This window comes from Mycobacterium vicinigordonae (genome assembly GCF_013466425.1).
Taxonomy (GTDB): Bacteria; Actinomycetota; Actinomycetes; order Mycobacteriales; family Mycobacteriaceae; genus Mycobacterium; species Mycobacterium vicinigordonae.
The window spans coordinates 631672-747014 of sequence record NZ_CP059165.1; the positions used below are offsets into that span (position 1 = coordinate 631672).

Here is a 115343-nt window from a genome sequence, read left to right on the forward strand (position 1 = left end):
TGCCCGGTTCCTGGCGCGCCGTCGGTGCCGTTGCCAATCAACGGCCGCTGTAGCAGCAGTTGGGTGGGGGCGTTGATGACGTTGAGGATCTGTTGCTGTATGACCTGCCACGGGTTGGCCGTGGCTGCGGCGTTGACTGCCTCGGCGCCGGCATAGGCTGCCCCGCTGGCGTTCAGGGCCTGCACGAATTGCTGATGAAACGCCGCCGCCCGGGCGCTAAGGGCTTGATAGTCCAGGGCATGCGACCCGAACAGTGCCGCCGCGGCTGTTGACACCTCGTCTTCGGCGGCGGCCAGGACTTGTGTCGTGGCTAGTTTCGCAGCCGAGTTGGCTTGGCCGATCGCCGACCCGATATCGGTCAGATCCCTTGCCGCCGTTGACAATACTTCCGGAAACACGAACAAATCAGAAATTGGAAACCTCCGGCTTGCGTGCGATTCTTGGGCGGTCACTCGACGCATCGCCGAGCCGTGCGCTAGGACCCAGCGTACGTCCGTTAACGCAGCCATTTGTCAGAATCAAACAAAATGCCGATGTGCTCACCAGCGCGTCGCTTACCGTCAGCGGGGCGCGTTACCCTCGCGCGACGCTCGGCTGCTCCACACCCATGCCGCCGTCGCCCAAACAGAGGAGGGTTGGCGGTCACCCATTTGGGTAATAAATCCATTTTGCCGTGCGGCCCCGCGACCTCGTTTTACGCTCAGTGGCAGGGCGCAATCTCTGGGTGGCTCGCAACGAAGCGAGGGAGGCGGACATGTCCTACGTTGTCGCGGCAACGGATCTGCTGGAAGTGGCAGCATCGGATTTAGCCGGCATCAACACTGTCTTGGCAGAAGCGGCATCGGCGGCAGCGGTGCCCACGACGGGTGTGATACCAGCTGCTGCCGACGAAGTTTCGCAGGCGTTGGCCGCCCTGTTCGGAAATTTCGGCCGGCAATACCAGCTGATGAGTGCGCAGGCGCAGACGTTCCACGCGCAGTTTGTGGCGATGATGAACTCCGGCGCGGGCGCGTATGTCTCCGCCGAGCTAGCCAATGCCGGGCAGGCGATCGCCAATGCGGTCGTTGCCCCGGTGCAGTCGCTGCTCGCCGGCGGCCTCTCGGGAGGCGGCTCCGCGGGGTCGGCCGCAGGCGGCGGCAGCGGCTTGCTGGGCGGGTTACTCGGCGGCACGACCGGTGTCAGCGCGATGGACGGCGTTCTCGGCGGGTTGACCGGGGGCAGCGGAGGTTTGACGGGGATCAGCGCCGGACTCGGCGGTATCGGCACTTCGGTCGGAGGCCTGTTGGGCGGCGTGACCCCGAGCACTGGCGGGCTGACCGGCATCACCGCCGGCCTCGGCGCCACCATCGGCAACGCCGTCAGCGGGTTGACCGGCGCCGGCACGAGTCTGGGTGGTCTACTCGGCGGCGGCACTGGCCTGGGTGGTCTACTCGGCGGCAGCACTGGCCTGGGTGGGCTGCTCGGCGGGTTGACCGGCGGCACCGGCAACATCGGCTCGTTGCTCGGCAACCTAAGTGGCGGCTTGAACGGCGTCGTCACCTCGATCGGCGGTGCGCTGAGCTCGCTGGGCAACATCGGATCGGTGACCGGGTTTTTGAACTCAGTCCCTGGCCTGCTGGGCACGATCAACAACCTGGGTGCGCTGGGGGCGAACCTGCAGAACACACTGGCCAGCCTGCTGCCCGGATTGCCGACTTCCCTTGCGGGCTTGGAGAATTCGCTGTCGGGCCTGGTGAATTCGCTGTTCCCGAACCTGGTCAACGTCAATTTTGGCAACATGGGCCCGGTGTTCACCGGCCTTTTCGGCCCGTACGAGCAACTGTTCTACAACACCGTCACCAACCTGCAAGCTCTGGGCGCCGACTGGCTGGCCAACCCTTTCCCATTCCTGCGTCAGTTCGTGGCCAACCAGATTGGCTACGGGCAGACCATCCTGACCGCTCTGCAGACCGGGAACTACGCGCCGGTGTCGGCGATACCGGGCAAGATCGCGACGAACTTCGGCAACGTGGTGCACACTGTGACCGACATTTCCGTCAAGTCGACCGTGGATGTGCTGACCAGTGGTGGCGCGCCGCTGGCCATCAACAACATGATCGGATTGCCGTTGGTGGCGGGCGCAGCAGTGATCGGGCCGCCGGCCGCCGCGTTCCAGGCGGCCCAGGGCGCGGCCACAGCCTTCATGAGTGCGGTGCAGGCCGGCGACGGTGCGGGCGCCTTCGCCGCTGCCTTCGGTTTCCCTGCCACCGTCCTGGACGGCTTCCTCAACGGTCACGCGGTGTTCCCGTACTCGCTGAATTTGGGGCAGATCACCTGGCCGGTATCAAACCTGCTCGGGATACCTCTCAATGCGCTGGTGAACGTCACCGCCGTCGCAAATCTCCCGCTGGACGGGTTGCTCGTCCAACCTGGCTACTACCCGTTGTCGGTGACGCTGACCACCCTGGCGAATCCACTCGTTCCGCCGATTGGCCTAAACGTCGGTGCCGGCGGCACGCCCTTCAGCGGGCTGCTTCAGTTGCTGATCAACTACACGCCGCAGCAATTGGCCGTGGCGGTCGGCGCGCCCACCTCGCCACCGCCGTTCATTTCGATCCCGCTGCCATTCTGAGTCGCTCAGTCCGCTTTGCGGGCCACGAATTCCCGTGCCTTAACCAGGAATTCGAGCTGGTCGCCGACGTCTCGCAACGGGGCTGTGCTGCGTGTGGAGCGGCACAGCATGATGGCGCCCTCCAGCGCGGCGATCGACGTCACCGCCAGTGACGTCGCGTCGCGCTCCTCGAAGCCGTCGGCGACGAACGCGCGGGCCATCGCCGCGCACCACCGGCCCAGGATGTCGCCTGCCGCGGTCTTGAGTTCGAGTTCGTCGTCCGCCGAGCCCAGTGCGGCCGCCGCGACTGGGCAACCGGCGGTGAAGTCGCCTTCGGTCAGTTGGTGTTCCCAATGTCTGACGAACTCGCGCAGCAACACTCGCGCGCCGCGGTCGGCGGCCCGGTCGATGACCGCGGTGATCGAGTCGCCGGAGTAGCGCAGCGCCTCGGCGAGGATCTGGTTGCGGCCGTCGGGGAAGTGGTAGTAGACCGATCCGCGCGGGGCACCGCTGCGGGCGAGCACCGAGTCGATGGTGACCCCGGCGGCGCCACGTTCGCGCATCACCTGGGCGGCGCTGACCAACATTTTGTCCCTGGTGCCACCGCGTTTGGTGGGGACGGGCGTCATGCCGCGTGCGAGGGCTCGGGGGCGGGGCCGGCGACCGGCCAGTGCTGGTGGCGCGGACGGAGTCGACGACGTCGCAGGTCGGGCATCTCACGCGTGAATCGGAGGCCGGCGATGTTGAACTCGATGACCCACATTGGTCTCTCCTGGCGCTTTTTACAGGCCCGTGGCATGCCTGTGAATATGTTAAGAAGCATATTCGACGGCTGATTAGTAAGCAAACACTCGCTGCTCACGTGTGATCTAGCCCACCTACATAATTATGTAGTATTGCATAACACATACAGCTGCGGTTCACTCGTATGCATGACCACCGTGACCCTGGAGCGGGACGGCCACGTCCTGCTGATCGGCCTGAACCGGCCGGACAAGCGCAATTCCTTCAACCGCGAGATGCTGGCTGAGCTGTCCCGCGCCTACGCTTTGCTGGAGTCCGACGACGAACTGCGCGTCGGGGTGCTCTTTGCCCACGGCGACCACTTCACCGCCGGTCTTGACTTGCTCGACGTGGCACCTGCCATCGCCGCGGGCGGATCCGTGCAGCCCGACGACGGTCGCGACCCCTTCCGGTTGGACGGCCCCTGGCAGACACCGCTGATCGCCGTCGCGCACGGCTGGTGCATGACGCTGGGTATCGAGCTGCTGCTGGCCGCCGACATCCGCATCGCCGCCCTTGGCACCCGGTTCACCCAGCTTGAGGTGCAGCGCGGGATCTACCCGTTCGGCGGTGCGACCATCCGGTTGCCCCGCGAGGCGGGGTGGGGCAATGCCATGCGCTGGCTGCTGACCGGCGACGAGTTCGACGCCACCGAGGCGTATCGCCTCGGGCTGGTTCAAGAGATTGCCGACGATGCTGCGACCGCGCTGGTGCGGGCCCGGGAGATCGCCCAGACCATCGCCGAACGCGCTGCTCCGCTGGGTGTGCGGGCCACTCTCGCGTCGGCGCAGCTGGCCCGCACGCAGGGTGAAGCCGCGGCGATCGAGCGGCTACGGCCTGCCGCTGCCGAACTTTTTGCCAGCGCCGACGCCGCCGAGGGCGTGCAGTCGTTCGTCGAGCGCCGCCGAGCCCGCTTCTCCGGCCGCTAGCTCTCCGTCATCTCGCCCGCTAGCTCTCCACCTCGCCCGTCCACCTCGCCGAGTGTGAACCGTGCGCCGCTCAATCGGCGTGTTGTGCAGCGTAATTCACGCTCGGCGCGGCAACGCGCTTACTACTCGACCGTGTAACCCATCGGCATCAGCACGCTCTTCTGCTGGGTGAAGTGCTCGACGCCCTCGGGTCCGTTCTCGCGGCCGATGCCGGAGTTCTTGTACCCGCCGAACGGGCAGCACGGGTCGAAGGCATACCAGTTGATGGCGTAGGTCCCAGTGCGGATCTGCTCGGAGATCTTGATGCCGCGCGGCACGTCGGAGGTCCACACGCTGCCGGCCAGCCCGTACACCGAGTCGTTGGCGATCTTGATCGCGTCCTCTTCGGTGTCGTAGGCGATGATGCTCAAAACCGGCCCGAAGATCTCCTCCTGGGCGATCGTCATCTTGTTGTCGACATCGGCGAAAACCGTTGGCTGCACGAAGAATCCGTTGTCCAGGCCCTCGGGACGGCCGCCGCCGCAGACCAGCCGCGCCCCCTCCTCGATACCCTTGGCGATGTAACCCTCGACTCGTTCGCGTTGCTTCTCCGAGATCAGCGACCCGATCTGGGCGGCCGGGTCCGACGGCGGCCCCACCGGGAGCGCCTGTACGAAAGCGCTTACCGCGTCCACGATTTCGTCGTAGCGCGATCGCGGCGCCAGGATGCGGGTCTGCCCGACGCAGGCTTGTCCGGTGTTCATGATTCCGGAGAACACCATCATCGGGACGGCAGAGGCCAGGTCGACGTCCTCGAGCACGATGGCCGCCGACTTTCCGCCGAGCTCCAGCGTGCACGGCTTGAGCATGTCGGCGGCACGCTTGCCGATTTCCTTGCCGACCGACGAGCTGCCGGTGAAGGTGAATAGGTCGACATCGGGATTAGAGGTAAGCGCCTGTCCGGTCTCGACGCCGCCGGGAACCACCGAAAGCACCCCTTCTGGCAGGCCGGCGTCGGCGAATACCTGCGCTAATGCGTTGGTGGTCAAAGGTGTTTCGGCGGCAGGCTTGAGTACCACAGTGCAGCCGGCCAGCAGCGCCGGTCCCAGCTTGTTGACTGCCAGGAACAGCGGCACATTCCAGGCCACGATCGCGCCCACCACGCCGATCGGTTCGCGGTGCACGATGGTCTGCCCGTAGGAGCCGTTGCGGATCTCGCGCCACTTGACCTGCTCGACGGCGGGGCCGGAGAAGAAGCTCATCGCCCCCATCGAACCCATCCAGTGCATCGTCTCGATGGTCATCGGCGGCTGTCCGGTCTCGTCGGAGAGCAGCTTGGCGAACAGTTCTTTGCGTTCCTCGAGGAGCTGCTGCGCCTTGGCGAGGACGGCCGCGCGTTCCTGCGGCGGCATGGTAGGCCACGGGCCGTTGTCGAAGGCGGCGCGCGCCGCGGCGACGGCCGCGTCCACGTCGGCGGGCGCGGCCAGCGGGACCTTGCCGACGTACTCACCGGTCGCCGGACAGTGCACCTCGATGACCTGGTCGGTCGACGGTTCGACCCACTTGCCGCCGATGAAGAGTTTGTCGTACTCCGTTGTATCGCTCTTCGTCATGTTCCGCGGATCCTCCTCATTGCTCGCTCAGCATCGTCGCCAGCGGACTCATGCGGGCCACCCTACCCAAGCCGCCGTGAAATTAGAACACGTTGCATTATCGCGGCGACAGGACCAGCACCAGATTGCTCACCAGGAATTCGCGCAGCAGCGGTACCGATGTCACCGGCCACGCCCATCGCGGGTGGTACCGAGGGAAAGTCGCGATCAACGCACCGGTGCTGGCGGCCCAGTCCAAGCCGTCCGCGACGGACACCGCGAACAACGACGACCCGTAGTCGTTTTTCGCTGGATGGCCGTGTTTGCGGGCATACCTGGCGGCCGCCCGGGCGCCTCCGAGGTAGTGCGTCAGGCCCATTTCGTGCCCGCCGAACGGACCCAGCCACACGGTGTAGGACAACACCACCAGTCCGCCCGGCCTGGTCACCCGCAGCATCTCGTTACCCAGCTGCCAGGGCCGCGGCACATGTTCGGCCACATTGGACGACAGGCAGATGTCGACGGCGTCGTCGGCGAACGGCAGCGCCATCCCCGACGCGCGGACAAACGTGCCGGCCCCGCCAACGAAAGTGTGCTCGGCGGCGTGCATTTCGCCGGGGTCGGGCTCCACGCCGAGGTAGCGGACGCCGGCGTCGTTGAACGCGGAAGCGAAGTAGCCGGGTCCGCCGCCGACGTCGAGCAGGCTGGTCCCGGCCAGGTCTCGCCCGGTGACGGCTAGCCACAGGTCCCCGATCAGGGCGACGGTGTCGGCGGCCAGCGCACCGTAGAACCGCGCTGGGTCGGGCTGTTCGTAGCGGAATTTCCAGAGCAACCGCACCGACCGGCGCAGCGTCGCCCGCCGCGCGAAGACGTCGGTGACCGGCATGCGCAAACCCTACGGCCCGGGCGTGCCACTACGCTGGTGACCAATGTCTGACCTGCGCTCCGTCCTGTTGCTGTGCTGGCGCGATACCGGCCACCCGCAGGGCGGCGGCAGTGAGACCTACCTGCAGCGCATCGGCGCGCAGCTGGCGGCCCAAGGCGTCGCCGTCACGCTGCGCACCGCCCGCTACCCGGGCGCATCCCGTACCGAGGTGGTCGACGGCGTGCAGATCAGCCGCGCCGGCGGTCGCTACTCGGTCTACATCTGGGCGTTGCTGGCCATGGGGCTGGCACGCATAGGCCTGGGATCGCTGCGGCACACAAGGCCCGACGTCGTGGTCGACACCCAGAACGGCCTGCCGTTCCTGGCCCGGCTGGCGTACGGACGCCGGTCGGTGGTCCTGGTGCATCACTGTCACCGCGAGCAGTGGCCGGTGGCCGGCCCGGTGCTGTCCCGGGTGGGCTGGTTCGTCGAGTCCTTCCTGTCGCCGCGGCTGCACCGGCACAACCAGTACGTGACGGTGTCGCTGCCGTCAGCGCGGGACCTGGTGGCGCTCGGCGTGGACAGCGAGCGGATCGCGGTGGTGCGCAACGGGCTCGACGAGGCGCCCGCCCAGACGTTGTCGGCGCCCCCGACGACCCAGCCGCGGGTGGTGGTGCTGTCGCGGCTGGTGCCGCACAAGCAAATCGAGGACGCGCTGGAGACGGTCGCCGAACTACGGGCCCGGATCCCGGGTCTGCACCTCGACGTCGTCGGCGACGGCTGGTGGCGGCAGCGGCTGGTCGACTACGTGCACAAGCTCGGTATCTCCGACGCCGTCACTTTCCACGGTCACGTCGACGACGTGACCAAACACCATGTGCTGCAAAGCGCCTGGGTGCAGCTGCTTCCGTCCCGTAAGGAGGGCTGGGGGCTGGCGGTGGTCGAGGCCGGCCAGCACGGCGTGCCGACCGTCGGATACCGGTCCTCGGGTGGACTGTCCGACTCGATCATTGATGCGGTGACCGGCATCCTCGTCGATAATCGCGCCGAACTGGTGGACCGGCTCGAAGAGCTGCTAAGCGACCAGGTGCTGCGCGATCAGCTCGGTGCCAAGGCCCAGGCGCGCAGCGGAGAGTTTTCCTGGGGCCAGAGCGCCGACGCGATGCGCGCAGTGCTGGAAAAGGTGCAGGCCGGCGAGCGCGTCAGCGGCCTGGTCTAGCGTGCCTGTGTGAGTTCGGTGATTTCAGCGTGGCCGTTTTTTGAGTGCACGCTCGGCGAGCACGCCGATTGCGCCACCGACAAGCATCAACAGCCATACCCAGTGGGCAGCCAGCACGGCCAGACGATGCCCTGCAGACGCACCCGGCGACACACCGCCGATTCGGTAGAGCGTCATCTCAGCGTCCCGGTAGACCGGCGTCAGTCCCGATACGGTCCGCCCAGCGGCGCCCATGTCACCGGGCGTGCCCGATTCGACCACTAGCCACCGCACCCCCTCCGACGCCAACACAGACGGCTCGGGTCCAGCCAGTAGCGACTGCTGAACCGCTCGGGCGTGAGCGCCTTCGCCGGGCACGGTGATCCCGGAGATCACTAGATCGCCGGTGCTCAAGACGTCGGCGCGCACCCAGCGGGGCAGTGGGTCGAGCACCGGGGCCGCACCCGACCAGGAGAAGCGCCGCATGGTGCCGGTGGGCAGTACCGCCACCGGGCCGGGGTCGCTGTTGATCCGGTCGGCCACCGCCGCCCACCCTGGCGGGTAGTGCACCGGCGCGACCTTGCCCCATACCCCGAACGCTAGGTCGGGCAGGGCCAGTACCAGCGCCACACAGCACAACGACGATGCGACCGCGGGCCGCAACCACCGGCGCAAAGTGACCACCGCGGCCGCGCCGGTCAGTGCGTACCCCGGCATCGCCAGCGCCACCCACTTCTGCCCGTCGCGCAGCATCCCGAAAGCCGGTATCGCTTCGACCGATGACCGCAACAGGTGCAGCCCGGGGCCGGTGGCCAATAGCGTCGGAACCAGCACCGACACCGCGGCGAGCGCCACCAGCGCCACCGCGGCAGGCCGGCGCAGCGCGACGGGTAGCCCGGCCGCCACCACGCTCAGCAGCACCGCCGCCGAGACCACCGCGAACAGTGTCGAGCGCGACGGTGGTACGGCCGCGCCGTTCCATATTCCGCCGAGGCTGGCCAGGCTGACCAGGGTGCCCAGACCGGGCTCGGCGCGCGCGGCGAACACGTCGACCCCAACGGCGTTGCCCGCGCTCAGCGACGAACCCAGCACCGATGCTGTTAGCCACGGCAACGCACCCACCACCGCGCATACCGCCGCCACCGCCGCACACAGCCACCTCGGCCGGCCTGGCCCGGGGACGGCCACACATGCCAGCGCCACCGCCGCGGCCAGCAGCAGACCGGTTGGTGTCAGCCCGGCCAGCGCGATCCAGAACGCCAGCCCGAGAAACCCCTGCCACCGGCCGTCCGACCGCAAGTCAATTACGGCCGCCGCCACCCACGGCAGGCACCCGTAACCGACCAGCAGACTCCAATGACCCTGCAACAAACGCTCGGCGACATACGGATTCCATACCGCCAGCGTTCCGGCGACGAATTCGCCGGCCACACCCGCGTCGGGCAGCACCGAGCCAGCCAACCGCGCCGCCCCCCAGCCGGCCAGCCAGAGGCCGAGCACCAACAGTGCTTTTACCAGCACACCACCGTCGATCAACCCAGACGACAACGCCAACGCGAAATCCTGGGGGGTGGCGCGCGGCGCGGCCGTCAGTCCTAGCGCGGTGTCGGACAGGTACGACCGTGGCGTGGAGACCGCGTCACGCAATAGCAGATAGCCGGGACTCAGCAGTGGCCCGGCCACCAGCAGCGCCAGCGTCAAGGAATAGGCCGGCCGGGCCAGCTTGGCCCGCACGGCGGTCAGGTTCGTTCGGGTGGACCCGCAGGCGGCGGATCGGGAGGCGACTCGGTGGGCCCCGGGTTGCCCGACTCCACCGTCGGTGAATCCGCCGGCGGCGGCTCGCCGGGCGGTTCGGGTCGTTGCGCCGGTATCTTCTCGGTCTCCGCTTCGGCGCCCGGTACCGGCGGCTCGAGGCCCGCGCGGCGCAGGAAGTCGGTGTCGTCGCGATCCAGTCCGGGATCGGTCAGCGCGCTTTCGGTGCGCAGGCTGAACGACGCCAGTACGCCGCCGCCGATCAGCGCGATCAATCCGGTTGCGGTGAGTGTGATCGGCAGTACCCGCGACCACAGCGCCATCCGGTCGCGCTCATCGCGGGCCGCGTTGACCTGCGATTCCACCGTGTCCGGAGTGGAGGTCACCTTGTAATCGGCCAGCGTCACCTCGGGTTTGAGCGCGTTGCGGGCGTAGTAGTGGTGGGCTTGGTCGGTTTGCTTGACGATGGTCCCGGACACCGGGTCCACCCAGAAGGTCCGCTTTGCCGTGTAGTAGCGGGTCATCTCGATCTGCTCGCCGGGTTCCCCGGGCACGCCCCACATTTGGGCGCTGGTGGTGATCCGACGGTCTTCTTCGCCGGAGTACAGCGACGGGTACGGGATGGGGGCTACCGGGTTGCCCTCGGAGTTAACGCCGACGCTCTGGGTGAACCGGTACGCGGTCAGCCCGTTGACGTCCTCTTCGCCCTCGTACTCGGCGTCGAACGCCTTCTGCGCGATCGGGTCGAAATAGGGGTAGGTCTTGCGCTCGGTGTGGATGGGGAAGCGGTAGGACAATCCGTGGTGGGTCAGCGGGATCGATGTGGGCGGGCTCTCGTCGCCGATGCCGCGCGGCTTCTGCACCGAGCCACCCGGGTGCGAGTCGTCGGAGACCGCCATGGCCGTCTTGCGGTTGAGGGTGACGGTGTCGACGATGGCCAGCAGCAGGCCGCTGTCTTTCTGCCTGTCGCTGCGGCGCACCGACGAGCCGACCTGCAGAGTGACCACCTGGGCGTTGGACGGCAACTCCACGCTGATCTGCTGCTGGGATACCAGCGGCACATTCTGGTTGATCACCACGTGGTCCCCGGACAGGGACGCCGCGTCCAACGCGGTCCCGTTGCCTTCACTGATCAGCGTCGCGTCGATATTGAGCGGGATCTTTTCGATCCTGCTGCTGGTGTAAGCCGACAGCAGCAGCGCGGCGGTCAGCAGCGCTGCCCCGAGTCCGATGGCGCCGCATGCGGCGAAGCGCAACATGACTGCTCGGTTCACGTTGCTGTGACCTCCTTCTGGTCCCTGAACACATCGGTAACTCGTCGGTGCTGACCGCTTATCGGGCAGCGAGGCAAACCCGTTCGACCCTAACAGCAGAAACTAAGGCGGCGGTGTGCGAACCGGCACGCCCGCCGGGTAGTTGCGGTGTACCCCCTGGGCGGCCGGACACGCCCAGGCAAACTGGGACCGTGGCTGACGGCGCGCAGGTGGGTGGCACCCGTAGTTTTCTGCCTGCCGTCGAGGGTCTGCGCGCATGTGCGGCCATGGGCGTGGTGGTCACCCACGTGGCATTTCAGACCGGCCATTCCAGCGGCGTCGACGGCCGGTTGTTCGGCCGTTTCGACCTGGCTGTGGCGGTGTTCTTCGCGTTGTCGGGTTTCTTGTTGTGGCGCGGGCATGCCGCGGCCGCGCGTGAGCTGAAGCCGCGGCCGCGCACCGGCCACTATCTGCGGTCGCGGGTGGTGCGCATTATGCCGGCGTATCTGGTGGCCGTGGTGGTGATCCTGACGTTGCTGCCGGAGTCCGACCACGCCAGCCTGACTGTGTGGTTGGCGAACCTGACGCTCACCCAGATCTATGTGCCGCTGACCCTGACCGGCGGGTTGACGCAGATGTGGAGCTTGTCGGTCGAGGTGAGCTTCTATCTGGCGCTGCCGATTCTCGCGTTCGGTGCAAGACGGCTGCCGGTCGCCGCACGGGTACCGGTGATCGCGTTCCTGGGCGCGCTGAGCTGGGTCTGGGGCTGGTTACCGTTGGCGGTGCTAGGCGGCGGCCCCGAGGCCAACCCGCTGAACTGGCCGCCGGCCTACTTCTCCTGGTTCGCCGCGGGCATGCTGCTTGCCGAGTTGGTGCACAGCCCGCTCGGCTGGGTACATCGACTGTCGCGGAGACGGGTGCTGACGGCAGCGATTGCGCTGGCCGCCTACCTGGTGGCGGCGTCGCCGCTGGCTGGTCCGGCGGGTCTGGTGCCCAGCAGTGCCGCGCAGTTTTCGGTGAAGACGGCGATGGGTGCGCTGGTGGCGTTCGCGTTGGTGGCACCGCTGGTGCTGGATCGCCCGAACACGCGTCACCGGCTGCTGGGCAGCGCGCTGATGGTGACGTTGGGGCGCTGGTCCTACGGTCTGTTCATCTGGCATCTGGCCGCGTTGGAGATGGCGTTCCCGGTGCTCGGTGTGTTTGCGTTCAACGGGCACATGCCGGCGGTGTTGGTATCGACGCTGGTCTTCGGGTTCGCGCTGGCCGCGGTGAGTTACGCACTGGTCGAGTCGCCGTGCCGGGAAGCGTTGCGGCGCTGGGAGAAACGTGAGCACAAAGCTGAACCGGCAGACCAGGAAGCGGACGCCATCGCACCTTGAAACCGGCGCGGCGAAGCTGTCAGGTCGTGACGACGCCGCGGGTGTCGACGTCGCGCCAGATCGCGATCTCACCGACCCGCTCGGCCGGCCGGCCGAACAGGTCGCCGAAGAATGCGAGCATGGCTTGCCATTCCTGCATCGGCCCGACGATGACGTGCCGCACCCCGGCGTCACGCAGGTCTGCGGCTACCTGGTCACGTTCGTCGCCGCGGGCCAGCATCGGGGTGCCTCTCTGGATTGCCAGCATGATCGCGTACAGCTCCGTCGGTGGCGGCCCGGCCCTGGTCCCGCCGTCGGGCTGGGGCAGGTATGCGTAGGCCTCGGGCATCCGCAGCCCGTAGTCGGTCTCGGCTGCCCACAGCATCGGCGCGGCCCGGCCGTCGTAGTCGATGAAATACGGTGCTATGAGGACGGTTTCGTCACGACCGATGTGGTGGTTGGCCCAGGTCCGGAAGTAGACGGGGGTATAGAACGGCGTTCGCTGCAGCGGAGCGGGCAGGATCAGCACCAGCGCCGCGCCTACGGCGATCAACCACCGCGCGGCCCGTCGCCGGTCCAGGCGTGCGGCCCGCGCGATGGCACACGCAATGATCACGGCGACAGCCAGCCAGACGAAGAGGGTGAATCGGCCTGGTAGCACATGCTTGAGCAGCGGGAGCTTCCCGAGGGGCCACCACGGCAGGGGTATCGGTAGCGCGTCCTTGCCGAGGTGTAGCCACGGCCCGAGCGAGAACACCAGCAGCAGCGTGGCGGTGACGCTGGCGACGCGGATGCGTAGGTCGCCCCACTGGCGAACCGCCACGACCACGAGCAGGACCAGCAACGGCACGGAAAGGTAGCCGGTGGCCTCGTGATACATCCCGCTGAAGTGCTGCGATACCCCGGTGGCTGCACGCGGGGCGATCAGTTGGTAGGGCGTCGGGAGGACGAGGTTCAGTAGGTCGGTCGAGAAGGTCTTGGGATCCTGCACCGAATCGTTGATCCGCTGCTTGCCGAAGAACTGAGTGGCCAGCGGCCAGGCCGCCAGCAGCAGGAACGTCGCTGTGGCGACTGTGAGCGCGGGAGCCAGTCTGGCCAATGCCCGACGGCAGCGGTCAATGACCTGCCGGTCACGACGCGCGAAAGCCAGCACGCATACCAGGACTGCCGCCGCGACCACGCTGGTGGCGAGGATCTCCGCAGCGATCAGCAGCTGCGTGGCGGCGAGCAGTCCGAGCGCGAGGCCCGCCTGCCAGGCTGGGCGGCGGCGGGTGAGCAGAAGTTCGTCGATGACGATCAGGAACAGCGGCGGCACCCACGCCGTGGCGAGGTCGAGGTGTAGGGCCGCGTGGGAGGCAACGTAGGGCGAGAACGCATAGATCCCGCCGCCGACAACAGGGCCGAGGCCGCCGCCGGTCCAGCGCCGGATCGCCAGCCATGCGGTGAATCCGCTGAGGGCGATGCCGAGCACCATGAGCACGTTGAATCCAAAGATGGGGCCGCCGAGCTTGGCGGGCAGCCAGCCGAGTAGCCCGAGCAGCGTCATCGGGGTATTCCACATCAGGTTCACCCCGGCGGGGGCCCCGATCTGCGTGGTGAAGAACGGGTTGAGGCCGTGGGTGAGTGCGTGCGGGGCCCAGCCCAGGTACCAGATGGTCTGTTCCTGGTCGCAGCAGCCGCCGGCCCAGCCGGATGTCGGATCGTGCCAGGCACCGATGGTCAGTGCGATGGCGCCCAGCAGGTAGCCGAGGAACACCCCGGGCCCACGGGTCCACCGGCGCAGGCGAGCCAACGCCGGGTGGTGCTCCGGGTGCGTGATCTCAGCCGTCGGTGTTGGCACTCGTCCCTCTTGATCGGTGTGATGAGAAGCCTCTCACCCGCCCAGTGAAAAGAGTTTGAGAAGACGAGCATTGTTCGAGCACAAGGGTTTTAGGAACTCGTGGAAGGTACGCACGCCTCGCCGAAGCTGCGGCCGTCCTGCTAGACGTCGGAAACGTTGATCACCAGCGCGGTGATGTTGTCCGGACCCCCGCCTTCGCGAGCGGCGGCGATCAGCGCAGCGCAGGCATAACCGGGAGCCGGGTTGTCCTCGAGGATCTGCGACAGCTCCGGTTCCCTGACGACGCCGTGCAACCCGTCGCTGCACAGCAGGATCCTGTCCCCGGCGCTCAGTTCCACGGCGCTGGCGTCGGCACGCGCGGGTGGCTTCATCCCCATGTACTTGGTCACCACGTTGCGGGCCTTGTGCCGGCCGGTGTCTGCGGCGTCCACCTGATTGGCGTCGACCAGCGCCTGGACTAGTGTGTGGTCGCGGGTCAGCCGGGTCAATTGACCCGCGCGCCGCAGATAGGCGCGGCTGTCGCCCAGGTGGGCCACCAGTGCGCGGGTGCCCGCGATCACCACCGATACCAGGGTGCTGTTCGCCCCCGCGTAACGGCTGTCGGTTTGCGCTATGCCGTGCAGGTCGTCGGACAGTTCGGAGACCGCGCGCCCCAGTCGTTCGGCCGCATCCGGCTCGTCGCGGTGGTCAAGGGGCAGGTGGTGGGCGACGTAGCCGGGCAGTTTGTCGACCATCGTCTGCGCGGCGAGGGCGCCGTCGCGGCTGCCGCCCACGCCGTCGGCCACCATGAACAGGAACTGGTCGGCGTCGGCGCCCCAGCGGTCCTGGTTGTCGGATCTTTCGCAACCGACGTCGCTGAGTGCCGAGTATTCGAGGGCGTACATGCGTCTAAGTTTGCAGCCGCGAGAGCAACTCGTCACGCACCAACGTGCGACGCGCCTTACCCGCGTCGTCGCGCAGCGGTGTGTCGACGAACTCGACGGTGCGCGGAACCTTGTAGGCGGCCAGTCGTGCGGCCACGAAGTCCCGCACTGCCGCGGCGTCCAGCGCGGACCCGGCCGCGGTGTGCACTAACGCATACGGCACCTGTCCCAGGTCGTCGTCGGGAACACCGACGACCAAGCAGGACAACACTTCTGGATGTTCGGACAGCGCGTTTTCGACTTCGGCCGGGTACACGTTGCGGCCCCCGACGGTGAACATATCGACGCGGCGGTCCGATAGGTACAGAAACCCGTCGGCGTCGAAACAGCCCAGATCGCCCAGCGAATCCCAGCCGTCGCGGGATTTCGCCGACGTGCCGATGTAACGGTATGTGGGCGCGCTGCCGGGGCTGGGCCGCATGTAGATCTCGCCGACCACACCGGGCGGGCATTGCTGGCCGTCGTCATCGAGCACCCTCATCTGCCCGCTGACCACCTGGCCGACGGACCCCCGGTGGGTCAGCCACTGCTCCCCGGAGATGAAGGTCAGCGCCTGCAGTTCGGTGCCGCCATAGAGTTCCCAAACCTTCTCGGGCCCCAACAGGTCGATCCAGGCCTGTTTGACGGCGGGCGGGCAGGGCGCGCCCAGGTGCCAGAACCGCCGGATTGACGATAGGTCGTAGGCGTCCGGGGCGGCGCGGTACACGGGCAGTACGCGCTGCATGATGGTGGGCACGGTGGTTAGCAGGGTAACCCGGTAATCGGTGATGGCCCGCAGGAATTGGTGGGGGTCGAAGCGCGGCAGCAGCACCAGGTGCTGGCGCATCAGCAGGGCGATCGTCGCGGTGGTGAAGCCGGTGTTGTGACTCAGCGGCACCGGCACCAGCGTCGTGTCACCTTCTTGAGCGCCCAGCGGATGCCCGATTGCCGGCGGGACTCGGCTATCGCCGCCGGCTTCGATGAGCTTGGGGCGGCCGGTGCTGCCGCCGGAGGCCAGCGACTTCCATACCGGCGACACCACTTCGGGCAACCCAGCATCTGATAGGCTCAGATCCGGCGTGAAACCCGTTGGTACGCTGTGTATTTGACCGGAGGGATCCTCCCGGCCGACGAGCAGCGCGCGCGGTTTGAGCGCGAGCAGCCCGGTCAATTCCGCGTCCGGCAGCCGCGGCGAGAGCGGCTGCGGCACAGCGCCCAGCTTCCAGCACGCCAACGTGGCCTGCACCCACTCGATGGAGTTGGGCAACACAATGCTCACGTAGTCGCCCAGACCGACGCCGAATTCGGCGTATGCGCGGGCCAGCCGGTTGGTCGAGGAGTCGAGTTCGCCGCGGGTGATGGTGGTCCCGTCGCAACTGACGGCCGGTTCGTCGGGAGCCTGCGCGGCCAGCTGCGAGATCTGGGTGCCGATCGGGGCGGTCACTGATAGGCACCCTGCCGGTCGAAGATCCGGCGGGGATTCTCTACGAGCATGGTGTGGATCTGCTCGTCGGTGACGCCGCGTTGCTTGAGCGCGGGCAGCACGTCGTTATGGATGTGCAGGTAATGCCAGTTGGGCGCCATCTGCGGCACCAGTGCTTCGGGCAGTGCATCGAAGTAGCAGTTGGCGTCATGGCTGAGCACCATCTTGTCGGCGTGACCGCGTTCGCACATCTTCGCGACAATGTCGACTCGTTCCTCGAACGGCAGGATCACGTCGATGCCGAACCGGTCCATGCCCAGGTAGGAGCCGGCGGAAACGAGTTCCTCCAGGTAGCCGACGTCGGTGCTGTCGCCGGAGTGCCCGATGATCACCCGGGTCAGGTCCACGCCCTCCTCTTCGAAGATGCGTTGCTGTTCGAGTCCGCGGCGCAGTCCGGCGTGGGTGTGGGTTGAGATGGGCACGCCGGTGCGCTTGTGCGCCTGGGCGACTGCGCGCAGCACCCGCTCGACGCCGGGGGTGATGCCGGGTTCGTCGGTGGCGCACTTGAGGATTCCGGCTTTGATACCGGTGTCGGCGATGCCTTGCTCGATGTCGCGGACGAACATGTCGGTCATGATCTCCGGGCCGTCCAGCATGCCCCCGGGACCCTCGTAGTGGAAGCGGAACGGCACGTCGTTGTAGGTGTACAAACCCGTCGCCACAACGATATTCAGCTCGGTTTCGGCGGCCACCCGGGCGATGCGGGGGATGTAGCGGCCCAGCCCGATCACGGTCAGGTCGACGATGGTGTCCACGCCGCGGGATTTGAGTTCGTTGAGGCGGGTGACGGCATCGGCCACCCGTTGGTCCTCGTCGCCCCAGGCTTCGGGGTAGTTCAGCGCGATCTCGGTGGTCATGATGAACACGTGCTCGTGCATGAGCGTTACGCCGAGGTCAGCGGTATCGATGGGGCCGCGGGCGGTGTTGAGTTCTGACACGCAACTGATGCTAGGTCGATCCGGCAGCAACCAACAGGGCCGGTTCTGGCCGGGTTCCGGGCGCGTTTCGGGGCCGGTTTTAGAGGCCGGTTCTGTTCGCCCGGACCCCAACCGGCACGAGCTTCCTGCATCGGGCGCCGGTGGCGTACCGTCAACGCTCGTCCTCTCGTCAAGTCGCCCCTTAGGAGCCACCGAGATGCTGCTCAACCCAAACAAGCTGCAACGCAAGTACCCCGATGCTCGTTCGGCGGAGATCATGCAGGCCACGGTGGACTTTTTCGAGGGCCGCGGTAAAGCCAAGCTCAAGCACGACGATCACAACCGCGTCTGGTATTCGGAGTTCCTCGACCACATCGCGCAGCACCGCATCTTCGCCTCGCTGCTCACTCCTGCCGAATACGGTGCGGCCGACGCGCGCTGGGACACCTACCGGATCAGCGAGTTCGCCGAGATTATCGGCTTCTACGGGTTGAGCTACTGGTACCCCTTCCAGGTGACGGCCCTTGGCCTGGGTCCGATCTGGATGAGCGACAACGAGGACGCCAAGCGCAAGGCCGCCGCCCAGCTAGAGCAAGGTGAGGTGTTCGCTTTCGGCCTGTCCGAGCAGGCCCACGGCGCCGACGTCTACCAGACTGACATGGTTCTGACGCCGTCCGAGCATGGCTGGACCGCGTCTGGCGAGAAGTACTACATCGGCAACGCCAACGTCGCCCGCATGGTCTCGACGTTCGGCCGTATCGAGGACGGCTCCAAGGATCCCGAATACGTCTTCTTCGCCGCCGACTCGCAGCACGATCGCTACGAGTGCAAGAAGAATGTGGTGAATTCGCAGAACTACGTGGCGAATTACGCGCTGCACGAATACCCGGTCACCGAAGCGGACCTGCTACACCGCGGCATGGGCGCCTTCTACGCCGCTTTGAACACGGTCAACGTGTGCAAGTACAACCTGGGCTGGGGCGCGGTCGGCATGTGCACGCACGCTTTCTACGAGGCCATCACGCATGCCGCCAACCGTCACCTGTATGGCACTGTCGTCACGGACTTTAGCCACGTGCGCCGGCTGCTCGTCGATGCCTATGCGCGGTTGGTCGCGATGCGTCTGGTATGCACCCGGGCCTGCGACTACATGCGCAGCGCCTCGGCCGACGATCGTCGGTACCTGCTGTACAGCCCGCTGACCAAGGCCAAGGTCACCAGCGAGGGCGAGCGGGTGATGACCGCGCTATGGGATGTCATCGCGGCCAAGGGCGTGGAGAAGGACACCTTCTTCGAGACGGTTACCCGCGAGATCGGCCTGCTGCCCCGGTTGGAGGGCACCGTGCACATCAACATCGGGTTGCTGGCCAAATTCATGCCGAACTTCCTGTTCGCCCCGGACGCCGCGCTGCCGGTGATTGGCCGCCGCGACGAAGCCGCCGACGACACGTTCCTGTTCAACCAGGGGCCCACCGGAGGCCTGGGCAAGGTGCGGTTCCACGACTGGCGCGCGTCGTTCGACGCTTACGCTCACTTGCCGAATGTGGCGTTGTTGCGCCAGCAGGTTGACGTGCTGACCGAGATGCTGGCGTCGGCGACTCCGGATGCGCGACAGCAGAAGGACATTGACTTCGCATTCGGTGTCGGTCAGCTCTTCGCGTTGGTGCCGTATGCGCAACTCATTCTCGAAGAGGCGCCGCTGTCCGGAGTCGATGAGGCCCTGCTCGACGAGATCTTCGGCCTGCTGGTGCGCGACTTCAACAGTTACGCAGTCGAACTCAACGACAAGGCGGCCACTACCGCGGAGCAGGCCGCTTTCGCGCTGCGGATGATTCGCCGCCCGGCTCATGACCCGGCCCGCTACGACAAGGTGTGGCAGGAGCAGGTCCTGCCCCTCAACGGCGCCTATGAGATGCGGCCCTGACGCGCTCACGCGCCTACTTCATATGCTGCCGCCGAGTGTCCTCCTAGGTACGGTCAAGAGCCACATTTACCGGCATTTAGGGGACTCTCGTGAGGTGGCCGTCGGGGAGGCCCGACCGTCACGGCCCTAGTCTTGACTGTGAACCACGTCACAGTAGAATGACCACTGGTCATACGAAACGGGAGGCCATATGCCGACGGTCACTTGGGCCCGCGTCGACCCGGCTCGGCGCGCCGCCGTAATCGACGCCGCTGAGGCCGAGTTCGGTGCCCACGGCTTCTCCAACGGCAGCCTCAACGTCATCGCTCGCAAGGCCGGCGTCGCCAAGGGCAGCTTGTTCCAGTACTTCGCGGACAAACGCGACCTCTATGCCTTCATCGCCGACGTCGCCAGCCAACGGGTGCGTGCCTTCGTGGAAGACGTCATCCGTGAAATCGACCCGAGCCGAACGTTTTTCGAGTTCCTCACCGAGCTGCTCGACGCCTGGGTCGCCTATTACGCCGAGCATCCAAGGGAACGCGCGTTGCACGCCGCGGCCACCTTGGAGGTCGACACCGATGCCCGGATCAGCGTGCGCAACGTCATCCACCGCCACTATCTAGAAGTGCTGCGTCCACTGGTGACTGAGGCACACAGGCGTGGCGACCTGCGCCCCGATTCCGACACCGACGCGTTGCTGTCGCTGCTGCTGATGATTTTCCCGCACCTGGCGCTGGCCCCGTACATGCGTGGCCTGGACCCTATCCTCGGCCTCGACGAGCCCACCCCCGAACAACCTGCGCTAGCCGTGCGCCGCCTGGTCGCCGTGCTGTCGGCCGCCTTCGCCGCACAGACGCCTGCACCGGTCCGAACGAAGGAGATCCGATGATACGCACCCACACCGGCTCGATGGTAGCGGGCGGTCTCAACTGGGAAAGCTTGCCTCTCAAGCTATTTGCTGGTGGTAACGCCAAATTCTGGAATCCCGCCGACATCGATTTCTCACGCGACCGGCAGGACTGGGAGAACCTGACCGACGACGAGCGCGACTACGCGACGCGGCTGTGCGCGCAGTTCATCGCCGGCGAGGAAGCGGTGACCCAGGACATCCAGCCGTTTATGGCCGCGATGCGGGCCGAGGGCCGGCTGGGCGACGAGATGTATTTGACTCAGTTCGCGTTCGAGGAGGCCAAACACGTCCAGGTGTTCCGCATGTGGCTGGACGCGGTCGGCATGACAAGCGACCTGAACAGCTACCTCGACCCGCTGCCCACCTACCGGGAAATCTTCTACGACGAACTGCCGGATTGTCTCAACTCGTTGACCGACGACCCGTCGCCGGCCGCCCAGGTGCGCGCGTCGGTCACCTACAACCACATCGTCGAGGGCATGCTGGCGCTCACCGGGTACTACGCGTGGAACAAGATCTGCGTGGAGCGCGGCGTCTTGCCCGGGATGCAGGAGCTGATCCGGCGGATCGGAGACGACGAGCGGCGCCACATGGCGTGGGGTACCTTCACCTGTCGTCGCCATGTCGCCGCCGACGACGCCAACTGGGACGTCTTCGAAGCGCGGATGAACGAGCTGATACCGATGGCGCTGCGCCTCACCCAAGAAGGCTTCGCCCTGTACGGGGACGAGCCTCCGTTCGGCCTGTCGCCCGACGAGATCCTGCAGTACTCCACCGATAAAGGGCTGCGACGGTTCGGCACCATCAGCAGTGCCCGCGGGCGCCCGGTCGGTGAGATCGACCTGGATTACTCGCCGGTGCAGCTCGAGGACGACTTCGCCGACGAGGACGCCCGGGCGTTGGCCGGCGTTTAACTCGGTCAGCCTGGGCCGCGGGTCTCAATCGTAGAGGGACTTGTTACTGGCGGTTCCCCATGACTCCGTGTGGCCGGGTGGAGCATCGGAGGTCGTGATCGGATAGCGATAGGTCGGTGGCGGCCGTTCGGAGCGGGGCCTGTAACAGATGGAGGAGCCCGAGTCGCTGCAGCCACGGCACAACGATCAACCTGATGTTGCGGCGTAGCAACTGTCCTTGGGTGCGCGCTATCACGGTGGAGTCGGTGCGCAACGCCAAGTTCTGATTTTTTGTCACGTAGTCGCGGAGTCTCTGTTCGTAGGCGGCGAAGGCCGACTCAGGTCGGTCATTGCGGACGAGTTCACTGGCCAGCACGTAGCTGCCGGCGATCGCGATGCTGGTGCCCTGTCCAGATAGGAACGCTGGCGCGTAGGCGGCATCGCCGACTAGTGCGACCCGGCCACTGCTCCAGCGGTCCATGCGCACCTGGCTGACGGTGTCGAAGTAAAGGTCGTCTGCGCGTGGCAAGGTGTCAATGATTTCCGCTGTGCGCCAATGGTCCTCATGAAAGGCGCGGCGGATGGTGCCGAGGATCTCGTCAGTGTCGTACCGGTTAACGGTGCCCGGGTGCGGGTGCACGAAGGCCAGGAATGCTCGGGTGGCGCCCCCATTTGCGGGACGCTCGACCATGGCGGTGCGTCCGGCGTGCGAGTACATGAAACCAGTTCCCGGAGCGAACATGTCAACGGGTAAATCCCAGATCGCCGCATAGGGTCCGAGGTAGTGGATGAATTGCGATTCATCGCCAAAGGCAAGACCGCGGACATTGGAGTGGATGCCATCGGCACCGATCACCACGTCGAATGTGGCGGGCGGATGGTGGTTGAAGGTGACGTCGACGCCGCTGTTGGTCTGGTTAAGGCTCGTGATCGAGTCGCCGAAGACATAGGTGGCCCGCTCGCGGCTCGCGCGGTACAGAATTTCGCTGAGCACGCCCCGGGTAATTTCCACGTCACCGCTTCCGGGGTCGTTGGCGACCCGACCAATATCCACCGTGCTCAGCCGGTGTCCACCGGGGGATAACACGGCAACCGGAACATGTCGGTAGTGCTCGGCCAGTATCTGGTCGTGCAGTCCCATCCGGCGCACGACATCGATTGCGGTGCCCCGAATGTCGACCGGGTAACCGCTGGTACGTAAGCGTTCGGCGCGCTCGATGACCGTGACCTGCCAGCCGGCCTCGGCTAGCCAGAAAGCCAAGACAGGTCCGCCGATGCTCGCTCCGGAGATCAAGGCACTGCGTGGGGTCATAACGTCGGCTCCTTAAGGTCGGTCACCTGACCAGGATCCGGAGGCTGCGGACCGCCCTATAGCGCTTTAGCAACAGAGTTGTTGCTTATCGTCTCGACGGTAGCAGTGGGCAGTAGACTACACAAGTGTCCTCTAAACAACCCGCAGGACTTCGACGCCGCGGCGCCGCGCTGGAGTCTGCGATCTTGGACGCGGGTTGGGAACAACTGCTTGAGTCCGGCTACGAACGCTTCACCATCGAAGCCGTCGCTGAAAGGTCGTCGTCGGCCCGGTCGGTGTTGTACCGGCGCTGGGCGTCACGGTTGGAACTGCTCGAGGCGGTGGTGCGCCGCCGCGGCGAAATCGACAGAATCCCGATCCCGGACACCGGAACCCTGCGCGATGACCTCCTGGCAGTCCTCACCGAGTTCAACGACCGGCGCTCCCGCATCATCGGCTTGATCACCGTGCGCATCGGCGCATACTACGACGAGTCGGGCGGATCACCGGAGGAGCTGCGGAAGTGGTTTCTGCCCGACGGCCCAACCGGCATGGAGACACTTGTCAGGCGGGCGGTTGCCCGCGGCGAGCTCACCGCGATGCCGCCACCACGCATCGTGGCGCTGCCAGTCGACCTGCTCCGCCATGAAATGTTTATGACAATGACGGCTGCCTCGGCGCAAACCATAGTCGAGATCGTCGACGACATATTCCTGCCGCTGGCAACGAATTTCGGAAAGAATAAGCCACCAGGCCGATCCGCATGACTGCGCTGAGCATGCTTTCGCGCGAGCGTGTGGGCGCCACTCCTAAAACGCCTCGTGGCGGCCGTAGCCCCGGGTCCGAAAGATGGTCGACCTATACGAAGCGGCTTTCGGGCGCGACTTGGTGACTGTGTCCGACTCGTTCCTGCTAGCCCACCCACACCGTCTTGGCGTTGCAGAACTCCCGGATTCCCAGGCCGGCCAACTCGCGGCCGTAGCCAGACCGCTTAATCCCGCCGAACCCTAGCTCGGGGTAGGACACCGTCATACCGTTGATGAACACCTGGCCGGCCTCGATGTCGTCGATGAAGCGTTGCTGCTCGGCCGGGTCCTGCGTCCACGCGTTGGAGCCGAGCCCGAAGGTCGTGGCGTTGGCGATCTCGATGGCTTCGTCGATGTCGGCCGCGCGGTACATCGAGGCGACCGGCCCGAATACCTCTTCGGTGTAAAGCGCCATGCCCTTGGTGATGTCGGTGATCACCGTCGGTGGGTAGAACCACCCCGGCCGGTCGGGCCGTTCGCCACCGAGGCGAACCTTCGCGCCGGCGGCGACTGCGTCGTCGACCTGCTTGGCGATCTCGTCGCGGCCGGACTCGGTGGCCAGCGGACCAACATCGGTGTCCGGGTCGGTCGGATCCCCGACCTTGAGGGCCTGCATCTGTTCGACGAACTTGTCCACGAATGCGTCGTAGATGTCGGTGTGCACGATGAATCTCTTTGCCGCGATGCAGGATTGGCCGTTGTTCTGCACCCGCGCTTTGACCGCGGTCTTGACCGCGTCGTCCAGCGGCGCCGACGGCATCACGATGAACGGGTCGCTGCCGCCGAGTTCGAGCACCGTGGGCTTGATCTCGTCGCCGCAGATTGCGGCGACGGCCTGGCCGGCCGGCTCGCTGCCGGTCAGGGTGGCGGCCGCGACGCGCGGGTCACGCAGGATGCGCTCGACAGCGCTCGACGAGACGAGCAGCGTTTGGAAACACCCGTCCGGGAACCCGCCGCGGGCGATCACATCGGACAGATACAGCGCGGACTTCGGCACGTTGGAGGCGTGCTTGAGGATGCCGACGTTGCCCGCCATTAGGGCGGGAGCGGCGAATCGGACCGCCTGCCACAGCGGAAAGTTCCACGGCATCACGGCCAGCACCACCCCGAGTGGCTGGTAGCGCACGTAGGCCTTCTTCGCGCCCACAGCGGCGGCATCGGCCGGTTCGTCGGCCAGCAACTTCTCGGCGTTTTCAGCGTAGTAGCGAAATCCCTTGGCGCACTTGAGTGTCTCCGCTTTAGCCGACCCGAGTGTCTTGCCCATCTCCAGGGTCATCATGGCTGCGACGTCGTCGGCTTCTTTCTCCAGCAGGTCGGCGGTCGCGTTTGCCCACTCGGCTCGCTGGGCATAAGTGGTCGAATGGCGGTAGTCGAGAAAGCGCTCGTGTGCGCGGGCGATCGCCGCGTCCACTTCGTCGTCGGTGGCCGCGGTGAAGGTTTCGACGGTCTCGCCGGTAGCCGGGTTGATGGTGGCGATGGGCACGCGGGCCCTCCTTCGTTCAGTGGGTTCTCGGAACGTCCACCATCTAGCCTGCCACTATTCTCAGCACCGGGAGGTGGCGGATGAGCACAGCGGCCCAACTGATGGTCAAGTGCCTGGAAAACGAGGGGGTGGAGGTCGTCTTCGGGATTCCCGGGGAAGAGAACATCCGCTTTATCCAGGCGTTGGCGCGCTCGCAGATCCGCTACGTGCTCACCCGTCACGAGCAGGCCGCGGCGTTCATGGCCGAGATGTATGGCCGGGTCACTGGTCGCGCCGGTGTAGTTTCGGCAACCCTGGGGCCGGGGGCGATCAATATGCAACTCGGCGTGGCCGACGCCACCACCAACAGCACACCGGTCGTCGCCATCTCGGCGCAGGTCGGTCAGGACCGCGAGTACAAGGAATCCCACCAGTACGTGGATCTGGTGTCGATGTTCGCTCCGATCACCCGCTGGTCGGCCCCGATTCCCACGCCGCATGCGATACCCGAGATGGTCCGCAAGGCGTTCAAGGTCGCCGAGACCGAGCGCCCGGCCGCGGTGTACCTGGCGGTGCCGGAACATATCGACGAGGACGACTCCGATTACGAGTTGAAACCCTTGCCCCGCAATGTTGTTCGTGCCGACGCGCCGGCCGCCCGGCAGGTGGCCCGCGCGGTCGACATCCTGCGCGAGGCGCAGCGTCCGGTGGTGCTGGCCGGCCACGGCGCCGCCCGCAGCGACGCCACTGCGGCGTTGGTTCGGTTCGCCGAGAAGCTTGGCGTCAAGGTGGCTAACAGCTTTCACGGCAAGGGCGTGATGCCCGACGATCACCCGAACAGCATCGGCACGCTGGGCTTCATGCGACACGACTACGTCAACTTCGGGTTCGACAACGCCGACGTGGTGATCGCGGTTGGCTACGAGCTGCAAGAGTTCGACCCGGTCCGGATCAACCCGGAGGCCGACAAGAAGATCATCCACATTCATCGCTTCCCAGCCGAGGTTGACGTGCACTACTCGGTCGAGGTGGGCATCATCGGCGACATCAGCGAGTCGCTCGACGCGGTTGCCGACGCGCTCGATGGGCACAGCTTCCCCGACGCCGACGTACCTGGGTCTGGCTTACTGGCTGAGGAATTCGCGCGGGGACAACAAGATTCACGTTTCCCGCTGGCACCGCAGCGGGTGGTCGCGGACACGCGCGCGGCGTTGGGGCGATCCGACGTGGTGCTAGTCGACACCGGGGCGACCAAAATGTGGATGGCACGGCTGTACCCGACGTTCGAGCGCAACACCTGCCTGATCTCAAACGGTTTGTCCACCATGGGTTTTGCTCTTCCTGGTGCCTTAGGTGTCAAGCTGGCCCGGCCGCGGGCCAAGGTGCTGGCCGTGGTCGGCGACGGCGCATTCCTGATGAACTCCCAGGAGATCGAGACCGCGGTGCGCGAGAAGATCCCGCTTGTGGTGCTGATCTGGGAAGACGGCGGATACGGGCTGATCGAGTGGAAGATGGACCTCGAACTCGGCGACCACTATTACGTGAAGTTCGGCAACCCCGACATCGTGAGTTACGCGGAAAGCTTCGGCGCCAAGGGATATCGGATCAGCAGCGCTGACGAGTTGTTGCCGACGCTGCGGGCCGCGCTGAACGACGACGGGGTGTCGCTGATTGCTTGTCCGGTCGACTATTCGGAGAACCTGCGGTTGACCGACCGACTCGGGGAGTTGGACGAGACGCTGTAGTGGCCCGATCCGGCGCCGCCCCGCCTGCGTTGGTCAGTGCTGTTTGACGACCGCACGCGCAGCCGCCCGCCATACCCTGCCGTCGCGGGATTCGCGGGGCGGTTCGAGCAGCAGCACGCTGCGACCGCCGAGGAGTACCGGATGGACCCAGTCGCCTAACTCGACCAGCTCGTCACGTGCGGGGCGACGATTATCGCCGTCGCGCGCGTCGTCGAGCGGTATGCGGTCATAGATTTCCCCGACGGTGGCGACGTGCGGCAGTTCGTACAACCCCGGCAGGGTGATGAAGAGCCCGTCGTTGCCGGATAGGTGCAACCCGACGGCAGCCAACGCCCCCAGCACTCCGTCCTGTGTGCCGCCGTGTCCGCTGAGATGCAACCCGAGTGCGGTGGCCAGGGCACGAGCATCGTGGGCGCACAGCACTTCTCGCTTGGCGCGGTAGCCGAAATCGATCAGCGCCATGGGGTCGCAGAGGTGGTCCGGGGCAACGACGGCCAATCCTGGGTCGGCGTCCGGCGGGCAGACACGTTCGAGGAAGCGCCCGGCCACCTGCGCCACTTCGGCAAGTACCTCTTGCGGCTGGCCGCCGGTGCTGCGCCAAGCCAGGCAGGCGCTGGAGTTGTGGGAGGTGTAGGGGATCCGGTCGTCCACCAGCAACTGGTGGCGTGTCGCGCCCGCCGAACTGCCCAGTCCCGCGTCGGCGAGTTCCCGCAGCAGCGATCTCGCGCGCCGGCCGGTTCCCGGACTCGATAGATCGTCGGTGTCGTCGATGCCGATCAGCAGGTCCACGCCCGCCAGCGCGCGGTTCACGGGTCGATCACCAGCGCCGTGACGTCGCGCACCCAGCGGTTGCGGGGAAGCTGAGTTCCGGTGAGCTTCACGGTGTTTCGCTTGGTGATGTCGAGGATAAGCTCGGTGGTGATTTCCGAGGCGGTGAGCGTCTGGGCGGGGTCACGCCCTTGGACCCGCAGCCGCGTGACGCTGGTGGCGCCCGCGGCGTCCAGGACCGACCGCACTGTAGGCCCTTGCTGAACTTGGGCACCGCGAGATTGGGGTGTGCCTACCTGAACTTGTGGAAGTCCGCGCAGCTGCTCGATGCTGAACTCGCGCAGCACCCGGCCCTGCTCCTGGACCCTCACCAGGTTCGCACTGTCATTTGTCGCCGCACATGCGTCGACACCACCGCACACCATCAGGCAGGCCGAGACGACGGGGAGCAGCCCGTTTGGCGCAAGTCGCATATGCACAACCTATTCGGTAAAAACTCCGCGAAGGCGGAGATACTCAGAGTATTCTTCCGCAGGTGATGACTCCGGATCTGGCTCAGCCGGTCTATCGCAGGCAGTCGAGCGCGGCGTCGAAGCTCGTCCGCGAGCTTGTCTTCCCGATACTCGGGGTCGCTGCGATCGTTGGGTACGCCGATGTCCGCATCCCGATGGGGCTGCCCGGCCACCGCGGATTGATCTGGCTGACACTGCTGGTCGCGGTTGCCCTGGCGACCCAGCGGCGAGCCACGGTCATCGCAGTCGGCGCCGCCGCCACAGTCGCGACTTTGGCGATGCCGGGCAGCACGCGCTACCTGGCCGCCGCGGTCTTGCTGTACGCGGTCGCCACCACGGTGTGGAGGTCGCGGCACCGGGGGTGCTGGGTTGCGTTGGCCGCGGCTCCCATTCACTTGGTGGCACTTGCGGGTGGTGCATGGCCAACGGAGAAGGTGTGGTTGCACCTTGGGTTCGGCCTGATAGCAGGATTGCTGGGCTGGGCGATCGCGTCGGTGATCGTCTCGGCGGTGCCGCGGCCATGACCCTGCGAGCCGTACCGGAAGGTCTGGCGGCCACCAGTGCGGCGGTCGAGGCTATCGCCGCCCGGCTCGCGGCCATGCATGCGTCAGCGGCCCCGGTGATATCGATGGTGCTCCCGCCCGCAGTGGACCCGGTCTCGTTACAGGCCGCGCTGGACTTCAGCGAGCAGGGCAGCCAGCATCAGGCCGCACTGGCCGACGGCGTCGAGGTGCTCGGCCGCGCCGGAATGGGCGTCGCTGCGGCGGGCGAAAGCTACGCGGTCGGCGACGCGGCGGCGGCATCGGCATATTTGGGTGAGTAGACGATGTTCGCGCCGGTCTGGATGGCATCGCCGCCGGAGGTGCACTCGGCCTTGTTGAGTACCGGGCCGGGGCCCGGACCATTGCTGGCCGCCGCGCAGACGTGGACCGGGTTGAGTATCGAATACAACTCTGCGGCAATCGAACTCACCGCGGTACTGGTCGACTCGCAGCAACTCTGGGAGGGACCCGCCGCGGCGGCGTACGCGGCTGCTCATGTGCCCTATCTGGAGTGGCTGGCACTGGCAAGCGCGCTGAGCGCCGAGGCGGCGGCGCGTCAGGAAACGGTGGCAGCGGCGTATGTCACCGCACTGACGGCGATGCCAACGCTGGCCGAATTGGCGGCCAACCACACGGTTCACGGTGCGTTGGTGGCGACGAATTTCTTTGGCATCAATACGGTTCCGATCGCCCTGAACGAAGCCGACTACGTCCGGATGTGGGTTCAGGCCGCCACCACCATGAGCACCTATCAGGCGACGGTCAGCGCCGCCGCCGGTGGTGGGGGTGGTGGAGGTGGGGGTGGAGGCAGAGGGGGAGGCGGCAACGGCTTTCAGTTGCCGACACCGGCCGAGATCTGGGCGATGATCTTCGGCGCCGACGGTGCGCCGATCACCGGTCAGGGACAACCGAACTGGAGTCCGCTGCAGTACCTGCAGAACCTTCCCAACCTTTTCAACGGCAATCAGCAGGCTCTTGTCTATCTGCAAACCAACCTGCCGCAGATCCTGACAAATCCGTCCAATCTCCCGGCCCTCATCTCGTATTTCGTTGCCTGGCAGACGTATCGGATCGTCAATTGGACGCTTCGGACGCTGCGCTTTCTGGTGCAGATGGCGCCGCTGCTGGTACCGGCATTTCTGAACCTTGCCACGGTTAATCTCGGTGGTCTGGCCGGACTCGCTGGGTGGGCCCAACCGACCGTGACGCCCGGACCCGACGTACCCGCCGTGCCGATCCCGACATCCGAGTTGCCGCCGCCAGCAATGGTTTTAGCTGCGCCGGCAATGGCGCCGACACCCGCACCCACTTCGGTGCCGGCGCCCGTGCCGACGCCGTCGGCTCCGGTCGCACCGGCGGTCCCACCGGCTTCGGCGACGGGCGTCGAGGGTTTCAATTACCTTGTCGGAGGGCCGGGCCCGGAAGTCGGCTGGGGGATGGGCGCCCGCATCGCCACCCCGCAAACGGCGTCGGACTCTGTGGCGGCAGCACAGGTGGCTGCCGCAGATCGAGACCAGGCGCGGGCCGCTCGGCGACTACGAAGCACTATCAGCCGCGGTCATCGCTACGAGTTCCTCGACACCCCGGCAGAAGGCGGGCTAGCACCGGAAATTTCGACGACGGGGCCTGCCTCCCGGGGAGCGGGATCAGTGGGCCTGAGCGGGACCGTAGGCCGTGGCGAACTGCGGGCAGCGGGGTTGGCCACCTTGGCCGCAGACGACTTCGGAACGGGGCCGACCGTGCCCATGCTGCCGGAAACCTGGACCAATAGCTAAGAGAAGGATCTGAAAGGAATTGCGGTAGTGAATTTCTCGGTATTGTCGCCGGAGCTCAATTCAGCCTTGATGTACACGGGCGCCGGCTCAGGGCCCATGACCGCCGCCGCGTCCGCCTGGCAAAGTCTTGCCGCGGAATTAGATTTAGCGGCAAACTCTTTCGGGTCAGTGACCACGGCACTGACCAGTCAGGCATGGCAGGGACCGGCGGCGGCGGCCATGGCCCAGGCGGCAGCCCCGCACGCGGCGTGGCTGGGCGCGGCGGCGGTGCGCGCCCAAGGGGCGGCCACGCAGGCACGCGCCGTCGTGTCGTCGTTCGAGGCGGCCCGGGCGGCGATGATCCATCCGCTGGAGATTGCGGCAAATCGAAATGCGTTCCTGCAGTTGGTCCGCACCAACATCTTCGGTTTCAACGCCCCGTTCATCGCCGCGGTCGAGGGCATTTACGAACAGATGTGGGCCGCGGACGTGGACGCGATGGTCGGCTACCACAGTGGAGTGTCCGAGGCGGCCGCGCAATTGGCGTCCTGGCAGCAGCTGCCGGCGAGAGCGGCCCAGGCGTTAGCGGCCGACGCGGGCCTGGTGTTCAACGTCGGAGTCGGTAACCGGGGCAACCTGAACCTGGGCTCGGGAAATCGCGGCGACGGCAACCTCGGCGTCGGAAACACCGGCAACACCAACCTCGGCTCGGGCAACCGCGGCGACACAAACCTGGGTAGCGGTAACACCGGCAGCCAGAATGCCGGCTCGGGCAACGCCGGCGGCGCCAATGTCGGTTCCGGTAACACCGGCAACCAGAACCTCGGCTCGGGCAACACCGGCAACCAGAACCTGGGCTCAGGCAACACCGGCAACACCAACATCGGCAGCGGTAACCGGGGTGATTCGAATGTCGGATCCGGTAACACCGGTAGCGGGAACTTCGGCAGCGGAAACAACGGCAACAACAACGTCGGCAGCGGCAACTCGGGTCTGGCGGGGACCGCCGGCAACGGCAACATCGGCTTCGGCAACACTGGCAGCTTCAACGTCGGTTTCGGCAACACCGGCAACCACAACTTCGGCATCGGTCTGACCGGTGACAACCAGATCGGTATCGGCGCACTGAATTCGGGCAGCGGCAACATCGGTCTGTTCAACTCCGGCACCAACAACATCGGCTTCTTCAACTCGGGCAGCGGCAACGTCGGCTTCGCCAACTCCGGAATCGGAAACTTCGGCTTCGGCAACTCCGGCGACGTCAACACCGGCTTCTTCAATGCTGGCGACACCAACACCGGCATCGCGAATTCCAGCCCGTTGAACTTCGGTCTGTTCAACTCCGGCGCCGGCAGCAACGCCGGCAGCTTCAACTCGGGGTTGGGGCGCAACGCGGGCGACTTCAATTCGGGTGGTGGGCAGAACATGGGTCAGTTCAACTCCGGCACTGGCCTCAACTTCGGCAGCTTCAACTCCGGCGCCGGGTTCGGCGGCAACTCCGGCTTTTTCAACTCGGGCAATGTGAACACCGGATTCGGCAACGCCGGTGACACCAACACTGGTGTTTTCAATTCCGGCAACGTCAACACCGGATTCGGCGGCGCAACCGATGTCAACGCGGCGAACTCTGGCTACGGCAACACCGGCACCGGTGCCTCGGGCTTCTTCAACGTGAGCAATGGCGGTCACACCTCCGGCGCATACAACAACGTGAGCGGCGGCGGCGGCGGGGGAGGCGGCGGAGGCGGCGGCGGAGGAGGAGGCGGCAATGGCACCACCGCAGGCATCTACAACACCAGCGGCAAAGCCGGCAATGTGGGCATCGCCAACACCGGCATGCAGAACGTCGGCGCCCTCAATTACGGCTTCCAGAACACCGGCTTCGGAAACTCGGGTGGCAACGCTACCGGCGACGGCAGCAGCGTAGGAATCAACAACACCGGCCTGAAGAGTTCCGGCATCTCCACCCAGGGCGACTTCAGCTCGGGAGGTTTCAAGACCAGCAGCGGACGCGCCGGCTTCTTCTTCTAGCCGCGGGATCCGGTCCGGCAGGCGTGCTGCGCGTCCTGACGTGACGAGCGTGATCGAATAAGCCAATGCTGTTGCGTCAGCTCGAGTACTTCGTCGCGCTCGCTCAGGAGCGGCACTTCGCGCGGGCGGCGGCCGCCTGTTACGTGTCGCAGCCGGCGCTGTCAGAATCGATCCGCAAACTCGAACAGGAGCTGAAGGTTCCGCTGGTTCGCCGTGGGCAGAAGTTCGAGGGTCTCACCCCCGAAGGTGAGCGGCTGGTCCCCTGGGCCAGGCGCATCCTGGCTGATCGCGACGCGCTCAAGCAGGAGGTCGTAGCGTTACAGACCGGTCTCACCGGCGAGCTGCGAATCGGGGTAGTCCCGGCGGCGTCGACCACGGTCACGCTGCTCACCGATCCATTCTGCAGCGCACATCCGTTGGTGCGTGTCCAGCTCGAGATGAATCTGCGGTCCGCCCAAATCGTCGAACGAATCCGTCGGTTCGAACTCGACGCCGGCGTCCTCTATCCCGATCAGCAGGATATGACCGACCTGGTGGTTACCCCGCTCTACGAGGAGAAGCCGGTGGTGATCGCCAGCACCGAGTTGCTCCCCGGCAAGTCCGACACCATCACCTGGTCGGACGCAGCGGCATTGCCGCTGTGCCTACTTACGCAGGGCATGCGCGGCCGTCGACTCATCGATGACGCGCTGGCCAGTCAAAACTTGGTGGTGACACCGCAATTAGAGACGGACTCGCTGGCGGCTCTGCTCGCGCACGTGGGCACCGGGCGGTGGGCCAGTATCGTCCCGCAGCCCTGGCTGCGCAGTCTGCGTCCGGCCGCCGAAATCAGCGTGCTGCTGTTGTCGGAACCCGCCGTCACCGCCTCGATCGCACTGGTCACCAGCAAGGCTGAGCCGGGCTCGGTGCTCGGTCGCGCGCTGGTGCAGATTGCCGGTGATGCGCGATAGGCAGCACCTATCAACTGTTCGGAACTGCGTCTTGGACGCCTTCGGTGCGTTGTGGAGAGACTGAACCTGTTCAGGTACAGCAGGTTAGGAGATCTTCCGTGGCTAAGTGTGTGATGGTGTTGTATCCCGATCCCGTCGACGGGTACCCACCGCAATATGCCCGTGACGGTATCCAGGTCATTCACAGCTACCCCGGCGGGAGCACCGTACCGACCCCGTCGCAGATCGACTTCACCCCTGGTGACCTACTTGGCTGCGTCTCGGGTGCGCTGGGACTTCGCAAGTTCTTCGAGGATGCCGGTCACGAGTTGGTGGTCACTTCAGACAAAGACGGGCCGGACTCGGAGTTCGAACGTGAGCTGCCCGACGCCGATATCGTCATCTCTCAGCCCTTCTGGCCGGCTTACCTAACTGCGGAGCGAATTGCCAAGGCCCCCAATCTGAAACTGGCACTCACTGCCGGCATTGGCTCGGACCATGTCGATCTCGACGTAGCCAAAGAACGCGGGATCACCGTTGCCGAGGTGACCTACAGCAACAGCATCAGTGTGGCCGAGCATGCGGTCATGCAGATCCTGGCCTTGGTGCGCAACTTCGTCCCGTCGCACCGCTGGGCCACCGACGGCGGCTGGAACATCGCCGACTGCGCGCAACGCGCCTACGACTTGGAGGGCATGGATGTCGGCGTCATCGCCGCCGGCCGAATCGGACGGGCCGTGCTGCGCAGGCTGGCCCCGTTCGACGTCAACCTGCACTACACCGACTCCCGTCGGCTGCCGCCGGAGGTCGAGGCCGAGCTGAACGTGACCTTCCATCCCGATGTGCAGTCCCTGGTGCAGGCGGTCGATGTGGTCTCGGTGCACTCGCCGCTGTACGCGGACACCCGCGCGATGTTCGACGAGAAGCTTTTGGCCTCTATGCGCCGCGGTTCCTACATCGTTAACACCGCGCGCGCCGAGGAGACTGTTCCGGAAGCGATCGCGGCCGCGCTCCGCAGTGGCCGGCTCGCCGGCTATGCCGGCGATGTGTGGTTTCCGCAGCCACCGCCCGCCGACCATCCGTGGCGGACCATGCCGAACAACGCGATGACCCCGCACGTGTCGGGCACAACTTTGTCGGCTCAGGCGCGCTACGCCGCGGGCACCCGCGAGATTTTGGAGTGCTGGTTCGCCGGGAAAGCCATCCGCCCGGAGTACTTGATTGTGGACGCCGGGCAGTTAGCCGGTACAGGGGCGTTGTCCTACCAGAAGTGAAGTCGCGCTATCTCAGCAGTTCCGTGGCAGCGACCGCGGCGGTACGTAGCTCCCGATCAGCGTACGGTGCCACCATGCGTGATCGCGCCGCAACTCGGCTGCAGTGGTGAACCGGTACTTGTAGAGCTGAGCCCGCACGAAGCGGGGCGGCGCCGTCGGAAAAGGATTGTGCCGCAATAGCGTAAGCGTGGTGGCATCGTTGCGCAGCAGCCGGTTGAGTAGTGGTGTCATCCAGGCCAGGGCGTAGCCGGGCGAGATGGCAGCGAACCACATCAGCCAGTCCAGCCGCAGGTGATAGGGCGCGAACTGCCGCGGCAGCCGCCGCACCGAGCCCGGCTTGCCCTTGAATTCGTATTCCCGCCAGACTGTTTGGTCGTTGATCGAGGTGTCCAAGGTGCCTTCTAGCACCACCTCGTAGCGGGTGCGGCTGATGCTACCAAACGCACCATAGGTATTGCACAGGTGAAATGCGTTGAACGAGGCGTTCATTCGCTGCCGCGATGACAGCATGTTACGCGCCGGCCAGTAGCTCAGCATGAGCATCGCGGCGGCAAACGCGATGACTACAACCGCGAACCACGGTGGTGTCACTGGAAAGACCCGTTCAGCGGGCGTCAGGCCCAACCTGGCGAATGTCGACTGGTCGATCGCACTGAACGCCAGCAGAATCGTCAACCAGTTCAGCCACGCAAAGTTTCCCGACAGCACCAGCCACAGTTGCGTGACGACGATGATCGCCGCGGCGAATCCCGCCACCGGCTGCGGCGCGAACAACCCGAACGGCACCACCAGCTGGGCGAAATGGTTGCCCGCCACCTCGATCCGGTGCAGCGGCTTAGGCAGGTGATGGAAAAACCAGCTCAGCGGCCCCGGCATCGGTTGGGTCTCGTGGTGGTAGTACAGGCAGGTCAGGTCGCGCCAGCACCGGTCGCCGCGCATCTTGATCAGTCCGGCACCGAACTCGACGCGAAACAGCAGCCAGCGCGCCAGCCACAACGTCAGCACCGGCGGCGCCAACTGCTCGCCGCCCAGGAAGACCATCAGGAATCCGGTCTCCAAGAGCAGCGACTCCCAGCCGAACCCATACCAGGTCTGACCGACGTTGACGATCGACAGGTACAGCAGCCACAGCGTCAGCCAGATCAGCATCCCGGCCCAAACCGGGACCAACCCCGCCAGCCCGCCCGCGAGCGCGGCCGCCAAGCCCGCCCCGAGCCAGCAGGTCGCGGCGAAAAGCCGGTCGGAATAGCGGAGGTGGAACATAGTGGGCGCCTGCCAGAAAGACCGGTCGGCCAGATGAGCAGGCACCGGCAGCATGCCGCTGGCACCGATGAGCGGTCGGAACTGGCGTGCGGCCGCCACGAACGCGATCGCGTAAATCACCGCTACCCCGCGCTGCAGGACCAGGCTGCCCAACCAATATTCGGATGCAGAAAACCATCCCATGGCATAACTATTCCTCGTTGCGCGCCCGATCGGCGAACACCGCCACTGACGCGGCTACCGCTGCGAGCGAAATCAGCGCCAGCAGTTGGACATTCGCCCAGTGCCCGCCGTATCCGTTCACTGAGCGCCATGGGTGCCGCGACAGCACCGCCCCGGCCGCAACCAGCCCGCCCGCGCCGAGCGCCACCCTCAGCCGCTCCGGTAACCCGAATCGATACCGCAACCCCAGCGCAGCTGCGAATACCGCGACACCCACAGCGCCGGAGATCAGCGCGCCGGCCCCCAACAGAGGTACGGTCGCCCACGGGCCAGGTGTCCACGGAACCGCGGCGGGGTCGTCGTCCGGACTGCCCCGCCGGCGCCAGAATGCCAGCAACACCAGCAGCGGAAGCAATGCCAGCCCGAATACCAGGCCGGCCCGGTACACCGCGTTGGAGGCGAAGGTCAGCGTGATGGTGCCGGGATCGCCGGCGGGCACCAACCAGCCCTGCTGCCACCCGTTCACCGCGACCGGCGTCAACCGTGCCCCACTGCTGGTCCGCGCAATCCAGCCCGGGTTGATGCTCTCCGGGATCACCAGGACCCGGGAGGCTCCCGACGCCGCGGCGCGGACCTCGCGCCGGGCCGGCCCCCAAGCCCCGATAGTGGCCGGAGTTGTTGCAGCACTGGGTAGTTCAGGAGAACTGGTCAACTGTGCGCCGTCCACCACGAACGCGGCCCCCGGGCTGATCAACAACTCCTGCTGTCCCGGCGGCAGCGCGATGGGGTCGGTTTCGCACGGCTGGGCCGCCACCGGCAGTCCGTCCAGCAGAGCGCCGACGGTGGCGTGGATCGAGGTGTGCACGAACCGGCCCGCCACCGCGATCACCGGGCCGTGTTCACAGTCGACGACGACCCCACGGGCACGGTTGCGCGGTGCATCCGCGGCGGCGATCGGGTTGCCATCGGCGCCGAGCGCTGTGACCTCAGCCAGCCCGGGCGGTTTGAGCTGGTCAAAACCCAGCGCGTTGCGGTCGATGACGTCCTCCCAATCCAGCAGACTGACCGTCACCGTGTCGGTCACCCGTGGCTGCAGGGTAAGGGTCTGTGCGCCGCCATCGGTCTTCATCGGCCGCACCTGCGGCCCGTCACCCAGGTCGACGGCCACCAGTTTCGGATGGGCCGGCAATGTGGAACGACTGGGAGCCAACCGCAGCCCGGCCACCTCGGTGGCTCTCGGCAGCGTCAGCGTCAGGGTGGGCGGGGTCTTGTGTTGCACCACCCGCTGTGGCGCGATCCACGACGTGGCCGGATCGCCATCGGCCGCCGCGAACGCCGAGCCCAGGATCTCGACCAGATCGGAATCACCGCGCGCCCGGGCGGTGTCCGGTTCGGCGATGAGGTCGGCCAGCTTGGGACCCTGCCGCGGGCGCACCCATACCGTCGGGGCCACCGACATCGCAGCGGGCACGGTCAGGGTGCGGCTCAGGTTCACCGGTTCTTCGGGGGCCAGCGCCATCGATGCCGCGCAGCGCAGGTCGTCGGGGCCAGACGCGCAGCCCGGTCTGCCGAGCAATTCTGCCCCCAGATCCCAGCCCGCAACCGTTGCTCCCGGTGGCGGCTCGGGCACCAACACGGTGTGCCGCAACGCAACCGGGTGGGCGAAGCCGGAGGCGTCGTACTGGGTGATGCTCAGATCGGTGATGCCGAACTGCACGCCGGGTGAACCGTCGTCGGTGGCAGCCGCAGTGATCCGCACCCAGGACGTCTCGCCGAACGGTAACGCGGCGCTCAACGGTTTGCCGGCCTCGTCGAACCGCAAAGTGGTGCTGCCATTGGCGGTTTCGATCATGATGCGGCGGACTTGAGCGCCGACGGCCGTTGCGCTGGGTGTCAGCGTGAGCACGGCATTGGTCACCGGGTGGTCGAAATCCACCCGCAGCCATTGCCCGACCGCGGCCTGCAGCGAATTGGACACCCACGCGGTGGCCGGATCGCCGTCGATCGCGGCCGCCGGTGAGGTTGCCGGCGCGACATCGGGGAGCGCCGTGGCATCCGACGACGAACTGGAAGCCGTAACCCGGCCGCCGGTCCAGCCGCCGTAGACCGTCTCCGCTCCCGGCACCGGGTAGTCGGGGACCCGGTTGTAAGTGTGCCGAGCGTCGCCAGGCGCCCGAATTGCCGACGAGTGCAAATCGACCCGGCCGTAGTCGGTTTCCCGCGCTAGTGGCGTGTCGGTGACCGTCACCACGGCATTAGGGGGCAACCCGGCGGCGTGGGCGTCGGCGCTCATCAACACCGGCCCCAGCGGCGGCCGGCCCAGCAGCCGTCGTCGTTCGTCAAGACGCAACAGCGCCTCGGGACCGCCGGCCACCCGCGTCATGCGGTTAGTCTCGGCGAAATAGGGGCTACCGGCGGCGTCTCCGGCATCGACCCGATAGATCTGCACCGCGGGATACCGCGGCCGCAGCCCGCTGTCGCTGACGAATCCGGGCAGTGCGCCGGGTCCGACCGGCTGACCAAACTCGGCCACCTTGTCCAGCCCCGGCGAGCCCTCGACAGCGCGGTGCACCAGGATGGGCCGCGCCGACCGCGACGACTCCGGATCCAGGTCGTTGCGTACCACCACGTACGAGATGCCCTGCCGGACAAGGGTATCTGCCAGACCAGCCGACGGCCGGCCGGCCGCAAACAGGCGCTGCACCGAATCCAACGCCCTAATGGCTTGCGGCGGGTTCAGCGGGATCGAGTCGCGCACGCCCCACGGCGCGGCCCCCAGCACTTGCAGCGGCTCGTCGTGGGTGGTCCCCCACACCTGGGTGGCGAACGGGGCGCCCGGCGCCACCAGTACCCGTCCGCTCGGATGCTCGGTGAGCCAGTCGGCCGCCTGCCGCCAGTAGCCGGGTATCGCGCTGAACGTGCCGGGCGGGGTCAACCGTCCCGACCACGCCAGTGATGTGCTGACCAGCAGCGCGGTCAGCGCCACCACGCCGACCGCCATCCGCCGGTCGCGCTCGGGGTGAGCGAACGCGGCGAGCCAAACCCGCCGCGGGGCGGTGCCCGGCAGCGGGATGCCGCCGAGCAACTGTGCAAGGCCTAGCACCAGCGGGATGCGGACCACCGGATCCAGCTTGTGTACGTTGCGCAGCGGCGTGCCACGCGCGTCCAGGAACGCCTGCACCTGGTGGGCGATCGGCGAACCCAACCCGCCGCTGTAACCGACGGCCAGCAGCACCACCCCGACCAGCAACATGCTCACCAACCGGCCCCGGGCCGGCATCGCCGCGCCGGCAAGCCCGGCCAGCCCGGCAGCCGCGACCAGGCAGGTACCCAGGATCGCGACTGACCCGGTGACCAGCGGTGCTCCCGCCGTCGCGGTGGGTGCCACGAACGGCGTCCAGCTATCGGTGCCGCGCAGCACCTCCACCAGCGAGGACCACTGCGTGGTCACGCCGGACGACTCGATGAAGTCCAAGAACGGCGGACTGACCCCGCGCAGCTGGCTCAGCGCCACCGCCCACCACAGCACCGCCAAGGCCACGGCCAGCAGCAACCACCCGGTGTACCGCCACCACCGGTGGTTCGGCCGGTGGCAGGCCAGCCAGATCAGCGCGGGCAGACACCCGGCGGCCGTCGCGATCGCGTTCACCGCACCCATCAGCGCCACCGCCAGTCCGGCCTGGCCGGCCAGCACCCGCACCGACCGCTCCGAGCTGCTCCGGAGCGCCAGGATCGTCGGCAACAGCACCCACGGCGCCAACATCATCGGCAGGGTTTCCGACGAAATCGACCCCAGCGTCGTCAGCACCCGCGGCGACAATGCGAAGGCGGCCGCGCCCAGCACCCGCGACGCTGAGCTGCCGATGCCCAGCGCCTCGGCGACCCGCAACAGCCCCCAGAAGCCCGCGGTCAGCAGCAGCGCCCACCACAGCCGCTGGGTGATCCACCCGGGCACCCCGAGCAGGTGGCCGACCAGGAAAAAGCTGCCGTGCGGAAACAGGTAGCCGTAGGCCTGGTTCTGCGATTGTCCGAACGGCAGCTCGCTGTTCCACAGGTTGGCAGCGCGAGCCAGGAACCGTAGCGGGTTGATGGTGAGGTCAAGTTTGGTGTCGGGGGAGATCTGCCCGGGCGACTGGGCGAACGTCAGGACGAGCGCGGTCGCCCCGACGACCATCAGCCAGCGACGCGAAAGGGCCTCGTTCGAAACAGAGGCGCCAACCGCCGACCGGCTAGCTGCGGTTGCCGTACTCGACCCGGTTGAGCACCGACGACCCCGGATCGCCCCCGGGCAGTGGCGGCTTCGTGTCTTGCTGGATCATCAGGGTCACCCCGAAGACGGCGGCCATGCCCAGCAATACGCCGACCACCGCGTATGCCCCGACAGGCGCCAGAATCCGCAGGGCAGACGTGCTCCTGGCCCCGACTATCGTGGCAGCGCCCAGCAACACACCCACGCAGACCAAGATGATCCAGATGGTCGGGGACATATCGACTTGCTCCTTGGGGTCGCAGAACTACTCGGCGCAGATCGGGGATCTAGAGCAACCTAGCCGCAAACCTAGCAGAACGGCCGCGGGCCCTCGGGAGCCGTGATTCCTCGCTCAACGGCCGCCGCCCCCGAACCGGGCGCCGCGGCGCACCGTGACAGCATGTCCGGATGGCTATTTCTCGCACCCCGGCCCCGGGCCTGGTCCTCCTGGCCGCCGCAACGGTGCTGGTCGCGGCATGTGGCCACGGTGGCAATCAAACGGGGGCCTCGTCGAAGGCGACCACACCCGCCTCGTCCGCCGCGGCGTCGACCGCGGGGCCGGCCGCCGCGCCAGGCCAGCGCGTGTGCGCGGATCCCAAGGACGTGCCGGCCAAGATCCCAAAACTGCGTGACAAGCTAGCCCAGTTGCTGATGGTCGGAGTGCGCGACGCCGCCGACGCCCGGGCAGTGGTCACCGAATCCCATGTGGGCGGCATCCTCATCGGCAGTGACACCGACCTGTCCATGCTGCCGGATGGGCTGCGCGACATCGCCAACGCGGCCACCCCGCTGCCGCTGGCGGTCGGGGTCGACGAAGAGGGTGGCCGGGTGTCGCGGTTGCGGACGCTGCTCGGCGGCCGGGGACCGACCGCCCGGGAGATGGGCAACACGATGACCGCGCAGCAGGTGCACGACCTGGCGCTGGACCGTGGCCGCAAGATGAAAGACCTCGGCATCACCGTCGATTTCGCCCCGGTCGTCGACGTCACCGACGCTCCCGACGAAACCGTGATCGGCGACCGCTCGTTCGGCGCGGATCCGGCCAAGGTCACCGAGCTGGCCGGGGCCTACGCGCAGGGATTGCGCGACGCGGGTCTGCTACCGGTGCTCAAGCACTTCCCCGGTCACGGACACGGTTCCGGTGACTCACACAAAGGTGGTGTGACCACACCCCCGCTAAGCGACCTGATCGCTACCGATCTGGTGCCCTACCAGACACTTCTGACCAAAAGCCCGGTCGCGGTGATGATCGGCCACATGCAGGTGCCCGGACTCACCGCCGGCGAGCCGGCCAGTCTGAGCGCGCCGGCGGTGACCCTGCTGCGTACCGGGACCGGCTACGGCGGACCCGCCTACGACGGCGCGATCTTCAGCGACGACCTGTCCAGCATGGCCGCCATCTCGGACCGGTTCGGCGTCACCGAGGCGGTGTTGAAGACGCTGCAGGCCGGTCTCGACATCGCGTTGTGGGTCACCACAAAGGAGGTGCCCGCCGTGCTGGACCGGCTGGAGCAGGCGGTCAACGCCAACGAGCTGCCGGCCGCGACGGTCGACGCGGCACTTGTCCGGGTGGCTGCAATGAAGCGCATCACCCCGACCTGCGGCGGATGACTGGCCTAAAGTCGGGTGGGCAAGGGCTAGCTGAGTAGGGGCTAGCGAGGGCAGGAGAGGCGTAACCAATGGCGGGTGGTACCAAGCGATTACCGCGTGCTGTCCGCGAGCAGCAAATGCTTGACGCCGCCGTGCAGATGTTCTCCGTGAACGGCTACCACGAGACCTCGATGGACACCATCGCCGCCGAGGCGCAGATCTCCAAGCCCATGCTCTACCTGTACTACGGCTCCAAGGAGGATCTGTTCGGCGCATGCCTGAACCGGGAGATGGGCCGCTTCATCGACGGGCTGCGCGCCGACATCGACTTCACTCAGCCCCCAAAGGACCTGCTGCGCAACACCATCAGCGCGTTCTTGCGTTACATCGACGAGAACCGGGCGTCGTGGATCGTGATGTACACCCAGGCCACCAGCTCGCAGGCATTCGCCCACACGGTGCGGGAGGGCCGCGAGCAGATCATCGACCTGGTGGCTGGTCTGGTGCGGGCCGGTACCCGCAGTCCACTTTCGGACACCGAAATCGAGATCATGGCAGTGGCTTTGGTGGGTGCCGGTGAGGCGATCGCCAACCGACTGTCCACCGGCGATGTCGACGTCGACGCCGCCGCGCAGATGATGATCGATCTGTTCTGGGCGGGCCTGCGTGGGGCGCCGACAGATCGGGACACCGGCTCCACCGCCGCGAAAGGCTAACGGCTGAGTGAGTGCGCCTGGCCCCAATGGCGGGTAACGCCCCCCGGTCGGTAGCTGAACTGCCAAACCTACTCGGCGCAACGGATTCCGGTACGGATGATCATTTCAACCTCGGCAACGCGATGCGTAACCGCGCCGAGGTCCGTAGTGTCGGCAGACGTGCCCCGACCGCCGAGCCGCAACGTCGACTTTTTCTGTGCGGTCGTCATCGTCGGGCTGTTGTCCGGCGTTGCGGGTCTGGCGACGACGATCGTGCTGCAGCACGTCGAACACCTCACTTATCACTACACATTCGGCTCGCTGCTGGACGGAATCACCGGTAGCAGTCCGGTGCGGCAGGCACTGGGCCCGATGGCGGGAGGCACTGTGGTCGGCGCGGGGTGGTGGCTGTTGCGACGCCGCACCGAGGTCCCGCCACTGGCCGGCACCATCACCCGTCACGAACGGGTTCCGCGGCTGACCTGGAGCATCGACGCCCTGTTGCAGGTTGTCTTGGTCGGCGCGGGAGCTTCCCTGGGGCGGGAAGGAGCACCGCGTCAATTCGCCGCAGTATTAAGCGATTTAGGCACCGGGTGGCTGCGGCGTCTGTCGCCCGGTGATCGGGAGATCCTGCTGGCGTGCGCGGCTGGGGCGGGCCTGGGAGCGGTGTACGCCGTGCCGTTGGCCGGAACGCTGTTCACCTTGCGGATTCTGCTGAATACCTGGCGGTTACGGCCGGTGGGCGCGTCGTTGATCAGCTCCGGCCTAGCCGTCGCGATCGGTTCGGTGATGACCCACAACGAACCCGAATTAGATTGGCCCAGAGCGGAATCAGCGTATCTGCTCAGTGTGCATGGGCTCGCATTGGCGCCGGTAGCCTTCGTGGTCGGGTGGGTTTTCAACAAGGTCATCGCTGCGGCACGCCCCGCGGTAGCCATTCGATCGTGGGTGCTGATTCCCGGTCTCGCCGCCGCCGGTCTGCTGACCGGCGTCTGCTCGCATTGGTGGCCCGAGCTGCCCGGCAACGGCAAGAGCGTGCTGACCGTGAGTCTGGCCGCCGGGATGACGCTGACCTCGGCGGCGGTGATCCTGGTGCTCAAGCCGCTGCTCACGGCGATGTTCCTGCGCGCCGGGGGTGCCGGTGGTCTGCTCACTCCGTCGCTAGCCACCGGGGCCGCGGCCGGGACTGTGCTGGTGATGCTGCTCAATCAGGCTGCGGGGGCGCATCTGCATGGGCCGGCCATGTCGCTAGGGGCGGCCGCCGGAGTGCTCGCGGTCACCCAGGGCTCGCCGATCTGGGCCGCGATCTTCGTCTGGGAACTGGCCCGACCGCCGATCAGGATGTTGCTGGCGTTCGCGGTGACAGCGGTCGGGGCCCACACGCTCAACAAGATCCTGTCCCGGCGTCGTCGTCCGAATCCAGACCAGCGGGTCGGTTGACCCGACTAGAGCGGCTTGACGCTCCCCGTGAGGTACGGGTAGCCCTTCGCGATGTTTCGCAGCGACAACTCCCAGCCGCGCGAGCCGTCAGCGTCCACCTCGTCGATGTAGAGGCCGGCCGTCGCCGGCAGCAATACCGGCTTGCCGAACCGCACCGAGTACTGGACTGCATCCGGGAGCCGTGCCTCGATGTTCGCCAATACCGCCGCGGCACTGAACATTCCGTGCGCGATCACGGTCGGGAAACCGAACAGTTTGGCGGCCACCGAGTTGACGTGGATCGGGTTGTGGTCCCCACCCACCGAGGCGTAGCGACGTATCTGCGCGGCGGAGATCTTCAACACGGTCGGCGGCGGCGGTAGCTTGGGCTGCTTCTGCGGAGGTGGCTTGGGTTCGTCGGACAGGCTGGTGCGCTGCTGATGCAAGAACGTTGTTACCTGGTGCCAGGCCACTTCGTTGCCGACGCTGACCTCGCTCACCAAGTCCACCAGCAGGCCCTTGCGATGCTCGCGCAGGTTCTGGGCGTGTACCTGCACGCCGACGGTATCGGTCACCGCGATTGGTCGGTACTGCTGGATCTGGTTCTCGGTGTGCACCGAACCCATTGCCGAGAAAGGAAAGTCGAATCCGGTCACCAGCGACATCACCAACGGAAAGGTCAGCACGAACGGGTACGTCAGCGGCACGTCGTTGCCGTAGCGCAGCCCGGTGACCGCGGCGTATGCGGCGACATGGGTGTGGTCGATAGGAAGTTCTTCGACACTGACGGTGCGGTTGGACAACTGGTCCGGCCGCGGAACCACGGGCAGCGCCCCGGTCACCGCACGCAGCATGTTGCGCAACCCGCTGGGTTGATTCATCGCAGTCTCCTCAAACCGTCAGGCGCCGATCATGCCCTGGCCGCAAACCCGAACCACGTTGCTGGTCACCGCATTTGACGCCGGACTGGCGAAGTAGGCGATGGTCTCGGCAACGTCTACGGGCTGGCCGCCCTGCAATAGCGAGTTCAGTCGGCGGCCCACTTCCCGGGTGGCCAGCGGAATCGCGGCGGTCATTTTGGTTTCGATAAACCCCGGTGCCACGGCGTTGATGGTGATGCCTTTGCCGGCCAGGCTCGGGGCCAGCGCCTGGGTGATGCCGATCATGCCGGCCTTCGTGGTGCCGTAGTTGGTTTGGCCGCGGTTGCCCGCGATGCCGGCGATCGACGACAGCCCGATCACCCGGCCGCCCTCGCCGATAGTGCCGTTGCCCACCAGGCCCTCGGTAAGGCGAAGCGGTGCAAGCAGATTCACGGCGATGACGGCGTCCCAGCGGGCGTCGTCCATGTTGGCCAGCAGCTTATCCCGGGTGATGCCGGCGTTGTTCACCAGGATGTCGGCCTTGCCGCCGTGGTGGTCGCGCAGATGCTCGGTGATCTTGTCCACCGCGTCGTCGGCGGTGACGTCCAGCCACAACGGGGTGCCGCCCACCCGGCTGGCGGTCTCGGCCAGCGCGTCGGCGGCGGACTCGACGTCGATCGCGACCACACGGGCGCCGTCGCGGGCGAACACCTCGGCAATGGTCGCGCCGATGCCGCGGGCGGCGCCGGTCACGATCGCAACTTTGCCGTCCAGCGGCTTGTCCCAGTCCGCGGGCGGGGTGGAGTCCTCGGACCCGACGTAGAACACCTGGCCGTCCACATAGGCGGACTTGGCCGACAGTACGAACCGCATGGTCGACTCCAACCCGGTTGCTGCCGGTTTCGCGTCGGGGGCCAGGTAGACCAGGTTCACCGTCGTGCCGTTGCGGACTTCCTTGCCCAGCGAGCGGGTGAATCCCTCGAGGGCGCGTTGTGCGATCCGTTCCTCGGTGCTGGCCGCCGCTTCCGGCGTGGTACCGACCACTACCACCCGCGCGCTGTGCTTGAGGTTGCGCAGCAGGGGAGTGAAGAACTCGTGCAGACCCTTCAGTCCGATCGGCGAGGTGATACCCGTGGCGTCGAACACCAGCCCGCCGAAGGAGTCGGCCCACCGTCCGCCCAGGTTGTTGCCCAGCAGGTCGTAGTCACCATCCAGCGCCGCCCGCAGCGGTTCGACGACGCGGCCCTCCCCGCCGATCAGCAACGGTCCGGGCAACGGGGGATCGCCGACGCGGTAGCGGCGAAGCGGTTCGGGCTGCGGAACGCCGAGTTGCTTGGCCAGGAATGAGCCGGGTCCGGAGTTCACCACCTGCGAGAACAAATCGGAGGAGACCTTGGTTGCCACTGAGCACTGCCTTCCGTGTCTGGGACGAACTTACTTGAGAGTAAGAGACGAACTTACTTGAGAGTAAGAACAGTGGGTAGTATTGCCTGCCGAGGCGGGTACCCCAAAATTAACCCCCGACAAGCGCCGACACACGGAGAGAAAATTGAGCCCTGCAAGTTCTGAGCCGAGACGGCGGGTCGCAGTACTCGGCGGCAACCGCATCCCGTTCGCACGGTCCGACGGCGCCTACGCCGAGGCGTCCAACCAGGACATGTTCACCGCCGCGCTCGGCGGCCTGGTGGACCGCTATAACCTGCGCGGCGAACGCCTGGGCATGGTGGTCGGTGGCGCCGTGCTCAAGCACAGTCGTGATTTCAATCTCATGCGCGAATGCGTGCTGGGCTCGGAGCTGTCGCCCTACACGCCCGCATTCGACATTCAGCAGGCCTGCGGTACGGGCCTGCAGGCCGCCATCGTGGCCGCCGACGGCATCGCCGCCGGTCGCTACGACGCGGCCGCCGCCGGCGGAGTGGACACCACCTCCGACCCGCCGATCGGCTTCGGCGACGACCTGCGCCGCACTCTGCTACGGCTGCGCCGAGCGAAGTCCAACGTGCAGCGACTCAAGCTGGCCGGCACGCTGCCGGCCAATCTGGGTGTGGAGATCCCGGCCAATAGCGAGCCGCGCACCGGCCTGTCGATGGGCGAGCACGCGGCCGTCACCGCCAAGCAACTGGGTATCAAACGCGTCGAGCAGGACGAGCTGGCTGCGGCCAGCCACCGCAACATGGCCGCCGCGTACGACCGCGGCTTCTACGACGACTTGGTGTCGCCTTTTTTGGGCCTCTACCGCGACGACAACCTGCGACCCGACTCCAGCGCGGAGAAGCTGGCCAAGCTGCGCCCGGTGTTCGGCGTCAAGGCCGGTGACGCGACGATGACGGCGGGAAACTCGACCCCGCTCACCGACGGTGCTTCGGTCGCGCTGCTGGCCAGCGACGAGTGGGCGGCGGAGCACTCGCTGGCGCCGCTGGCCTACCTGGTGGATGCCGAGACCGCCGCGGTCGACTACGTCAACGGGTTTGACGGTCTGCTGATGGCGCCCACCTACGCGGTGCCGCGGCTGCTCGCGCGCAACGGGCTGACCCTGCAGGACTTCGACTTCTACGAAGTCCACGAGGCGTTTGCATCGGTGGTGTTGGCGCACCTACAGGCCTGGGAGTCCGAGGAGTACTGCAAGGAACGGCTGGGCCTTGATGCAGCCCTGGGCTCGATCGACCGGTCCAAGCTGAACGTCAACGGGTCCTCCCTGGCCGCTGGACACCCGTTCGCGGCCACTGGCGGGCGGATTTTGGCTCAGACCGCTAAGCAGCTCGCAGAGCGGAAGAAGGAGCAAAAGGGGTCTGCTACGGTGCGAGCGCTGATCTCGATCTGCGCCGCGGGCGGCCAGGGCGTCGCGGCAATCCTAGAGGCCTGACCTCGCCGGGCCTTGGCCGAGGAAAATCATTCCGCAATATTTTCTCCGATGGTTTGGTAAGCGGCCATCTGGGTATTCGTTGCCGCGGATAGCCCCGTGTTGTGGTCTGACCCCCCGACCCCGACGGCAACGCGGGGCAATCCCTGGATCGACCGCCGGTCAGCGGAGACGGGCGAACGAGAAGGGCCGCCGCTGGAGTGAGGGGATCCAGCGGCGGTCTTTTTGATGTTTCCCCGGCTCCTGATCCCTCTGGCCGCGTGGCCCTCTCTGGGGCCCTGCGAGACGCCATTCTGGTCCTCTCGGGTTCCCCCGCTGGGCCCAAGACTTCCCCTCTGGTTGCCGAGCGTGAACCGTACGACGCGACACGCCGGTACGGCGTCGCAGGAGTCACGTTCGGCGACGAGGCAAAAGGCGACGAGGCAAAAGAGGAATCCCCCGCCCGAAGGCGGGGGATTCCACTTGTCGAAGGCTTAGAAAGCCGCTTCGTCGAGCTCCATGATGTCGTTGTCCAGCGTCTCGATCACCTCGCGAGTGCTGGTCAACAGCGGCAGGAAGTTTCTGGCGAAGAACGCCGCCACCGCGATTTTGCCCTCGTAGAAGGACCGCTCCGAGCCGGTGGCGCCGGCGTCGAGCGCCTCAATGGCTACCGCGGCATGACGCTGCAGCAACCAGCCGATGATCAGGTCGCCGACGCTCATCAGGAAGCGCACCGAGCCTAGACCCACCTTGTACAGGCTGGTGACGTCCTCCTGCGCGGCCATCAGGTAGCCGGTCAACGAGGCGGCCATCGCCTGGACGTCGGTGAGCGCCTTGGCTAGCAGCGCACGCTCGCTCTTCAGCCGCCCGTTGCCGGACTCGCTGTCGATGAACTTCTGAATCTCGCCGGCGACATAGCCCAGCGCCACACCCTTGTCGCGGATGATCTTGCGGAAGAAGAAGTCCTGCGCCTGGATGGCCGTCGTACCTTCGTACAGCGAGTCGATTTTGGCGTCGCGGATGTACTGCTCGATCGGGTAGTCCTGCAGGAAGCCGGAACCGCCGAAGGTCTGCAGGCTCTCGGTGAGCTTGGCGTACGCCTGCTCGGAACCCACACCCTTGACCACGGGCAGCATCAGGTCGTTGACCTTGACAGCCAGCGCGGCGTCCACGCCGTGCACCGCCTCGGCGACCGCCGCGTCCTGGAACGTCGCGGTGTAGAGGTACAACGCCCGCAACCCCTCGGCGTAGGCCTTCTGCGTCATCAGCGAGCGACGCACGTCGGGGTGGTGGGTGATGGTGACCCGCGGCGCGGTCTTGTCAGTCATCTGGGTCAGGTCGGCACCCTGCACGCGCGACTTGGCGTACTCGAGCGCGTTCAGGTAGCCGGTGGACAGCGTGGCGATCGCCTTGGTGCCCACCATCATCCGGGCTTGCTCGATGACCTCGAACATTTGCGCAATACCGTCGTGCACCTCGCCGACGAGCCAGCCCTTAGCGGGCACACCGTGCTGGCCCAGGGACAGCTCACAGGTCGCCGATACCTTCAGGCCCATCTTGTGCTCAACGTTGGTGACGAAAACTCCGTTACGTTCGCCCGGCTCGCCGGTTTCGAAGTCGACCAAGAATTTCGGCACGAAGAACAGTGACAGACCCTTAGTGCCGGGGCCGGCGCCCTCGGGGCGTGCCAGCACCAGGTGGAAGATGTTCTCGAACAAGTCGTCGGAGTCGGCCGAGGTGATGAACCGCTTCACGCCGTCGATGTGCCAGGAGCCATCCTCCTGCTGGACGGCCTTGGTCCGGCCGGCGCCGACGTCCGACCCTGCGTCCGGCTCGGTGAGCACCATGGTCGAGCCCCAGCCGCGCTCGGCGGCCAGCACTGCCCACTTCTTCTGCTCGTCGGTACCGAGGTGGTAAAGGATCTGGGCGAACCCCGCGCCACCGGCGTACATCCACACCGCTGGGTTGGCTCCGAGGACGTGCTCGTTGAGCGCCCACATCAAGGCCTTGGGCATCGGCATGCCGCCGAGTTCCTCGTCCAGACCGGCTTTGTCCCAACCGGCGTCGATGACGGCTTTCACGGACTTCTTGAACGACTCCGGCAAGGTGACGGAGTGCGTCTTCGGGTCGAAGACCGGCGGGTTGCGGTCGCCTTCGGTGAACGAGTCGGCTACCGGTCCCTCGGCGAGACGGGCCATCTCGGCCAGCATCTCGCGGGCGGTGTCGCCGTCCAGTTCGCTGTAGTCGCCTTGGCCCAACGCCTTGTCGACGCCGAGTACCTCGAACAGGTTGAATTCCTGGTCGCGGACATTGCTCTTGTAGTGGCTCACTAAGGTCCTCCTCGTTGAGAATGCCACTTGTGGTTGGGTACTAGGGCTAAGTTACCCACCAGTAACTCCTTAAAAATATACCCGCTGGTAACTCCGTGCAAGTCGATGTGACGCAGATTTCAACCAACCGGTTGGCCTCTGGTTGATTATGTCGCTGGCACCTGCGACTACCTGCGACGATGATAGTGGTCATGACAAATGTGGGGAGCGTCACGGCGCTGCCGGTAGTGGATCTAGGCGCCGAACCGGAAGTGTTGCGCGACGCGCTCCGGGCGGCCGCGCACGACGTCGGGTTCTTCTACTTGACCGGTCACGGTGTGCCCCAGGCGCTGATCGGCGCAGTGCTCGACGCGGCACGGCGGCTGTTTGCGCTGCCGCAGGCCGACAAGGACGCCATCGCGATGGTGCGCAGCCCGCACTTCCGCGGTTATACGCGCCTCGGTGGCGAGCTGACCGGCGGCGAGGTCGACTGGCGCGAGCAGATCGACATCGGTCCCGAACGGCCGCCGATCGGAAGCCCGGACCGGCCCGACTATCTATGGCTGCAAGGGCCCAACCAGTGGCCGTCCGCTATGCCGGAGCTGCCCGGGATCGTCGCAAAGTGGGACGAGGTGCTGTCGGAGGTGTCGCGTACCCTGCTGCGGCACTGGGCGGCGTCGCTGGGCGGCCCGGCCGAAATCTTCGACGCGGCCTTCGCGGACGCACCCGCGACGCTGATCAAAATCATCCGGTACCCGCCGCACGCGGCCTCCCCGCAGGGCGTTGGCCCGCACAAGGACTCGGGCGTCCTCACGCTGCTGCTGGCCGAGCCGGACAGTCGCGGTCTGCAGGTGCGGCCACCCGGATCCCAGCGCTGGGTGGACGTACCCCCGCTGGCGGGTGCGTTCGTCGTCAATAGCGGGGAATTGCTCGAATTCGCAACGGGTGGCTACCTGCGCGCGACCGAGCATCGGGTGGACCTCGGGCGCGCGAGCGCCGAGCGCATCTCGGTGGCGTACTTCTTTAATCCTCGACTGGATGCCCGGGTCCCGGTGTTGGATTCGGTCGCCGAGCTAGCCGCCGAACCGGCCGCCGTACCGCGGTCAGCACTGTCGGACCCGTCGAATCCCATCTACTCCGACTACGGCCGCAACGCCTGGAAAAGCCGGCTGCGTGCCCACCCGGATGTGGCTGCCGCACACGGATACACGCCCGGTAGGCTCGAAACAGAGAATCCCGTTCTCGGCTCGAGGAGCGAATGAGGAGCAAACAAGGTCCGGTGAACTCGAACAACAAGCTGACTCCGACGTCGCTGCGTGAGGCCTTCGGCCACTTTCCGTCCGGTGTGATCGCCATTGCCGCAATAGTCGACGGTGTGCGGGAAGGGCTTGCGGCCAGCACCTTTGTGCCGGTCTCGCTGGAGCCACCACTGGTGTCCTTCTGCGTGCAGAACACTTCCACCACCTGGCCCAAACTGAAGAACGCGGCCAGCCTCGGTATCAGCGTGCTGGGGGAGGCGCACGATGCCGCCGCCCGCGCGCTGGCGGCCAAGACCGGCGACCGCTTCGCCGGGTTGGAGACGCACTCGAGTGGTTCCGGTGCCGTCTTCGTCAAGGGCACCGCGCTGTGGTTGGAGAGCGCGATCGAGCAGTTGATCCCCGCCGGCGACCACACCATCGTGGTGCTACGGGTCAGCGAGGTCAACGTCGATGCCGAGGTAGCGCCGATTGTGTTCCACCGCAGCGTCTTCCGCCGGCTCGGCGTGTAGATCGCCAATAGCTGCGGACGCGAATGCCGATTTCCGGAAACTCCGGAGAATCCCCTGGGCGGCACGTAACCTGATGTCCTGGTCCGTCGCCTCCGAGGCGTGATTCCGGGGAATGTGTCGACAGGGGTGGGACTGAACTATCCGCTCAACTTCTAGTTGGTGGGAGGCGTCTCATGCCCTTGACCGTGGTACCCCAATTGTTGCAGTCGGCCGCTGGCCAGCTCGCCGATATCGGATCCACGCTCACCGACGCCAGCGCCGCCGCATCGGTACCCACCACAGGCTTGTTGGCCGCGGCGCAGGACGAGGTGTCGACCGCGATCGCGGCGGTGTTCGGGTCCTACGGCGCGAGCTATCAGGCGTTCAGCGCCCAGGCTGCTTCGTTCCACGACGAATTTGTGCGCTTGCTGACCTCGGGGGCGAGTTCCTACGCGGCCGCGGAGGCTGCCGCTGCCGACCCGTTGCAGTCGGTGCTCGCCTTGATCAACGCGCCCACCCAGTCGTTGCTGGGTCGACCGCTGATTGGCAATGGCGCCGACGGTGCGCCGGGACAGGCCGGGCAGGACGGCGGCCTGCTGTTCGGCAACGGCGGCAACGGTGGCGCCGGCAATAACGTCGGGATGGCCGGCGGTAACGGTGGGGCCGCAGGTTTGATCGGCAACGGTGGTATCGGAGGCCGGGGCGGCTTCGGCGCGGCCGGCGGTAACGGCGGTAGTGGCGGCTGGCTGTACGGCAACGGTGGTTCCGGTGGTCAGGGGGGCGTTGCCTGGTCCTCCGGAACGAATGGTGGCAACGGTGGCGCGGGTGGCGCGGCCGGGTTGTTCGGCACCGGTGGGGCCGGCGGCGCCGGCGGTGCCGGCGGCCCCGGCGGACCCACCTTTAATCCACCGGCGAACTGGAACAACACCTCGGCCACCCCGGGCGACTCCGGTAGCACTACCGCCAACGGCAATGGCACCGACGGCGGGACCGGCCACACCGGTGTCGCCAACCAGGCCGGTGGTACCGGCGGCACTGGTGGCAGCACGGCGACATCAGACCCGCTGGGTAATGCCTTGACCGGTGGCAAAGGTGGAGACGGCGGGGTGGGCGGCACGGGCGCACCTGGAGGGACCGGCGGCGCCGGGGGTGCCGGCAGCACCACCGGTGGCTACGTGAACGGTGGCGTCGGCGGCATGGGCGGGCAGGGCGGCCCCGGCGGCGCAGGTGGTGACGGTGGCGCAGGTGGCTCGATTTCGGGCTCAGGGCCTGGCACCGGTGGCAACGGCGGCATGGGCGGTACCGGTGGCACCGGCGCGACCGGCGGAGCTGGCGGTGCTGGCGGAGCTGGCAGTATTGGCGCCTCGATTGGCGGGAACGGCGGCACCGGCGGGACCGGCGGTGTCGGTGCGGCCGGCCAGGCGGGCGGCTCGGGCGGCGCCGGAGGTGTTGGTGGCCGTGGTGGCCTCATCTATGGGGATGGTGGCATGGGCGGCTTCGGCGGTGGGGGCGCCATCGGGGGTGCCGGAGCTTCCGGCGGCCAGGGCGGTATTGGTGGCGGCGGTGGCGGGGGCACGGCCACTGGAGGTTCCGGCGGGACCGGCGGGACCGGCGGCGACGGCGGTGGCGGGGGAGCTGGCGGCAACGGCGGCAGTGGTGGCGCCGGAGGCGCAAGTGGCCTATTCGGACACGACGGGGTCGCCGGTTCAGGCGGTGTTGGTGGCATGGGCGGTGCCGGAGGCAGCGGCGGATTACCAGGGATCGGTGGCGGAGGAGGAAGCGGCGTTTTCCACAACGGCACTCCTGGGGGCCTCGGTTCCTTCGGTCACAACGGCACGAATGGAACCAACGGCACTAACGGGGCGTCAGGCTGAGTTTCCCGACGGCGGGTTACGGCCGCTCGCTCAGTTTCGCCCGGTAGGTGGCGACCCGCTGCTCGATCTCGGCGGCGTCGTCTGGACGCCCTTCCTTGCGCGCCACCTCGGCGCGGACCGAGAGTTCGCGGATCGCGGTGCGAATGTCGTTGATGCTGGTGATTTCTGGCATTCCAACCTGCCCTTCCTATCGCTGGCAGACTTCGATACTCCAGGTGTACCCGAAGCCACCGAGCGATAACAGGTCAGCGGCGGAACAGCTTGTTGCCCAGCCAGACCACGGGGTCGTACTTGCGGTCGGCGACCCGTTCTTTCATCGGGATCAACGCGTTGTCGGTGATCTTGATGTGTTCCGGACACACCTCGGTGCAGCACTTGGTGATGTTGCAGTAGCCCAGGCCGAACTCCTCCTGGGCCTGCTTCTGCCGATCCACCGTGTCCAGCGGGTGCATGTCCAGCTCGGCGACGCGCATCAGGAAACGCGGGCCGGAGAAGGCCTGCTTGTTCTCGTCGTGGTCACGGATCACGTGGCAGACGTTCTGGCACAGGAAGCATTCGATGCACTTGCGGAACTCCTGCGAGCGTTGTACGTCGATCTGGGCCATCCGGTATTCACCGGGCTGCAGGTCCTTGGGAGGCGTAAACGACGGGATCTCGCGCGCCTTCTCGTAATTGAACGACACATCGGTCACCAGGTCGCGGATCACCGGGAAGGTCCGGATCGGGGTGACGGTGACGACCTCGTTCTCTTCGAACGTCGACATCCGGGTCATGCACATCAAACGGGGCTTGCCGTTGATCTCCGCCGAACAGGATCCGCACTTGCCGGCTTTGCAGTTCCACCGCACTGCCAGGTCGGGCGTCTGCGTCTGCTGCAGCCGGTGGATAACGTCGAGGACCACTTCGCCCTCGTTGACCTCGACGGTGAAATCCGCGAGGCCGCCGCCGTTCTCGTCGCCGCGCCACACCCGCATGCTCGCGTTGTAGGCCATTACGCTCTCCGTTCCGGGTGCTCGGCCAGCTCTTCGTCGGTGTAGTACTTCTCCAGTTCAGAGATCTTGAAGAGTTCTAGCAAGTCTGACCGCATCGGGATCTGCGGCTCGCGGCTGACGGTGATGTGGTTTCCGTCGGTGGCGACGGCTTCGGCCGAGGCCTCCCGGCACACCAGCAGCGTCTTGCGCCAGCCCGAGTCCATGCCCGGATGGTCGTCGCGGGTGTGGCCGCCGCGACTCTCGGTTCGTTCCAACGCTGCCCTGGCCACACACTCACTGACCATCAGCATGTTGCGCAGATCGATCGCCAGGTTCCAGCCGGGGTTGTACTGCCGGCCCCCTTCGACCTGCACGTTGCGGTAGCGCGCCCAGAGCTCCTTGAGATGCGTCAGGGCCTTGGTGATCTCGTCCTCTTTGCGGATGATGCCGACCAGGTCGTTCATCACGTGCTGCAGGTCGCTCTGCAATGCGTACGGATTCTCCGGTGCCGAACCGTCCGTGGGGCCGGAGAAGGGCTTGAGAGCGAACTCTGCGGCATCTTCGATGGCCTGGTCGGAAACCGACGGGCGGCTGCTCAGCGCGCGCACGTAGTCGGCGGCGCCCAGGCCGGCGCGGCGGCCGAACACCAGCAGGTCGGACAACGAGTTGCCGCCCAACCGGTTGGAACCGTGCATGCCGCCGGAGCACTCACCGGCGGCGAACAGCCCGGGGACCTTCGCCGCGCCGGTGTCGGCGTCCACCTCGACGCCACCCATCACGTAGTGACAGGTGGGGCCGACCTCCATTGGCTCCTTGGTGATGTCGACCTCGGCCAGCTCCATGAACTGGTGGTACATCGACGGCAGCCGGCGCTTGATCTCCGCCGGCGTCAGGCGGGACGCGATGTCGAGGTAGACACCGCCGTGCGGGGTGCCGCGTCCGGCCTTGACCTCGGAGTTGATGGCACGGGCCACCTCGTCACGGGGCAGCAAGTCCGGGGTGCGACGAGCCGAGTCGTTGTCCTTGAGCCACTGGTCGGCTTCTTCCTCGGTCTCGGCGTACTGGCCTTTGAAGACCGGCGGGATGTAGCCGAACATGAACCGGGTTCCCTCGGAGTTCTTCAGCACCCCGCCGTCGCCGCGGACGCCTTCGGTGACCAGGATTCCCTTGACGCTCAGCGGCCACACCATGCCCGTCGGGTGGAACTGGACGAACTCCATGTTGATCAGCGTCGCGCCGGCCCGCAGCGCCAGGGCATGCCCGTCGCCGGTGTACTCCCAGGAGTTCGAGGTGACCTTGAACGACTTGCCGATGCCGCCGGTCGCCAGCACCACCGCGGGCGCTTCGAAGAGCACAAAGTTGCCGCTCTCGCGCCAGTAGCCGAACGCCCCGGCGATCCGCCCCTCGTCTCCGGAGCCGTCCTTGAGTAACTCGGTGACGGTGCATTCGGCGAACACCCGGATGCGGGCTTCGTAGTCGCCGAACTCCGCATAGTCCTCCTGCTGCAGCGAGACGATCTTCTGCTGCATGGTGCGGATCAGCTCCAAGCCGGTGCGGTCGCCGACGTGCGCGAGCCGGGGATAGGTGTGACCACCGAAGTTGCGCTGGCTGATCCGGCCGTCCTTGGTGCGGTCGAACAGCGCACCGTAGGTCTCCAGCTCCCACACCCGGTCGGGTGCCTCCTTGGCGTGCAGCTCGGCCATCCGCCAGTTGTTCAGGAACTTACCGCCGCGCATGGTGTCGCCAAAGTGGGTCTGCCAGTTGTCTTTCGGGTTGGCGTTGCCCATCGAGGCGGCGCAGCCGCCCTCGGCCATGACGGTGTGGGCCTTGCCGAACAGCGACTTGGTCACCACCGCGACCTTCAAGCCGCGTTCCCGCGCCTCGATGACCGCGCGTAACCCGGCACCGCCGGCGCCGATTACGACGACGTCGTAGGCATGCCGTTCGACCTCAACCATGGAACCTCACTCAGCTTTTGAATATTCGTTCTCGATACGGCTGAAAGGCTGTTCAGCCAATGAATCTGAAGTCGGAGATGGTGCCGCTGGACACCAACGCGACATAAAAATCGGTGACCATCAATGTTCCGAGCGTGATCCACGCGTACATCTTGTGTCGCTCGTTGATCTTGCTCACCTGGGTCCAGATCCAGTACCGCACAGGGTGTTTGGAGAAGTGCTTGAGCCGGCCTCCGGTCACGTGCCGGCAGGAGTGGCAGGACAGGGTGTACACCCACAACATGATCACGTTGCCGAGCAGTATCAGGTTGCCCAGGCCGAAACCGAATCCGCCAGTCTCGTCCGAATGGAATGCGACGATCGCGTCGTAGGTGTTGATCACCGAGATGATGCCGGCGATGTAGAAGAAGTACCGGTGGGTGTTCTGGATGATCAGCGGAAGCCGGGTCTCCCCGGTGTAGTGCACGCGGGGCTCGGCCACCGCGCATGCGGTGGGCGACTGCCACACCGTGCGGTAGTAGGCGCCGCGGTAGTAGTAGCAGGTCAGCCGGAACAGCAGCAGGAACGGCAGTGTCATCGCCGCATAGGGCAGCCACCACACGTCCGGCAGGATCTGCGGCCAGAACTCGCTGGCCTCCTTCGTGCAGCCCGTGCTGACGCACGGCGAGTAGAACGGCGTCAGGTAGTGGTATTTGGCGACGAAGTAGTTGTCTTGCGCAAACGCACGGGCGGTCGCGTAGATCACAAATGCGGCGAAGCCCAGGTTTATCCGCAGCGGCTGCAGCCACCATCGGTCGGTGCGAAGCGTCTTTTGCCCAATCCGGGCGCGGGTTGGTGAAAAGACGCCGGAGTCAGAACGGCTCGCCGTTGGTGCGCTCATCTATTTGTGTTCCTCTTCGAACGGGCTGTAGGTCGAAGGGTACACAGAACGGGCGCCCGCTACTTAGTCGGGCGTCCGGCCGGAAGCTCTGTCAAGAACGGTGATGACCTCCGACACCCTCGTCGTCGACATCGCGCCAGAATTCACTGTCGTACTGAGTGTCAGGGATGGCGATCTTCTCACCGGATTGCTGCACGGTGGCACGCGCGAAGTCCAATTCGGCAACGTCGTTGTCGAGTAATTGAATATCGCTGAGGATGCGGTCGGCGTCGATCACGATGCGGCGCGTGGCCGGGTTGTCCCCGTACCGCGCCTTCAAAGAACTCACACACCGCCGCAGGCCGCCCATGAGGTCATGCAGTTCGCTGAGTTCGGTGGTGGCGGACAATCGGTGCTCCCGGGGCTGAAGGTGTTACGGATCACAGTACGGTTTCTCGATACTATCCACAGTCGCGGCGCTATGCCGGGCAAGCCTCGTCGCAGCTGCCGAAAAGCCGCTGGGGCCCCGGCGCGCCGTGGGCGTGCCGGGGCCGGTGCGGCGGTGATTACTTGGTGATCGCGATGCGTTGCGGCGTAGAACCGGCGTACGCGCCGGCTACTCGGACGGTGAGTATGCCCGCGTCATACGACGCCGAGATCGCCTCGCCGGTGACGTGCGCCGGCAGCTGGAACGACCGTCGGAACGATCCGTAGCGGATCTCGCGCAGGGTGCGTCCGTCCTTGTCCTGCGAGTGCTCGTCGCGGTGTTCGCCGTGGATGACCAGACGGCCTTTTTCCAATTCGACGTTGACATCCTTCTCGACGTCGACACCGGGCAGTTCGACGCGCACGACGGCGTCGTCACCGTCTTTGGCGATCTCAGCCGCTGGATTGAATCCGCTGTTCACGGGCCTGGAAGCGGCCCCGGCCCAGTCTGCGGAGGCCGGGCCGAAAAAGTCCCGTAACCACCGGTCGGTGTCCCACGCCGGACGCGACCACAAGGCAACATTGCTCATGGATGACTCCTTGATCTTCGTTGTGAGTTAGCTGTGCCCGACGCTGCATTGGTCGGCTACTCGGTAGAACATGAGTCGACCACGCTAAAGTTCCACCTGGGCGTTCGCCGTGAGCGAACACAATCACACAGGCAACTTTCAGCGGTGAGGTCGGCGTGACCGGGGCGTCACATTTCGCGTGGCTTTCCGCAACATCGCTCTCCTACCCTCGACCGCATGCCAGCCAACACCCGTCATGTCGTCGTGGTCGGCCACGGCATGGTGGGCCACCGATTCGTTGAGGCGCTGCGCGCCCGTGACACCAACGGATGCTGGCAAATCACGGTGCTGGCAGAAGAAGCCGATGCCGCCTACGACCGCGTCGGCCTGACGTCCTACACCGAAAGCTGGGACCGGAGCCTGCTGGCGCTCCCCGGCAACGACTACACCGGCGACGAACTGGTGCAGCTGCAGCTCAATACCAAAGTCACCGAAATCGACTGTGCCGCAAGAACTATCGTCACCGCCCAGGGGCAGCGGCACGACTATGATGCACTGGTGTTGGCCACCGGTTCGTACGCGTTCGTGCCGCCGGTGAGCGGGCACGATCTGCCGTGCTGTCACGTTTACCGCACACTCGATGACCTGGACGCCATCCGTGCTGCCGCACAGCTTGCGGCGCAGTCCGGCCGGGCCGGCGTCGTGATCGGTGGCGGCCTGCTCGGGCTGGAAGCCGCTAACGCATTGCGCCAGTTCGGCTTATCCACCCACGTCGTCGAAATGATGCCGCGACTGATGGCCCAACAGATCGACGAGGCCGGCGGTGCCCTGCTGGCGCGAATGATCGGCGAACTCGGCATCCAGGTCCACGTCGGAACTGGCACCGAATCGATTGACCGCGTTGATGATTCGTCGGCGCAGGTGCGCCTGTCCGACGGCCAGGTCATCGATGCCGGAGTGGTGATCTTCGCCGCCGGCATCCGGCCCCGCGACGAGTTGGCTCGTGTCGCGGGGTTGGCGGTGGCTGAGCGGGGCGGCATCCTCACCGACTCGTCTTGTCGCGCCAGCGATCCCGCCGTCTTCGCGATCGGCGAGGTGGCCGCGATCGAGGGTAGGTGCTACGGGCTGGTCGGTCCCGGCTACACCAGCGCCGAGGTGGTGGCCGATCGGTTGCTCGACGGGGCCGCCGAATTCCCCGAAGCCGATTTGTCCACCAAACTCAAGCTGCTCGGCGTCGACGTCGCCAGCTTTGGTGACGCCATGGGCGCGACGGCGAACTGCCTCGAGGTCGCGGTCAACGACGCGGTAAACCGCACCTACGCCAAGCTGGTGCTCTCCGACGACGCCAAGACATTGCTGGGCGGGGTGCTGGTCGGCGACGCATCGAACTATGGCGTGCTGCGACCGATGGTGGGCAGCGAACTACCTGGGGACCCGCTGACGCTCATCGCACCCGCGGCGGAGGGGACCGCGGCGCTCGGCATTGGCGCCTTGCCCGATTCCGCGCAGATCTGCTCGTGCAACAACGTCAGCAAGGGTGAGCTGAAGTGCGCAATCGCCGAGGGCTGCACCGACGTTCCCGCGTTGAAGGCGTGCACCACGGCTGGCACCTCGTGCGGGTCGTGCGTACCGCTGCTCAAGCAGCTGCTCGAGGCCGAGGGCGTCGAGCAGTCCAAAGCGCTCTGTGAGCACTTCAGCCAGTCCCGCGCCGAACTGTTCCAGATCATCTCTGCGACCGAGATCCGCACCTTCTCCGGGCTGGTGGACCGTTTCGGCAGCGGAAAGGGTTGCGACATCTGCAAACCCGTCGTTGCCTCGATCCTGGCGTCCACCGGGTCGGACCACATCCTGACTGGCGAGCAGGCCTCGCTGCAGGACTCCAACGACCACTTCCTGGCCAACATCCAGCGAAACGGCAGCTACTCGGTGGTCCCGCGGGTGCCCGGCGGCGACATCAAGCCCGAGCACCTGATCCTGATCGGCCAGATTGCCCAGGACTTCGGGCTCTACACCAAGATCACCGGCGGCCAGCGCATCGACATGTTCGGCGCCCGGGTGGACCAGCTGCCAGCGATTTGGAAGCGGCTGGTCGATGCTGGTATGGAATCGGGCCACGCCTACGGCAAGGCGCTGCGGACCGTGAAGAGCTGTGTCGGCAGCGACTGGTGCCGCTACGGCCAACAGGATTCGGTGCAGCTGGCCATCGACCTGGAGCTGCGCTACCGGGGCCTGCGGGCACCACACAAGATCAAGCTGGGTGTGTCGGGTTGCGCGCGGGAGTGCGCTGAGGCGCGCGGCAAGGACGTCGGTGTCATCGCCACCGAGAAGGGCTGGAACCTCTACGTAGGCGGCAACGGTGGCATGACCCCCAAGCACGCCCAGCTGTTGGCGAGCGACCTGAACACCGAAACGCTGGTGCGCTACGTCGACCGGTTCCTGATGTACTACATTCGCACCGCGGACCGGCTGCAACGTACTGCGCCGTGGGTGGAATCGCTTGGCCTGGAACATATTCGCGAAGTCGTCTGCGACGACAAACTGGGCCTGGCCGATGAATTCGAGGCGGCGGTGCGGCGCCACGTCGAGAACTACCGCTGCGAGTGGAAGGGTGTGCTGGAGGACCCCGAGAAGCTGTCGCGGTTCGTCTCTTTCGTCAACGCCCCCGATGCCGTCGACGAGACGGTGACCTTTACCGAACGTGCCGGGCGCAAAGTACCTGTGCCCCTTGGCCTACCGCAGATCCGTTGATCAGGAGGAGACATGAAGACCAATAATCGGGTGTGGACGACCGCCTGCGACTACGACCGCCTGATCCCGGGCCGCGGCGTGGGCGTGCTGCTCGACGACGGCAGCCAGGCCGCGCTGTTCCGCCTTGATGACGGTTCGGTGTACGCGATCGGCAATATCGACCCGTTCTCCGGTGCGGCGGTACTGTCCCGTGGCCTGGTGGGTGATCGCGGTGGGAGAGTCGTGGTCCAGTCGCCAATCTTGAAGCAGGCGTTCGCACTCGACGACGGCGGCTGCCTGGACGACACCAGCGTGTCGGTCCCGGTGTACCCGGTGCGCGTGACGGCCGATTGTCGCATCGAGATCGGCCGGGTCGCCGCGCGGATGGCCGCCTGATCCGGGGCGGGCTAGTCGATCTTGCCGACGAGGTAGCGCTGCATCGTCGGGCCGATGGCGTCGACCAGTTGTTCCACCGGCATCGAGTGCATCGGTTCGGAGCGAACGCCATAGCGCATGATGCCGAGTCCGACCAACTGTGAAGCGCACAACGACGCGCGTACCGCCACTTTGTCCGCACCCAGCATCTTGAGCAGCGGGTTGAACACCGGACCAATGAACATCGACTGCACGATCTCTGCGGTTTTCGCCAGCCCGGTCGAGGCGACGGCGCTGGCGGCAAATGGTCCGCCTCCCGCCGCGTCCCAGGTGGTAATCAGCACGTAGAGGGTTCGGCGACCCACCTGGTTGACGCTTCCGGTGACGATTCGATCGATGAACTCCGGTGTGCCGAATGGTAAACGCAGCATCTTCGCCACCGGGTCGAGGAGCCCGCGCGAGGGCTCTTCGTTTCGGGCCATGCTGCCAGGATTACCCGGATATCAGCAAAGATCAAGCGTCGCAGGTCCGGGCGTGGCCAGTGGGCAAAGGTCCGCGACCGTCATCGCCTCGCGGAACCGCCGCGCGATCAGGTGTGCCAGTCCGGCATGGGTGCCTAGCGGCGGTGTCACCAGATCGGCGCCGCACCCGCGGAGTCGTTGTTGGAAAAGGCCGTCGGCCAGCAGGTAAGAGGCGATCACGACGCGAACCGCGCCCCTGCGGCGCGCGGTGGCTACAGCGTCGCCGATGTGCGGTGCGCCCAGCGCAGCGAAGCCTATATCAACCCGCGACCCGGTGAACGCCGACAGCGCCGCCGCGGCGTTGTGCAGGTCGGCTCGGGCAAGGTGGTCCGAGGTGCCCGCTGCACCCAATATCACCGAATCGCCAGGGCGCCAACCTGATTCCAGCAGCAGCTGGCCCAGGACAGTGGTGATCTGACGACCCTGCCCTAATGCGGGGGTGACGGTGACGTTGGGATGTCCGCTGGCCGCGACGTGTGCGGGGAGGTCGGCGCGCACGTGGTAACCGCGGGACAGAAACGCCGGCACCACGAATGCTGGTCGACCATCAGGCAGATTCGAAAGCACTTCGCTGGGGGTGGGTCCGAGCACGTCGACGAATGCAACATGCACGGTGCGGTCCAGGAGGTTACTCACCCGTGCTGCGAGGTCGCCGACCATTGCCACGCCCGACGGCCGGCGGGTACCGTGCGCCGTCAATATCAGGTTCATGCGGCGTCGTGTTCGGAGTCGAGGGCCAGCCGGTAACCGCGCTTAACAACAGTCGCGACGATGTTCTTGTCGCCCAGCGCGGTTCGCAGTCGAAGCACCGCGGTGTCCACCGCATGCGTGTCCGCGCTGTTGCCCGGCAACACCCGCAGCAGTTCGGAGCGTCCGACGACGTCGCCCGGGCGATGTGCCAGCGCGCGCAGTATCGCCATGCCCGAGGCCGATACGGTGCGCACCGAACCATCGACCAGGACGCAGGTTCCTCGAATGTCGACCAGATGTCCGGCGGCTTTCACGCTGCACGAACCCAGCGCCGGCAATTCTTCGGCTATGTGGCGGGCCAAGGCGCCCAGTCGCATTCGTGCCGGCGAGGAGGTGGGTATCCCCCGTCTGATCAGCGGTCGCGATGTCACCGGTCCGACGCACATCGCGTGCACCCCGCCGCGCAGGGCGTCCAGCAGCTGTTCCTCCAGGTCCAACTGGCGTGCCCGCTCCAATACCGCCGCCGCCGCCGGAGCCGAGGTGAAGCTGACGGCATCGAACTGGCGCCGGGCGATGCCGGTTACCAAGCAGTCAAAGTCGCCGCCTAAAGGGGTTGGCTTCCAACGGTATACCCGGATCGGTACCACTTCGGCTCCCGCTGATCGCAATCCGGAGATGAATTCCGGGAAGGGATCCCAGCCGTCGGCAGCCCCGTGCAGTTGAATGGCGATGCGCTTGCCGGACACCCCGGTGTCGAGCAGGTACTCGAAGACCTCCTGCGAGGACTCCGAGTCCGGCGACCACTCCTCGCGCAGCCCTGCCGCCCGCAACGCCCCGGTTGCTTTCGGCCCGCGCGAAATGACCCGGCCACGCGACAGCGAATCGACGAGTTCGTTGGCCAGTCCCCAGCCTTCGGCCGCGGCGACCCAACCTCGAAAGCCGATGCCCGTGTGGGCGATCAGGATGTCGGGTGGATCGGTGATCAAAGCCTGGGTGTTGGCGTGCAGCTCGTTGTCGTCGGGCAGTGCGATCATGCTGATCGCCGGTGCGGCGAATATCTCGGCCCCGTGCCGGTGCAGCAGTGCACACAGCTCCTCGGCACGACGGGCTGATGTGACTGCGATTCGATAGCCGGCCAGTGGCGCAGACCTGGGCTGGGCCATGTGTCCTTTATATGCCGCAGCGGTTTCCGCGACGTTACCTGGCAATTGCTGCGACATTGCCCCCGCCTGCGTTCCTCGTCACAAGTCTGCGGGCTAGCAGACATTCGCGGCCCACCCGGTTCACCGAGGTTCGCACCGCGTGCCCCGATTTGAGCCGTCCCGCAATGGGTTCGGCGTCCGACATGATTCGGCAGGCGGACACGGCGTTGTCGCAATCCATGTGGCGTAGCTCACTTCCCGGCCGAGGGTAGGGGCGCCGCAATATCTAATATTGCTGCGCCACTGTTGGTTTCGATGCTCACACCGTGACTAACGGCAGTCAAATCGGGAGAGCCGATATCGCCTGATAGTTGTGTCCTAGTTCTCTGCCAGGTCACTGACAAAGCGACGTGGATCACACGAGGGGGTTTGTCGGTCGCCGGGAACTGGCCCAGGTCGTCGATGCCGGGCTATTGGCCGCGACCAGTCCGCGCCGTGCGCCGCTGGCCACAACTTGAGCGGCTGCACGCCCGCCGGGTAGGTGGAATCATCTCGTGCGCAGCGCCATTGTCGATCTCTGGCCAGACGCTCCCCTGATTGGGGGAGAAAAATTCATCTGCGAAATCCTCCAGTTGCCCGAGCGACGTGCCTCGTGCGCCGGGGTCACAGTGAGCTCTGCAACGTCATCCGCCCAACGGAGGGATCGGACACGATGTCATATCTAAATGTTGCCCCTGACGTGCTTTCGTCAGCGGCAGCAGACGTGTCTGGTATCGGTTCCGCTCTGCGCTGGGCCAATGCGGAGGCGGCGACTCGGACGACGGCACTGCTCGCTGCGGGCGCCGACGAGGTGTCGATGGCCGTTGCGTCGCTGTTCTCCGGGCATGGTCAGGCCTACCAGAGCGTGTCGACTCAGCTGACCGCGTTTCACGAGCAGTTTGTGCAGGCCCTCGAGTCGAACGCGAATACTTACGCCGCCGCGGAGTCGGCCGCCGCGTCGCCCCTGCAGTTAATCCTCGATGTGGTCAACGCGCCCACCCAGGCACTGCTGGGCCGTCCGTTAATCGGCAACGGCGCTGATGCTGCCCCGGGTTCCGGCGCCAACGGCGCAGCGGGTGGACTTTTGTTGGGCAACGGAGGCAGGGGCGGGTCGGGCGCCGGCGGCCAGGCCGGAGGTGCGGGCGGCGCGGCCGGGCTGATCGGCAACGGGGGCAGCGGCGGGACTGGCGGCGCCGGCGCAACCGGCGGGGCGGGTGGCAGTGGCGGGTGGCTGTACGGCAACGGCGGCACAGGTGGCGACGGCGGGGCTGCGATGTCGGTCGGTATGGCTGGCGGTCACGGTGGCGTCGGCGGCAGCGCCGGGCTGTGGGGTGCGGGCGGTAACGGCGGGCACGGTGGGGCCGGCATGGCCGGCGCGAACGCCGTCAACCCGGCATCGATCACCGACCCGAGCCTGAACGGCGCTCCTGGTTACGGCGGTCAAACCGACAAGGCCGGAAACATCAGCGCCGGCGACGGCGGACCCGGCCAGGCGGGTGGGATGGGTGTCAACGGGGGTAGCGGCGGTAGCGGCGGTGACGCCGACGCCACGCAAGGGAAGGGGTCGCCGGCGTCCAGGGGGGTCGCCGGCAGTGGCGGCGAGGGCGGAGCGGGAGGCGCTGGCGGGGCCAGCGGCGGCGACGGAGGTCAGGCCGGGTACTCCCGAACCCTCGGCGGTACGGCTATCGCGGGTGCGGGTGGTGGCGGCGGTGCCGGCGGCGCGGGTTTGAACGGGCTGAGCGGTAGCGCGGGGGGTGCCGGCGGCGACGGGGGCCGGGGCGGATTGCTGGTTGGCAACGGTGGTGACGGTGGTTTCGGCGGCACCGGCGGCCTCGGCGGAAGCGGTTCCGCCGGCGGTACCGGCGGCGCCGGCGGCGGGCACACTCCCGTCGATGCGACCTCCACGAACGCCGCCTACAGCTCCAGCGGCAACGCCTACGGCGGCAACGGCGGATCGGGCGGTGCGGGCGGCGATGGCGGGCAAGGTGGCCGCGGCGCCGCCGGGGGAGCGGGCGGAAATGGCGGCGCCGCGGGGTGGTTGGTCGGCAACGGTGGTGCCGGTGGACACGGTGGTGGCGGCGGCGCCGGCGGTGCAGGTGCGCTGGGCGGCAACGGTGGGGCCGGCGCCGCGGGCGGCAACGCCGGTGCCCCCGCGGGCGCCACGTTCGGCGGCTCTGGGGGCGATGGTGGCAACGCCGGTCATGGCGGCAATGGTGGCGACGGGGGCGACGGCGGTCAGGGTGGCGCCGGTGCCCGCGGCGGGTTGTTCGGCAAGGGCGGCGCGGCGGGCGGCCTCGGTGACGGCGGCGTGGGCGGGGTCGGCGGCTCGCGGGGCAGCGCTGGTAGCGGCGGTGCGGCCGGGTTGGGACTGGGTGCTAACCCGCACAACGGCTCCGCCGGATCAGACGGCGTCAGCACTGGGGACTTCGACGGGTCCAACGGGGCCGACGGCAACGCCGGGATCAAGCGTGCGTGAGCTACACGTACGCCAGACCCGTACGGGTGGTAGTGCCCGCGGTAAGGGGCCGGCGCACGTAGATCAGCCACGTCAGTACCGCGGCGGCGACGTAAAAACACGCGAACACCCAGAACGCCGATGTGGCGGTCCCGCTGCTCGAATACGATTGGCGCAGAGCGAGATTGACGCCCACACCACCGAGCGCGCCGATCGCCCCGGCTAGTCCGATCAGTGCGCCGGACATGGACCGAGACCATTGTCGGCGCTGCGCCTCGGTGACCGCAAGGGCATGGCTGCGCGATTCGAAGATGGACGGAATCATCTTGTACACAGAGCCGTTGCCGATTCCGGACAAGATGAACAGCGCGATGAAACCGGTTACGTAACCGGCCATTTCGGCCGCAGGCGCAGGTCCAACGCGGTGCTGGCTGAAAGTGCTTACACTGACCAGGATTCCGGCGGCTAAGAGCATGCCGCAGAACGCACCGAGCGTGACTCGCCCACCGCCTGCGCGATCGGCCAACCGGCCGCCGTACACCCGCGACAGCGACCCCAGCATCGGCCCCAGGAAGGCGATCTGTGCCGCATGCAGCGCGGCCTGGGCGTTGCTCTGGCCGCTGGCGACGAAGTTGATCTGCAGCACCTGCCCGAAGGCGAAGGAGAATCCGATGAACGAACCGAAGGTGCCGATGTAAAGCAGTGCGACCACCCAGGTGTGTGGCTCGGCTAGCACCGCGCGCATGGTGCCCAGCTCGATGCGGTAGTGCTCAAGGTTGTCCATGAACAGGGCGGCGCCGATTCCGGCGACGGCCAGGAGTACCAGATATACCGCGCCCACCCAGTACGGCTGGCGGTCACCGGCGGTCGCGATCACCAGCAAGCCGACCAGCTGGATCCCCGGGACGCCGAGATTGCCACCGCCCGCGTTCAGCGCTAGCGCCGCGCCCTTGAGCCGCTGGGGGTAAAACGCGTTGATGTTGGTCATCGACGAGGCGAAGTTTCCGCCGCCCAGCCCGGCCAGCGCGGCGCAGATCAGGTATGGCCACAGCGGCAAACCCGGGTTGGCCAGCAAAAAGATGCTACCGACAGTGGGAATGAGCAGCACCAGCGCAGAGAAGACGGTCCAGTTGCGGCCGCCGAACTTCGCGGTGGCGAACGTATAGGGAAAGCGCAGGCCGCCGCCGACCAGCGTCGCGATGGCGCCCAGCAGGAACTTGTCGGCCGTCGAAAATCCGTATACCGGGGTGGGCATGAACAGCACCATGACCGACCATATTGACCAGATCGAAAAGCCGACGTGCTCGGCGGCCACCGACCAGATGAGATTGCGTCGTGCGATGTTCTTGTTGCCGGCCTCCCACGCCTCCACATCCTCGGGATCCCAGTCGGAAATGGTGTGCGAACGGCGCGCGAGCATGGCGGACAAGGGAGACTCCTAACGTCTCGGGCTTGTGGAGACCTTGTCGGTAACGCTAGAAATCTTTTGTTGCCCGGGCGCTTCTGAGAATGGCTCGGGCTGTGAAATTCCGCTCACCGCAACGTCCGAGGGTTGTGAGGCCCTACCAGACGTCGCCGTCACGCCAGTCGCACATCAGCCCCGCGGAGGTGTCCAGGTTCACACTCACCGGCAGCACGAACACGGTCCCGTCGTCGTCGGGGCTGCGGGTCGGGCCCGAGGGGGTAAGCACCGAGGTCGGGCCGAGCCAGGGCAGCCAGCCGCGGGCCGAGTAGAGTCCGCGGGCCGCCCGTGTCGAGCTGAGCGCGCCGAGCTGGTAGGCGCCACGCATCACCTGTTCGACGCCGTCCAGCAGCGCCGTCACCAGCCCCTTGCCGCGCCAATCTTCGCGCACCGCAACACCTTCGACGTAGCCGCAGCGCAACGCAGAGTTCTGATAGATCAGCCGGCGCTGCACCACCGCGGCGTGCGCGATGATGGCCCCGTGGTGCCAAATCAATGCGTGCATACCGCCGAGCGCATGATCCCAATCGCTGTCGGTGAACTCGCCGGCGAATGCCTCGGTCAGCATCCGGTGGGTGCGGTGACGGGTGTCGTTGTCGAGATCGGCGGTGTGTACCAGGCGTGCGGTGTGCACCGTCCTTGTCTACCACCGCTGGAGTCGGAGCGGACGATTGGGCGTTACGACCGTGGCCGCGCCCAATGCAGTCGCACATACTGGCCGGGCCGCACCTGGGCAGCCTTGTCGATGTCCTCGTTGACCACCACGCCTATCACCGGGTAGCCGCCAGTGATCGGGTGATCGGGTCCGAGAATGACCGGTAAGCCGTTCGGTGGCACCTGGATTGCGCCGCGGGTGGTGCCTTCACTGGGCAGTTGCCGGTCGGGCCAGCGCTGCACGATGGGGCGGCCCTCCAACCGCATGCCCACCCGGTCGCTGCGATCCGATGCCATCCACACGGTGTGCACCAATGCGTCGGGCTCGGCGAACCAGTCGTCGCGCGGACCGGGGATCACCATCAGCTCGACTATGTGTCTTTCGATCGCGGCGACGGGAGCCTGGTCGAGTTCGGGGTAGCCGTCGCTGTGCTCGCCGACCGGCACCACGTCGCCGGCTTGCAGCGGCAGCGGCCCGATCGCCGACATCACGTCGTAGCTGCGGGAGCCCAGCACTGGCGTGACGCAGATACCGCCCCGCACGGCCAAGTAGCTGCGCAGCCCGGCCTGCGGAGTGCCCAGTGAGATCACCTCACCGTCGTGTACATGCTGAATACTGTTGGTGCCAAACATGATTCCACTGACGGTGGGCTCGGTGTCGGCGCCGGTCACGGCGATGTCAAGGTCGCCGCCGCGCACCCGCGCGGAGAACCCGCCGAAGGTCACCTCGACGGTGGCCCAGTCGTCCGGGTTGGCCACCAGCCGGTTGGCCAGCGTGTGCGAGCGGCGGTCGGCGGCGCCGGAGCGGCTGACGCCGAGGTGGGCCAGCCCCGCCCGGCCCAGATCCTGGACCAGGGCCAGCGGTCCGGTACGCAGGATTTCCAGTGTCGTCATGGTGTCTGCTTCCCGTCACGCCGCGCGGAACCGGACCCAGGTGCCGGGCGTGAGCAGCGCTGGATCGGGTCTGTCGATGTCCCATAGCACGGCGTCGGTGTGGCCGATGAGCTGCCATCCGCCGGGCGATCGACGCGGATAAACCGCGCTGAATTCTCCGGCCAGACCCACCGATCCGGTCGGAACCGAGGTTCGTGGTTCGGCGCGCCGCGGGACCCGCAGCTGCTGGTCGCCGCCGATCAGGTAGGCGAAGCCGGGTGAGAATCCGCTGAATCCGACCCGCCAGCGGCTGCTGGTGTGGGCGTTGATGACCTGCGCCGTGCTCAGGCCGGTGAGCTGGGCGACCTCGCCCAGGTCCGGCCCGTCGTAGACGACGTCTATGACGACCTCCCTGAGGAATTCGTCGCCGCGGTCTGTGGGGTGCTGGCTGGCGGCAGCCGGTGTCACGCGCAACTTACGCAGCCGGCGCCGGGTGGCCTCTTGGAAGCGTGGCGCGTCCAGCTTGACCAGCACGGTGGTCGAGGCCGGGACGATGTCGACCACACCGGGCAGCCGCGCGGCTCGCAACGCATCGGCCCACGCCAGAACGTCGGCGGTACTGTCACATTGCAGCAGCAACGCATGGTCGCCGTAGTCGAGTACGGTGCTGGCCACGACAAGGTCCCCCGGGAGGTCGGTGATCTCCGTCACACTCATTACTCGACGGTAACCCCGCGGAGAAAGGCTAGCCAGCAACTTTCGAGCACTGCCAGAGGTGCCTTAACGAATGCTCATGTCCCGGCCGGTCAGCCCAGGATCTTGGCGATCTGCGGGGGCAGCTGGTCGGCGACCACGGGGTAGCTCAGCGGCGACGCGAAGGCGATCGCCCCGGCCAGGTCCTTGGTGGTGAAAATGTGGCGCTTCTGCGCGGTCGCCTGCGAGGCCGCCACCTCGGGATCGGCCAACAGCGCCTGCTGGTCTTCGGGGCTTTCTGTCGACCAGATCAGCACGTCGGCAGAGTCGAGCACCTCTTTGACGTGGTCGCGGGGGATGACCGCGCGGTGGTCGGTGGCGTAGGCGTTGATGCTGTCGGGGACCACGAGCCCCATCTGGCCCAGGAAGTCGGTCCGCCAGCCTGCTGTCGTCGCGACCACGGTGCCCTGCCACGGTCGGCCCTGCATCAACAGCGCCTTCTTGCCCTTCCAGGACGGGTTCTTCTGCCCGATGTCCTTGAACTTGGTGTCCACCGCGTCGACCAATGACTTCATCTGGGCTGACTGGAATACCGCCTGACCAATGGTGGCGGCCTGGTCCCGCCACGGCTCGAAGAAGGCGTCGCCGTCGGACTGGGCGATAGTGGGGGCGATATTGGACAGCTTCTGGTAGGTGTCGGCGTCCAGGCCGGCGTTGGTCGCCACGATCAGATCGGGTTTGAGGCCGGCGATCTGGTCGACCTGGATCCCGTTCTCCAGGCTCAGCAGAACCGGTTGCGCCGCAGCAAGTTTCGGCTGCGCCCAGGGCCAGACGCCGAACGGCTGGTCGCCGAACCAGTTGGTGACCGCGATGGGTACCACGCCCACGGCGAGCAGATCGTCCTGCTCGGTATAACCGGCGCTGACCACCCGCTTGGGGGGTTCCTTGACGACGGTATGACCGAACAGGTGGTTGACGGTCACCGCGCCGCCGCCGGGCGATCCCGGCGCCGGCTTCGGGTCGGAACATCCCGCCGTGACCGCCGCCGCGCCCGCGCCGAGCAGTCCCGCGGCCCCGGCGACCTGCAAGAACCCCCGCCGACTCCATGCCTGCTGCACAGCGAGAGAGTATCGCGTGTCATATCGGAACGTCGGTTGCGTGGCCTTACTTCTCGGGCGCGCGTTTGGGCGAGTAGCCGTGCCAGGGTGAGTAATCGGCGATTAACTCCTCTTGGGGTGGCCGCTGGTCCGGTGGCACATGCTGCAGGTTGACCCGGATCCGGTACCAGATCGAACTAGGCCCGCGCATCCCGTCGACCAGCACGTCGACGGGTTCTAAGAATTCGGCCGCCCGGGGGTGGCGAGCTCGCCAGGTGTCCAGCGCGGCCATCGCCTCGTCCTTGGTCTTGGTCCGGGCGACCTCGATGAGCGGCATGGAGGAGACGCGCCGGCCGTCAGCACTCTTCTTGGCGCCCTTGGGTGCCTTCTCGGGCGGACCCAGTTCCTCGGCCAGCACTAGGAGTCGGTCCAGGCTGCCGGCCGCTGAGTCCATGTCCGCCCACGGGTCACCCAGGTCGGCGAACCGGTCCGGAACGGTGGCGATGGTGAACCGCTCCGGGCGGCACTCGGCGACCTCCGTCCACTGCAACGGCGTGGATATCCGCGCATCCGGGGTGGCCCGCACGGAGTACGCCGAGGCGACGGTGCGATCCTTCGCGTTCTGGTTGAAGTCGACGAACACCCCCTCCCGTTCCTCCTTCCACCAGCGGCTCGTCGCCAGGTCGGGGGCGCGGCGTTCGACCTCGCGCGCGACGGTCTGCGCCGCCAGCCGCACCTTGCTGAACGGCCACTGCGGGGCGATCCGGGCGTAAATGTGGAAGCCGCGTGAGCCCGACGTCTTCGGCCACGCGGTCAAGCCGTGATCCTCGAGCACCTCGCGGGCCACCTGCGCGACGTCGACGATGCCTTGCCAGGAGACCCCGGGCATCGGATCCAGATCGATCCGCAGCTCGTCGGGGTGATCAAGGTCGTCGGCCTGCACCGGGTGCGGATTGAGGTCGACGCAGCCCAGATTGATCACCCAGGCGAGCCCAGCGGCGTCGTGAATGACGGCCTCGTCGGCGGACGTGCCCGAGGCGTAGCGCAGTGTGGCGACGTCCACCCAATCCGGCCGCTTGGCCGGTGCTCGCTTCTGGAACACCGCCTCTTCGGAGATGCCTTTGACGAAGCGCTTGAGGATCATCGGACGGCCGGCCACGCCGCGCAGTGCCCCATCGGCCACCGCCAGGTAGTAGTGGACCAGATCGAGCTTGGTGATGCCCGCCTCCGGAAAGACGACCTTGTCGGGGTGGGTGACGGTGACCTCGCGCCCGGCCACCTCCAGCGTCGCCGGACCGGTCATAGGGTTCGATGATAATTCGGGCAAACCTTCTGGCCTCAATGCGACGGGCGTCACATATTGTGAGTCTTATGCCTAACCTCAGCGACCTGCCCGGGCAGATCCCAGCCAAGATTCAGCAGTACGTCGAGCGCGGTGCTGCCGAGTTGCACTACGTGCGCAAGATCTTCGAGTCCGGTGCGTTCCGCATCGAGCCGCCGCAGAACTACGCGACGATGGCCGCTGGGATCGTCAAGTGGGGTGAGTTCGGGATGCTACCCGCGCTCAACGCAGCCCGCAGTCCGGACCGAGCCGCGTGCATCGACGAGGAAGGCGAGTTCACCTACAAAGAGCTTGACGAGGCCGCGCACGCGGTCGCCAACGGCCTGATCGATTTGGGCGTCAAGGCGGGAGACGGGGTTGCCCTGCTGGCGCGCAACCACCGGTGGTTCCTGATCGCCAACTATGGTGCCGCCCGCGTCGGTGCTCGCATCATCCTGCTCAACAGCGAGTTCTCCGGACCGCAGATCAAGGAGGTCTCCGAGCGCGAAGGCGCCAAGGTGATCATCTACGACGACGAGTACTCCAAGGCCGTCAGCAAAGCGGAGCCAGAGCTGGGCAAGCTGCGGGCGCTGGGCACCAACCCGGACAGCGACGAGGACTCCGGTAGCCAGGACGAGACACTCGCCGATTTGATCAAGCGCAGCAGCAAGGAGCCTGCCCCCAAGGCGGCCAAGCACGCGTCGATCATCATCCTGACCAGCGGCACCACCGGCACACCGAAAGGGGCCAACCGGAGTACGCCGCCCACCCTGGCGCCGGTCGGCGGCATCCTGTCACACGTTCCGTTCAAGGCCGGCGAGGTGACGTCGCTGCCCGCGCCGATGTTCCACGCGCTGGGTTATCTGCACTCGACCATCGCGATGTTCTTGGGCTCGACGCTGATTCTGCGCCGCAAGTTCAAGCCGCCGCACGTGCTCGAGGACCTGGAGAAGTACAAGGCGACGGCCATGGTCGTGGTGCCTGTGATGCTGTCACGGTTGCTGGACGCGATCGAGAAGATGGACAAGAAGCCGGACTTGTCCGCCCTCAAGATCATCTTCGTGTCCGGTTCGCAGCTAGGCGCCGAGCTGGCCAACCGCGCGCTGAAGGATTTCGGCCCGGTCATCTACAACATGTACGGCTCGACCGAGATTGCATTCGCCACCATCGCCCGGCCGGAGGACTTGAAGAAGAACGCCGCGACCGTCGGCCCGGTGGTCAAGGGTGTGAAGGTCAAGATTCTCGACGACAACGGCAAAGAGGTTCCGCAAGGAGACGTGGGCCGGATCTTCGTTGGCAACGCCTTCCCGTTCGAGGGCTACACCGGCGGCGGACACAAGCAGATCATCGATGGACTGATGTCCTCCGGTGACGTCGGATATTTCGACGAGGACGGTTTGCTATACGTCAGCGGTCGCGACGACGAGATGATCGTCTCCGGGGGTGAGAATGTCTTCCCCGCCGAGGTCGAGGATCTGATCAGCGGACATCCCGACGTGGTGGAGGCCACCGCACTCGGGGTCGAGGACAAGGAGTGGGGCCACCGGCTGCGCGCCTTCGTGGTCAAGAAAGACGGCGCCGACCTCGACGAGGACGCCGTCAAACACTATGTGCGGGATAACCTGGCGCGCTACAAGGTACCCCGCGAAGTGATCTTCCTTGACGAGCTGCCGCGCAACCCCACCGGCAAGATCCTCAAGCGCGAGCTGCGAGACATGGACGCCGACTGATAGCGGGTACTCGGCCTACGGGTCGCGGGGCAGGCCCAGCAACCGTTCGGCGATGATGTTGAGCTGCACTTCCGAGGTGCCGCCGTAGATCGTGGTGGCGCGGCTGGACAACAGATAGTCGCCCCACTTGCCTTGCGGCTGATCCAGATCCGCGATCACGGCATCGGAGCCGAAGGACGACACCGCGAATTCGGCGTAGCCCTGCCCCGTCCGCATCGACAGCAGTTTGGAGATCGCCGCCGACGGCATCGCGTCGGCGCCGGCCAGCGTCAGCAGGGTGGAGCGCAGATTCAGCACCTTGGCGGCGTGGCCCTCGGCGATCAGCTGACCGGCGCGATGCTGGGCGATCTGATCGAATTGGCCGTCGCGCACGAACTCGACGAACGCGGGCAGGCTGGCCAAGAAGTTCAGGTCACTACCGCCGATCGAAACCCGTTCGGCGGTCAGGGTATTGCGGCTGACCTCCCAGCCTCGGTTCACCTCACCTAGGACATATTCGTCGGGTACGAACACGTCGTCGAGGTAGACGGTGTTGAAGAACTCCTGCCCGGTGAGTTCCCGCAGCGGTTTGACTGTCACGCCTTCGCTCTTCATGTCGAGCAGGAAGTACGTGATCCCGTTGTGTTTGGGGGCGTTTGGGTCCGTCCGTGCCAGCAACGCGCCCCAGTGCGAGAACTGCGCGGCGGTGGTCCATATCTTCTGGCCGGTGATACGCCAGCCACCGTCCACTCGGGTGGCCTTCGTCGTCAGTCCGGCAAGGTCCGAACCCGCACCCGGCTCGGAAAACAGCTGGCACCAAACCATTTCACCGCGGAAGGTGGGCGGCAGGAAGCGCTGCTGCTGTGCTTCGGTACCGAACGCGACAATCGACGGGATGATCCACGCCGCGATCCCCACTTGCGGGCGCTTGACCCGGCCGGCGGTGAACTCCTGCGCGATGATCACCTGCTCGACGGGACTGGACGCCCGGCCCCACGGTTTGGGCAGATACGGCAGCACCCAACCGGACTCGGCGATCGCAACGGTGCGAGCGTCGCGATCCATCTTTTTAAACGCGGCGACTTCGGCGCGGATCTCGGCCCGCAGCTGCTCGGTCTCGGGGTCTAGGTCGATGTCCACCGCGCGCATGCCGGTGGTGGTTGCGGTGTCCACCACCCGCTGCGGGTACTCCGAGCTGCGGCCGAACGACGCTGCCAGCATCAGCGCGCGGCGGTAGTAGACGTTGGTGTCATGCTCCCAGGTGAAACCGATGCCGCCGTGCACCTGGATGCAGTCCTGCGTGCAGCGCTGCGCCGCCGCCGGGGCCAACGTGGCCGCCACCGCGGCCGCGAACTCGACATGGGCGTCGGCGTCGCCAGCCTCGTCCAGGGCGCGGGCGGCGTCCCACACCGCCGCAGTGGCACGCTCGGTGTCGGCAACCATCTCTGCACACTTGTGCTTGATGGCCTGGAACTGGCCGATCGGCCGGCCAAACTGCTCGCGGATCTTGGCATAACCCGACGCGGTGTCGGTGGCCCAGCGCGCCACGCCCACCGCCTCGGCCGACAGCAGCGTAGTCATCAGAGCGTGCGCGGTCGTCATGCTCAGGCTGCTCAGCACTGCGTCGTCACCGACTTCGACGGCATTGGCCCGCACATGGGCGACGGGCCGCAGCGGGTCGATGCTCTTGATGGGCTCGATCTCGAGCTGGTCGGCGCGTAGCACCACCCACTCTTCGCCGCTGTCGATCGCCACCGGCAACACCAGAATCGACGCCTGTGCCGCGGCGGGTACCGCGCGGACTTCGCCGCGGATGACCAACTCGTCACCGTGGCGCGTTGCGGTCAGGCTCGAGTCCAGCGCGTAGGCAGCGATAGCCGCGCCGCTTGCCAGCTCGGCGAGCACGTCTGCCTTGGGATTGTGTGCGGCGATTAGTGCGCTGGCGATCGCCGACGGCACGAAGGGCCCGGGTACGTCGCCGTAGCCGAATTCGGCCAGCACGATCGCCAGTTCGAGGATGCCAAAGCCTTGACCGCCAACCGATTCGGCCAAATGCACTCCTTGCAGGCCTTGGTCGGCGGCGGCCTGCCAGTACGGCGGCGGATTCTGCAGCGGAGTTTCCATGGCAGCGTGCAGAACCTCCGAGGGCGCCACCCGCGCTACCAGGGACCGCACTGAGTCGGCCAGGGCTTGGTGTTCAGGGTTTATCGCGATCGGCATTGGTTGCCTTCCCGTTGCTCTCGACGTCCGTTCGGACAGGCTCTTCCAAGCTAACAACCGGGCGGTTGGTTGGCGACCATGACCCGCTCAGGCCCACCGCTGAGTTAAAAACTCGGCGACGATGTCGGCCTGCTCGTCGCGGGCGCCCGGCGTGGTGAAGTAGTGGTCGGTGTCAACCGTGGCCTGCGACTTGTCGGTGCAGGCCAGCGCGTCGTAGATCCGCTTGGCGTCCGACGGGTAGACGCCGGTGTCAGCCTCGGCGTTGATCACCAGCGCCGGGCAGGTGATGCGATTCAAGTGCGGCTCGGCCCGGGTTTGCGCGGTCCGCAGGCTCCACATCCCCAGCCAATTGCGCAGCGTGGTGGCGGCGGCGATACCGCGCGCAGAGCGGTTCGCCTTCACCGGCGTACCCGCATAGCACGAATTGGCTTGGCGTTTGGTAGGTTCGAGCGTGGGGTCGACCATCCGCGGGTCGGCCCAGGTGCGCAGCACCGTGAACGGTCGGTCGGAATAACCCGCCGCCTTGACCCGTTCGAGCTCCGATTCGGCCCAGTCGGTGATCGCGTGATTGCGCGCCACCTGCGCCGCCCGGTACCGCTCGACGAACTCCGGGGAGTAGGGCAGGTCCTGCTCGAACAGATCGAGTTCCGGATTGGTTGCCACTGGGTCGTTTTCGTTGACGACGGCACCGTCCATCCAGGCCGTCAGCACGTCCGGTCGTCCCGGGTGCGCGGCGGTGGCGACGTAGCCGTCGGCGACGATTAGATCGGTCAAGCCGTCGGCGGGCCGCATGCCCTGCAGCGGGCTCACGTTCGGATCCACCGCCTGGGATTGGTAGGCGGACATCAACGAACCGCCTCCCGAATTACCCAGCAGCACTACCGTTTCCACACCGGCCACTTCACGGAGCCAGCGCACGCCGACACCGATGTCGACCAGTGCGTGGTCGAGTAGGAAACTGCTCTCGAAGCCGCGGAACCGGGTGTTCCAGCCCAGAAATCCGAAGCCGCGGGCGGCTATGTACTCGGCGATATAGTGCTCGGAGAAGTCGATTTGATAGTGCGTGGCGATCATTGCCACTTTCGGCCGATGGCCCGCCATGCGGTGATAGAGCCCTTGGCAGGGGTGTCCGCCTGCGCCGGCGCGCCCGGCCGACGGTGACGGCAGACCGATAAATTCGCGGATGATCTCGCTCAAGGGCGACCCTCCTCATGGTAGATGGCCCGGTAGTACACATTGGCCAGCGTCCGGATGCAAGCCTGGTCATCAGCCTCGCCGGCGCCGGTGAGCTGGATGTAGCAGAACTGATTGAACATCGCCACGATCGCCTCGGCCATCAGCTGCGGGTCGTCGCCCGCGCAATAGCCTTGAGATTGGGCGCGTCTGACCGACTCTGCGATGAACGAGGTTGGGATCGAGCACATCTCGGCCCAGTGCTCGGCGAAGTCGTCGTTGACCATCGCCAACTGTGAAACGCTGATCATCTCGGCGAGGCGATGCCGGTAGGTGTGCCAGTGCGCGGCGGCCGCCTGGTGCGCGCGCTCGCGCTCCGACAGACCGTGTTGGGTCACCGAGGCGGCGCGCTCGTTGGCCTCGTCGCGGAAGCGCAGCGCCCATTGGCGCACCATCGCTTCTTTGGAGTCGTAGTAGTTGTAGAAGGACGCCGCCGACCGTCCGGCCTCGGCGGCGATATCGGCGATCGTCGTCGCGAGGATTCCCTTGCGTGCGATTACTTTTCGCGCGGCAGCATCGATGGCGGCCTGAGTACGCCGGCCCCGATGGGTGGTTGACCTTACGGGGCGCGCGGGGCGCCCGGTGTGTTCGGCCGCGGTTGTCATCTCATGCACCTCCCGCAAACCTGAATCTGATGTTAGATTCAGGTTTGGATCTTAGGTAGGGAGGCGGGCGATGATCAAGCCGCACAACACCAACTCGGAGTTCGAACTCGGCGGGATCAACCACGTCGCGCTGGTCTGTTCCGACATGGCTCGCACCGTGGACTTCTACAGCAACATCCTGGGTATGCCGCTGATCAAGTCGCTTGACCTGCCTGGGGGTGCGGGTCAGCACTTCTTCTTTGACGCCGGCAACGGCGACTGCGTCGCCTTCTTCTGGTTCGCCGAGGCCGCCGATCGGGTGCCAGGCCTCAGCTCGCCCGGCGCACTACCGGGACTGGGCGACATCACCAGCGCGGTGAGCACGATGAATCACCTCGCCTTTCACGTTCCAGCGGACAAGTTCGACGCCTACCGGCAGCGTCTGAAGGAGAAGGGGGTGCGGGTCGGTCCGGTGCTCAATCACGATGAGAGCCCGATGCAGGTGTCGGCGACCGTCCATCCCGGGGTGTATGTACGCTCCTTCTACTTCCAGGACCCCGACGGCATCATGCTGGAGTTTGCCTGCTGGATAAGGGAATTCAACGAAGCTGACGTCCCCGCCGTACCCAAGACCGCCGCCGACCGGCGGCCCCCGCTTGTCGTCGCTCCCTAGTCGTCGGGTTTGACAGTCTTCGGTTGTGACACAGCACCTTCTGAGCGACGAGCAGATCACGGCGCTGACTCCGGCGCAGCGCCGGGAGTTGATCTCGCGACTCGAGCAACCGCTGGGTGACCTGGTCGAGCCCGCCGACTTCGGCCGTAGGCGGCGGATTCGGCTGGGGCTGATCATCGGTGGGTCGGTCGTCCTGATCCCTTGGATCGGGTTTCTCGCGCTGACTCTGCCGCCCAATTATGTGGCGCACAACTGGCCGGCCACCTGGGTCGGCTTCGACGTCCTGCTGGTCGGCTTCATGCTGGCGACCGCTGTGCTGGGGTATCTGCGCCGGCAACTGCTGTTGCTCACCGCGTTCACCAGCGGAGTGCTGTTGATCTGCGACGCATGGTTCGACCTGATGACCGCTGGTCCCGAGGACGTGTGGGTGTCAATCGTCACGGCACTGCTGATCGAGGTGCCGATGGCGATCCTGCTGATCAGCGGCGCGCAGCGGATCATGCGGATCACCCTGATGCGACTGTGGCTGCTGGATCCGGGGATGCGTCTGTGGCAGCTACCGCTGTTTCCCTAACCTTCTTGGGGCCTTTCTTGGGGTTTTTGTGGGGGCCTTTGATGGGGCAAAGCCTTCCTTGACGTGAACGCTTCGTTGACGCGGCAAAGCGGCAAACCGGAGCTCGACTCTTCAGCGGACTTGCGCCGCGACGCTCAGTGGTGTCGAATAGTCGATAATGAAAACCATATTCATCTGGCGGGTTGGGTGAGCTATGCCGGTATGGATTGCTTCTCCGCCCGAAGTTCATTCAGCTCTGCTCAGTACCGGCCCCGGCCCCGGCTCGTTGCTGTCCGCCGCTGCGGCGTGGTCGGCCCTGGGTGCCGAGTACACCGAGGTCGCCGAGGAACTCGTCGCGGTGCTGGGCGCGGTGCAGAGCGGGGCCTGGCAAGGGCCCAGTGCCGGCGCATACGTCGCCGCACATGTCCCGTACCTGGCCTGGCTGACGCAAGCCAGTGCCAAGAGTCTGTCCGCGGCCGCGCAGCACGAAACTGCCGCCGCCGGCTACACCGCAGCGTTGGCGGCCATGCCGACTCTGGTCGAGTTGGCCGCCAACCACACTGTTCACGGCGTGCTGGTGGCCACCAATTTCTTCGGGATCAATACGATCCCGATTGCACTCAACGAAGCTGACTACGCTCGCATGTGGGTTCAGGCTGCCACCGCGATGGCCGCCTACGATGCCGTGTCCACTGCCGCACTGGCTGCCACGCCGCAGAGCAGTGCGGCACCCCAGATCGTGCACGCCGACGATGACCACGACCACGACCACGACCACGAGGGCGGCCACGAGGACCACGATCACGGCGACCCCACCGCCCTCGACTACCTCGTCGCGGATCTGCTGCGGTTTGTGACCAATGGGCAGATCGACTGGGATCCCCTCGAGGGCACCCTCAACGGCGTGCACATGCACGACTACACCGATGCGACGCAACCGCTGTGGTGGGTGGCCCGCTCGCTGGAGTTCGGCCAGCAGTTCCAGACGTTCGTGCAGCAGCTGTTCACTAATCCCGCCGCCGCATTCGAGTATCTGGTGGAACTCGCCGAGTTCGACTGGCCGACACACGTTGCTCAGGCTCTGCAAGCGGTTGGTCAGTCTCCGCAATTGTTGGCGGTGGCGATCAGTGGAGCCATCGCCAACCTGGGGTCAGTCACGGGGTTGGCGGGTCTGGCGGGTCTGGCCGGGATCCAGCCTGCGCTGCCGCCCGCGATAGTCCCGCCGGCTGCGGCGACGCCGCCGATGCCGGCGGTCTCAACGGCGGCCCCCTCGGTCGTGGCATCCGCCGCCCCCGCGGCACCCGCACCTACGGCAACGACCGTGACCAGCACCCTCAGCAGCCCCGCGCCGCCCCCGCCCCCAGCGCCGGCCGCCGCGGGGTTCGGCTTCCCGTTCCTGGTCGGTGGTGGTCCCGGGGTCGGATTCGGCTCGGGGATGAGTGCCGTGGCCAGCGCCAGACGCAAGGCGTCGGAGCCCGATTCCGTGGCGGCCGCGGCTGCAGCAGAAGCCCGCGCCCAGGCGCGCCGGCGCCGGCGCCGGCGTACCGCGCAGCGCGATTACGGTGACGAGTTCGCGGATATGAACGTCGACGTCGACCCGCAGTGGGACGTGCCGGGCGAACCCGATCTGGCTGCTGTGGCGTCGAATCAGGGCGCCGGAAGCCTGGGCTTTGCCGGCACGGTGCGCAACGAAGCGGCCGTTGACGTGGCCGGGCTCACAGCGCTGGCCGACGATGAATTCGGCGGTGGCCCAAGGGTGCCCATGCTGCCCCAATCCTGGGAGCCTGGTCGCGGCTGACCACGCGGAACCCGCGTACAGTCGTTCGGGTGCGAAGTGAGCGTGACAGCTGGGACATCACCACGAGTGTCGGTTCGACGGCGCTGTTCGTCGCCACCGCGCGGGCGCTGGAGGCGCAGAAGCCCGATCCGCTGGTGGTCGACCCGTATGCGGAGATGTTCTGTCGTGCCGTCGGGGGCACCTGGGCTGATGTGCTCGACGGTAAGGCGCCCGACCACGAACTGAAGAGCGACGACTTCGGTCAGCACTTCGTCAACTTCCAGGCGGCCCGCACCAAGTATTTCGACGCGTACTTCCAGCGCGCCGCGGCGGCCGGTGCTCGCCAAGTCGTTATCTTGGCCGCCGGCCTGGACTCGAGGGCCTACCGGTTGCCGTGGCCGGACGGGACGACGATCTTCGAGTTGGACCAGCCGCAGGTGCTCGAATTCAAGCGCCGGGTGCTGGCGGAGCACGGCGTGCAGCCGCGCGCTGAGCGCCGTGAGATCGCCGTCGACCTCCGTGACGACTGGTCACAAGCGCTGCGAGAAAGCGGCTTTGACCCCACCCAGTTTTCCGCCTGGATTGCTGAGGGGTTGTTGATCTACCTCCCGGCCGCCGCGCAGGAGCAGCTGTTCACCGGCATCGACGCACTGGCCGGCCCCGGCAGTCACGTCGCGGTGGAGGATGGCGCCCCGCTGCCCCGAGACGAGTTCGAGGCCAAGGTTGCCGAGGAACGTGCCGAACCGGACGGCAGCCAACGTCCGTTCTTCCAGCTCGTCTACAACGAGCAGTATGCGCCGGCCACCGAGTGGTTCGGTCAACATGGCTGGACGGCGATCGGCACGCCGCTCAACGACTACATCAGCGAGGTCGGCCGCCCAATACCGGGTCCAGAATCCGAGGCGGCGTCGATGTTCGCCCGCAACACGCTGGTCAGCGCGACCAAACCGTAGCCCTGTTGTTCTCGTAGGAGTTTCCTTTGAGGACGACAAGAAAAGTCGGTGGTTGCGGGAACTATGGTCGGTCCGGCACCGACAACTAGGACGTGCCGGTTTGGCTGGCCTTTCCACCGGAGACCCACTCGGCCCTGCTGAGCAGCGGGCCGGGACCTGCCGGGCTGCTCGCGGCCGCGCACGCCTGGAACTTGTTGAGTTTGGAATACACGGCGGTGGCCGACGAATTGGCAGACGTGCTGGGGGCTGTGCAGGCGGGCGGGTGGGAAGGGCCGACCGCGGGCAGATACGTGGCGGCCCATCTGCCGTACCTGGCGTGGTTGCAGCGGGCTGGTGTCGCCAGCGCCGAGGCGGTTGCCCGGCACGAGGCCGCCGCGGCGGCGTTCACCGCAGCCCTGGCCGCCATGCCGACCCTGGCGGATCTGGCGGCCAACCATGCGACCCACGCCGCGTTGCTCGCCACGAACTTCTTCGGGATCAATACCGTGCCCATCGCGCTCAACGAAGCCGACTATGTCCGGATGTGGATTCAGGCGGCCGGCACCATGACCGCATATCAAGAGGCTTCCGGCGCCGCGGTGGCGTCAGCGGCGCCGGCCGACCCGGCCCCGCAGATCGAGGCTGCCGATGACGACGGTGACGGCGACGGCGGGATCATCGACAACGACGGTGGCGACCCGACCCAGTTGAGTTGGTGGCTGAATCGGGTCACCGAAGTCATCGAGACCCTAGCCAGGGATGTCGAGGAGTTTCCGGAGAATCCGTCGGCGGCCATCGGGCAGTTGGAGAACGATCTGCCCCTGCTGGTGGCCGATGAGGTTGGGCATGCGGGTGAGGCGCTCACTACGTTCCCGCAGCTGCAACTACTCCTGCCGGCGGCTTTCGCGTTGCCGACGGCCGGTTTCGGTTTCGCCGGCCTGGCTGGTCTGGGTGGGCTCGCCGGGACCAGCGCCGGCACCTCGCCGAGCGCGGCGCCGGTGGCCCCGGTGCCCGCCGTCGGCCTGTCCGCGCCCGCGGGCTCCCCGCTCGTCCCGGGTGCAGCAACCCCGGCGCCGGGGCCGGCGCCGGCATCAGCGCCGCCCGCATCGACCGTCGTTTCGGCGTCGGCGCCTCCTGCGCCTCCTGCCCCGGGCGCGGGACCTACCGGCTTTCCGTATTTGGTGGGTGGTCCGGGTTTGGGTGCCAATTCGGCGGCGAAGTCCAGCGCCGGCCGCAAGGCCGCCGAGCCGCATGCTGCGTCGGCGCCAGCGGCAGCCGCCACATCCGGGTTGGAGCAGGCGCGGGCGCGTCGGCGCCGCCAGGCGGCAATGCAGGATCGCGGCCATCGCTTCGAGTACCTGAGCGCCGAACCAGACCCGGTGACCGGGCCGGTGGCGTCGGACCGGGGGGCGGGGTTCATGGGGTTTTCCGGGACGATTGGCGGCCCTGCAACGGCCGAGGCCAACGGGTTGACGACGCTGCCCGAGGATGATTTCGGGTCGGGACCGGTGGTGCCGATGCTGCCGGAGACCTGGCCGCCACCCGGGGAGTCAGGATAAGCCCGGTGTTGTTAATGAAAATCATATTCAGTAAGCTGCTGAGCCAGTGACCCGCGTTCGTTCGAGGCACGGAGAAATGCTGGTCAGCCAGGGTCAGAATGGGAGCGATGTGGCGTACGGCACGCAATTGACCGCCTCGACAGTTAGCTTAGGGAATGCTAACTTCGTGAGGCTAACGACAGGCAAACTTCGCCAATGGCGATCGTGACATCAGGAGACGGCGGGGGCGTGGAACGCGGTGATATAGGCATGCTGGCGGCTCAACCCCGTGCATCCCGAACAGACGGCAGGGTGGACGAGGACGTGATCAGCAGGTTTGCCACCTGCTGCCGTGCCTTGGGCATCGCGGTATACGAGCGGCAACGCCCCGCTGACCTGGAGGCGGCCCGATCCGGCTTCGGCGCGCTGACCCGAGTCGCCCATGAGCAGTGCGACGCGTGGACCGGTCTGGCAGCATCCGGTGATACGTCCAAGCGCGTGCTCGAGCAGGTGTCGCGTACCGCGGCCACCGCGGGCGTGCTGCAGCGGCAAGTGGAACTGCAGTCCGGAGCCCTCGGGTTCCGCTATGACACCGGCTTGTATCTGCAGTTCCGCGCCAGCACAACGGACGACTTCCACCTCGCCTACGCGGCCGCGCTGGCATCCGAGGGGCAGTTCGCCGAAGCCAACAACATCGTCAGTCGCATCATCGAGCGCCGCCCGAAGTCACGCGAGGCCCGCTGGATCTCCGTCGTGATCAACTACCGCGCCGAGCGCTGGTCGGACGTCGTGAAGTTGTTGACCCCGATCGTTAACGACCCCGACCTCGACGAGGCCTTCGCCCATGCAGTGAAGATCACGCTGGGCACCTCGCTGGCGCGGCTGGGCATGTTCGCTCCCGCGTTGTCCTACCTGGAGGAGCCCGAAGGGCCCATCGTCGTGGCCGCGGTCGACGGAGCGCTGGCCAAAGCGCTCGCACTGCGCGCACACGTGGACGAAGAGGCAGCCAGCGACGTGCTGCATGAGCTCTACGCCGCCAACCCGGAAAACGAAGAGATCGAGCAGGCGCTGTCTGACCCGAGCTTCGGAATGGTCACTACCACCGCGGCGCGCATCGAGGCCCGCACCGACCCGTGGAGTCGCGACACCGAACCCAGCGACGCCGACTTCGTGGACCCGGGCGCCCGCGAGCGCAAAGCCACCTTGCTGGCCGAGGCCGAAGAGGCGCTCAACGAGTTCATCGGCCTGGAGGAAGTCAAGAACCAGGTGTCGCGACTGAAGAGTTCGGTGGCCATGGCCGTGCTGCGACAGCAGCGCGGGCTGACCGTCGCGCAGCGCACCCACCACCTGGTCTTCGCCGGCCCGCCCGGAACCGGTAAGACCACGATTGCCCGTGTTGTCGCCAAAATCTATTGTGGCCTAGGCCTTTTGAAGCGAGAGAACATCCGCGAGGTACACCGCGCCGACCTCATCGGTCAGCACATCGGTGAGACTGAGGCCAAGACGAACGCGATCATTGACAGTGCGCTGGACGGCGTGCTGTTCCTGGACGAGGCGTACGCGCTGGTGGCCACCGGAGCCAAGAACGATTTCGGACTGGTGGCTATCGACACCCTGCTGGCGCGCATGGAGAACGACCGCGACCGGTTGGTGGTCATCATCGCCGGGTATCGCGCCGATCTGGACAAGTTCCTCGACACCAACGAAGGTCTGAGGTCCCGGTTCACCCGCAGCATCGACTTCCCGTCATACCAGCCCTCGGAGTTGACCGAGATTGCGAATCTGATGGCGCAGCAACGGGATAGCGTGTTCGAGCCGGCTGCACTCGCCGATATGCAGAAGCTGTTCACCCACCTGGCCCAGACGTCCTCACCCGACAGCAACGGGATCGACCGGCGCAGCCTGGACATCGCCGGCAACGGCCGTTTCGTTCGTAACATCGTCGAGCGTTCCGAGGAAGAGCGCGAATTCCGGCTTGACCATTCCGAGCAAGCCGGCACAGGTGAATTCACCGATGAGGACCTGATGACAATCACCGCACAAGATGTCGGCAATACCGTGGCCCCGCTGCTGCGAGGTCTCGGACTCTCGGTGCCCGCATGAGCAAGAACGAGTCCGAAGCGGAATGGGCGGACGATCGGCGGTCGTTCGCTTCCCGCACCCCAGTGAACGAGAACCCGGACAAGGTGGAATACCGGCGCGGTTTCGTCACGCGTCATCAGGTGACCGGGTGGCGGTTCGTGATGCGGCGCATCGCATCCGGAATTGCGTTGCACGACACCAGGATGCTCGTCGAGCCGTTGCGCACCCAGTCACGTGCGGTCTTGATGGGGGTGCTGTTGCTGGTCACGGGTTTAATCGGCTGCTTCGTGTTTTCGCTGATCCGGCCCAACGGGCAGGTCGGCAACAACGCAGTGCTCGCTGACCGATCCACCGCAGCGCTGTATGTGCGGGTGGGCGAGAAGTTGCACCCCGTGCTCAACCTGACCTCGGCACGGCTGATCGCCGGACAGCCCGTGAACCCGACCACAGTGAAAAGCGCTGAGCTGGACAAGTTTCCGCGTGGCAACCTGATCGGGATTCCGGGGGCCCCGGAGCGCATGGTGCAGAGCACGTCGCGCGACGCGGACTGGACGGTGTGCGATGCCGTCACCGGCCAACCCGGGCGGGGTGCACGCAGCACCGGAGTGACCGTGATCGCCGGAGTTCCGCAAACTGACGGCGCCCGCGCGACGGCTATCGAATCCAGGCAGGTGATCCTGGTCGATGCGGCCGCATCGGGCGGCGACGGGACATGGTTGCTCTGGGAAGGCAAGCGCAGCCGCATCGACCTAGCCGACCACGCGATCACCAACGCACTGGGCCTGGGCACCGAGGTGCCCGCGCCCCGGCCCATCGCGTCGGGACTGTTCAATGCTATTCCGCAAGCCCCACCGCTGGCGGCGCCGCCGATCCCGAACGCCGGCGGCCCGGCAGGCTTCGCGGTCCCGGCTCCGATCGGCGCGGTGGTGGTGTCTTACGCGGTCGACCGGGCCGGTGCGGACAACTTCTACGCAGTGCTGCCGGACGGTCTGCAGCTGATCCCGCCAGTGCTGGCGGCGATCCTGCGTAACACCAATTCGTATGGCCTGCAACAGCCTCCGCGACTGGCGGCCGACGAGATCGCCAAGCTGCCGGTGTCGCGGCTGCTCGACACATTGCGCTATCCGGCCCAGCCGGTGACCCTGGTCGACGCGGCCCGCGATCCGGTCACCTGCGCGTTCTGGAGCAAGCGCGACGGCGCGGCCACCAGTGCGCTGAGCCTGCTGGCTGGTTCGGCGCTGCCGGTGGCCGAGGGCATCCGGCCCGTCGAATTGGTCGGTGGTGGCGCCAAAGTCGCCCTGGCACCCGGTACCGGCTATTTCACTCAGACCGTCGGCGGGGGAGCGGCCGCACCGGCCACTGGATCATTGTTCTGGGTCTCGGACACCGGAGTGCGCTACGGCATCGACAACGAGTCCGATCGCTCAGGATCCAGCGGCGGCGGCAAAGCTGTTGAGGCGCTTGGTCTTCAGTCGCCGCCGCTCGCCATACCGTGGTCGATCCTGTCCTTGTTCGCAGCAGGCCCGACGCTGTCGCGCACCGATGCGCTGTTGGCGCATGACGGTTTGCCGCCGGACAGCCGACCGGGTCATCCGGTATCCGCCGAAGGGGAACCCCGATGAGCAGACTGATCTTCGAGGCGCGGCGGAGGCTGGCGCCACCCAGTGCCCGCAAGGGCACCATAACCATCGAGGCACCACCGGAACTGCCGCGGGTGATCCCGCCGTCGCTGTTCCGGCGTGCCATGCCGTACCTGATCGGCATCCTGATCGTGGGCATGATCGTCGCGCTGTTCGCTACCGGGATGCGGGTGATCTCCCCACAGACGCTGTTCTTCCCGTTCGTGTTGCTGTTGGCGGCCACCGCGCTCTACCGCGGCAATGACAACAAGATGCGCACCGAGGAGGTCGACGCCGAACGGGCCGACTATCTGCGCTACCTCTCGGTGGTGCGGGACAACATCCGCGCTCAGGCGGCCGAACAGCGCACCAGCGCCGAGTGGTCGCATCCCGAACCCGGGGCGCTGGCCGCGGTGCCGGGGTCCCGTCGCCAGTGGGAGCGCGACCCGCACGACCCCGACTTCCTGGTGCTGCGCGCCGGTCGCCACTCGGCGCCGCTGGCCACCGCGTTGCGGGTCAACGACACAGCCGACGAGATTGATTTGGAACCGGTGTCGCACAGCGCGTTACGCAGTCTGCTCGACACTCAGCGAACGGTGCGCGACGTACCGACCGGTATCGATCTGACCAAGGTGTCACGCATCACGGTGCTGGGGGAGACCAGCGAGGTGCACGCCGCGGTGCGTGCCTGGATCGCCCAGGCGGTGACCTGGCACGACCCGACGGTGCTCGGCGTGGCGCTGGCCAGCCGCGACCTGGAGACCAGCGACTGGTCCTGGTTGAAGTGGCTGCCGCACGTCGACATTCCTGGCCAGGTCGACGGTGTCGGCCCGGCCCGCTACCTGACCACCGACCCCGACGAACTCGCCGATCTGCTGGGGCAGGCCCTCGAGGACCGGCCGCCCTTCACTGGTCGGTCGGTGGATGCCTTGCGGCACTTGCTGATTGTGGTGGACGACCCCGACTACGAGCTGAATTTGTCGCCGCTGGCGGCGGGGCGCGCCGCGGTGACGGTATTGCACATCTCGGCAACCCCGCCGAATCGGGAGCAGTATTCCGACCCGGAGAAGCCGATCCTGCAGGTGGCGCGTGGCGCGATCCAGCGGTGGCAGACCGGGGGTTGGCAGCCCTACATCGACGCCGCCGACCAGTTCGGCGTCGACGAGGCGTCGCACCTGGCGCGCCGGTTGTCCCGTTGGGACTCCAACCCCACCCACACCGGGCTGCGCTCGGCAGCCACCAGGGGCGCCAATTTCACTACGCTGCTGGGTATTTCGGATGCGTCCCGGCTAGATGTGCCCGCGCTGTGGGCGCCGCGCAGCCGGGACGACGAGTTGCGGGTTCCGATCGGGGTCACCGCGACCGGAGAGCCGCTGATGTTCGACCTCAAGGACGAGGCCGAGGGCGGGATGGGTCCGCACGGGCTGATGATCGGTATGACCGGGTCCGGCAAGTCGCAGACCCTGATGTCGATGCTGTTGGCGCTGCTGACCACGCATTCGGCCGACCGGCTGATCGTCATCTACGCCGACTTCAAGGGTGAGGCCGGTGCCGACAGCTTCCGCCACTTCCCGCAGGTCGTGGCAGTCATCTCGAACATGGCCGAGAAGAAGTCTCTGGCCGACCGGTTCGCCGACACCCTGCGCGGCGAGGTGGCGCGACGCGAGATGTTGTTGCGCGAGGCTGGCCGCCGAGTGCAGGGCAGCGCCTTCAACTCGGTGACCGAGTATGAAGCCGCGCAGGCGGCGGGGCACGACTTGCCGCCTATTCCAACCCTTTTCGTCGTCGCCGACGAGTTCACCCTGATGCTGGCCGACCACCCGGAGTACGCGGAGCTGTTCGACTACGTGGCGCGCAAGGGCCGCTCGTTCCGCATCCACATCCTGTTCGCCTCGCAGACGCTGGACGTGGGCAAGATCAAGGACATCGACAAGAACACGTCCTACCGGATCGGTCTCAAGGTGGCCAGCCCCAGCGTGTCTCGCCAGATCATCGGGGTCGAAGACGCGTATCACATCGAATCCGGCAAGGAGCACAAGGGAATCGGATTCCTGGTGCCAGCCCCGGGTGCCACCCCTATCAAGTTCCGCTCCACCTACGTCGACGGCATCTACGAGCCGCCGCAGACTGCAAAAACTCTTGTGGTGCAGTCGGTTCCGGAGCCAAAACTGTTCACCGCCGCAGCGGTCGAGCCGGATCCGGGCATGGTGATCAGCGATGCTGACGAGGACGAGCCGATCGGCCCGCCTCGCAAACTGATCGCGACTATCGGCGAGCAGCTGGCCGGTTATGGACCGCGGGCGCCGCAACTGTGGCTGCCACCGCTGGACGAACCGATCCCGCTGCCCGCGGTGCTGGCCAGGTCCGGGATCCAGCCGCGGCAGTGGCGCTGGCCGCTCGGCGAGGTCGACAAACCGTTCGAGATGCGCCGCGACCCGCTGGTGTTCGACGCCACGTCTGCGGCCGGCAACATGGTCATCCACGGGGGTCCCAAGTCCGGAAAGTCCACTGCGCTGCAGACATTCATCATGTCCGCGGCCAGCCTGCACTCGCCGCGCGAGGTCACCTTCTACTGCCTCGACTACGGCGGTGGGCAGCTGCGTGTGCTCGAAGACCTGGCCCACGTCGGCACGGTGGCCTCGGCGCTGGAGCCCGAGCGCATTCGCCGCACGTTCGGCGAGCTGGAGCAGCTGCTGCTGTACCGCCAGCACCGTGAGGCGTTCCGCGACCGAGCCGACAACGGCCGGGGTGCCTCGCCGCAGGACGACGGGTTTGGCGAGGTCTTCCTCGTCATCGACAACCTGTACGCCTTCAGTCGCGACAACACCGACCAGTTCAACACTCGAAACCCGTTGCTGGCCAGGGTGACCGAGCTGGTCAACGTCGGCCTTGCCTACGGCATCCATGTCGTGATCACCACGCCGAGCTGGCTGGAAGTGCCGCTGGCGATGCGCGACGGGCTGGGCCTGCGATTGGAGCTCAAGCTGCATGACGCGCGGGACAGCAACGTGCGGGTGGCCGGCGCGCTGCACCGCCCGGCCGAGGCCGTACCGCATGACCAACCGGGCCGCGGCCTAACCATGGCGGCTCAGCATTTCTTGTTCGCCGAACCGCAGCTGGACCAGATCGCCGAGATCAACTCCCGTTACCCGGGCCAGGTCGCGCCGCCGGTGCGGTTGCTGCCCACGAACCTCACGCCGGACGCGGTGGGCGCGCTGTATCGGGGCCCCGAGCAAATCGTGATCGGTCAGCGGGAGCAGGATCTCGCGCCGGTGGTGCACGACTTCCGTGAGCACCCGCTGTTGATGGTGTTCGGCGACAGCAAGTCGGGGAAGACCACGTTGCTGCGGCACATCATTCGAACCGTCCGCGAGAACTCAACGGCCGACCAGGTCGCCTTCACCGTTCTCGACCGGCGGTTGCATCTCGTCGACGAACCGCTGTTCCCGGACAACGAGTACACGGCCAACATCGACCGGATCATGCCGGCAATGATCGGTCTGGCCAATCTGATGGAGTCACGTCGGCCCCCGGCCGGGCTGTCGCCCGCCGAACTGTCGCGCTGGACGTACCAGGGCGGTCCGGACGGCCACACCCATTACCTGATCATCGACGACGTCGACCAGGTTCCAGATTCGGCGGCGACCAGCGGCCCCTACATCGGCCAGCGACCCTGGACCCCGCTGATCGGGCTCCTCGGCCAGGCCGCTGAGCTGGGGCTGCGGGTGATCGTGACCGGGCGAGCGTCAGGGTCGGCGCACGCGTTGATGACCAACCCGCTGCTGCGCAGGTTTAACGACCTGCAGGCGACGACGCTGATGCTGGCGGGTAACCCGCAGGACAGCGGGAAGATCCGTGGTCAGCGGTTCAGCCGACTGCCGGCGGGCCGGGCCGTCCTGCTTTCCGACAGCGACGACCCGACGTACCTGCAGTTGGTTAACCCGCTGGTCGGTGAGGCCGCAATATTTGGTGATACGCAACAGGAGGGAAGTCAGTCATGACGTTGCGAGTGGTTCCTGAAGGATTGGCCGGCGCCAGCGCCGCCGTGGAGGCGCTGACGGCTCGGTTGGCCGCCGCGCATGCCAGTGCGGCGCCGCTGATTACCGCGGTGGTCCCGCCGGCCGCCGATCCGGTGTCGCTGCAAACCGCCGCCGGGTTCAGCGCGCAGGGCGAAGAGCACGCGGCTGTCGCGGCGCAGGGCGTCCAAGAGCTGGGTCGCGCCGGCGTCGGTGTCGGGACGGCCGGAGCGGGCTACGCAGCCGGTGACGCCGCCGCTGCTGCGACCTACGGGATCGCGGGCGGCTGATCATGACCTCCCCACTGGGGCCACTCTGGTTTGCTTCGCCGCCCGAGGTGCATTCGGCGTTGCTGAGCAGCGGACCGGGTCCGGCGTCGCTCTCCGCGGCTGCCGGCGCCTGGAGCGCTCTTAGCGCCGAATATGCTTCGGCGGCAGCAGAACTGGATGGCCTGGTGGGGGCGGTGCAAGCGGGCGCCTGGCAGGGATCGAGTGCCGAGCGATACGTGGCAGCACACCAGCCGTACGTCGCCTGGCTGCTGCAGTCCAGCACCGATGCCGCGGGTGTGGCGGCCCAGCACGACATTGCCGCGGCGGCGTACACCGCGGCACTCGGCGCGATGCCGACACTGGCCGAGTTGGCCACCAACCACGTGATGCACGGTGTGCTGGTGGCCACGAACTTCTTCGGCATCAACACAATTCCCATCGCGCTCAACGAAGCCGACTACCTGCGGATGTGGCTGCAGGCGGCGACCACCATGGCGCTGTACCAGGCGGCCGCGGGTGCCGCCCTGGCCTCGGCACCACGCAGCACTGCCGCGCCGACCGTGGTGACGCCCGGCGGGGAGGCCGCACCGGCCGCCGATTTACTGCAGACCAAAGCGGCGGCCGCAGCCGGAGATTCCAACCCGCTGAACAGCATCATCGACGCCATCGTCGCGGCGCTCGAGGCCTATGTGAAAGCGCTGCCCGACGGCGACGCGATCTGGTACTTCCTCACGCACCCGGTTGAGCAGATCTCGCAGATGATCGTCGACTTCATCCAAAACCCGTACGCGGCCTTGGTCACCTGGGGCCCGCTGCTTTTCTGGCTCGGGTATCAGGCCTTCTTCCAGCCGGTCGGTTGGGGCACCTGGGGGACACTGCTCAGCTCACCGCTGTGGGCGCCACCCCTCTTCGCGGTCGGATTGGCAAGCTTGGGCTTTCTCGGGCTGATCAAACCGGACATCATCCCCGACCTTCCCACGGACACCACAGTTGCGGTGCCGAACACCGTGCAGCACAGCTTCCCGGTCGCCGGACTCGGTTCGGCGGCGCCGGGGCCGGCGGGAGCGCCGGCGTCGGCGACGTCCACGGGTGCCACTGCCGGCGCGGCGCCGGCCACGACCGCTCCGGCCGCCGCGGGATTCGCTTACGCCGTTGCCGGACCGAACGATTGGGGCCCGGGCCTGGGCCCGACGGTCGGCGGCCGCACGGGCGCCAAAGCGCCCGCGGCCACCATTCCGGCTTCCGGCGCGGCAGCGGTCAGCAGCGCCGCCGCGCGGGCGAAGCGTCGCCGGCGGGCGCCGCTGCACGACCACAGCGACGAGTTCTTGGACTTGGATTCCAACATCGGCGTCGATCCCGAATGGGACAGTGCCGCACAGGCTTCGGAACGGGGTGCCGGATCATTCGGGTTCGCCGGCACGATACCGAGGGAGACACTGCTACAGGCGGCCGGTCTCACTGCGTTGGCCGGCGACGATTTCGGCGGCGGCCCACGAATGCCGATGACACCGCAGACCTGGGAGCAGGCGCGACAGGAAAGGGGGCCGGAAAGTCAGCGAGACGACTTACCGCGTAACGGTCGGGGATGAAGTTCTGATTCGCACGAATCGAAAGATTGGAAAGGGAGAGTTATGAGTTTGTTGGATGCTCATATTCCGCAGTTGGTGTCGTCGCAGGCGGCGTTTGGTGCCAAGGCGGGTTTGATGCGGCACACGATTGGCCAGGCCGAGCAGGCGGCGATGTCGGCGCAGGCGTTTCACCAGGGTGAGTCGGCGGCGGCGTTTCAGGCTGCGCATGCGCGTTTTGTGGAGGTCGCGGCGCGGGTGAACACGTTGCTGGACATCGCGCAGGCGAACCTCGGTGATGCCGCCGGTACTTATGTGGCTGCCGATGCCGCGGCCGCGTCGACTTACACCGGTTTTTGAGCCGGTTCGCTTCTAGGGAGGATCAGATATGTCGCAGATTATGTACAACTACCCGGCGATGCTGGCGCACGCTGGGGATATGGCGGGTTATGCGGGCACGATGACGGGGTTGGGTGCCGACATCTCTGCTGAGCAGGCCGCGCTGCAGGGTGCGTGGCAGGGTGATACCGGGTTGACGTATCAGGCGTGGCAGGTGCAGTGGAATCAGGCCATGGCGGATCTGGTGCGTGCGTATCAGTCGATGGCCAGCACCCACGAAGCCAACACGATGGCGATGATGGCCCGCGACCAGGCCGAAGCCGCCAAGTGGGGCGCTTGAGCGGTCCGCCGCACGAAGTTGACGGATGTAGATGGACTCAAGGCCCAACGCCGTTGAGCTGACCGTCGATCAGGCGTGGTTCATCGCGGAAACTGTTGGAGCGGGCAGCTTTCCATGGGTGCTCGCGATCACCACGCCGTATCGCGACAGCGCAGAACGCAGCGCGTTCTTCGACAGGCAGCGCGATGAGCTGACCCGGATGGGGTTGATGACGCCGGTGGGCGTCATCAACCCGACGGTCGCAGAGTGGATCAAGCTGGTCTGCTTCCCGGACCGCTGGCTCGACCTGCGCTACCTGGGACCGACCCGTCCCGACAATGCGGCCGCCGGCGCCGCCGACATGCTGCGCGGCATCGTCGCGCAGCGGGCCGGATCGGTCGGGCGGGACGCCAGGTCCACCGCTGGGCCCGCCACCGTGGTCGCGTTACGCAGCGCGCAGCTGATCACCTTCACCGCGATGGAGATCGATGACCCCCGGGCCCTGGTCCCCGTGCTGGGCGTCGGACTGTCACAGAAGCCGCCGGCCCGGTTCGAGGAGTTCAGCATGCCGACCCGCGTCGGCGCCCGGGCCGACGAACGGCTGCGGTCCGGCGCACCGCTTGCGGAAGTCCTTGACTACCTGGGGATTCCGGTGTCCGCGCGTCCGGTGGTGGAGTCGGTTTTCACCGGGCCGCGCAGCTACGTCGAGATCGTCGCGGGGTGCAACCGCGACGGCAGGCACACCACCACCGACGTTGGCCTGAGTCTGATCGACGCCACAGCGGGGCGGGTACTGGTCAGCCCGACCCGCGCCTTTGACGGCGAGTGGGTCTCGACTTTTGCCCCCGGGACCCCGTTTGCAACCGCCGTCGCGATCGAACAACTGACCTCCTACCTGCCGGACGGCGAGTGGTTCCCCGATCACCGGCTGTCCCGAGACTTCTCCGCGCAATCGACGTAACTGCATAAACCAATCCGCACAAACCACGTAAGTAGCCAAATCAGAAAGAGAGCACGATGTTCCAGCAACGGCCCCGACGCCACACTCGGGTTGATTGGGAGGTCCAGTGACGTCCGGTACCGTCATGCCCATTGTCCGCGTCGCCATTCTCGCGGACAGTCGCTTGACGGAGATGGCCCTGCCGGCCGAGTTACCGCTGCGCGAAATCCTGCCTGCGGTACAGCGTTTGGTGGTTCCCGCCGCCGGCAACGGTGACGCCGCTGAGCCGGGTGACACCGCACCGCAGCTGAGCCTGGCACCGGTTGGTGGGGCACCGTTCAGCTTGGACGCCAGCCTGGACACAGTCGGGGTCGTTGACGGCGATCTGCTCGCACTGCAACCGGTGCCCGCCGGCCCGGCCGCGCCAGGCATCGTCGAGGACATCGCCGATGCCGCCATGATCTTCTCCACATCACGGCGAAACCCATGGGGACCAAAGCATATTCAGCGTGGAGCGCTTGCCGCGGTGATCGGTGTGACGCTGGTCGCTACCGGTCTGGCGGTCGCTCACCGCCTCGCCACCGGCGCCTTGGCCGGGCTGGTCGCTGCCAGTGCGATCGCCGCACTCGTCGCGATCACCGGCTTGTTGACCACCGCTCGTTCGCCGCGCACCGGTATCGCCCTGTCGATCACCGCTTTGGTGCCGATCGCCGCAGCTCTGGCGTTGGCGGTGCCCGGTAAGTTCGGAACTGCCCATTTAGTGCTGGCTGCGGCCGGCGTCGCCGCCTGGTCGTTCGTGGCACTCATCGTGCCCAGCGCCGAACGTGAGCGCGCGGCCGCGTTCTTCACCGCCTCGGCGGTGGTCAGCCTCGCTATTGCACTGGCTGGTGGGGCCGAATTGCTCTGGCAGTTACCCATTCTCACGCTCGGCTGCGGGCTCATCGTCGCCGCGCTGTTCGTCACCATCCAGGCGGCTCAGCTTTCGGCGCTATGGGCGCGGTTCCCGTTGCCGGTGATCCCGGCGCCAGGGGACCCGACCCCGGCGCCGCCGGCGCTGCGGGTACTCGAAGACCTGCCACGCCGGGTGCGCATCGGCGACGCGCACCAGAACGGCTTCATCGCCGCAGCCGTGCTGCTCAGTGTGCTGGGTTCGGTGGCAATCGCGTTGCGTCCCGAGACGTTGAGCGTCGCGGGCTGGTACGTGGTCGGCGCGACCTCGCTGGCAGCTACGCTGCGTGCCCGCGTGTGGGATTCGGTCGCCTGCAAGGCCTGGCTGCTCGCACAGCCGTTCCTGGTGGCCGGCGTGCTGCTGGTGTATTACGTCGCGACCGGGCGCTACACTGGCGCACTCGTGGCGGTGACGGTGCTCGCCGTGCTGGTGCTGGCGTGGGTAGTCGTGGCGCTCAACCCCGGCATCGCGGCACCGGAAAGCTACTCGCTGCCGCTGCGCCGGCTGCTGGGCTTTGTCTCCGCGGGTCTGGATGCCTCGCTGATCCCGGTGATGGCGTTCCTGGTCGGGTTGTTCGCCTGGGTGCTCAATCGATGATGCGTGCCGGATCGGCTTGCCTCGCAGCGGCTTTGGCCTTCTCCCAGGTCGCGCTGCAGGCAGGTGCGGTGGGGACGGCGGCACGGGCGCTCGCGATCAGCCCGCCGGTGGTCGACGCCGCCGCGCAACCCCCCACCGGCGCTCCGGGACCCGTGGCGCCGATGGAACAGCGTGGCCAGTGCAGCGTCTCCGGGGTGATCCCCGGTACCGACGCGGGCGCGCCGACGCCCAGCCAGGCCATGCTGAATCTGCCTGCGGCATGGCAGTTCTCCCGCGGTGAAGGCGAACTGGTCGCAATCATCGACACCGGTGTCCGGCCGGGCCCCCGGCTGAATAACGTCGACGCCGGCGGCGACTTCGTGGAGTCCACCGACGGTCTGACAGACTGCGACGGGCACGGCACCCTGGTCGCCGGAATCGTGGCCGGCCAGCCCGGTCCGCCGGGTCAAGAGGATGGTTTCTCCGGCGTCGCGCCGGCAGCGCGGTTGCTGTCCATCCGCGTGACGTCGGCCAAGTTCTCACCGCGCACATCGGGCGGTGATCCGGCTGCAGCCCGGGCCGCTATCGACATCGAGTCGCTGGCCCGGGCAATCGTGCACGCGGCGGATCGCGGCGCCCGGGTGATCAACATCTCGGCGGTCACCTGCCTGCCCGCCGACCGACCGGTCGACCAGGCTGCGCTGGGAGCCGCGATCAAGTACGCCGCGGTGGACAAGGACGCGGTCATCGTGGCCGCCGCGGGCAACACCGGGCCCACCGGATCGGTCGCCGGGGGCACGTCCTGTGACTCCAACCCGCTCACCGATCTGAGCCGGCCCGCCGACCCCCGCAACTGGGCGGGCGTCACGTCAGTGTCCGTCCCGTCCTGGTGGCAGCCCTACGTGCTGTCGGTGGCCTCCGTCGGGCCGCAGGGCGCATCCTCGAAGTTCACGATGGCCGGTCCCTGGGTGGGCATCGCCGCGCCCGGTGAGGGCATTGCGTCGGTGAGCAACGCCGACGGCGGCGGGCTGGCCAACGGACTGCCCGATGACCACCAGCAGCTGATTCCGCTCAGCGGCACCAGCTACGCCGCCGGCTACGTGTCGGGGGTGGCAGCGCTGGTCCGCGCCAAGTATCCGGCCCTGCCGGCCGGCGAGGTGGTGCGCCGCATCACCGCCACCGCGCAGAACGGTGCGCGGGACCCGTCCAACGTCGTCGGCGCCGGAACGCTGGACCCGGTCGCCGCCCTCACCTGGCAACTGCCTGCCGCGCCCGGTCCCGCGGACACCCGTGCTGCGGTCAAACCCGTCGCCGTCCCGCCGCCACCGGCAGCCAAGGACACCGCCCCGCGCAACGTCGCGCTGGCCGGCGCCGGCGTGCTGACATTGCTCGTCATTCTCACCGCAGCGACGGTGGCCGCAGTGCGCCGCCGAAAGGAGTCCACCCCGTGAGCCAGACCCTTGGCGCCGTACCTAAGCCGGGCGTCGGCCGGATAACCCTGGCCCTGCTGGCCGTCGTGCCCGCGGCCATGGCCTATCCCTGGCAGTCCACCCGGGCACACTGGCTAATCGGCGTCGCTGTGGCCGCGCTGATTCTGTTGTTCGGCTGGTGGCGCGGACTGTTTCTCACGACGATCCTGCATCGGCGGCTGGCCATCATCGGCCGTGGCGGGCGGGCGGCACCCGACCCGGATGCCGACGTCCGCAGCACGGCGCTGGTGCGCGTCGGCGCGGCGCCCTCGGAATCCGATGTGCTGCCCTTGCAGTTGATCGCCGGCTACCTGGACTGCTACGGCATCCGTGCGGACAGCATCCGAATCACCAACCGGGACACCGTATCCGGTCGGCGCGAAACCTGGGTCGGCCTGACAGTCTCGGCCGTCGACAACCTGCCCGCATTGCAGGCGCGCTCGTCACGCATTCCGCTGCACGAGACGGCTGAAGTCGCCGCCCGCCGGCTGGCCGACCACCTGCGCGAAATCGGTTGGGATGCCGGCACTGTGGTGCCCGAGGACGTGCCAGAGCTGCTGGCCACCCAGTCGGGGAAGGCGGCCCGGGAGACCTGGCGCTCGGTGCAGCAGAACTCGTCGGATTATATTGCGGCATATCGGGTTACCGCGGATTCAGCGCTGGCCGACACGTTGAGTAAGGTGCGGTCGCAGCAGGCGCGTGAAATCTGGACGGCACTCGAAATTGCCCCCGGCGATCGCGGCACCCGCTACACGGTCGCCGCCGCGTGCGCGCTGCGCACGGATGCCGCGCCCACGGGAGCGGCTCCGACGGCCGGTTTGACTCTGGAGCGCGGTAATCAGGGGCCAGCACTAGCGGCCCTGGACCCGCTGTCCACCCGAAGGCTCGACGGGCATACTGAGGCGCCGGCGGACCTGCTCTCCAAGCTGGATTGGCCCACGCCGGCCGCGGGGGCGCACCGCGCGTCCGACAGCGAGGCCGCGACCCAGGTGATCGCGGTGGGTCGAACATAAGGCCAACATACGGCCTTAGTCGTACATGAACTGGCGCAGGAACGGCGTCATCCTGCGCAAATAGTCCAACTGGCTGACGTGCAGCACGTGGCTGCCGGGAAACCAGTGCAGCGCGCACCGATCCCAGTGCTCCCACAACGACACGGCGTGCGAGGGTGGGGCCATCCGGTCGCCCAGGCCGGTGATGATCATCCTGCGGTTCTTGGCCAGCAGCGGAGGATAGTTCAGCGGACCGTGGTAAGCCAGCCCGGCCAGTAACTCCGTCCGGCTGATGCCGGTCAGGCGTAATCCCACGGAGAGCAGCGTGCTGGCCGGAAACCATTCCTCGAACAGGTCGCCGGGTGTGACCACGGGGCAGTTGGGAATCACGGCCTCGAGCCGGTTATCGACCGATGCCACCAGCGCCGAGGTGTACCCGCCCAGCGATAGACCGGTCAGCGCGATCCGCTCCACCCCGGTGCCCTGCAGATAGTCGATTACCGACCGAAAGTCGTGCACCGCCTGCGCCATCGCCTCGGCGAATCCACTCATGCCGCCGGCGAAATACCCGTAACCGCTGAACGGCGAGTGCTTTTCGGCGCGCTTGCCATGAAAAGGCAAGGTATACAGCAATACGTCGTAGCCGGATCGGAAATACCAGGGCAGCGAGAAGAACAGGCCGTTGAACACGTACGACGAGCCCATGAAGCCGTGGATCACGCAGAGTGTCGGCCGTGGCCCATCGTCATGACGCCAATGCTGCGCATGCACGATGTTGTTGGCGGACAACGCACTCCACCGCTTGCGCAGCGCCGGATTGACGGTGCGAAAGCTGCTGGGGAACGCGATGTTGTCGATGGTGGCCAACGCGAACCGTTCGATGAGTCGGCTGGGCTGCCGCGTCACGTCCCTGGGCGCCTCAGTCGGCGCCGGGAACGATTTGCCTGGGTCGTGTTGCGCGCCGAGTTCGGCGTAGAACCTCAGGTTGTCGCGCTCGCTGCCGGAGTTGAGCCGGCCCAAGTTGGTCCTGATCACCGACGGGGCCACAGTGGTGGCCAGCAGCGAAGACGCCGTGGTGCGCAGTGCCACGTCGCTGACCGCAGACGCGTCGACGACCAGGCGCTGCCGAATCGACAAGGCTGAGCGGGATGGCAGGCCATCGGCGCCGGCCTCGCCACCGGGAACATCGGGAATGGGCAAGGGCGGGCTGATTGGATCGGCCTCGCCGGCCACCGCCGAGGTTTCAGACATCTCGCCGATCGTAACTCGCCGGCCGCCCCGAGCGCAGCAGGAATGGGCCGAGCTGGCCGACTGCTGCTGCTTTCGTACCCCCGTTCAATGCGCGTTCGGAGGGTCCGGTAATACGGTTTGTCTAGGTGCCCGAGGGTGCCCGGACTATGTGCAGGTGTCGATCAGGAGGATCGAAAATGTGGGATCCCGACGTCTACCTGGCCTTCGCCGACCACCGCAGCCGTCCGTTCTACGATTTGCTGTCACGGGTCGGAGCGGATCGGGCGCGCCGCGTGGTCGACCTGGGTTGTGGTCCCGGTCATCTGACGCGCTACCTGTCCAAGCGCTGGCCCGGTGCCCAGATCGAGGCGATCGACAGCTCACCGGAGATGGTCGCGGCCGCGCGCGAACGCGGTATCGATGCCACCACCGGCGACGTGCGCAACTGGAAGCCGCAACCGGACACCGACGTGGTGGTTAGCAACGCCGCACTGCACTGGGTGCCCGAGCATGCCGACCTGTTGGTCAAATGGGTTGACCAACTGGCGTCCGGGTCCTGGCTGGCCATCCAGATCCCGGGCAACTTCGAAACCCCCTCGCACGCCGCGGTGCGGGCTTTGGCCCGTCGCGAGCCATACGCAAAGATTATGCGGGACATACCGTTTCGAGTCGGAGCGGTGGTCCAGCCGCCCAAGCACTACGCCGATCTGCTGATGGACGCCGGCTGTCGCGTCGACGCGTGGGAGACCACTTACCTGCACCAGTTGACCGGCGAACATCCGGTCCTGGAATGGATCACCGGCACCGCGCTGGTCCCGGTGCGTGAACGCCTCGACGAGGAGAACTGGGAACAGTTCCGCGCTGAGCTCATCCCGCTGCTGGACGACGCCTATCCGCCCCGGCCGGACGGCACCACCATATTCCCGTTCCGCCGGGTCTTTATCGTCGCGCAGGTCGGCGGGGCCCGCGGCTCAGGTGCCTAGCTTGGGCTCTATCTCGTCCTCGATGCCGCGGTCGGTTGCGATGGCCGACCTGCTGGTCGGCGTCCGGTGATGGATCTGAAGATAGGTTTCGGTGTAGCGCACCGCGATACGGGTGCCGGCGAACTCCGACGGGATCACGTCGCCGGTGCGCTGCCGCCATTCGTGCAGCCGGACCGCAAGCTCGGCCGCCACGGCGTCTACGTCGCGGGCGTCCTGGCCGTCGTCCGGCGCAGCCAGTAGATTCGTGCTCTCAGCAGGGTCGGCGCGCAAGTCGTACAGTTCGCGTTCGGGTCGTGGTGCCTTGATGAAGGGTGCGACGGCCAGCCCGGACGGGCTTTCCTCGATGTCCCACGGCAGATCCAGCAGCGGCCGCGGGACGTAGTTCTCGATGTAGCTGTATTCCTTTGTGCGGATTGCCCGAATCGGATCGAACGAGTCGTGGTAGGTCTTCGTGGTGTACACGTGGTCGCGTACCGGTTCGGTGGGCTCCGGGTTCAGCAGGGCATGCGCATGTGAGACGCCGTCGATGTCGTCGGACACGTGAACACCCATCAGGCCCAGCAACGTCGGCAGCAGGTCGACACCGCTGAACAGCTCGTCGTAGACACGGGGTGCCGCGGCAAGCTTCGACGGCGGCCGGATGATCAGCGAGATGCCGGTGCCGGCGTCGTAGAGCGTGGATTTTGCGCGGGGGAACGCCGGACCGTGGTCGGTGAAGAACACCACCCAGGTGTTGGCGTCCAGCCCCGTCTCGGCGAGCGTGTCCAGCATGGTGCCGACCGCGGCGTCGGCGGTGGTGATGGATCCGTAGAAGTCGGCGAGGTCGCCCCGTACCTCCGGGGTGTCGGGCAGGTAGTCGGGCAGTTCGACGGCGGAACTGTCGGCCGGCTCGTACCGGTCGTGCGGGTAGGGCCGGTGCGTCTCGAAGAAGCCGGCGGTGAGCAGGAAGGGCTGCCCGGACAGGTTGGGCGCACTATCCCGCAGCCATTCGTCGACCTTCTCGACCACGTATTCGCAGTACGAATTTGACACGTCGAACTCGTCGAAGCCCAGCCGCTTCGGGTAGGATGTTTCGTGTTGCATCCCGAAAAGCGCTGAATACCAACCAGATTCGCCAAGAATCTGCGGCAGCGTGCGCACACCGGCGCGGTATTCCCAGCCGTGATGAGCCAACCCGATCAGGCCGTTGCCCTGCGGGTAGCGTCCGGTGAACAGCGACCCGCGAGACGGCGAGCACAGCGGAGCGGTGGCATGGGCGCGGGTGAACAAGATGCCCTCAGCGGCAAGGCGGTCCAGCCGCGGGCTCAAGACGTCATGGTGACCGTAGGCGCCGAGGTAGCGTCCGAGATCGTGCCAGTGCACCATCAGGATGTTGGACGGGTTGTCTCCCGTGGGCTCATTGGTCACCTGTTGCCACCTCTTCTACCGTCCCCCATCGGTTCTCCGATACGAACTCGCTCAGCGGCCGGGCCAGCGCCCAGCCGTCCAATTCCAGCGCCGGCCGCTCCGGGAAGCCCGGTACCGGCCCCAGACACAGCACCGCCACCGGTTCGGCACCTGGGGGCATGGCCAGCAGGGCTGCCAGCTCTCGCGGATCGAACAGCGACACCCAGCCCATCCCGAGGCCCTCGGAGCGCGCCGCCAGCCACAGGTTCTGGATCGCACACGACACCGATGCGAGATCCATCTGCGGCAACGTCCGCCGACCGAAGATGTGCCTTTCTCGGTCTTCGCACAGCGCCACCACCAGTAGCTCGGCGCACTCCATGATGCCTTCGACCTTCAACGCCAAAAATTCGGCCTCCCGCGGCCCCAGGGCGGCCGCGGTTTGCATGCGTTCGGCGTCGACGACGGCGTGGATGCGTCGGCGAAGGCTGATATCGGTTATCCGGATGAACCGCCACGGCTGCATTAGACCGACGCTGGGCGCGGCGTGGGCCGCCCGCAGTAGACGTGCCAGCACCTCCTCAGGGACATGACCGTCCGGGCAGAACCGGCGCATATCCCGACGTTCGGAGATCACCCGGTATACGGTGCGACGTTCGTCCGCGGTGAACGCATGATCGGCCACCCGGCCATCGTAAGAATGTGAGGGTCAGGGACTGTAGGTGACACCCACGGCCCGGAAAACGTATTCGGCCGGCACGTCGAAGGACAGCGAACGCCGCGGCAGCCGGGACAGCACGTCCGCTTCGATGGTGTCTTTGAAGTGCAGGGAGAGATGTCCGTGAAACCGCTCGTCGACGGCCTCGGTGTCCAGGTCGAGTTGTAAGCCCGTCGCAGAGATCTCGGCGGTGGCGGCGCCGCTGTTCGCCTCGTCCCACCGCACGTCCACGGCACGCCCGGCGAGCTTGGGCACCACCGAAAGCGTCGCGAGCACCCGCTGCGAGGTGAACGCCAGCGCGCCCACATAGCTGGCGATGCTGCCCTGGGACCGCAGGCCCGGAATGGCGCCGCTGAACCGCCTGGTGACCGGGATGGATTCGGCAAGGTAGATCAGTCCCTCGGCTTCGACCTGGCTGCGCAGATCCGCAGGTAATTTGCCGACACCGAACAACTTCCGAACAATCACGGCCATGATGCCAGTATGGGGTGGTTCTCTTACTGGTGCACCGATTGAGTTCCCGGTGCGTCCATGACTGGTTTGCGCATCACCTTGCGTAGCCCCGCCGCCTGGCTGGCCGTCGTTGCCGTCGTGCTCTACACCCTGTTGTGGGTGGCTCACCGTCAGCATTGGGGCTGGCTGCACACCGTCGACTGGGCGCTGCTGAACCCGGCGCACGATATCGGGACCAAGCATGCCGGTTGGGTGCGGTTCTGGTTCGTCGTGTCGTTCGTCCTGGGTCCCGTTCCGCTGCGGTTATTCGGGTTGGTGGTAGCCGCGTTCGCGCTGGCGCGGCGCCAGCTGCGGCTGGCGCTGCTGGTGCTGACATGCGCGGTGCTCAGCGGCCTCGTGACCTGGGCGGCCAAGGGTCTGGCCGGCCGGCCGCGACCCTCGACCGCGCTGGTGGTGGCTTCCGAGACGTCGTTTCCGTCCGGGCACGCGCTGGAGACGATGTCCGGTGTGCTGGCCCTGCTGACCTGCCTGCTGCCGCTGCTGGCGACTCGCCGGCTGCGGATGTCGGCGGTGGCAGCGGGGGCGCTGAGCGTGTTCACCGTCGGCGTTGCGCGGGTGGCGTTGAACGTGCATCACCCGTCGGACGTGGTCGCCGGTTGGGCGCTGGGATACGCGTTCTTCATCCTCTGCATGTGCGTGTTGCGGCCCTCGCCATCACGACGGCGTGACCCAATCGGGCCTTAACCTTTACTTGACCCTGAGGTTGGCGTCGCCCGACGATAAAACGATGCGCCGACTGGTAACTCTGTTGTGTGCCTTGGGGAGTGCACTGATGTGTGCCGCGGCCGCGGCCGCACTGTCGGCCCCCGGGGCTGTTGCCGCCGGCAACCCATGGTTCGCAAACTCGGTTGGCAATGCGACGCAGGTGGTTTCGGTGGTCTCGACCGGCGGGTCGAACGCGAAGATGGACATCTATCAGCGCACCGCGGCCGGCTGGCAAACCCTGAAGACTGGGATTCCCACCCACGTCGGCTCGGCGGGCATGGCGCCCCAGGCCAAGAGCGGCTACCCGGCCACCCCGATGGGTGTCTACAGCCTGGATTCCGCATTCGGCACCGCGCCCAATCCCGGCGGCGGGCTGCCGTATACCCAAGTCGGACCTAACCATTGGTGGAGCGGCGACGACCACAGCCCCACCTTCAACACCATGCAGGTTTGTCAGAAATCCCAGTGCCCGTTCAATACCGGCGAAAGTGAGAACCTGCAGATCCCGCAGTACAAGCACGCGGTTGTGATGGGGGTCAACAAGAACAAGGTTCCCGGCGGCGGCGCGGCGTTCTTCTTTCACACCACCGACGGCGGGCCCACCGAGGGCTGCGTGGCGATCGACGACGCCACGCTGGTGTCGATCATCAAGTGGCTGCGTCCCGGCGCGGTGATCGCAATCGCGAAGTAGGTTCGGTCAGTCCTTCAGGTCTGCGCGGGCGCGTCCGGGTTTGACGTTGAAATTGAGGCCTGCCACCGACATCGTCGCCTCGTAGGTGCGGTCGTACCCGGTTGCGCTGATCCGCCATCCGTCGGCGGTGCGCCGGTACTGGTCGCGATAGAACGCCGCGCCGATCAGCATGAAGTCGAACTCGGCCACGATCACCCGGTCTTGCAGGTACCAGATGCCCGAGGCGGTGTCGCCGTCGATGGTGATCTCCGGATGAGTCACCCGGTGTTCGGTGACTACGCCGGGACCCATCGCCGAGCTGAGGTACTCCACCAGGTCCCGGCGATTGTCGAAGTGCAATTCCTTGCCCAGCGACGAGCCGTAGGCCCCGACGATGTCCTCGGTCATGGTATCAGCGAAGTCATCCCAGTGCTTGGTATCCATCGCGCGCAGGTAGCGGTACTTGACCTGTTTGATCGCTTCGATGTCGGCGATCCGGGCTTGCGCATCCTCAAGGCTCACGTTGCCATTGCAGCACACCGGATCGTTGCCGGTGTGGGTGGGGAGCAAACTCCGCGCCGACTCACGGTGCGGCCGGGAAGTCGCGCCAGGAGGAATGTCAATAGTGGCGCCGGTACCTTTTTGATGACGACACGGCATCGAGCTGATACCAATGACCTTGGGCCCGAGCCGTATTCGGGTAGTCCGCGGCTATGGTTGACGCGCTGGCTACCGACCGCATCGACGAAAGTATTGGCTCTATGTACGACCCGCTGGGGTTGTCGATCGGGACCATGAACTTGGTCGCGGCGGCGAACGGAGGTTCTCCGGTCATCCGTCGCGCCGTGCTCACCCTGTATCCGCACTGTGCCCCGAAACTTGTTGCATCCGAGGCGACTTCAGATGCGACTCAGCTAGGCGTCCCGATGACCGGCTTCGTAGAACGGATCGGCGACTCGGTCGCGCTGATTTCACCTGATGGTGCCGCGCACGATCCCGACTTGCTGACGGTCGAGGCGCTGGATGCGATGGTTGCCGCGATCGGCGCGGACTCCAGTTCCGCAGAAATCGCGATTGCCATTCCCGCGCACTGGAAACCGGCCACCGTGCAATCGTTGCGGGACGCGCTGCGAACCCACGTCGGCTTCGTCCGCAGCGGGATGGCACCCCGCCTGGTCCCCGATGCGATAGCGGCGTTGACGGCGGTGCGGTCCGAGGCCGAGGTTCCGTCCGCCGGCGTGGTGGGGCTGCTGGATTTCGGCGGATCGGGAACAAACGTCACGCTGCTGGAGATCAAAGACGAGGTCGAGCCCATCAGCGCCACAATGCGTTACGAAGAATTCTCCGGCAACCAGATCGATCATGAACTGCTGCTGCACGCAATCGACACGCTGGGCGAGAAGGACGCCGACCCCTCCAGCACCGCCGCCGTGGGCCAACTCAACCGGCTGCGGGTGGAATGCCGCGAGGCCAAGGAGCGCCTATCGGTGGATGCCGTCACCGAACTGGCAGTTGAGCTTTCGGGAACCAGCACCGTCATGCAGCTCAGTCGTGACAAGTTCGAAGACCTGATCTCCGACCGGCTCACCGGTTTCATCTACGCGTTCGACGACATGCTGGCCCGCAATCACTCCTGCTTCGCCGACCTCGCCGCACTGGTAACCGTGGGTGGAGGCGCGAGTATTCCTCTTGTTTCCCAGCGTCTTTCGGTACACACCCGGCTGCCGATCCTGACCGCCTCGCAGCCCATGTGCGCTGCGGCCCAAGGTGCATTGCTGGCGGCTGCTCGCGGCGAGCTGCTCGACCTGCGGACCCGGGCATCGATAGGTCTGATGGCCAAGACTGCCGCCGGCATTGACGTGCTGGATCCGCCGAGCAGTGACCTGCTGGTGATCGACCACGATGCGCTGACTGATCGCGAATTAGCCTGGTCGCAAACCGAATTCCCCGAGGTGCCGACGCGTTTCGAAGCCGATCCCTACCACGAAGACGGCGCCTGCTTCTCGATGCGGTTGAACCTGATCGACCCGCCCAAGGAGCCGCCGTGGCGACGCTTCCGGGTGTCGCAGGTGCTGATCGGGCTGTGCGCCGCAGTGGCCATGACCGCGATCGGTGGCGTGGCGATCACCTTGACCGCCATCGAGCAACGCCACACCCCCACCAAGGCCCCCACGCCGCCCAGCGTGGCACCTTCGGCGTCGTTGCCCGGCGCCGCGCTACCCACTGCGGTGCCGCCCACCGCCGTGCCCCCCAGCCCGATCGAGCCCAGCCCGCTGCCGCCGCCGAGCGAGGTGCCCAGTGTCGTGGCGCCGACCACTGTGGAGCCCCCGCCGCCGCCCCCACCGCCCCCGTCACCGACTCAGCGGATGACGACGACACGGCCCGCGCCGCCGGTGACCACGACCAGCCCACCGGCCGCCACGACGCCGCTGACCACCCCGCCACCGCCGTCGACTGAGTCGCCGACACCGACAGAGACATCGAACGCCGCCGAGGCGCCGAGCACGTCAGAGCCGTCGTCGGTGCGGATGACCACTCAGTGGCTGCACGTGCCGCTGATCCCAGTCCCGATTCCGATCCAGGTACCGGCGAACCAGGCCCCGGCGAACCAATACCCGCAGAACCAGTACCCGCAGAACCAGTACCCACAGACACAGGACGGGCCGCAGAACCCATTCGCCGGCGTGGGGAGTCCATAACCTCAGTTCGCCCGCCGGTTGCCGCTCCTTTCGAGCTGACGAAATCTGCCCCTCCGCCCGCCGTGCGCGAGGTGGGTTCTAGCTGGCAAACTAGAGACCAGGCCAGCTAAGCGATCGCTCCAAAGAGGGCGAGAGATTTCGTCGATGGTGGGCCGCGCGGCACTCGGACCTGCCACACGGACCGCCTAGACCCCGTAACTAACTTGGACAGGGGTTGGAGGGGTTATGGACATCGTGCTCGGGATATCGATGGAGCCCGCAGCGGTCCGAATGGTCCTGATCGAGGGAGCGCACGCCGACGGCGTGACCGTCGAGGAAGAAAGCATCGAGCTGGCTTCGGCCGCGGGGTCAGCTGGCGACGCCGGTAGCGCGGCCACCCAGGCGGTCGCCGCGCTGGTCGGTACCCATGAAGGCGCTGCCGAGGGCGGCTACCGGATCACCTCGACCGGGGTGACCTGGACCGACCCCGGTCAGGTTGCCGCGCTGCGCGCCGAACTGACGGCCCGCGAGATTGGCAGCGTCATGCTGGTCTCTCCGTTGCTGGCCGCCGCCGCCCTGGCGCAGACGGTCGGCTCCGCGCTCGACTACGCGCACATCGCGATGCTGTTCGTCGACGTCGACAGCGCGACGTTGGCGGTCGTCGACGTCGCGGACGGATCGATCGTGGACCTGCATCGGCACGCGCGGCGTTCGGCAACGCCGGCCGCCGAGGTGGTGACACTGGTCGCCGGCCTCGATTCGCCGGCGTCTCGGGCCGACGGCGTGTTCGTAGTGGGGTGCGGGGTCGACATCGTCGGCGTCAAGCAGGCCCTAGCGGCGGCGACGTCGCTGGCCGTCAGCGTTGCTGAAGAACCGGAGCTGGCCTTGGCGCGGGGCGCGGCGCTGGCTTCGGCCAACGCACCGCTGTTCGCGTCGTCGACGTCGGCGCTGGCGTATGCGTTGGATCCGGGTACCGGCGAGGTGAATCCGCGCGCTTTGACGCCTAATTACCTCGACGTGTGCGCGATGGCTGGGGTCGGGGAGGGCGCCTTGGCATACAGCGCCCTGGACGATGTGGACGAAGCCGACACCGACACCGCGGCGCCCGGCGCCGCGACAGCAAACGGGCGTAGGCACCTGGCAATCCTCACCGGCGCGGCGGCCGGCATCGCCGCTGTCGTCGGTGGCATGTTGGTTATCTCGCTCGCCGGCGACGTCCGACCCACCGCGGCCCAACAGCCCAATCACCCAGAAGTCGCTCAGACGCCGGCGGTTGGGGCTCCCGCCACCGAACTACCGGCCCAGGTGCTGGGGCCGGCCCCCGCCCCAGCGCCGGAGGCCGCGCCCGCGACCCCCGCGGCGCCGCCGCCGACTCCCGTCGCCGCACCTTCGGCGCCCGCCGCCCAGCCGGCTCCACCCCTGCAGCAGCCGCCGCAGACGGTGACCAAACCGGCCCAGGCCCCGGCCTACCTGGCGCCCGCACCGCGCAGGCAACCGACTCGCCAGGCACCCGCGCCGGTGCAGACGCCCGCGCCGGAGGCCGCACCGAGACCCTCGGCGTCGCCCGAGGCGCCTGCCGCGCCGGCGCCTGCGCCGGTCCCTGCCGCACCACCCATGACGATGTACCTGCACCTGCCGTTCGTTTCGATCCCGATTCCCATCAACCAGCCCACTCCGCCACCGGCGCCCGGGCAGTAAGGCACGTGGCGCATCCAACCGGCAGAGCGCACACTGGCACCAACGGATTTGAAATGCTAGGAGGTCGCGTGAGCGGCAGCGGATCTTCAGGTGGCGGGTTCGGCTTCGACCCCGACGATTTCGATCGGGTGATCAGAGAAGGCACCGAGGGCCTGCGTGACGCGTTCGAACGGATCGGCAGGTTCGTCGGCGCACCGGGCGCGCGCCCGGGTTGGTCGGCGATCTTCGAGGATCTATCGCGGCGCACCCGTCCTGAACCCGAAACCACCGGCGAGGCCGGCGACGGTGTGTGGGCCATCTACACCGTCGACACCGACGGCGGTGCCCGTGTCGAACAGGTCTATGCGACCGAACTTGACGCTTTGCGCGCCAACAAGAACAACACCGACCCGAAGCGTAAGGTGCGCTTTTTGCCGTACGGGATTGCGGTCAGCGTGCTCGACGACGTCGCGGACGATTCCGCCGACGAATCAGAGTAGCGGGTTCAGCCCGGCTCGACCACGTTCCCACTGCCGCTGTTGCTGATTTTCGGTGCACCAGAGCGGAAGGTGACCTTGTTGTTGAGGCCGGAAGCGTCGATCGAGTCGGTCGTATCGATGGTGACGACGTTCTGCAGGCCCGACACTGCGACGCTCGCACAATGACCGGTCAAGGTCACGGTGTTGGAGATTCCGCTGACGGTGACGGTGTTGCCATCGCAGGCGATCGTCCTGTTTTCGTTGATGCCCGAGACGACGACCGGCCCCGGGGTGGGCGAGGGCCCCGGGCCCGTGGCGTCTGTCTTGCCGCCGGGTGTCGTGGGCCCGGGGTTCTTCGGCGCGGTCGTTGCCGACCCACTCGCGGGGGGTGCGTTGAGGGCCGCGTCGCCGTGTGAGAACTGGCGGGCGGCGTAGGCGGCGATGCCACCCACCAGCACCAGCAGGCCGAGGATGCCGACGGCGGCCAGGACCCAGAACCACCGGAAGCCCGACGACTTGCGTGCTCCGACGGCATACGCACTGCCGTACCCGTAGGGCGGCGGAGTCCCAGGCGCGGGCATCGCGGCCGGAGGCGGCACCGGGCCCGGGGGTGGCGGCGGGTAGCTGTAGCCGCCTCCGTCGCCCAATTCGGATGCGCGCGCCGCCTCGGCCAGCGGCTGCTCCAGTTCCCGGATCCGGGCCTCCGGGTCATCCTCTGGGTTCATCCGGAGATGCTCCCACATCCGTCACACGGGCGAATAGGCTTCGCCTCGTGCCCGAATTGCCAAATCGACAGATCCTGTTGCGCCGCCGTCCCACCGGCCTCGTTCAGCCCGATGACACCGAGTTGGTCACCCGGCCGGCGCCGCGACCGGCGGCCGGCGAGGCGTTGCTGCGCACCACCTACGTGGGATTGGACGCAGCCGTCCGGACCTGGCTCGACGACCAGCCCAGCTACCTGCCGCCGGTCCAGATCGGCGAGGTGATCCGAGCGGCGGGCATTGGGAGGGTCGTCGAATCCCGTTGTGACGCTTACGCTGTCGGGGATGTTGTTACAACACTCACCGGGTTTCAGGAGTACGTCATCATCCGCGACGACCTGTTCAGCACGCCCATTCCGGGTGAGGACGACCAGCTGGCGATCATGTCGGTGTACGGCCCGACTGGGGCTACCGCCTACTTCGGGATGACCGATATCGGCCGGCCGCAGGCCGGGGAGACGGTGGTGGTTTCGGCTGCGGCTGGCGCCACCGGTTCGGTGGCGGGCCAGATCGCCAAGATCGCCGGGGCACGGGTCGTCGGGATCGCCGGTGGTCCGCAGAAGTGCCGTGCTGTGGTGGAGGACTTCGGTTTCGACGCCTGCATCGACTACAAGAACGACGACGTGCCAGCCGCACTGAAGGAACATTGCCCGCGCCGCGTTGACGTCTACTTCGACAATGTGGGCGGGCCGATCCTCGACGCGGTGCTGGGCAGGCTGGCCCCCAGGGCCCGCGTGGTGCTGTGCGGCGTGATCTCCAGCTACCTGACCGGCGAGCATCCCGGCCCGGCCAACTACGTCAATCTGCTCTCCAAAACCGCGCTCATGCAGGGATTCAACGCGCTCGACCAGTGGGGGCGTTTCGATGAGGCGTTCGCGAACCTGCGGCAGTGGGAGGGCGAGGGGCGCCTGCAACATCGCCAGACGATCTACGACGGCATCGAATTGTGCGTGGACGCTCTCAACGGCCTGTTCACCGGAGCGAACATCGGCAAGACTCTGGTCAAAATCAGCGATCCGGGCTGAGCTGCGTTACCGCACAAGCAAGTAACCCACCGCCGATCCCCTGACCTGCTGGTACATCGCGACCTGCTGCCTACGGTCCGCACGGCGCCAATCGGGCTGATATCGTCCCTTGCCATGCCACAGATGGACCGTCGCCAGATGATCATGATGGCGGGTTTCGGCGCACTGGCAGCCGCGATCCCGGCGCCGCTTGCTGAGGCCAACCCGTCCCGACCAGCGCCGATACCGGCCGCCCCCGCCGCTGGACCGGGCGGTGGCTTCCTCTGGCACGACGAGTTCGACGGCCCGGCCGGTTCGGCTCCGGACCCGTCGAAGTGGTCGATCTCCAGTTTTCGGACGCCGATCAGAAACCCGGTCGGCTTCGACCAGCCGCAATTCTGGGGTCAGTACCGCAACAGTCGGCAAAACGTATTCCTGGACGGCAACTCCAATCTGGTGCTGCGCGCCACCCGGGACGGCAGCGGTGTCTTCGGCGGCCTGGTGCACGGACTTTGGCGCGGCGGTGTAGGTACCACCTGGGAAGCCCGGATCAAGTTCAACTGCCTCGGCCCCGGCATGTGGCCGGCCTGGTGGCTGTCGAACGACGACCCCGGCCGAAGCGGCGAAATCGACCTGATCGAGTGGTACGGCAACGGCACCTGGCCCTCGGGGACCACGGTGCACGCCAACCCGGATGGCACCGCGTTCGAGACCAATCCGATTGGCGTGGACGGCAACTGGCACAACTGGCGGGTCAGGTGGGATGTGACCGGCATGTACTTCTGGGTCGACTACGCCGACGGCGCGCCCCCGTACTTCTCGGTGCCGGCGACGGGGATCGAGAACTTGGACGAGCCGTTCAAGGAGTGGCCGTTCAACGACCCCGACTACACGGTCTTCCCGGTTTTGAATCTGGCCGTCGGGGGATCCGGCGGGGGCGACCCCGCGGCTGGCACGTACCCGATGGACATGCTGGTCGACTGGGTTCGCGTCTTTTAGTTGGTCAAGTACAGGTACCAGAGGCCGTCGGAGCCCTCGCGGCAGTCGAAGTGGGAGTACGCGCCATCGTTGTGCGCAACTTCCACGTGCGGGCCATCGACCTGGCATGCCGCCTGGGTCGCGTAAGCGCCCTCGACCTGCACTTCGTCGGCATTGGCCAAGCCCACCGCGGTGGTCATCAATCCGCCGGCTGCCAGGAGTATGCCGGCGGCGACAACGGTCCTCATGGGTGATCTCCTTCCAGATCTGAATCCTGAGTTGCCCGAGCCGAACCCGGCGAAACTCCTGGGCCGGACCCCAGATTCGAACATATGATCGATCAATGGGACGGTTGGCGTCGATCGGATACAACGGGCAACCGCTGCGCGGCCCATTCCGGGTGGTGCGCCCGCCCGTCCCGGTCCTGGTCGATCTGACCGTCCTGTTCCCACGCGAGCCGCACCGCTCGGGGCGGTATCAGCCGAACGGGCTGCAGCTGCACAAGGTGGTGGAGGGCACGCTGAGCTGCTGGGGCATCTGCGAGCAGGGCGACTGGTGGGGCTTGGTCACCTATCCGGTGGAGTTCGGGTCCAATCAGAAGCCCGTCACCCACTGGGTGCCAGCCTGGACACTGCGCCGCAAAACGGACGCACCGTAGAGTCTTCTCGTGCTCCACGAGGCCGCATGAGTGAATTCTTGGTCGCGTCGGCGATTCACCTTCCCGCTGGCACCGCGCCGCAGGAGGTAGCCGAGTTGGGTGCGCGCCACACTGCGGCCACCCACCGCCTCGCGACAGCCGGACGGCTGCTGCGGCTGTGGCGTCCGCCTGGTGAATGGCGAACGATCGCGCTGTTCTCCGCGCAGGACCACAGTCAACTCGAACAGCTGCTATCCACACTGCCGCTGCGGAGTTGGAGCGCCGAAGAGGTCACTGCGTTGGGCGTCCATCCCGACGATCCGGCCGGGACCGGCTTGGTCGGACGGCCAGGCAAGGGCCCGGAATTTCTGGTGACGATGACGGTCACGGTGCCGTCGGACACCCCGGCGTGGACGGTGGAGCAGGAATACGCTCGCTCAGCCGGCCGAGCGCGCGACCTAGCGGCGCGCGGGCATCTGGTGCGGCAGTGGGTGCTTCCCGCCGGCCCGGACGGTCCCCGCACGCTCGGTCTGTGGCGGGCGCGTGACCCCGGTGAGCTGATGGCCATCGTGGAATCGCTGCCACTTTCGGGTTGGATGACGATCGAAACGACGCCGCTGAGTCCACATCCCGACGACCCGATCCGAATGCGCTGATGCGTGCGGCACGCGGTTAATGTTGGGCTGATGAACCGGCGGCCCTTGCGACCATTGCGCAGCATCAAACAGATCACTCGCGGACTGGGCGCCCTCGACCGCGAGTTGTTCGAGGTGGTCGCCGAGTCGCCCACCCCGCTGCTTGACAAGATGATGCCGCCGCTGACCCGGGCGGCCGATCACTCAAAGCTCTGGTTCGGCATCGCGGCGGTGATGTTTGCGTCGGGAAAGCCCTCCGCGCAGCGTGGCGCGGTCCGCGGTGTGCTGACGCTCGGCGTCACCAGCCTGTTCGCCAATCAGGTCGCCAAGCGGATCCGTCCGCGCCAGCGTCCGCTCTACGACTCGGTGCCGCTGGTCCGACGGGCTCGCCGCCGGCCCACCTCCAACTCGCTGCCGTCCGGGCACTCCGCCAGCGCCGCGGCATTCGCGATCGGGGCGGGTCTGGAGAATCCGCCGTTGGGATTCGGGCTGGCACTGTTGGCCGGTCTGGTCGGGCTCTCGCGGGTGGCAACCGGGGCGCATTACCCGGGGGACGTGTTGGCAGGTTTCAGCATCGGTGCGGGCATCGCGGTATTGGGCGGCAGGCTGGTCCCGCCGATCGTCGAGACGTCGCTGCCCAAAACCGAACCGCTACGGGTAGATACGCCGGAGCGACCGGACGGATCGGGTGTGGTCCTGGTGGTGAACCCGGCCTCGGGCAGCGGTACCGGGGCCCGGGTGATCGACCAGGTTCGGGCCGAGTTGCCCGCGGCCGAGATCGTGCAATTGCAGTCCGGTGACGATGCGACAGAGGTGCTGCGTCGTGCCGCGAAACGTGCCGAGGTACTCGGGGTCGGCGGAGGCGACGGCACCGTATCGGCGGCAGCCGCGGTGGCCGTCGAGGCTGGGCTGCCGCTGGCCGTCTTTCCCGCGGGAACATTCAACCACTTCGCCAAGGACATCGGCTGTGACACCGTTGCCAAGACCGTCCGCGCGATCCGGCGCGGCAGTGTTGCCTACGTGGACTTGTTGTGCCTCAACGAGAGTCAGATGGTGGTGAATACCGCCAGCATCGGCGCGTACCCGGCGTTCGTGCGGCGCCGCGAGAAGTTGGAGAAACGCATCGGCAAGCCGCTGGCTGGGTTCTATGCGATGCTGCGCACGCTGCGCAACGAGCGACCCGTCCGCATCCGCTATGACAACAAGACGCTGCAGACGTCGTTGTTCTTCGTGGGAAATTCGCTTTATCTGCCAACGGGTTTCGCGCCGGCTCGGCGCACCCGCATGGACGACGGCTTGATCGACGTTCGGATCCTGGAAACCGGCCGCCGGCTGGCGCGCACCAGGATCATTGTGGCGCTGGCATTCGGGCGTCTGCTGCGCAGCCCGCTTTACCACGAGATGCAGGTGCCGGAGTTCACGTTCACCGCGGTGGACGGCCCCACCGTGGTGGCCCATGACGGAGAGGTCGGCGAGGAGTACACCGAGGCGACCTTCATGTCGAAGTATCGGGTGTTGCCGGTGTTTCGGCCGTTGTGAACCGATTTGGTTCGGCGCTGACCAACCTTATGTGCCCAGCAGCCTTCGCAGGGTGGTGCGGGCGCCCTCGCAGTGCAGCGAATCCAGTGCCCAACAATATGCTTCCACGAAGCGCGGCGAGTCGATGAGATCGCCGAACACGGTGCGGTTGGCCAGAAATGCAGTCGGATCGTCGCGCTGGCTAAGGGCGAGTGGTACCAGGGCCTCGGCCAGCGGATCCACCACCTCGATCGGTTGACCCTGCTCGTCGACGCCTTCGGCGTAGCGTGCCCAGCTTGCGACGATCGCCGCCGACA

99 protein-coding genes (2 of these 99 only partly in view) are annotated in these 115343 nt (G+C 66.7%); 53 read left to right on the forward strand and 46 right to left on the reverse strand.

The window, feature by feature from the left end:
- Positions 1 to 413: the 5' portion of a PE family protein gene (locus H0P51_RS02680; protein WP_425489006.1), read on the reverse strand. It extends 1126 nt beyond the left edge of the window; 413 of the gene's 1539 nt are visible here — the first part of the coding sequence; its start codon is at positions 411 to 413; its stop codon lies off the left edge, out of view.
- Positions 414 to 754: 341 nt separating this feature from the next.
- Here H0P51_RS02680 and H0P51_RS02685 point away from each other — a divergent pair, with 341 nt between their 5' ends.
- Positions 755 to 2611, forward strand: coding sequence for a PE family protein (locus H0P51_RS02685; RefSeq protein ID WP_180916519.1), 1857 nt, complete (start codon positions 755 to 757; stop codon positions 2609 to 2611).
- A 5-nt stretch (positions 2612 to 2616) separates the two neighbouring features.
- Here the strand turns inward: H0P51_RS02685 and H0P51_RS02690 are convergent, their stop codons facing one another.
- The gene (locus H0P51_RS02690; protein WP_180916520.1) at positions 2617 to 3219 is read right to left on the reverse strand and encodes a TetR/AcrR family transcriptional regulator; all 603 of its coding nucleotides are present in this window, start codon (positions 3217 to 3219) and stop codon (positions 2617 to 2619) included.
- Positions 3220 to 3522: 303 nt separating this feature from the next.
- On the opposite strand from H0P51_RS02690, the gene H0P51_RS02695 reads away from it, so the two are divergent.
- Positions 3523 to 4302, forward strand: coding sequence for a crotonase/enoyl-CoA hydratase family protein (locus tag H0P51_RS02695; RefSeq protein ID WP_180916521.1), 780 nt, complete (start codon positions 3523 to 3525; stop codon positions 4300 to 4302).
- A 122-nt stretch (positions 4303 to 4424) separates the two neighbouring features.
- Here H0P51_RS02695 and H0P51_RS02700 read toward each other — a convergent pair whose 3' ends face one another.
- Together H0P51_RS02700 and H0P51_RS02705 are read right to left on the reverse strand one after the other, a co-directional pair.
- Positions 4425 to 5894, reverse strand: a complete 1470-nt coding sequence (locus H0P51_RS02700) for an aldehyde dehydrogenase (RefSeq protein WP_180916522.1) — start codon at positions 5892 to 5894, stop codon at positions 4425 to 4427.
- A 97-nt stretch (positions 5895 to 5991) separates the two neighbouring features.
- Positions 5992 to 6759, reverse strand: coding sequence for a class I SAM-dependent methyltransferase (locus tag H0P51_RS02705; protein WP_180916523.1), 768 nt, complete (start codon positions 6757 to 6759; stop codon positions 5992 to 5994).
- Between the two features lie 43 nt (positions 6760 to 6802).
- On the opposite strand from H0P51_RS02705, the gene H0P51_RS02710 reads away from it, so the two are divergent.
- Positions 6803 to 7957 (forward strand): glycosyltransferase family 4 protein, encoded by a 1155-nt coding sequence (locus H0P51_RS02710; RefSeq protein ID WP_180916524.1) that lies wholly within the window; start codon positions 6803 to 6805, stop codon positions 7955 to 7957.
- A gap of 24 nt (positions 7958 to 7981) precedes the next feature.
- Here H0P51_RS02710 and H0P51_RS02715 read toward each other — a convergent pair whose 3' ends face one another.
- Positions 7982 to 9670 carry an MmpA family trehalose lipid delivery protein gene (locus H0P51_RS02715; RefSeq protein WP_246398355.1) on the reverse strand — a complete coding sequence of 563 codons (1689 nt, stop codon included), beginning with the start codon at positions 9668 to 9670 and terminating at the stop codon, positions 7982 to 7984.
- A 5-nt stretch (positions 9671 to 9675) separates the two neighbouring features.
- Positions 9676 to 10962, reverse strand: coding sequence for a cell envelope lipid trafficking protein PgfA (gene pgfA / locus H0P51_RS02720; protein WP_180916525.1), 1287 nt, complete (start codon positions 10960 to 10962; stop codon positions 9676 to 9678).
- A 191-nt stretch (positions 10963 to 11153) separates the two neighbouring features.
- Between pgfA and H0P51_RS02725 the strand changes: the two genes are divergently transcribed.
- On the forward strand, positions 11154 to 12320 hold the full coding sequence (locus tag H0P51_RS02725) for an acyltransferase family protein (RefSeq protein ID WP_425488953.1): 1167 nt from the start codon (positions 11154 to 11156) through the stop codon (positions 12318 to 12320).
- A gap of 19 nt (positions 12321 to 12339) precedes the next feature.
- Here the strand turns inward: H0P51_RS02725 and H0P51_RS02730 are convergent, their stop codons facing one another.
- The 4 genes from H0P51_RS02730 to H0P51_RS02745 form a co-directional block, all read right to left on the reverse strand.
- Entirely contained in the window at positions 12340 to 14139 is a 1800-nt protein-coding gene (locus tag H0P51_RS02730; RefSeq protein WP_180916527.1) for a DUF6311 domain-containing protein, read from the reverse strand.
- Positions 14140 to 14279: 140 nt separating this feature from the next.
- Complete coding sequence (locus tag H0P51_RS02735) at positions 14280 to 15023, reverse strand: PP2C family protein-serine/threonine phosphatase (RefSeq protein WP_180916528.1); 744 nt, start codon at positions 15021 to 15023, stop codon at positions 14280 to 14282.
- Between the two features lie 4 nt (positions 15024 to 15027).
- Positions 15028 to 16485, reverse strand: a complete 1458-nt coding sequence (locus H0P51_RS02740; protein WP_180916529.1) for an AMP-binding protein — start codon at positions 16483 to 16485, stop codon at positions 15028 to 15030.
- Positions 16482 to 17462, reverse strand: a complete 981-nt coding sequence (locus tag H0P51_RS02745; RefSeq protein ID WP_180916530.1) for a phosphotriesterase family protein — start codon at positions 17460 to 17462, stop codon at positions 16482 to 16484. The genes H0P51_RS02740 and H0P51_RS02745 overlap by 4 nt, the downstream gene beginning before the upstream one ends.
- Before the next feature lie 196 nt (positions 17463 to 17658).
- On the opposite strand from H0P51_RS02745, the gene H0P51_RS02750 reads away from it, so the two are divergent.
- The 3 genes from H0P51_RS02750 (at position 17659) to H0P51_RS02760 (ending at position 21168) form a co-directional block, all read left to right on the forward strand.
- Positions 17659 to 19365, forward strand: coding sequence for an acyl-CoA dehydrogenase family protein (locus tag H0P51_RS02750; RefSeq protein WP_180916531.1), 1707 nt, complete (start codon positions 17659 to 17661; stop codon positions 19363 to 19365).
- A gap of 190 nt (positions 19366 to 19555) precedes the next feature.
- The gene (locus H0P51_RS02755) at positions 19556 to 20233 is read left to right on the forward strand and encodes a TetR/AcrR family transcriptional regulator (protein WP_180916532.1); all 678 of its coding nucleotides are present in this window, start codon (positions 19556 to 19558) and stop codon (positions 20231 to 20233) included.
- Entirely contained in the window at positions 20230 to 21168 is a 939-nt protein-coding gene (locus H0P51_RS02760) for a R2-like ligand-binding oxidase (protein WP_180916533.1), read from the forward strand. Before H0P51_RS02755 ends, H0P51_RS02760 begins: the two co-directional genes overlap by 4 nt.
- 43 nt (positions 21169 to 21211) lie before the next feature.
- Here the strand turns inward: H0P51_RS02760 and H0P51_RS02765 are convergent, their stop codons facing one another.
- Positions 21212 to 22459, reverse strand: coding sequence for an FAD-dependent monooxygenase (locus tag H0P51_RS02765; protein ID WP_180916534.1), 1248 nt, complete (start codon positions 22457 to 22459; stop codon positions 21212 to 21214).
- Positions 22460 to 22584: 125 nt separating this feature from the next.
- Here H0P51_RS02765 and H0P51_RS02770 point away from each other — a divergent pair, with 125 nt between their 5' ends.
- Complete coding sequence (locus H0P51_RS02770; RefSeq protein WP_180916535.1) at positions 22585 to 23205, forward strand: TetR/AcrR family transcriptional regulator; 621 nt, start codon at positions 22585 to 22587, stop codon at positions 23203 to 23205.
- Between the two features lie 145 nt (positions 23206 to 23350).
- Here H0P51_RS02770 and H0P51_RS02775 read toward each other — a convergent pair whose 3' ends face one another.
- Positions 23351 to 24727, reverse strand: coding sequence for an NADP-dependent succinic semialdehyde dehydrogenase (locus tag H0P51_RS02775; protein ID WP_180916536.1), 1377 nt, complete (start codon positions 24725 to 24727; stop codon positions 23351 to 23353).
- An 80-nt stretch (positions 24728 to 24807) separates the two neighbouring features.
- On the opposite strand from H0P51_RS02775, the gene H0P51_RS02780 reads away from it, so the two are divergent.
- A complete protein-coding gene (locus H0P51_RS02780) occupies positions 24808 to 26451 on the forward strand; it encodes an acetolactate synthase large subunit (RefSeq protein ID WP_180916537.1) in 1644 nt (547 codons plus the stop codon).
- A gap of 33 nt (positions 26452 to 26484) precedes the next feature.
- Here H0P51_RS02780 and H0P51_RS02785 read toward each other — a convergent pair whose 3' ends face one another.
- Complete coding sequence (locus H0P51_RS02785) at positions 26485 to 27261, reverse strand: hypothetical protein (protein ID WP_180916538.1); 777 nt, start codon at positions 27259 to 27261, stop codon at positions 26485 to 26487.
- Positions 27258 to 27692: a hypothetical protein gene (locus H0P51_RS02790; protein ID WP_180916539.1), complete on the reverse strand. Its 435-nt coding sequence runs from the start codon at positions 27690 to 27692 to the stop codon at positions 27258 to 27260. The genes H0P51_RS02785 and H0P51_RS02790 overlap by 4 nt, the downstream gene beginning before the upstream one ends.
- 65 nt (positions 27693 to 27757) lie before the next feature.
- Here H0P51_RS02790 and H0P51_RS02795 point away from each other — a divergent pair, with 65 nt between their 5' ends.
- The 6 genes from H0P51_RS02795 (at position 27758) to H0P51_RS02820 (ending at position 34261) form a co-directional block, all read left to right on the forward strand.
- Positions 27758 to 28255, forward strand: coding sequence for a hypothetical protein (locus H0P51_RS02795; protein WP_180918697.1), 498 nt, complete (start codon positions 27758 to 27760; stop codon positions 28253 to 28255).
- Positions 28252 to 28554 carry a PE family protein gene (locus tag H0P51_RS02800; RefSeq protein ID WP_180916540.1) on the forward strand — a complete coding sequence of 101 codons (303 nt, stop codon included), beginning with the start codon at positions 28252 to 28254 and terminating at the stop codon, positions 28552 to 28554. Before H0P51_RS02795 ends, H0P51_RS02800 begins: the two co-directional genes overlap by 4 nt.
- A gap of 3 nt (positions 28555 to 28557) precedes the next feature.
- The gene (locus H0P51_RS02805) at positions 28558 to 30048 is read left to right on the forward strand and encodes a PPE family protein (RefSeq protein ID WP_180916541.1); all 1491 of its coding nucleotides are present in this window, start codon (positions 28558 to 28560) and stop codon (positions 30046 to 30048) included.
- 27 nt (positions 30049 to 30075) lie between these two features.
- Positions 30076 to 32058, forward strand: a complete 1983-nt coding sequence (locus tag H0P51_RS02810) for a PPE family protein (protein WP_180916542.1) — start codon at positions 30076 to 30078, stop codon at positions 32056 to 32058.
- 65 nt (positions 32059 to 32123) lie between these two features.
- A complete protein-coding gene (locus H0P51_RS02815; protein WP_180916543.1) occupies positions 32124 to 33008 on the forward strand; it encodes a LysR family transcriptional regulator in 885 nt (294 codons plus the stop codon).
- A 98-nt stretch (positions 33009 to 33106) separates the two neighbouring features.
- Positions 33107 to 34261: an NAD-dependent formate dehydrogenase gene (locus H0P51_RS02820; RefSeq protein WP_180916544.1), complete on the forward strand. Its 1155-nt coding sequence runs from the start codon at positions 33107 to 33109 to the stop codon at positions 34259 to 34261.
- A 12-nt stretch (positions 34262 to 34273) separates the two neighbouring features.
- Here the strand turns inward: H0P51_RS02820 and H0P51_RS02825 are convergent, their stop codons facing one another.
- Genes H0P51_RS02825 through H0P51_RS02835 form a run of 3 tightly spaced genes read right to left on the reverse strand, consistent with a single transcriptional unit; the run spans position 34274 to position 40086 of the window.
- Positions 34274 to 35707, reverse strand: coding sequence for a lipase maturation factor family protein (locus H0P51_RS02825; protein ID WP_180916545.1), 1434 nt, complete (start codon positions 35705 to 35707; stop codon positions 34274 to 34276).
- Between the two features lie 7 nt (positions 35708 to 35714).
- On the reverse strand, positions 35715 to 39860 hold the full coding sequence (locus H0P51_RS02830) for an alpha-(1->3)-arabinofuranosyltransferase (protein WP_180916546.1): 4146 nt from the start codon (positions 39858 to 39860) through the stop codon (positions 35715 to 35717).
- A 55-nt stretch (positions 39861 to 39915) separates the two neighbouring features.
- Complete coding sequence (locus H0P51_RS02835) at positions 39916 to 40086, reverse strand: DUF2613 domain-containing protein (protein ID WP_246398689.1); 171 nt, start codon at positions 40084 to 40086, stop codon at positions 39916 to 39918.
- A gap of 257 nt (positions 40087 to 40343) precedes the next feature.
- Between H0P51_RS02835 and H0P51_RS02840 the strand changes: the two genes are divergently transcribed.
- From H0P51_RS02840 to H0P51_RS02850, 3 genes are all read left to right on the forward strand, one after another.
- Positions 40344 to 41546, forward strand: a complete 1203-nt coding sequence (locus H0P51_RS02840; protein WP_180916548.1) for a glycoside hydrolase family 3 N-terminal domain-containing protein — start codon at positions 40344 to 40346, stop codon at positions 41544 to 41546.
- Between the two features lie 68 nt (positions 41547 to 41614).
- Entirely contained in the window at positions 41615 to 42241 is a 627-nt protein-coding gene (locus tag H0P51_RS02845) for a TetR/AcrR family transcriptional regulator (protein WP_180916549.1), read from the forward strand.
- A gap of 96 nt (positions 42242 to 42337) precedes the next feature.
- On the forward strand, positions 42338 to 43660 hold the full coding sequence (locus H0P51_RS02850) for a chloride channel protein (RefSeq protein WP_180916550.1): 1323 nt from the start codon (positions 42338 to 42340) through the stop codon (positions 43658 to 43660).
- 5 nt (positions 43661 to 43665) lie between these two features.
- Here H0P51_RS02850 and H0P51_RS02855 read toward each other — a convergent pair whose 3' ends face one another.
- On the reverse strand, positions 43666 to 44520 hold the full coding sequence (locus H0P51_RS02855; protein ID WP_180916551.1) for a MaoC/PaaZ C-terminal domain-containing protein: 855 nt from the start codon (positions 44518 to 44520) through the stop codon (positions 43666 to 43668).
- 18 nt (positions 44521 to 44538) lie between these two features.
- Positions 44539 to 45903 carry a 3-oxoacyl-ACP reductase gene (locus H0P51_RS02860; protein ID WP_180916552.1) on the reverse strand — a complete coding sequence of 455 codons (1365 nt, stop codon included), beginning with the start codon at positions 45901 to 45903 and terminating at the stop codon, positions 44539 to 44541.
- 145 nt (positions 45904 to 46048) lie between these two features.
- On the opposite strand from H0P51_RS02860, the gene H0P51_RS02865 reads away from it, so the two are divergent.
- On the forward strand, positions 46049 to 47362 hold the full coding sequence (locus H0P51_RS02865; RefSeq protein ID WP_180916553.1) for an acetyl-CoA C-acetyltransferase: 1314 nt from the start codon (positions 46049 to 46051) through the stop codon (positions 47360 to 47362).
- A gap of 470 nt (positions 47363 to 47832) precedes the next feature.
- Here H0P51_RS02865 and H0P51_RS02870 read toward each other — a convergent pair whose 3' ends face one another.
- Positions 47833 to 49668: an acyl-CoA dehydrogenase gene (locus tag H0P51_RS02870; protein WP_180916554.1), complete on the reverse strand. Its 1836-nt coding sequence runs from the start codon at positions 49666 to 49668 to the stop codon at positions 47833 to 47835.
- Positions 49669 to 49859: 191 nt separating this feature from the next.
- Here H0P51_RS02870 and H0P51_RS02875 point away from each other — a divergent pair, with 191 nt between their 5' ends.
- From H0P51_RS02875 to H0P51_RS02885, 3 genes are all read left to right on the forward strand, one after another.
- A complete protein-coding gene (locus H0P51_RS02875; RefSeq protein WP_180916555.1) occupies positions 49860 to 50909 on the forward strand; it encodes an isopenicillin N synthase family dioxygenase in 1050 nt (349 codons plus the stop codon).
- Between the two features lie 17 nt (positions 50910 to 50926).
- Positions 50927 to 51415: a flavin reductase family protein gene (locus tag H0P51_RS02880; RefSeq protein ID WP_180918698.1), complete on the forward strand. Its 489-nt coding sequence runs from the start codon at positions 50927 to 50929 to the stop codon at positions 51413 to 51415.
- A gap of 173 nt (positions 51416 to 51588) precedes the next feature.
- A complete protein-coding gene (locus tag H0P51_RS02885) occupies positions 51589 to 53268 on the forward strand; it encodes a PE family protein (RefSeq protein ID WP_180916556.1) in 1680 nt (559 codons plus the stop codon).
- Between the two features lie 16 nt (positions 53269 to 53284).
- On the opposite strand, the gene H0P51_RS02890 is transcribed toward H0P51_RS02885, so the two are convergent.
- The 6 genes from H0P51_RS02890 to H0P51_RS02915 form a co-directional block, all read right to left on the reverse strand.
- A complete protein-coding gene (locus tag H0P51_RS02890) occupies positions 53285 to 53440 on the reverse strand; it encodes a hypothetical protein (protein ID WP_180916557.1) in 156 nt (51 codons plus the stop codon).
- 73 nt (positions 53441 to 53513) lie between these two features.
- Positions 53514 to 54260 carry a succinate dehydrogenase/fumarate reductase iron-sulfur subunit gene (locus tag H0P51_RS02895; protein WP_180916558.1) on the reverse strand — a complete coding sequence of 249 codons (747 nt, stop codon included), beginning with the start codon at positions 54258 to 54260 and terminating at the stop codon, positions 53514 to 53516.
- The gene (locus tag H0P51_RS02900; protein ID WP_180916559.1) at positions 54260 to 56197 is read right to left on the reverse strand and encodes a fumarate reductase/succinate dehydrogenase flavoprotein subunit; all 1938 of its coding nucleotides are present in this window, start codon (positions 56195 to 56197) and stop codon (positions 54260 to 54262) included. Before H0P51_RS02900 ends, H0P51_RS02895 begins: the two co-directional genes overlap by 1 nt.
- Before the next feature lie 52 nt (positions 56198 to 56249).
- Positions 56250 to 57077: a hypothetical protein gene (locus H0P51_RS02905; RefSeq protein ID WP_180916560.1), complete on the reverse strand. Its 828-nt coding sequence runs from the start codon at positions 57075 to 57077 to the stop codon at positions 56250 to 56252.
- Between the two features lie 91 nt (positions 57078 to 57168).
- Positions 57169 to 57465, reverse strand: coding sequence for a hypothetical protein (locus H0P51_RS02910; protein WP_180916561.1), 297 nt, complete (start codon positions 57463 to 57465; stop codon positions 57169 to 57171).
- A gap of 157 nt (positions 57466 to 57622) precedes the next feature.
- Positions 57623 to 58072, reverse strand: coding sequence for an Hsp20/alpha crystallin family protein (locus H0P51_RS02915; RefSeq protein WP_180916562.1), 450 nt, complete (start codon positions 58070 to 58072; stop codon positions 57623 to 57625).
- Between the two features lie 216 nt (positions 58073 to 58288).
- On the opposite strand from H0P51_RS02915, the gene nirB reads away from it, so the two are divergent.
- Complete coding sequence (nirB, locus tag H0P51_RS02920; protein ID WP_180916563.1) at positions 58289 to 60799, forward strand: nitrite reductase large subunit NirB; 2511 nt, start codon at positions 58289 to 58291, stop codon at positions 60797 to 60799.
- Positions 60800 to 60811: 12 nt separating this feature from the next.
- Positions 60812 to 61174, forward strand: a complete 363-nt coding sequence (gene nirD / locus H0P51_RS02925) for a nitrite reductase small subunit NirD (protein ID WP_180916564.1) — start codon at positions 60812 to 60814, stop codon at positions 61172 to 61174.
- Positions 61175 to 61185: 11 nt separating this feature from the next.
- Here nirD and H0P51_RS02930 read toward each other — a convergent pair whose 3' ends face one another.
- From H0P51_RS02930 to H0P51_RS02940, 3 genes are read right to left on the reverse strand one after another with little or no spacing between them, the layout of a single operon-like run.
- Positions 61186 to 61635, reverse strand: coding sequence for a TetR/AcrR family transcriptional regulator (locus tag H0P51_RS02930; RefSeq protein ID WP_180916565.1), 450 nt, complete (start codon positions 61633 to 61635; stop codon positions 61186 to 61188).
- Between the two features lie 21 nt (positions 61636 to 61656).
- The gene (locus H0P51_RS02935) at positions 61657 to 62385 is read right to left on the reverse strand and encodes a sirohydrochlorin chelatase (protein WP_180916566.1); all 729 of its coding nucleotides are present in this window, start codon (positions 62383 to 62385) and stop codon (positions 61657 to 61659) included.
- Complete coding sequence (locus H0P51_RS02940; protein ID WP_180916567.1) at positions 62382 to 63527, reverse strand: uroporphyrinogen-III synthase; 1146 nt, start codon at positions 63525 to 63527, stop codon at positions 62382 to 62384. The genes H0P51_RS02935 and H0P51_RS02940 overlap by 4 nt, the downstream gene beginning before the upstream one ends.
- 691 nt (positions 63528 to 64218) lie before the next feature.
- Between H0P51_RS02940 and H0P51_RS02945 the strand changes: the two genes are divergently transcribed.
- Positions 64219 to 66021, forward strand: a complete 1803-nt coding sequence (locus tag H0P51_RS02945; protein ID WP_180916568.1) for a PE family protein — start codon at positions 64219 to 64221, stop codon at positions 66019 to 66021.
- Position 66022: 1 nt separating this feature from the next.
- Here H0P51_RS02945 and H0P51_RS02950 read toward each other — a convergent pair whose 3' ends face one another.
- From H0P51_RS02950 to ligD, 6 genes are all read right to left on the reverse strand, one after another.
- On the reverse strand, positions 66023 to 67420 hold the full coding sequence (locus H0P51_RS02950; RefSeq protein WP_180918699.1) for a nitrate/nitrite transporter: 1398 nt from the start codon (positions 67418 to 67420) through the stop codon (positions 66023 to 66025).
- Between the two features lie 142 nt (positions 67421 to 67562).
- Positions 67563 to 68096, reverse strand: a complete 534-nt coding sequence (locus H0P51_RS02955; RefSeq protein WP_246398358.1) for a GNAT family N-acetyltransferase — start codon at positions 68094 to 68096, stop codon at positions 67563 to 67565.
- 44 nt (positions 68097 to 68140) lie between these two features.
- Positions 68141 to 69010 carry a 5-oxoprolinase/urea amidolyase family protein gene (locus H0P51_RS02960; protein ID WP_180916569.1) on the reverse strand — a complete coding sequence of 290 codons (870 nt, stop codon included), beginning with the start codon at positions 69008 to 69010 and terminating at the stop codon, positions 68141 to 68143.
- 15 nt (positions 69011 to 69025) lie between these two features.
- Entirely contained in the window at positions 69026 to 69706 is a 681-nt protein-coding gene (locus H0P51_RS02965) for a 5-oxoprolinase subunit B family protein (protein WP_180916570.1), read from the reverse strand.
- An 89-nt stretch (positions 69707 to 69795) separates the two neighbouring features.
- A complete protein-coding gene (locus H0P51_RS02970; protein ID WP_180916571.1) occupies positions 69796 to 70800 on the reverse strand; it encodes an ABC transporter substrate-binding protein in 1005 nt (334 codons plus the stop codon).
- Positions 70801 to 70846: 46 nt separating this feature from the next.
- Positions 70847 to 72082 (reverse strand): non-homologous end-joining DNA ligase, encoded by a 1236-nt coding sequence (gene ligD, locus H0P51_RS02975; protein ID WP_180916572.1) that lies wholly within the window; start codon positions 72080 to 72082, stop codon positions 70847 to 70849.
- 68 nt (positions 72083 to 72150) lie between these two features.
- Between ligD and fadD2 the strand changes: the two genes are divergently transcribed.
- Positions 72151 to 73830, forward strand: a complete 1680-nt coding sequence (gene fadD2 / locus H0P51_RS02980; protein ID WP_180916573.1) for a long-chain-fatty-acid--CoA ligase FadD2 — start codon at positions 72151 to 72153, stop codon at positions 73828 to 73830.
- A gap of 15 nt (positions 73831 to 73845) precedes the next feature.
- Here the strand turns inward: fadD2 and H0P51_RS02985 are convergent, their stop codons facing one another.
- The 3 genes from H0P51_RS02985 to H0P51_RS02995 form a co-directional block, all read right to left on the reverse strand.
- Positions 73846 to 76029 (reverse strand): acyl-CoA dehydrogenase family protein, encoded by a 2184-nt coding sequence (locus tag H0P51_RS02985; RefSeq protein WP_180916574.1) that lies wholly within the window; start codon positions 76027 to 76029, stop codon positions 73846 to 73848.
- An 87-nt stretch (positions 76030 to 76116) separates the two neighbouring features.
- Complete coding sequence (locus tag H0P51_RS02990; protein ID WP_180916575.1) at positions 76117 to 77226, reverse strand: alpha/beta hydrolase; 1110 nt, start codon at positions 77224 to 77226, stop codon at positions 76117 to 76119.
- On the reverse strand, positions 77223 to 77867 hold the full coding sequence (locus tag H0P51_RS02995) for a TetR/AcrR family transcriptional regulator (RefSeq protein WP_180916576.1): 645 nt from the start codon (positions 77865 to 77867) through the stop codon (positions 77223 to 77225). The genes H0P51_RS02990 and H0P51_RS02995 overlap by 4 nt, the downstream gene beginning before the upstream one ends.
- A 70-nt stretch (positions 77868 to 77937) precedes the next feature.
- Between H0P51_RS02995 and H0P51_RS03000 the strand changes: the two genes are divergently transcribed.
- The 16 genes from H0P51_RS03000 (at position 77938) to eccE (ending at position 98475) form a co-directional block, all read left to right on the forward strand.
- Positions 77938 to 78519, forward strand: coding sequence for a VOC family protein (locus H0P51_RS03000; protein ID WP_180916577.1), 582 nt, complete (start codon positions 77938 to 77940; stop codon positions 78517 to 78519).
- Between the two features lie 25 nt (positions 78520 to 78544).
- Positions 78545 to 79093: a hypothetical protein gene (locus H0P51_RS03005; RefSeq protein ID WP_180916578.1), complete on the forward strand. Its 549-nt coding sequence runs from the start codon at positions 78545 to 78547 to the stop codon at positions 79091 to 79093.
- Between the two features lie 193 nt (positions 79094 to 79286).
- Positions 79287 to 80870 carry a PPE family protein gene (locus tag H0P51_RS03010; RefSeq protein ID WP_180916579.1) on the forward strand — a complete coding sequence of 528 codons (1584 nt, stop codon included), beginning with the start codon at positions 79287 to 79289 and terminating at the stop codon, positions 80868 to 80870.
- Between the two features lie 29 nt (positions 80871 to 80899).
- Positions 80900 to 81802: a class I SAM-dependent methyltransferase gene (locus tag H0P51_RS03015; protein ID WP_180916580.1), complete on the forward strand. Its 903-nt coding sequence runs from the start codon at positions 80900 to 80902 to the stop codon at positions 81800 to 81802.
- A 92-nt stretch (positions 81803 to 81894) separates the two neighbouring features.
- Positions 81895 to 83340 carry a PPE family protein gene (locus H0P51_RS03020; protein WP_180916581.1) on the forward strand — a complete coding sequence of 482 codons (1446 nt, stop codon included), beginning with the start codon at positions 81895 to 81897 and terminating at the stop codon, positions 83338 to 83340.
- Positions 83341 to 83568: 228 nt separating this feature from the next.
- A complete protein-coding gene (gene eccA, locus H0P51_RS03025) occupies positions 83569 to 85422 on the forward strand; it encodes a type VII secretion AAA-ATPase EccA (protein WP_213016744.1) in 1854 nt (617 codons plus the stop codon).
- Entirely contained in the window at positions 85419 to 87023 is a 1605-nt protein-coding gene (gene eccB / locus H0P51_RS03030; protein ID WP_180916583.1) for a type VII secretion protein EccB, read from the forward strand. Before eccA ends, eccB begins: the two co-directional genes overlap by 4 nt.
- Entirely contained in the window at positions 87020 to 91021 is a 4002-nt protein-coding gene (gene eccCa / locus H0P51_RS03035; RefSeq protein ID WP_180916584.1) for a type VII secretion protein EccCa, read from the forward strand. The genes eccB and eccCa overlap by 4 nt, the downstream gene beginning before the upstream one ends.
- Positions 91018 to 91326 carry a PE family protein gene (locus tag H0P51_RS03040; RefSeq protein WP_180916585.1) on the forward strand — a complete coding sequence of 103 codons (309 nt, stop codon included), beginning with the start codon at positions 91018 to 91020 and terminating at the stop codon, positions 91324 to 91326. Before eccCa ends, H0P51_RS03040 begins: the two co-directional genes overlap by 4 nt.
- 2 nt (positions 91327 to 91328) lie before the next feature.
- Positions 91329 to 92894, forward strand: coding sequence for a PPE family protein (locus tag H0P51_RS03045; protein ID WP_180916586.1), 1566 nt, complete (start codon positions 91329 to 91331; stop codon positions 92892 to 92894).
- Positions 92895 to 92936: 42 nt separating this feature from the next.
- Positions 92937 to 93230: a type VII secretion system protein EsxG gene (esxG, locus tag H0P51_RS03050; protein WP_180914986.1), complete on the forward strand. Its 294-nt coding sequence runs from the start codon at positions 92937 to 92939 to the stop codon at positions 93228 to 93230.
- A gap of 28 nt (positions 93231 to 93258) precedes the next feature.
- On the forward strand, positions 93259 to 93549 hold the full coding sequence (locus tag H0P51_RS03055) for a WXG100 family type VII secretion target (protein ID WP_180916587.1): 291 nt from the start codon (positions 93259 to 93261) through the stop codon (positions 93547 to 93549).
- A 31-nt stretch (positions 93550 to 93580) separates the two neighbouring features.
- Positions 93581 to 94489 carry an ESX secretion-associated protein EspG gene (locus H0P51_RS03060; protein WP_180916588.1) on the forward strand — a complete coding sequence of 303 codons (909 nt, stop codon included), beginning with the start codon at positions 93581 to 93583 and terminating at the stop codon, positions 94487 to 94489.
- 124 nt (positions 94490 to 94613) lie between these two features.
- Positions 94614 to 96014, forward strand: a complete 1401-nt coding sequence (gene eccD, locus H0P51_RS03065; RefSeq protein WP_180918701.1) for a type VII secretion integral membrane protein EccD — start codon at positions 94614 to 94616, stop codon at positions 96012 to 96014.
- Positions 96011 to 97444, forward strand: a complete 1434-nt coding sequence (gene mycP, locus H0P51_RS03070; protein ID WP_180916589.1) for a type VII secretion-associated serine protease mycosin — start codon at positions 96011 to 96013, stop codon at positions 97442 to 97444. Before eccD ends, mycP begins: the two co-directional genes overlap by 4 nt.
- Entirely contained in the window at positions 97441 to 98475 is a 1035-nt protein-coding gene (eccE, locus tag H0P51_RS03075; protein ID WP_246398360.1) for a type VII secretion protein EccE, read from the forward strand. Before mycP ends, eccE begins: the two co-directional genes overlap by 4 nt.
- Positions 98476 to 98490: 15 nt before the next feature.
- Here eccE and H0P51_RS03080 read toward each other — a convergent pair whose 3' ends face one another.
- On the reverse strand, positions 98491 to 99705 hold the full coding sequence (locus tag H0P51_RS03080) for an alpha/beta hydrolase family protein (protein WP_180916590.1): 1215 nt from the start codon (positions 99703 to 99705) through the stop codon (positions 98491 to 98493).
- Positions 99706 to 99881: 176 nt separating this feature from the next.
- On the opposite strand from H0P51_RS03080, the gene H0P51_RS03085 reads away from it, so the two are divergent.
- A complete protein-coding gene (locus H0P51_RS03085; RefSeq protein WP_180916591.1) occupies positions 99882 to 100667 on the forward strand; it encodes a trans-aconitate 2-methyltransferase in 786 nt (261 codons plus the stop codon).
- Here the strand turns inward: H0P51_RS03085 and H0P51_RS03090 are convergent.
- The 3 genes from H0P51_RS03090 to H0P51_RS03100 all read right to left on the reverse strand — a co-directional run bounded on the left by H0P51_RS03090 (position 100656) and on the right by H0P51_RS03100 (position 103245).
- Positions 100656 to 102032 carry a sulfatase family protein gene (locus H0P51_RS03090; protein WP_180918703.1) on the reverse strand — a complete coding sequence of 459 codons (1377 nt, stop codon included), beginning with the start codon at positions 102030 to 102032 and terminating at the stop codon, positions 100656 to 100658. The two genes, H0P51_RS03085 and H0P51_RS03090, sit on opposite strands and share 12 nt — an antisense overlap.
- A 31-nt stretch (positions 102033 to 102063) precedes the next feature.
- On the reverse strand, positions 102064 to 102669 hold the full coding sequence (gene bluB, locus H0P51_RS03095; protein ID WP_246398691.1) for a 5,6-dimethylbenzimidazole synthase: 606 nt from the start codon (positions 102667 to 102669) through the stop codon (positions 102064 to 102066).
- 93 nt (positions 102670 to 102762) lie between these two features.
- Entirely contained in the window at positions 102763 to 103245 is a 483-nt protein-coding gene (locus H0P51_RS03100; RefSeq protein ID WP_180916593.1) for a hypothetical protein, read from the reverse strand.
- Between the two features lie 78 nt (positions 103246 to 103323).
- On the opposite strand from H0P51_RS03100, the gene H0P51_RS03105 reads away from it, so the two are divergent.
- Together H0P51_RS03105 and H0P51_RS03110 are read left to right on the forward strand one after the other, a co-directional pair.
- A complete protein-coding gene (locus H0P51_RS03105) occupies positions 103324 to 103968 on the forward strand; it encodes a phosphatase PAP2 family protein (protein WP_425489007.1) in 645 nt (214 codons plus the stop codon).
- Between the two features lie 43 nt (positions 103969 to 104011).
- Entirely contained in the window at positions 104012 to 104680 is a 669-nt protein-coding gene (locus H0P51_RS03110) for a L,D-transpeptidase family protein (protein ID WP_180916595.1), read from the forward strand.
- A 6-nt stretch (positions 104681 to 104686) separates the two neighbouring features.
- Here H0P51_RS03110 and H0P51_RS03115 read toward each other — a convergent pair whose 3' ends face one another.
- Positions 104687 to 105199 (reverse strand): nuclear transport factor 2 family protein, encoded by a 513-nt coding sequence (locus H0P51_RS03115; RefSeq protein ID WP_180918704.1) that lies wholly within the window; start codon positions 105197 to 105199, stop codon positions 104687 to 104689.
- A 221-nt stretch (positions 105200 to 105420) separates the two neighbouring features.
- Here H0P51_RS03115 and H0P51_RS03120 point away from each other — a divergent pair, with 221 nt between their 5' ends.
- The 3 genes from H0P51_RS03120 to H0P51_RS03130 all read left to right on the forward strand — a co-directional run bounded on the left by H0P51_RS03120 (position 105421) and on the right by H0P51_RS03130 (position 109514).
- On the forward strand, positions 105421 to 107358 hold the full coding sequence (locus H0P51_RS03120) for an Hsp70 family protein (protein ID WP_180918705.1): 1938 nt from the start codon (positions 105421 to 105423) through the stop codon (positions 107356 to 107358).
- Between the two features lie 225 nt (positions 107359 to 107583).
- Positions 107584 to 109035, forward strand: coding sequence for a DUF7159 family protein (locus tag H0P51_RS03125; RefSeq protein ID WP_180916596.1), 1452 nt, complete (start codon positions 107584 to 107586; stop codon positions 109033 to 109035).
- A gap of 68 nt (positions 109036 to 109103) precedes the next feature.
- Positions 109104 to 109514, forward strand: a complete 411-nt coding sequence (locus H0P51_RS03130) for a hypothetical protein (protein WP_246398362.1) — start codon at positions 109104 to 109106, stop codon at positions 109512 to 109514.
- A gap of 5 nt (positions 109515 to 109519) precedes the next feature.
- Here H0P51_RS03130 and H0P51_RS03135 read toward each other — a convergent pair whose 3' ends face one another.
- Positions 109520 to 110218 (reverse strand): DUF3060 domain-containing protein, encoded by a 699-nt coding sequence (locus H0P51_RS03135; protein ID WP_180916598.1) that lies wholly within the window; start codon positions 110216 to 110218, stop codon positions 109520 to 109522.
- A gap of 47 nt (positions 110219 to 110265) precedes the next feature.
- On the opposite strand from H0P51_RS03135, the gene H0P51_RS03140 reads away from it, so the two are divergent.
- Positions 110266 to 111279 (forward strand): NADP-dependent oxidoreductase, encoded by a 1014-nt coding sequence (locus tag H0P51_RS03140; RefSeq protein WP_180916599.1) that lies wholly within the window; start codon positions 110266 to 110268, stop codon positions 111277 to 111279.
- 123 nt (positions 111280 to 111402) lie between these two features.
- Positions 111403 to 112257: a glycoside hydrolase family 16 protein gene (locus H0P51_RS03145; protein WP_246398693.1), complete on the forward strand. Its 855-nt coding sequence runs from the start codon at positions 111403 to 111405 to the stop codon at positions 112255 to 112257.
- On the opposite strand, the gene H0P51_RS03150 is transcribed toward H0P51_RS03145, so the two are convergent.
- Entirely contained in the window at positions 112254 to 112484 is a 231-nt protein-coding gene (locus tag H0P51_RS03150) for a hypothetical protein (RefSeq protein WP_180916601.1), read from the reverse strand. The two genes, H0P51_RS03145 and H0P51_RS03150, sit on opposite strands and share 4 nt — an antisense overlap.
- A 95-nt stretch (positions 112485 to 112579) precedes the next feature.
- Between H0P51_RS03150 and H0P51_RS03155 the strand changes: the two genes are divergently transcribed.
- The 3 genes from H0P51_RS03155 to H0P51_RS03165 are packed head-to-tail and all read left to right on the forward strand — an operon-like array spanning position 112580 to position 115047.
- Complete coding sequence (locus H0P51_RS03155) at positions 112580 to 112894, forward strand: hypothetical protein (RefSeq protein ID WP_180916602.1); 315 nt, start codon at positions 112580 to 112582, stop codon at positions 112892 to 112894.
- A gap of 26 nt (positions 112895 to 112920) precedes the next feature.
- On the forward strand, positions 112921 to 113529 hold the full coding sequence (locus H0P51_RS03160) for a muconolactone Delta-isomerase family protein (RefSeq protein ID WP_180916603.1): 609 nt from the start codon (positions 112921 to 112923) through the stop codon (positions 113527 to 113529).
- A 30-nt stretch (positions 113530 to 113559) separates the two neighbouring features.
- Positions 113560 to 115047 (forward strand): bifunctional phosphatase PAP2/diacylglycerol kinase family protein, encoded by a 1488-nt coding sequence (locus H0P51_RS03165; RefSeq protein WP_180916604.1) that lies wholly within the window; start codon positions 113560 to 113562, stop codon positions 115045 to 115047.
- 27 nt (positions 115048 to 115074) lie between these two features.
- Here the strand turns inward: H0P51_RS03165 and H0P51_RS03170 are convergent, their stop codons facing one another.
- Positions 115075 to 115343 carry the final stretch of a mannitol dehydrogenase family protein gene (locus tag H0P51_RS03170; protein WP_180916605.1) on the reverse strand. Its footprint extends 1120 nt past the window's final position, so 269 of the gene's 1389 nt are visible here — the last part of the coding sequence; its start codon lies off the right edge, out of view; it ends in the stop codon at positions 115075 to 115077.

What these genes read in the sequence shown, in the direction of transcription:
- H0P51_RS02995 (WP_180916576.1), bottom strand. Translation starts at nt 77,867, where the DNA reads ATGACAACCGCGGCCGAACACACCGGGCGCCCCGCGCGCCCCGTAAGG.
- H0P51_RS02960 (WP_180916569.1), bottom strand. Translation starts at nt 69,010, where the DNA reads ATGACGACACTGGAAATCCTGCGTACCGGACCGCTGGCCCTGGTCCAG.
- H0P51_RS03110 (WP_180916595.1), top strand. Translation starts at nt 104,012, where the DNA reads ATGCGCCGACTGGTAACTCTGTTGTGTGCCTTGGGGAGTGCACTGATG.
- H0P51_RS03040 (WP_180916585.1), top strand. Translation starts at nt 91,018, where the DNA reads ATGACGTTGCGAGTGGTTCCTGAAGGATTGGCCGGCGCCAGCGCCGCC.
- H0P51_RS02755 (WP_180916532.1), top strand. Translation starts at nt 19,556, where the DNA reads ATGCCGACGGTCACTTGGGCCCGCGTCGACCCGGCTCGGCGCGCCGCC.
- H0P51_RS03060 (WP_180916588.1), top strand. Translation starts at nt 93,581, where the DNA reads ATGGACTCAAGGCCCAACGCCGTTGAGCTGACCGTCGATCAGGCGTGG.
- H0P51_RS02825 (WP_180916545.1), bottom strand. Translation starts at nt 35,707, where the DNA reads ATGGGATGGTTTTCTGCATCCGAATATTGGTTGGGCAGCCTGGTCCTG.
- H0P51_RS03155 (WP_180916602.1), top strand. Translation starts at nt 112,580, where the DNA reads ATGGGACGGTTGGCGTCGATCGGATACAACGGGCAACCGCTGCGCGGC.
- H0P51_RS02790 (WP_180916539.1), bottom strand. Translation starts at nt 27,692, where the DNA reads ATGCGACTTGCGCCAAACGGGCTGCTCCCCGTCGTCTCGGCCTGCCTG.
- H0P51_RS02765 (WP_180916534.1), bottom strand. Translation starts at nt 22,459, where the DNA reads ATGACCCCACGCAGTGCCTTGATCTCCGGAGCGAGCATCGGCGGACCT.
- ligD (WP_180916572.1), bottom strand. Translation starts at nt 72,082, where the DNA reads ATGACCGGTCCGGCGACGCTGGAGGTGGCCGGGCGCGAGGTCACCGTC.
- H0P51_RS03100 (WP_180916593.1), bottom strand. Translation starts at nt 103,245, where the DNA reads ATGGCCGTGATTGTTCGGAAGTTGTTCGGTGTCGGCAAATTACCTGCG.
- H0P51_RS02735 (WP_180916528.1), bottom strand. Translation starts at nt 15,023, where the DNA reads ATGTACGCCCTCGAATACTCGGCACTCAGCGACGTCGGTTGCGAAAGA.
- nirD (WP_180916564.1), top strand. Translation starts at nt 60,812, where the DNA reads ATGAAGACCAATAATCGGGTGTGGACGACCGCCTGCGACTACGACCGC.
- eccD (WP_180918701.1), top strand. Translation starts at nt 94,614, where the DNA reads ATGCCCATTGTCCGCGTCGCCATTCTCGCGGACAGTCGCTTGACGGAG.
- H0P51_RS03090 (WP_180918703.1), bottom strand. Translation starts at nt 102,032, where the DNA reads ATGGTGCACTGGCACGATCTCGGACGCTACCTCGGCGCCTACGGTCAC.
- H0P51_RS02965 (WP_180916570.1), bottom strand. Translation starts at nt 69,706, where the DNA reads ATGAGTGTGACGGAGATCACCGACCTCCCGGGGGACCTTGTCGTGGCC.
- H0P51_RS02700 (WP_180916522.1), bottom strand. Translation starts at nt 5,894, where the DNA reads ATGACGAAGAGCGATACAACGGAGTACGACAAACTCTTCATCGGCGGC.
- H0P51_RS02930 (WP_180916565.1), bottom strand. Translation starts at nt 61,635, where the DNA reads ATGGCCCGAAACGAAGAGCCCTCGCGCGGGCTCCTCGACCCGGTGGCG.
- eccB (WP_180916583.1), top strand. Translation starts at nt 85,419, where the DNA reads ATGAGCAAGAACGAGTCCGAAGCGGAATGGGCGGACGATCGGCGGTCG.
- H0P51_RS02705 (WP_180916523.1), bottom strand. Translation starts at nt 6,759, where the DNA reads ATGCCGGTCACCGACGTCTTCGCGCGGCGGGCGACGCTGCGCCGGTCG.
- H0P51_RS02800 (WP_180916540.1), top strand. Translation starts at nt 28,252, where the DNA reads ATGACCCTGCGAGCCGTACCGGAAGGTCTGGCGGCCACCAGTGCGGCG.
- bluB (WP_246398691.1), bottom strand. Translation starts at nt 102,669, where the DNA reads ATGCGCCGGTTCTGCCCGGACGGTCATGTCCCTGAGGAGGTGCTGGCA.
- H0P51_RS02815 (WP_180916543.1), top strand. Translation starts at nt 32,124, where the DNA reads ATGCTGTTGCGTCAGCTCGAGTACTTCGTCGCGCTCGCTCAGGAGCGG.
- H0P51_RS03135 (WP_180916598.1), bottom strand. Translation starts at nt 110,218, where the DNA reads ATGAACCCAGAGGATGACCCGGAGGCCCGGATCCGGGAACTGGAGCAG.
- nirB (WP_180916563.1), top strand. Translation starts at nt 58,289, where the DNA reads ATGCCAGCCAACACCCGTCATGTCGTCGTGGTCGGCCACGGCATGGTG.
- H0P51_RS02685 (WP_180916519.1), top strand. Translation starts at nt 755, where the DNA reads ATGTCCTACGTTGTCGCGGCAACGGATCTGCTGGAAGTGGCAGCATCG.
- H0P51_RS02945 (WP_180916568.1), top strand. Translation starts at nt 64,219, where the DNA reads ATGTCATATCTAAATGTTGCCCCTGACGTGCTTTCGTCAGCGGCAGCA.
- H0P51_RS02750 (WP_180916531.1), top strand. Translation starts at nt 17,659, where the DNA reads ATGCTGCTCAACCCAAACAAGCTGCAACGCAAGTACCCCGATGCTCGT.
- H0P51_RS02900 (WP_180916559.1), bottom strand. Translation starts at nt 56,197, where the DNA reads ATGGTTGAGGTCGAACGGCATGCCTACGACGTCGTCGTAATCGGCGCC.
- H0P51_RS03120 (WP_180918705.1), top strand. Translation starts at nt 105,421, where the DNA reads ATGTACGACCCGCTGGGGTTGTCGATCGGGACCATGAACTTGGTCGCG.
- H0P51_RS03125 (WP_180916596.1), top strand. Translation starts at nt 107,584, where the DNA reads ATGGACATCGTGCTCGGGATATCGATGGAGCCCGCAGCGGTCCGAATG.
- H0P51_RS02695 (WP_180916521.1), top strand. Translation starts at nt 3,523, where the DNA reads ATGACCACCGTGACCCTGGAGCGGGACGGCCACGTCCTGCTGATCGGC.
- H0P51_RS03085 (WP_180916591.1), top strand. Translation starts at nt 99,882, where the DNA reads ATGTGGGATCCCGACGTCTACCTGGCCTTCGCCGACCACCGCAGCCGT.
- mycP (WP_180916589.1), top strand. Translation starts at nt 96,011, where the DNA reads ATGATGCGTGCCGGATCGGCTTGCCTCGCAGCGGCTTTGGCCTTCTCC.
- H0P51_RS02710 (WP_180916524.1), top strand. Translation starts at nt 6,803, where the DNA reads ATGTCTGACCTGCGCTCCGTCCTGTTGCTGTGCTGGCGCGATACCGGC.
- H0P51_RS03145 (WP_246398693.1), top strand. Translation starts at nt 111,403, where the DNA reads ATGGACCGTCGCCAGATGATCATGATGGCGGGTTTCGGCGCACTGGCA.
- H0P51_RS02950 (WP_180918699.1), bottom strand. Translation starts at nt 67,420, where the DNA reads ATGCTCGCGCGCCGTTCGCACACCATTTCCGACTGGGATCCCGAGGAT.
- H0P51_RS02780 (WP_180916537.1), top strand. Translation starts at nt 24,808, where the DNA reads ATGAGCACAGCGGCCCAACTGATGGTCAAGTGCCTGGAAAACGAGGGG.
- H0P51_RS03150 (WP_180916601.1), bottom strand. Translation starts at nt 112,484, where the DNA reads ATGAGGACCGTTGTCGCCGCCGGCATACTCCTGGCAGCCGGCGGATTG.
- H0P51_RS02875 (WP_180916555.1), top strand. Translation starts at nt 49,860, where the DNA reads ATGACAAATGTGGGGAGCGTCACGGCGCTGCCGGTAGTGGATCTAGGC.
- H0P51_RS02885 (WP_180916556.1), top strand. Translation starts at nt 51,589, where the DNA reads ATGCCCTTGACCGTGGTACCCCAATTGTTGCAGTCGGCCGCTGGCCAG.
- H0P51_RS03165 (WP_180916604.1), top strand. Translation starts at nt 113,560, where the DNA reads ATGAACCGGCGGCCCTTGCGACCATTGCGCAGCATCAAACAGATCACT.
- H0P51_RS02850 (WP_180916550.1), top strand. Translation starts at nt 42,338, where the DNA reads ATGATCATTTCAACCTCGGCAACGCGATGCGTAACCGCGCCGAGGTCC.
- H0P51_RS02830 (WP_180916546.1), bottom strand. Translation starts at nt 39,860, where the DNA reads ATGGTCGTCGGGGCGACCGCGCTCGTCCTGACGTTCGCCCAGTCGCCC.
- H0P51_RS02795 (WP_180918697.1), top strand. Translation starts at nt 27,758, where the DNA reads ATGACTCCGGATCTGGCTCAGCCGGTCTATCGCAGGCAGTCGAGCGCG.
- H0P51_RS02905 (WP_180916560.1), bottom strand. Translation starts at nt 57,077, where the DNA reads ATGAGCGCACCAACGGCGAGCCGTTCTGACTCCGGCGTCTTTTCACCA.
- H0P51_RS03080 (WP_180916590.1), bottom strand. Translation starts at nt 99,705, where the DNA reads ATGTCTGAAACCTCGGCGGTGGCCGGCGAGGCCGATCCAATCAGCCCG.
- H0P51_RS02890 (WP_180916557.1), bottom strand. Translation starts at nt 53,440, where the DNA reads ATGCCAGAAATCACCAGCATCAACGACATTCGCACCGCGATCCGCGAA.
- H0P51_RS03000 (WP_180916577.1), top strand. Translation starts at nt 77,938, where the DNA reads ATGATCAAGCCGCACAACACCAACTCGGAGTTCGAACTCGGCGGGATC.
- eccCa (WP_180916584.1), top strand. Translation starts at nt 87,020, where the DNA reads ATGAGCAGACTGATCTTCGAGGCGCGGCGGAGGCTGGCGCCACCCAGT.
- H0P51_RS03010 (WP_180916579.1), top strand. Translation starts at nt 79,287, where the DNA reads ATGCCGGTATGGATTGCTTCTCCGCCCGAAGTTCATTCAGCTCTGCTC.
- H0P51_RS03160 (WP_180916603.1), top strand. Translation starts at nt 112,921, where the DNA reads ATGAGTGAATTCTTGGTCGCGTCGGCGATTCACCTTCCCGCTGGCACC.
- H0P51_RS02940 (WP_180916567.1), bottom strand. Translation starts at nt 63,527, where the DNA reads ATGGCCCAGCCCAGGTCTGCGCCACTGGCCGGCTATCGAATCGCAGTC.
- H0P51_RS03045 (WP_180916586.1), top strand. Translation starts at nt 91,329, where the DNA reads ATGACCTCCCCACTGGGGCCACTCTGGTTTGCTTCGCCGCCCGAGGTG.
- H0P51_RS02690 (WP_180916520.1), bottom strand. Translation starts at nt 3,219, where the DNA reads ATGACGCCCGTCCCCACCAAACGCGGTGGCACCAGGGACAAAATGTTG.
- H0P51_RS02855 (WP_180916551.1), bottom strand. Translation starts at nt 44,520, where the DNA reads ATGAATCAACCCAGCGGGTTGCGCAACATGCTGCGTGCGGTGACCGGG.
- H0P51_RS02985 (WP_180916574.1), bottom strand. Translation starts at nt 76,029, where the DNA reads ATGCCGATCGCGATAAACCCTGAACACCAAGCCCTGGCCGACTCAGTG.
- H0P51_RS02935 (WP_180916566.1), bottom strand. Translation starts at nt 62,385, where the DNA reads ATGAACCTGATATTGACGGCGCACGGTACCCGCCGGCCGTCGGGCGTG.
- H0P51_RS02805 (WP_180916541.1), top strand. Translation starts at nt 28,558, where the DNA reads ATGTTCGCGCCGGTCTGGATGGCATCGCCGCCGGAGGTGCACTCGGCC.
- H0P51_RS02895 (WP_180916558.1), bottom strand. Translation starts at nt 54,260, where the DNA reads ATGGCCTACAACGCGAGCATGCGGGTGTGGCGCGGCGACGAGAACGGC.
- H0P51_RS03055 (WP_180916587.1), top strand. Translation starts at nt 93,259, where the DNA reads ATGTCGCAGATTATGTACAACTACCCGGCGATGCTGGCGCACGCTGGG.
- H0P51_RS02760 (WP_180916533.1), top strand. Translation starts at nt 20,230, where the DNA reads ATGATACGCACCCACACCGGCTCGATGGTAGCGGGCGGTCTCAACTGG.
- esxG (WP_180914986.1), top strand. Translation starts at nt 92,937, where the DNA reads ATGAGTTTGTTGGATGCTCATATTCCGCAGTTGGTGTCGTCGCAGGCG.
- H0P51_RS02840 (WP_180916548.1), top strand. Translation starts at nt 40,344, where the DNA reads ATGGCTATTTCTCGCACCCCGGCCCCGGGCCTGGTCCTCCTGGCCGCC.
- H0P51_RS02845 (WP_180916549.1), top strand. Translation starts at nt 41,615, where the DNA reads ATGGCGGGTGGTACCAAGCGATTACCGCGTGCTGTCCGCGAGCAGCAA.
- H0P51_RS02915 (WP_180916562.1), bottom strand. Translation starts at nt 58,072, where the DNA reads ATGAGCAATGTTGCCTTGTGGTCGCGTCCGGCGTGGGACACCGACCGG.
- fadD2 (WP_180916573.1), top strand. Translation starts at nt 72,151, where the DNA reads ATGCCTAACCTCAGCGACCTGCCCGGGCAGATCCCAGCCAAGATTCAG.